This window comes from Roseibium sp. AS2, from assembly GCF_038900065.1.
GTDB lineage: Bacteria > Pseudomonadota > Alphaproteobacteria > Rhizobiales > Stappiaceae > Roseibium.
This window is the reverse complement of the sequence record NZ_JBBMQN010000009.1, coordinates 111762-224232: the sequence shown is the minus strand read 5'-3', so window position 1 is coordinate 224232 and position 112471 is coordinate 111762. Positions and strand designations below refer to the sequence as shown.

Below are 112471 nucleotides of genomic sequence, written 5' to 3'. Positions count from 1 at the left end.
AGATCAGCCCTGCAGGGATTGCATGGGTTAACAAGGTCTTATCTGCAAATTACGTGGAGTATCCTTCGGGAAATGTTGAAGTTCTTGTCCCTCCTGCCTGCGCACTGGACACGCCGTCTTATTCAGCAGATCGGACTGGTCCGCAATCCGTACACGCTTGGTGTCCGTGTGATCGTGGAAGACGAGGTCAAAAGGGTGCTGCTGGTGCGGCACAGTTACCTCGACGGCTGGTATCTGCCGGGCGGCGGTGTCGACAAGGGCGAGACGATGGCGGAAGCGGCCCGCCGGGAGGTTCACGAGGAGGCCGGGATCGCCGCGGCAGAAGCCCCGCGGCTGCTGAGCGTCTATCTGAACGAAGGGGCAACCGGCCGGGATCATGTCGGCCTGTTCCATCTGGCAAGCTGGTCCGGAACCGAAAGCTTCCTGGCGCCCAATTCAGAGATTGCCGAAGCCGGTTTCTTCGCGCCGGATGCCCTGCCGGATGGCCTCACCAGGGCCACCGGGCAACGCTTGATCGAGTTTCGATCGGGACAGCTGGTCTCGGGCAGGTGGTGACACCTGGAGGGGCCGTGACCGGGAACCGACCCACAGGCCGGATAAGCCCCCGGTTCAGCGCCGGGGCCGCGGTGTTTTCAGGAGAACCACAAGACCGCCCCTCAGGCTGCTGCCTGCAGCCGGTCCCGGTCATGCGGGCGGGTGAAGTCGAGGTCGGGACCGACAGGCACGATGCGGGTCGGATTCACGCTTTCATGTGAGCCGTAGTAGTGCTGCTTGATCGTCGTCATGTCGACGGTCTCCGCGACGCCCGGCACCTGGTAGAGCTCGCGCAGGTAGTTCGACAGGTTCGGATAATCCACTATCCGGCGAATGTTGCATTTGAAATGGCCGAAATAGACCGGGTCGAAGCGCACAAGCGTGGTGAACAGGCGCCAGTCGGCTTCCGTCAGCCGCTCGCCCGCCAGATAGCGCTGCCGCGACAGGCGGTCTTCCAGGGCGTCCAGGGTCTCGAACACAGCCTTGACGGCTTCCTCATACGCGTCTTGCGTGGTCGCGAAGCCGGATTTGTAAACGCCGTTGTTGACCGTGTGATAGACGCGTTCGTTGATGTCGTCGATTTCCGTGCGCAGATCCTCCGGATAATAGTCGGCAGCGGACCCGGTCAGTCCGTCGAACGCGGAGTTGAACATCCGGATGATCTCGGAGGATTCATTGCTGACGATGGTCTGCTGGTGCTTGTCCCACAGGATCGGCACGGTTGCGCGGCCGGTATAGTGGGGATCGGCCTTGAGGTAGACGTGCCAGGCGAATTTCGCCCCGGTCAACGGATCGATCTCGGCAAATTCCCACCCGTTTTCCAGCATCAGGGGCTGAACGGCAGACAGGGAAACCAGATCCTCCAGACCTTTCAGCTTGCGGAAGACCATGGTGCGATGCGCCCAGGGGCAGGCATGGGAGACGAACAGATGATAGCGTCCGGGCTCGGCCTTGAAACCGCCGTCGCCGTTCGGGCCGGGTGATCCGTCAGCGGTGATCCAGTTCCGGAAGGCAGCGTCCTTTCGGACGAAGCGGCCTCCGGTCGATGACGTGTCGTACCATTGCTCTTTCCAGACACCGTCGACCAGCAATCCCATAATGTGCTCCTGTGTTGCAGTCCCGTTGACGAGCATGTTGCGTCCGATTGGACGCGGCACGCTCCGTCACCATTGATCTAAGTCGGTCCGCGGGTGCGGAAATCAATCGCCTGAATGCACCGTTCCGGATTGGTGAACAATCGACCGGCTGGACCGACGAGGCAAAAAACGCTGGACCGGTGTCGCCAATGCGTGGTAACCGCTTCTCCTCACTGAGACAACGCCGGGTCCCCAGTTGGTTTCCGGCAGCAAATCGAGACTGGGCATCATGACCGCAGGTCTGACACTCCGACGACGAAGCAGCCGACGAGATATTTCTCGTCCGCGCCGTCGCGGCTGACCCGTTCCCGGATTGTCAAAGACACGTTTCTTCCGGGCCGGCAGGCGCGCTTTCTGAAAAAGACAGCCTTCCGGAACCAGAGTTATGAAACAGATGCAATGGGTCATTCGGCCCGAACACACCGCCGACACGATCGCAATCGACACGCTGCAGGCCAATGCCTTCGGCCCGGGACGGTTTGCCCGCACCGCCTTTCTCATTCGTGAAAACGTGCCGCACAGGGTGGATCTTTCCTTCGTCGGACTTGCCGGTCAGCAGGTGGCCGGATCGATCCGGCTGAGCCCGATCCGGATCGGGCAAACGGCCGCGCTTCTGCTCGGCCCGCTCACGGTGTCACCGGATTTCAAGAACCGGGGCCTTGGCAAGGCCCTGATGAACACGGCCATGGAAGCGGCCGCCCGGGCGGGAGACACGACGGTGCTGCTGGTCGGCGATGCGCCCTATTACAGCCCCTTCGGCTTTCAGCAGGTTCCCTTCGGGCGGATCACGCTGCCGGGCCCGGTTGATCCGGCGCGTCTGCTCGTCGCGCTTCTGAACGGGGCCGACATGCCGGAAGGCCCGGTCCACGGGGGCAGCGGTGACGCAGCGCTCGGACCTGCCTGAGGCTACGTGTCGAGCCGGTGTTCCGGGTTGGGCCAGCCGGGCTTGCTGCCGTCTTCCCATTGCGCGCGGATATTGCCGCACGCGGGCAGGCCGCCGTTTTCCGTGTAGAGCCTGGCAAGGTGCATCAGATTGAAGGCCATGAATGTCGTATTGCGCTGGGTAAAGGTATTGTCGAAGCCTGCACGGGTGCCGTCGTCCCGGGCGTCGCCGTAAGATGCGCCGGGCCCCGCTTCGCCGACCCAGCCGGCATCCGCCTGCGGCGGGATCGAATAGCCGACATGCTGCATGGAATACAGAACGCCCATGCCGACGTGCTTGATGCCGTCCTCGTTGCCGGTGACGATACATCCCCCCACCTTGCCGAAGAACAGATACTGGCCCTTGTCGTTGGTCTGTCCCGAATGGGCATAGAGCTTCTCGATGAAGGCCTGGGCGAGGGAGCTTTTTTCACCGAGCCAGATGGGCGTGCCGAGCACGCATATGTCCGCGCCCAGGATAATCGGACATCTTCGGCCAGTCGTCCGCCTCCCATCCATGCTCCGTCATGTCCGGGTATACGCAGGGAGCGAGCCGGTACTGACTGAGCCTGACCCGGTCGACGGCCGTGCCCTGGGTCCTGAAGATCTCCGCCACGACATCGAGCAACGTGTCGGTGTGGGACGATTGCGAGGGATGCGTCAGCGACGCGTTGACCAGCACCGCTGACAGTCCGGCGCCGATCTCTCCGGCCTGACTGCAAATTTGTTCCTGGGTGGCAGACAGCATGTGGCCTCCGGCCTGACTGTTTCATCTGAACAGTAAACCGGGCTCAGCCTGCCCGGTTCCGAATGCCGGGATCACATGCGGTTTACCGGCCTTCCCGGTACCAGGTCAGGGAGAGGGCGCCGAGCAGGAGGACGAGGCCGAACAGGCCGATCATCAGCGGATAACGGTCGATGCCGTTCAGAACGCTGGCCTCGGTCGCCTTCAGGCCGACCCAGCCATTGCCCGCGTAGCTCGCCGACGGCCGGACGGGCACGATGCGGGGTATGTTCAACGCACCGCCGACGTCGCGCAGGCGCTCGGAAGTGCCGCCGGTGGCCTCGCTGACGGGGGCCAGCGCCTCGGGCGTCGACAACACATCGGTGTATTCGCGCGGGTTCGGCGGGCCCACGTGAATGAGTGCGCTCATCTCTCCCTCGGAAATGGAGAACAGCCCTGTTTCCGAGATCGGCAGGCCGCCGCGCCACAGGCCCGGGTCCTGTTCGCTCAAGGCGAACTCGGTGCGGTCGCCGGTCGGTGAGACCACAGTGACATCGCCGACGGACTCGCCGAGCGATTGGCGTTCGATTACCAGTTCCGAGCCGCGCAGGGAGACATTCAGCGCCTCTTCCTCCAGATCCGGCTCCTGCATCAGCCAGTGGGCCAGACGGCGCAACAGCGGCACATGGGGGCCGCCGCCCTCGAAACCGCGCGCCCACAGCCAGACATGGTCTGACAGGAGCATGGCCACCCGGCCTTCACCTTCCCGGTTGAGGACCAGAAGCGGCGTGTCGCTCGGGCCGGACATCAGTTCCTGGCCGGCATCGAGTTCCGTGTCGACCGCGCGGAACCACCGGCTCCAGGCGGGGGGATCCTGTTCGGAACCGGGCAGTCCCCGGGTCACCGGGTGGCGCTCGCCAAGATGGGCCAGGGTTGCGTGAAAGGGTTGTTCAAGGATGGTTCCGGTGGGCCGTGCCGGAAGGATCGAGGCCAGTGGTGTGCGGTACAGACTGCCGCCTTCGGCGTAGTCGGGGCCGCCGGCCAGAAGGACCGCGCCGCCGTTGCGGACATAACGCGCGATGTTGTCGAAATAGAGCATCGGCAGAACATTGCGGCGCACGTAGCGGTCGAAGATGATCAGGTCGAATTCGTCGATCTTGACGGAAAACAGTTCGCGGGTCGGAAAGGCGATCAGCGACAACTGGTTGATCGGCGTGCCGTCCTGCTTTTCCGGCGGGCGCAGAATGGTGAAATGGACGAGATCGACGGAGGCATCGGATTTCAGGAGATTGCGCCACGTGCGCTCGCCGGCATGGGGCGAGCCGGACACCAGCAGAACGCGCAGGTTCTCACGAATGCCGTCGATGGTGACGACGGCCCGGTTGTTGAGCGTTGTCAGTTCGCCTGAAAGCGGCGCTGCCTCGAACTCGAAAATGTTGTCGCCGCCATGGGCGATCTCGACGGGAATGTCGATCTTTTCACCGGTACGGGCCATCCGCTCGGTGACGATGTCGCCGTCGCGTTTCACGCTCAGGCGCACCTGGTCGCCCGGACCGGTGCCCCGGCCCTGATCAACCACGGTCAGGCTGACCGTTTCCTCGGAGCCCACGAGCCCGAAACGGGGCGTCTTTTCAAGGACGATGCGGCGGTCGAGCTCTCCCACCTCGCCGGTGATGAGGCCGTGGACGGGCGCGTCGAAGCCGAGCGACCCGGCGCTTTCCGGAATATCGTGGATCTGGCCATCGGTGATGATGATGGCGCCGCCGACACGTTCCGGCGGAACGTCCGCGAGCCCGCTGGACAACGTCTGGAAAACCTGGGTGCCGTCTCCGCTGCCTGAATTGCGGGCCTCCAGAACACGCAGGTCAAATCCCTCGAGTGCCTCCACCCGGCGCCGGACTTCGGCGGCGGTCTCCTCGGTGGTCGTCTCGCGTCCGCCAAGCCGCTGGCTCTGGCTCTTGTCGACGACGAGCGCGACGACGCTGGAGAGCGGTTCCCGCTCCTCCCGCTCGATGGCGGGATTGGCGAGGGCCAGCAGCAACAGGGCCATGGTCAGCGAGCGCAGCAGCCAGCCGCGCAGCTTGAGAAAGCCCGACAGGCCGGTGAGCAGCACCGTGACGACGGCGCCGGCAGCGAGCGCCCACAGGGGCAAAAGCGGATCGAAGGAGAGTGACCAGACCATAGGTTTCAGTTTTCTCCTATTGTCCGAGCCGTTCGAGCAGGGCGGGAATGTGGACCTGATCGGCCTTGTAGTTGCCGGTCAGGCTGTACATGACGATGTTGACACCGGAGCGGAAGGCGTAGTCGCGCTGCACCGGGTTGTTGGGCACGGTCGGATACATGAATTCTCCCGTATTGGTGATCGCCCAGGCGGCGGCGAAGTCGTTGCCGGTGATCAGGATCGGGGAAACGCCATCGCCCGCGCGCACGGGGCGATCGCCGCGGGCGGTGATTTCCTCCAGGCTTTCGACCCACAGCGGGCTGGTGGCGTAGCGTCCGGGAAAGGTGTCGAGCAGATAGAAGGCTTTTGTCAGCACGTGATCGGGCGGCACCGGCTCGAGGGGCGGCACATCGAGATCCTCTAGGATCTCGCGCAGCTTGAGGGTTGCCGGTGTGGAGGAAAAACCGCTGGCCGAGGCGCTGATATGGTCGCGGGTGTCGAACAGGATCGTGCCGCCATTGCGCATGAAGGTGTCGATGCGGGCGATCGTCCTGTCGTCGGGTTTGTCCGCGGCCGGATCGATCGGCCAGTAAAGCAGGGAATAGAAGGCCAGTTCGTCGCTATCGATGTTCAGCCCGTTCGGTGATCCGGGCTCCAGGGCGGTGCGCTCGGACAGAAACTGGGAGAGCCCGGAAAGGCCCGCCGCGCTGGCGTCGTCGATCTCCGGATTGCCGGTCAGCACATAGGCCAGCCGGGTGTCCAGTGTCGATTCCAGCGCATCCAGATCGCTGGAGGCCGACTGGGCGTCGGCCGGGCCCAGGGCGGGGCCCAGCAGCAGGGCTGCGCCGATCATCACGGCGACGGCGGCGCTGCTGCCGTGGCCGCGCAGGCCGACCCGGCCGAGACCGCCCGCAAGAAGGAAGACGGCGATGGCATCGGCGATCATGAGAAGGAAGGCCAACGTGAAGAAAGCGGATCTGAGATCCAGCGGATCGGTGGCCGGGTAGGGCGTTTCGCTTGCGTTGCCGCCGAGCAAGCTGAGGTCAAGAGGGGCCAGTTCGTCCTCCTTTTCCATCAGGTTGAGGGCCCTGAAGCCGTCTTCCGTGCCGTAAAGGCCCGGGGGGGTGCGGCGGCTGGCGGCAGCTTGCTGGAAGGCGATCGCGCTGACGGGGGTGACTTCCACCGGAGGCGAGCCGAAACGTCCAAAGCCGTCCAGCAGCCTGAGCGGCGGCAACACGCTTGTCGTCGAGCTGCCGTCTTCCGGAGATTCGGAAGCGGCAACCACATTGGACACCGAAAGAACACGGCGCAGCATGTTGAGGAAAACGCCTGACAGGGGCAGGTTGGACCAGGAACTGTCCGCCGTGACATGAAACAGCACCAGAGTGCCGGCACCGACCTGTGAGGCCGTCACCAGCGGGGTGCCGTCCTCCAGCATGGCCCAGGTCCGGTCGGGAAGATCGGAGGTCGGTTCCGCCAGCACCTGCCGGGTCACGGTGACCTCCTCGGGTGTCTTCAAGCCGGCGAACGGGGAGCCCTCGGGAAAATCGGCCAGATGCTGCGGCTGTTTCCAGCTGAGCGATCCGCCGAGCGACCGGTCGCCCGCCCTGAGGCGCACGGGGATGAGATCGTCGCTGCCGCCGGCGGTCTTGGGACCGGCGAACCGAACCAGTGTGCCGCCGTTCCGGATCCAGTCCCGGAGCATCTCCGTGGTGGTGTCGGGCAGCCGGCCGACATCCGCCAGCACGAGCACGGAAATGCCCTGGTCGATCAGAGACGGCACGGCTTCGGCAATGTCGCTGACCCGTGGCCGCCGGATGTCGGAGAACGGCAGCAGCGCCCGTTCCAGATAATAGACCGGCGACAGCAGCGGCTGGTCCAGATCGCCGGACTGGCCGGAAATCAGGCCGACCGTGCGGCGGCGCCAGCTGTCGTCCACCAGTTGAACCGCGCCCGCGGCCGCCTCGCCCGAAATTTCAACCCGGGCAATGTCGTTGCGCAGTTCTGTCGGCAATTCGAAGCGGGCTTCGGTTTCCGTCGCGCCGGCTGTGAAACTGGCCGGCACTTCGCCGAGCACGAGACCTTTCAGATCCAGGGCCCTGATATTTGCCGTTCCGAGCTTCTGGTCCGGATGCCGCACCACTGTCAGGGACAGGGCCTCGGCATCGTTCCTCAGGTCTTTCAGTCCCATCGGGGTGTCGAGACCGGTGAACACCGTGATGGGGGCGTCACCCGCAATAGCGGCGAGGTCCCGAACAAAAGCCCCGCTCGAGCGGACACCGTCCGACAGCCATATGATCGCACCCGGCGGGTTGCTTTGCGCCGCCTTGCGCAGGCCGATGCTGAGTTCCGCGCGCTGCGGCGGATAGGGGCGCGGCTGGAGGGCGCGCAGCTTTTCCAGCGCTGCGGTCGCGGCCTCCGGTGCGAAGGCCTGTCCGGGGCCTTCCGCGGTGGCGGCGAACAGGAGCGGCCGGCCTTCCTGCTCGGCGGAGGTCAGGATCTGTTCGGCGGCGCCGGTCTGGGCGTCCCAGGCCTTCGCAGATGTCCAGCCGTTGTCGATGAGAACCCACAACACACCGTCTTGGGTCTGCACGGGTTCGGGCGAGCGCCAGATCGGGCCGGCGAGGGCGATGATCAGCAGCGCCGCCAGCATCAGGCGCAACAGCGTCAGCCACCAGGGACTGCGCTGGGGCGTCTGCTCGTGCTGGTCGATGCCCAGCAGCAGGCGGGTCGGCGGAAAGCGGATTTCCCGCGGGCGCGGCGGGGTCAGACGCAGCAGCCACCAGATGACCGGCAGCAAGGCGAGCGCGGCCAGGATCCAGGGCGTGATGAAGGTCAGGGGCAGGCCTGCGAACACGGCTCAGGCACCTCCGCTTTGCATGACATCCTGTGCGCCGGACAGCGCACTGTGCAAGACCAGCAGCGGTTCCGATGCCGGGCGGTCGGTATGATGCAGAAAATAGGTCCAGCCGGCCCGGCGGGCCATGTCGCGCACTTCCGCGCGGTGGGCTTCCAGCCTGTTCTGGTAGTCCTCGCGCCATTGTTCCGCGCGCCCGGCCGTCAGGCGGAGACCCAGTTCGGGGTCGGAGAACTCGATCCGCCCGTCAAAGGGAAAGGTTTCCTCGATCGGGTCGAGCACCTGGACGAGATGCCCGCGCGCGCCGGTCGCGGCCACGCGGGAAATCCAGGCGGCGATGTCCTCAAGCGGATCCAGAAAGTCCGACACGACGACCACATCGGCGAAGCGTTTCACCGAAGCGGTATCGGGCAGGGCGACCGGCTTCGACAGATGTGCCAGCGCATCGGCAAGGCGCTCGGCGGCCCGCCGGTCCGAAAAGGCGCGGGTCAGACCCGGCAGGCCGATCCGCTCGCCGGTCTCCGCCAGCATGTCGGCCATGGCGAGCATGAGCACGATGGCGCGGTCGCGTTTGGTGACATTCGACAGGCGCGAGCGGAACACCATGGAGGGCGACAGGTCGGCCCAGAGCCAGACCGTGTGGGCCGCCTCCCATTCGCGCTCGCGCACATAAAGATGATCGTCGCGGGCGGAGCGGCGCCAGTCGATGCGCTTGGCGGGCTCGCCCATGTTGAATGGCCGGAACTGCCAGAAGCTTTCGCCCGGCCCCGCCCGGCGGCGCCCGTGCCAGCCGGCGATGATCGAACTGGCGACATGGCTTGCCTCCACCAGCAGGGCAGGCAAGGCGTCGGCGACCGACCGGGCCTCGCCGATGACGTTCGGCCATGTTGCCGGGTCAAGGCCTGCGTTGGTGCTGGGGGCGTCCATGCATTCTCTCTCCTGGTGCGGTCACGACGCGAAACGGGGCGAAGCCGGGCGTGTCAGGCGATCTGCTCTTTCACCCTGCGCACGACGTCGCGCACAGTGTGGCCATCCGCGCGCGCGGCGAAGGTCAGGGCCATGCGGTGTTGAAGAACCGGTTCGGCCAGTGCCAGGACATCGTCGACGGAGGGAGCAAGCCGGCCGTCGACCAGGGCGCGGGCGCGCACGGTCAGCATCAGCGCCTGGCTCGCGCGCGGGCCCGGTCCCCAGGCAATCAGCCGGGTGACATCCGAGGTGCCGCCGCCGTCTTCGGGCCTTGCGGACCGGACGAGCTTCAGGATGGCCTCCACGACGGTTTCGCCGACGGGCATGCGGCGCACGAGCTGTTGGTACTCCTGCAGTTCCGCAGCGGTCATGGCGACCTGGGCCTGGGCCTGGTCGGCTCCCGTGGTTTCCACAAGGATGCGCCGCTCGGCTTCCAGGTCCGGGTAATGCACGTCGATCTGCATCAGAAAGCGGTCGAGCTGGGCCTCGGGCAGCGGATAGGTGCCTTCCTGCTCAAGCGGGTTCTGGGTCGCGAGCACATGGAACGGACGCGGCAGGTCGTGGGGATGACCGGCGACGGTGACATGGTATTCCTGCATGGCCTGCAGCAGGGCGGACTGGGTGCGCGGGCTGGCGCGGTTGATTTCATCGGCCATCAGCAATTGCGAGAACACGGGTCCGGGAAGGAAGCGGAACGAACGGTTGCCGTCGGCGCTCTGCTCCATCACCTCGGCTCCGAGAATGTCGGAAGGCATCAGGTCCGGCGTGAACTGGATCCGGCGCGCATCCAGGCCCAGAACGGTGCCGAGCGTTTCCACCAGTTTGGTCTTGGCGAGGCCGGGAACGCCGACCAGCAGACCGTGGCCGCCGGCCAGGATGGTGACGATCGACTGCTCGACGACCTTTTCCTGACCAAAGATGATCCGGGCAATATCCGTCTTGGCATCGTTGATCCGGCTCACCGCACGCTCGGCGTTTTCGGCAACGGCGGCGAGGTCTTCTTCGCTGGGGCTTGTGTGAGAAACAACGCTCATGAAACACCTTTCCCGTAAAAATCGTTCGGCTTCCAGACACGGCGCCCGGATCCCGCTTCGAGCTTTTTGGGCCCGCATCCCCGGTTGCTGCGACTCTTCCAGTCTGACACCATATAATTCAGTACATAAGGCGCAATTGTGCGCCATACAGTGGAAAGCGCCAAGATTCTTTCCTGCGCTGGGGAAAAGGTGGGGCCCCGGAAGACGGGGTCTCGGGTGAAAGCGATCTGCCCGGCCCGGGAATTGTCAGATTTTCCGGTGGGCCGAATTGAAAAAGACCAAAGCGAGGAGAACAATGGCGGAAAATCCGGCGAATTCGCAGGCGGGAATGCCGGAAGGTCTGAAGGCGCTGATGAGCCGTGCGCATGCCGGTGACAGGTCGCCGCCGCCTGTGGACAAGTGGAATCCGCCGTTTTGCGGGGATCTGGATATCAGGATCGCCCGGGACGGCACCTGGTTCTATCTCGGCACGCCGATCGGCCGGCCTGCGCTGGTCCGGCTGTTCGCCTCGGTGCTGCGCAAGGACGCAGACGGCAGGCACTACCTGGTGACACCGGTGGAGAAAATCGGCATCACCGTTGACGACGCCCCGCTGCTTGCCGTGGAAATGGCGGTCGAGACGGCCGGCGAGGGACGGCCGGAAACCCGGTTGCTGACAGTGCGTACAAATCTGGGTGATCTCGTGAAGATCGGGCCGGAGCACCCGCTCAGGTTCGAAAAAGAACCGGACAGCGGTGGACTGAAACCCTATGTTCTGGTCAGGGGGCGGCTGGAGGCCTTGTTCACCAGAGCCCTGATGTACCAGTTGGCGGACCTGATGGAAGTGCGTGGCAGCGATGACGACATGGAGACGGGGGTCTGGAGCGGTGGACGGTTTTTCGCGGTCAGTCCCGAGCTCATGGACGGTGCGGTGTGACTTTCCAAAGGAACTGCGGGCCAACGGAACTACGGGGTGACCGGATGACGACAAACAAACGACCGGATGACGCGACCGCATGACAGCACCGCTGACAAGAGACAGGTTCGAGCTGACCGACTGGTCGCACCGGCTGCGCGAGACCCTCAAGGAAACCGCCGGCAGCCCTGTCGAGGAAACCGGCGATCATGTGCTCAATCCGGATCTGGGCCCCTACGCCAGGTGGGACGGGCCGCCGCGTGAGGCGGCTGTCCTGATCGGTATTCTGGACCGCGACGACGGGCCCAGTGTCGTGCTGACGCAGCGGACCGGGCACCTCAAGTCCCATGCCGGCCAGGTGGCTTTCCCGGGCGGCAAGATCGATCCTGTCGACAGCGGCCCCGTTGCCGCGGCGTTGCGCGAGGCGGATGAAGAGATCGGCCTCACGCCGACGCGGGTGGAAACGCTCGGCAATCTTGCTCCCTATCTGACCGGATCCGGCTACCGGGTCGTTCCGGTGGTCGGGGTGATCAGCGGCGACGCGCCCTTCCTGCCGAATCCGGGCGAGGTCGAGGCTGTCTTCGAAGTGCCGCTGGGGTTCCTGATGGATCCTGCAAACCACCAGAAGCTCAGCCGTGAATGGCAGGGCCGACAGAGATACTTTTATGCCATGCCCTTCGGTGAGCGCCATATATGGGGCGTCACCGCGGGGATTATCCGCTCCTTGTACGAAACGGTCTATCGCTGATGCTTCGTGTTTTTCTGGCACATCTGCTGCTGTTCCTGCTGCCTTTTTTCGGTTACGCGCTCTGGCTCTGGATGAGCCAGAAGAGCAACCATCCGGAACGCTGGTCGCGGGGACCGATCGCCTGGCTCACCTTCGCCGGGCTCGCCCTGGTCATCGCGGGCCTTGTAAGCATGGCGACGCTCGGCAAGAGCCCGGAAGAAGCCAACTTCATTCCCTCCCATATGCGCGATGGCGTGTTTGTCCCGGGCCGGTTCGAATAGAGGCATGACCGCAGACGTCAATCATATGCTCGGCCGGGCCGACTGGCTGAACACGCCAGGCATCCAGGCGGTGTTTTCCGCCCTCGAACTGGAGGGCGACCAGGCCCGCGTGGTCGGAGGCGCGGTCCGCAACACGCTGCTGGGGCATCCGGTGCCAGACATCGATATCGCGACCACGGCGCGGCCCGAAACCGTCATGCAGCGTGCGCTCGACGCGGGCCTGAAGCCTGTGGGCACAGGCATCGACCACGGTACGGTGACCGTGATCAGCCGCGGGGTTCCCTATGAAGTCACCACGCTTCGCCAGGATGTGGAGACCTTCGGGCGTCAGGCGAAGGTGGTGTTCGGGAGGGACTGGGTCCGGGACGCGGAGCGCCGGGACTTCACCTTGAATGCCCTCTATTCGGACCGTCGGGGCCACCTGTTCGATCCGCTCGGCGGACTGGCGGACTGCCTGGCCCGCCGGGTCCGCTTTATCGGGGATCCGGACAGCAGGATCAGGGAGGACTATTTGCGCATTCTGCGGTTCTTCCGGATTTATGCAGCCTATGGTGAAGGCGACATCGATGCGGCGGGGCGCGACGCGTGTCTGCGCCAGCGCGACGGCCTGCGGCACTTGTCCGGGGAACGGATCGGACACGAGATGCGGCGCCTGCTGCGTGCGCCCCTGGCGGCGGCGGCGCTCCGGATGATGAACGACAGCGGTCTCTGGGAAATCGCCACGGGTGGCCTTGCCCGCATCGAGGACTATTGCGCCCTGCGCGGGCTGGCTCCGTTCGCTCCGGACGTGTCCGACCCTGAACTGGGCCTCGTGGTTCTGGGCGGTTTCGTGCGCGAGGATCTTGAGCGGATCTGCGACCGCCTCCGGCTGTCGAATGCCGAACGCAACAGGATGCGGACGGCGTGGGCGGCAATGAAATTTCTGCGCCAGTCGGCGGATCCCACGGCGCCCCCGCCGGATGCACGGGACATGATCTACGAATTCGGACGTCAAGGCGCCGTTGACGGGTTGCTGGCGCACTGGGCCTTCCGGAAGGCGCAAGGGACGCCGCCGCCGGAGGATGACTGGCGCGAACTGCTCGAGCGTGTGCGGCAGGCGCCGCTGCCCGCGTTTCCCGTGAAGGGGGCGGACCTGATCGCAGCCGGCCATGCGCCGGGACCGGCTCTGGGGGAGTTGCTTCAGAAGCTGGAAACCGAATGGCGCGCGAGCAAGTTTACGTTGAGTAAAGTGGATCTGGTGCTGCGCGCCGGCAGTTCGGGATAAGACAGGTCTGATTTCAGCAGTGCCGGACCGCGTCAATGCTTGGTTCATTCCTCGGGAATATAAATAGTGAAAGCGAAACTCCAATTCGATCTTTCACAGGTATCCCGACGAGGCAATGAATGGAAATCGTTCTCATTTCAGACGGGTCGCTTTCACTTGACTCACCTGTCAGGAAGTTGCCGTTTTTCTTTCCCGCACGCCTCGTAAAAATGACAGATGTTTCCTCCCGCACAGTCGGCGAGGCCCGTGTCGCGATCATCGAGCTGTTCGAGGCGAGCGATGCCGGGCTGGCGGCGTTGACGACTGCGTGGGACAGCATCGCGGAAAATCCGGTGATCTGCCTGATCTCGAAAAAGAACCGCCGCGAGGTCATTCAGGCGGCTGCGCTTGGCAAGACGGATGTTCTGGAACGGGACACACCGCTGGCGGTTCTGGTCCGCAAGATCAAGAGCGCGATGGCCGTGGACCTTGCTGCGCATGTTCCTTCCTCGGTGCCTGCCGAGACACTGGAAGCGTTTCAAAAAGGCAATGCAATGCTGGAAAGCCTGGCGTTTTCGGCCACGGAAGGCTCGAAAATCCAGATGAACCTGTTGAACGAGAGTGCCATCGAGATCCTCTCGGCCGTGACACTCTACGGCATCTCGCCCTGGCTGGACGCGATCCACACTCACCACAGTGCCACCTACAGCCATTCCCTGATGGTGGCCGGAATGGCGGGAATTTTCTCCCGGCATCTGGGCTGGAGCGAGGCCGACTGCCAGCAGGTCGTTGCCGGCGGCCTGGTGCATGACATCGGCAAGATGCGGATACCGCTGACGATCCTCGACAAGCCCGACAAGCTGACCGACGAGGAACGCCTTCTTATCGAGAAACATCCGAATTTCAGCCGTGACATTCTCAAGCCCAGGCTCGAGGTGCCTGCCGATATCAAGAGGATGGCGATCCAGCACCACGAGTATCTGGACGCAACCGGCTATCCCGACGGACTGGCGGCAGACAAGCTGACGCCGAAGGTCCGGCTGATGACGATCTGCGACATCTTCAGCGCGCTGACGGAAACGCGCTCGTACAGGGAGTGCCTGCCGACCCGGGTTGCGGTCGAGATCCTGAAGAAGATGGGCGCCAAGCTGGACCAGGACATGCTGGTCCAGTTCTGCGACATGGTGCTGGACCGCAGTTTCGGTAACATAAACCTGGACCGGGTGCGGGCGGCCGCGGACGTCTGAGCCCGAGGGCGTCTGATGCCGGCGGCGGTCATGGCCATTTCACCACGGGCGGCATCGACGACAGGATCGACGCCACGTTGCCGCCGGTCTTCAGTCCGAAGATCGTGCCACGGTCGTAAAGAAGATTGTATTCGACGTATCTGCCCCGGCGCACAAGCTGCTCCTCGCGCTCGGCATCGGTCCAGGATTTCCGGAAATTCCGCCGTACCAGGTCGGGGTAGACGTTCAGAAAGGCCAGGCCGACATCCTTCGTGAAGGCGAAGTCGGCATTCCAGTCGCCGCTGTTCAGATAGTCATAGAAGATGCCGCCGGTCCCGCGCGGCTCGTTGCGGTGCTTCAGAAAGAAGTAGTCGTCACACCAGGCCTTGTAGGCCGGGTAATCGGCGACTTCATGCGCCTCGCAGGCGGCCTGCATCGCCCGGTGGAACGTCTCTGTGTCCGGATCGTCCTGCCTGCGCCTGGCATCCAGAACCGGCGTCAGGTCGGCGCCGCCGCCGAACCACTGGCGGGTCGTGACCACCATGCGGGTGTTCATGTGCACTGCGGGCACATGCGGGTTTTGCGGATGGGCGATCAGGCTGATGCCGGCGGCCCAGAACCTGGGATCCTCGTTGGCGCCGGGGATCTGGTTCCGGAACTCGGGCGAGAATTCTCCGTGGACCGTGGAGATATGAACGCCGGCTTTTTCAAAGACCCGGCCGTGCATCATCGACATGACGCCACCGCCGCCTTTTTCCCCGGTGCTGTCCGTCCGTTCCCAGGGCGTGCGCTGGAATCTGCCGGCGGGACGGTCGGCGAGGGGGGCTGCCTGGGACCTGGCCTGGGAACCTTTCGGGGAACCGAGTTCGTCTTCCAGGTCCTCGAAGGCCGTGCAGATCCGGTCGCGCAGCTCCTGAAACCAGTCAGGCGCGATCTTTTTCTTGTCCTCGATGGCGTCCGGGACGGGGCCGCCACGGTTTTCCGGAGAAGGTGCGTTCATGACAACGTCCTGTGGTTGAAAATTCGGGCTGCAATCACTCAGGATATAAAGAGGTCGAAATCAGCTTCTAGAGCATTTTCCGGTCATGTTGAACTATTTGATGGCTCCAGGCGGCCACCCTGGCGATGGGGCCGGCACAAGGTGCTCCGGTCAGGGAGTTCCGGGAAATGTGCCCGTTTGCCGCAGGGCTTCTCCGATCGTCATGCCCACGGCGACGGCGACGTTGATCGAGCGCATGCCCTCACTCATCGGGATCGTCAGACGCGCGTCGGCACGATCATGGACAGGGCCGGGGACACCGCTGCTTTCGCGGCCCATCAGCAGAATGTCGTTCCCGGCGAACCGAAAATCCGTATAGGCCCGGTCCGATCCGGTGGTGAGAAGGACAAGACGTCTGCCGCTGGCCGCGCGCCAGGCCTCGAACTTCTCAAACGACGTATGGCGCGTCATCGCCGCGCGCTCCAGATAGTCCATGCCGGCCCGCTTGAGGGCGCTGTCCGACACCGGAAACCCGGCGGGTTCGATGATATGGACCCGCACCCCGAGGCATGCGGCGAGGCGCAGGATGGTCCCGGTGTTCTGCGGGATGTCCGGCTGGTAGAGGGCTATGTCCGGCATGGTGTCTCAGGGTCCTCACTGGAGGGGGCTGCTTATCAACGGTTCTCCGGTTTGTCATCCTCCGGATGAAAACAGTTACATAAATTCACTGGGCCAGGCCCTGGCGGGTGCTTAGGATGGGCTCAAGATTCGCTCCTGCCCTTTTGGAGACGTCCAGTGTCCCCTTTGTTCCGCCTGTTCGAATCCTGGATCGATCCGTTCCGGGACCCGCCCGACGCCGACATGCCGCGCGGCGGCCTTGCCTTTCTGTTCCATTTCGTCCGCCAGGTGCGTTGGCCGTTCCTGGCGATGCTGGTGCTGGGCGCCGCCTCCGCCATGATCGAGGTGTCGATCGCGAATTTCCTGGGGAACATCGTCGATCTGCTGGAAAGGGGAGATCGGGAGACCTTCTTCAGCACCCATGCCTGGTCGCTGCTCGGCATGGCGTTTGTGGTGCTGGTCGTGCGCTCGATCGTCAACGCGCTGGTGTCACTGACAGAGGAACAGACAATCGTGCCCGGCTTTTTCCAGCTTGTCCGCTGGCAGGGCCATCAGCGCGTGATGAAGCAGTCCCTGGGTTACTTCCAGGACGATCTTGCCGGACGGCTGTCGCAAAAGGTCCTGCAATCTGGACTGTCCGCGGGGGACTTCATGAGCAACCTGCTCCAGGTTGCCTGGTACATCGTCGTCTATGCGGCGGCGACGCTGGTTCTCGTTTCCGAACTGGATATCCGGCTGGGGGCGCTTGTCGCGGTCTGGCTCGTGTGTTTCGGCGTGGCCGCGTGGACACTCGTGCCCCGCGTGAGAAAGGCGTCGAAGGACGTCGCCAACGCCTATTCGGGTCTTTCGGGACGTCTGGTCGATACCTACACCAATATCCAGTCCGTCAAGCTGTTCGGATCGGCGGAAGAAGAAAGCCGGGGCGCGAAGTCATCCTTCCAGTCGTTTATCGCGCGCCTGCAGGTTTTCACCCGGCTGCTGTCCTCCGTCCGCATTCTGATGAGCGTCATCAACGGCGTCATGATCGTGGCGATCTCCACCATGGCCTTGAAGGCCTGGCAGGACGGGGGCGTCAGTACGGGCCACGTGGCCTTTGCGCTCAGCCTGGTCCTGCGTCTCAATATCCTGCTCAACAGGCTGTTCAACCAGCTCAACGCGCTGTTTCGCAATTTCGGATCCCTTCAGGACAGCATGGAGACCATCGTCAAACCCATTGCCCTGTCCGATGCTCCCGGCGCCCGCGAACTGAGCGTTTCCGAGGGCGCCATCCAGTTCGAGAATATCCGCTTTCACTATGGCAAGGCGGGCGGGGTGATCGAACACCTGAACCTGGCCATCCGCCCCGGCGAACGCGTCGGGCTGGTCGGTCCCTCGGGCGCGGGCAAGACCACGCTGACCAGTCTGCTGCTCAGGTTCTTCGATGTGGAAACGGGCCGTATCCTCATTGACGGACAGGACATCCGTGAGGTGAGTCAGGAAAGCCTGCGCAGATCCATCGGCATGGTCACCCAGGACACGTCGCTGCTGCACCGCTCGATCCGGGAGAACATTCGCTACGGCCGGACTTCTGCCACCGAGGCCGAGCTTCTGGACGCGGCCGAAAAGGCACGGGCGAGCGAGTTCATCGCGCATCTGGAGGACCTGCGCGGGCGCAAGGGCTTCGACGCTTTTGTCGGCGAGCGCGGCGTCAAGCTGTCAGGCGGCCAGCGCCAGCGGATCGCCATCGCGCGGGTGCTGCTGAAGGACGCGCCGATCCTGGTGCTCGACGAGGCAACCTCGGCGCTGGATTCGGAAGTCGAGGCCGCGATCCAGCAGAATCTGGAAGGGCTCATGGCCGGAAAGACGGTGATCGCGATCGCCCACCGCCTGTCGACGATCGCGGCCATGGACCGGCTGATCGTCATGGACGCGGGCCGGATCGTGCAACAGGGTCCGCACGACAAGCTGCTGGAAGACGAGACCGGTCTCTACGCGCAACTGTGGCACCGCCAGTCCGGCGGATTTCTCGAAGACAACGCGGCGCCGGACCGCGAGCCGGCAAAAAGCTGATCCGGAGCCGTGCCGGGGGCGTAGATCACAGGCATTGCATCAGAGGAAATCATGCCCCAGCTTGTCATCGCTTATTTCGCGACTGCCCTGGTTTTTCTGGCCATCGACTTCGTGTGGCTGACCCAGGTGGCCACACGGTTCTATTACGACCGTCTCGGTCACCTGCTGATGGACAAGCCCAACCTGGTGGCCGCCGGCCTGTTCTATATCCTTTACGTCGTGGGCATCGTGGTGTTCGCCGTGGCTCCCGCGCTCAAGGGCGAGAGCATCGCCACCGCCCTGATCTATGGTGCCCTGTTCGGCTTCTTCACCTATGCGACCTATGACCTCACCAACTTCGCCACCCTCAGGAACTGGCCGCTTGCCGTTGTCGCGGTGGACGTTGCCTGGGGGACCTTCCTGGCGGGTTTTTCCGCGGGGGCGGGCTATTACCTGACGCGGCTGGTTTCCTAGACGCGGCCATAGTGTCTCCGGACCGGCACAAATCACGTCCGGGCGCGTGGCTGAACCGGGCGTGGAAGCGATGTTGCTGTTGGGCAACAGGTCGCGTGCCGATGCTGCGAAATGTCGCATTTGCCCTTTCCAAATGCGCGATAAGCGGGTACCAAGCGCCATCGACTTCGAAGAAGTTGGTGCAACTTTGGCCAGCGACCGCCCGGTCGCACAATCAGGAGGGCGTTACATGACAGATCATCGCATGATCAATCCATTCGCGACCCTCGCAGGTTGTCGCCAAGGTTCTTCCCGCCTCCGCTAAGAGGCCTGGAACTTTTCAAACTTTTTCCTGACGTCACGCTTAAGCCGCTCACCGTGGCTGCATGACCTTGTCACGGCATGTCCGCCGGCGTCGGTTCGCAATTTCCAGATATTTGGAGCATTCCAATGTCTTTCCAAGATCCCTTCGGCCCCTTCCGGGCCGACTTCGGGCCGGACCTTATCCGCGACGACCTGGTGAAGGTGCGGGGTGTCGACGGTCATTTTGCAGCCCCGGATTTTCAGGTCCGGGACAAGAGCCGTTTTCGACGGGTCAAAGTTGTCCTGCTGTTCGCAGCGGCCACTGCGGCTTTGACGTTTCTGCTGTTCATCCCGATTGTCTCTCTTGAGCTGGCCTCCGTCGAGAGCGTGGCGGTTCACGGAAAAACCCTCACGGCGGCCGAATATGCCGACAGGCTCCGCAGCCTGTTGTTCGGCACCGCCATCTTCGCGCTCGCCGTGGTCAGTTTCATCGCATCGGCTGCAATTGCTTCCGGAGGTGTGGTGGTGCGGCCGAAAGCGGCGGGCGAGGCCGAAAGGCCTGAAAAATTCGGAAAAATGAAGCCCCTGACGGTGGGAAAGGTCCGTAATGTTTGATCGTTTCGAAAAACTCGTCGATCCGTTCGAGAAAACCGAACTCGACGTGCCGCCAAAAGGCTTCTGGGCTTTCTGCTGGTACTATACCAAACCGGTCTGGCCGATCCTGGCCGGGGTGTCCGTTCTCGGAGCGCTGATCGCGTTTCTGGAAGTGATGATCTTCACGTTTCTGGGCGAACTGGTCACCTGGCTCGGCACGGAGAACGCAGAGACGTTCTTTCAGGACAACTGGCCCCGTCTGGTGTGGATGGGGCTGGTGGTGCTCGTGCTGTTGCCGGGCTTCGCGGCGATCTGGGAGATCCTGTTCCATCAGGGCCTGATGGGTACGTATCCCATGTCGGTGCGCTGGCGCGTCCACCGGTATCTGCTGCGGCAGAGCATCTCGTTCTATCAGAACGATTTCGCCGGCCGGATCGCCAACAAGCTGATGCAGACCGCGCTTTCGGTGCGCGAAGTCGTGACCCGGATCGCCGACATCCTGGTCTATGTCACGGTCTATTTCATCGCCGCCCTGTTCGTGGTGGCGGAGGCGAGCCTCTATTTCCTGATTCCGTTCGCGGTCTGGTTTGCCTGCTACATGGTGACCATGCGGATCTTCATTCCGCGTCTGAAGAACGTTTCCAGGGAGCAGGCGGACACGCGCTCGCTCATGACCGGACATGTCGTCGATGCCTATACCAACATCTCGACGGTCAAGCTGTTCTCCCATGCCGAACGCGAGGAGGAATACGCCAAGGAGTCGATGACAGCGTTCCTGAAGACCGTTTTCCTGCAGATGCGGCTGGTCACGGGCATGAACATTTCCCTGACCGTCATCAACATGATGCTTCTGTTCGCCGTTGGCGCGATGTCGATCGGATTGTGGCAGATCGGGCGGGTCACCACCGGCGAAATCGCGGTGGCGGTCGCCCTGGTGCTCAGGTTCCAGGGCATGTCGCAATGGATCCTCTGGGAGGTCTCCGGCCTGTTCGAGAACATCGGAACGGTACAGGACGGCATCAACACCATCGCGCGTGAGCGGGATGTGGTCGATGCAAGGGACGCCGTCGGACTTGACGTGCCGTCGGGCGAAATCCGGTTCGACAAGATCTGCTTTCACTACGGCAAGCAGACGGGTGTCATCGAGGACCTGGACCTGACCATCCGCTCCGGCGAAAAAATCGGCCTGATCGGCCGGTCGGGCGCCGGCAAGTCCACGCTGGTCAACCTGTTGCTGCGGTTCTACGACCTGGAACGGGGCCGGATCCTCATCGACGGCCAGGACATCGCCAAGGTGCGCCAGGACGACATCCGCGCCAATGTCGGTGTGGTGACGCAGGACACCTCGCTGCTGCACAGGTCGATTTTCGAGAACGTTGCCTATGGCAAGCCGGATGTCGGCCGGGACGAGGTGGAGGCGGCCCTGGAGAAGGCCCATGCCCTCGACTTCGTCAGCGAGCTGACGGATCTCAACGGCCGCACCGGGCTGGATGCCCATGTGGGCGAACGGGGCGTCAAGCTCTCCGGCGGCCAGCGTCAGCGGATCGCCATCGCGCGGGTTCTGTTGAAGAACGCGCCGATCCTGGCGCTGGACGAGGCCACGTCCGCGCTCGACTCGGAGGTTGAACTGGCCATCCAGGAAAGCCTGTTCGACCTGATGGAGGGCAAGACCGTGATCGCGATTGCCCATCGGCTGTCGACGATCGCGGCCATGGACAGGCTGATCGTCATGGACAAGGGGCAAATCATCGAGGAGGGCAGCCACGGGGAACTGCTCGAGCAAAACGGCCTCTATGCCCAGCTCTGGCAGCACCAGTCCGGTGGCTTCCTGTCGTCGGTTCAGGCCGCGTGACCGGTCGAGCAGGGCCAGGAAAACGGGCAAGGCCGGGATTTCTGTGAATTCCGGACTTGCGCTCTTTCCCAAAAAAGGGGCAGAAAAGCGGCGCGGTGTCGGATTCGCCTGCGACATATGTGTTTTGAGATGTTTGTTGAACTGGACAAGCGTTTCGAAGGGTGCAAAAAGACAAACCGCTTGGCCGGTGCGGGCAACTGCCGCACCCGGTCACCGTTGAGCCCGGCATGCTTCCGCCTATCCTTTGTCTCAAGGGACAGGCCCGAACGTGAAGCGGGCTTTCGGTACAGGTAACAGGTTTCGAGAGGACGCGACCTTGGCACATACGGATCAGGCGGAACCCACCCGCCGGGATTTCCTCTACATTGCGACCGGCGCCATGGGCGTCGTGGGCGCTGGCGCGCTGGCATGGCCCTTCATCGACCAGATGAACCCGGATGCCTCCGCATTGGCGCTGGCCTCCATCGAGGTCGATGTCACCGCCGTGGAAGAGGGGCAATCAATTACAGTCAAATGGCGCGGAAAGCCGGTCTTCATCCGCAACCGCACCGAGACGGAAGTGGTGGAAGCCACCTCGGTTCCGGTCGCGGACCTTCCGGATCAGCTGGCGCGTAACGCCAACCTTCCGGACACCGCGGAAGCGACCGATGTCAACCGCGGCGTCGCGGGCAAGGAGAACTGGCTGGTTCAGGTCGGTATCTGCACCCATCTGGGCTGCGTGCCGCTCGGCGATGCCGGCGACTTCGGCGGATGGTTCTGCCCCTGTCACGGGTCCCACTACGACACCGCCGGCCGCATCCGCAAGGGCCCGGCTCCCGAGAATTTGCTGATTCCGCCGCTCGAGTTCGTCGGCGACTCGACGATCAAGATCGGCTAACGGCAAGAAATTTCAGGAGACAGCCATGGCTGGACATTCGAATTACGTACCGCAGAGCGCTGCGGCCAAGTGGCTGGAAAGCCGCCTGCCGGTCATTTCGCTCGTTCGCGGTTCCTTCGTCGATTTCCCGACGCCCAAGAATCTGAACTACTGGTGGGCCTTCGGCGGCATTCTTTTCTTCATGCTGATTGCGCAGATCATCACCGGTATCGTGCTGGCGATGCATTACACGCCGAGCGCGGGCGCCGCATTCGACAGCGTCGAGCACATCATGCGCGACGTGAATTTCGGCTGGATGCTGCGCTACCTGCACACCAACGGCGCGTCGATGTTCTTCATCGCCGTCTACATCCACATTTTCCGCGGTCTCTACTACGGCTCATACAAGGCGCCGCGCGAGATCTCGTGGATCCTCGGCGTGATCATCTTCCTGATCATGATGGGCACTGCCTTCATGGGCTACGTTTTGCCCTGGGGCCAGATGTCCTTCTGGGGCGCGACGGTGATCACCAACCTGTTCTCGGCCATTCCTCTGGTCGGCGAAGAGATCCGGACCTGGCTGTGGGGCGGCTTCGCCGTCGACAACCCGACGTTGAACCGGTTCTTCTCGCTGCACTACCTGCTGCCGTTCATGATCTTCGGCGTGGTGATCCTGCACGTCTGGGCCTTCCACACGACGGGCAACAACAACCCGACGGGCGTTCAGCCGAAGACCAAACAGGATACGGTGCCGTTCCATCCGTACTATACGATCAAGGACCTGTTCGCGATCGTGATGTTCATGATCCTGTTCGCCTGGTTCGCCTTCTACGTTCCCAACTACATGGGGCATCCGGACAACTACATCGAGGCGAACCCGCTGGTGACGCCGGCGCATATCGTGCCGGAATGGTACTTCCTGCCGTTCTACGCGATCCTGCGCGCGGTTCCGGACAAGCTCGGTGGCGTCCTGGCCATGTTCGGCGCCATCGCGATCCTGTTCGTGCTGCCCTGGCTGGACACGTCCAAGGTCCGCTCCGGCACCTTCCGTCCGCTGTTCAAGCAGTTCTTCTGGATCTTCGCCCTGAACGCGGTGATCCTGGGCTATCTCGGAGCCATGCCCGCCGAAGGCGTGTATGTCATCCTGTCCCGGATCTGCACCATCTACTATTTCGCCCACTTCCTTGTCGTCTTGCCGATGCTCGGGTTCATGGAGAAACCGCGGCCTGTGCCGGCGTCTATCTCCGAAGCGGTGCTTAAGGGTGGTTCCGGCAAACCGGCCGGTGCGGCTGCCGCGCCGGAAACGAAGTAACGCGACCCGGATCAGGAGTTAATCGAGACAATGAGCACCATGATCAAAATGGTTCGTTCCCTCGCTGCGGTGGCGGCCCTTGCCACCGCTGCCCCGGCCCTTGCCGCCGGGGACGCGCCGCACATCGAGCGCGAGCAATGGTCCTTCTCCGGCCCGTTCGGCTTCTTCGATCGCGGCCAGGTTCAGCGCGGCTTCAAGGTTTACCGCGAAGTCTGTGCGTCCTGTCACGGTCTGCGCCAGGTGGCCTTCCGCAACCTGGCCGACGATGGCGGACCGAGCTTCACCGAGGAGCAGGCGAAGCAGATCGCGTCGGAATACACCGTTGTCGACGGTCCCAATGTGGACGGCGACATGTATGAACGTCCGGGGATCCTGGCCGACAAGTTCCCATCGCCGTTCCCCAACGAAGAAGCCGCCCGCGCGTCCAACGGCGGCGCCTATCCGCCGGACTTCTCCCTGCTGGCAAAGGCCCGCGCAGGCCACCGCGGCTTCCCGTGGTTCGTCTTCGACGCGTTCACCCAGTATCAGGAACAGGGCGCGGACTACATCTACGCTCTGCTGACCAGCTATCCGGAAGAAAATCCGGCGTGTTTCGGCGAGGATTTCTCGGGCTACTACAATCCGAAATTCCTTGGCGGCTCGGTGACGGCCGAAGCATGCGCGGATGAACACCTGACGGGCGGCCCGATCGGCATGGCACCGCCGCTCTATGACGAGGCGGTTGAATACACCGACGGCACGCCGATGACCGTCGACCAGTATGCGCACGATGTTTCCGCGTTCATGATGTGGGCTGCCGAGCCCCATCTGGAAGATCGCAAGAAGATCGGCTTCCGTGTCATGATCTTCCTGATCGTGTTCGCGGGCCTGCTCTACTTCACCAAGAAGAAACTCTGGCGCAATGTTGAGCATTGATTGATCGCCGCCACAGTGCATGATGAAGCCGCCGGTTTTTCCGGCGGCTTTTTCTTTGAGAGGTAACGCGATGCATCGCGTAGTGGTGGTTCTGGCAATCCTGTGTCTTCCTGGTCCCGCTTTTTCGCAGGCGGCCGCAACCCATGCCGTCCAGGTCCTGGACCTGCAGCTTGCCATGCGGGCCGCATTGCGGGCGATCGAGGTCTGCAACGAGGCGGGTTTTCAGGCGGGGGCGTCGGTTGTCGACCGGTTCGGCGTTGAACAGGTCACCCTGCGCAGCAATATGGGCGGGGCCCATGTGGGCGAAGCCGCGCGGCGCAAGGCCTGGACCGCCGCGTCCTTCAACCTGCCGACCTCCGAACTTGAGCAGCTGAATGCCGATGGCGGCAAGGCGGATCTCGGGGCCGTTCCGGGTATCGTGCCGGTGGGAGGCGGCCTGCCCATCGTGTCCCTGTCGGGCGACCTTCTGGGCGGGATCGGTGTCTCCGGTGGCGGCAGCCGTGAAAATGAAGCCCAATGCGCCAGGGCCGGACTTGACGCGATCACCGAACAATTGAAATAACCTTCGCTGGCCCGGGCGCGACCCGGGACCGGTGGACGGGATCCAGCAGGGCATTTGGAGCAGATATGGTACAGGCGGTTTTGGGGATCATCGGCGGGTCCGGTATCTACGATCTTCCCGGTCTTGAAAACGCGGAGTGGATCGCCGTCGAAAGCCCCTGGGGCGCGCCCTCCGACCAGGTCCGTATCGGCACGATCGACGGTCTCAAGGTTGTGTTCCTGCCCCGGCACGGCCGCGGTCATGTCTATTCGCCGACCACGATCAACTACCGCGCCAATATCGACGTGATGAAGCGCTGTGGTGTCACCGACCTTCTGTCGGTTTCCGCCTGCGGCTCCCTCAAGGAAGAACATGCCCCGGGGTCCTTCGTGCTGGTGGACCAGTTCATCGACCGCACAATTGCCCGCGAGAAAAGTTTCTTCGGCACGGGCTGCGTCGCCCATGTCTCCATGGCGACACCCGTCAGTCCGAAGCTGGTCGATGCGGTCGCGGCGGCGGCCGAAGCCGAGGGGCTTGCCCACGCGAAAGGCGGCACTTATCTGGCGATGGAAGGTCCGCAATTCTCGTCCCTGGCCGAAAGCCGGCTGTACCGGTCCTGGGGATGCGACGTGATCGGCATGACCAACATGCCGGAGGCCAAGCTCGCCCGTGAGGCGGAGATCTGCTACGCGACGGTTGCCATGGTCACCGATTACGACAGCTGGCATCCCGACCACGGCGAGGTCGATATCCAGGCGATCATCAAGGTGCTGCACGAGAATGCGGAAAACGCCCAGCGGCTTGTCGCGCGCGTGGCACGGGACCTGCCGCGGGATCACCAGTCCTGTCCGGCCGGATCCGACACGGCGCTTGAATATGCCTTTCTGACCGCACCCGACCATCGTGATCCGGCTCTTCTTGCCAGGCTCGATGCGGTTGCCGGTCGGGTGCTGAACCGGACCTGAAGCCGCGAACCGAGACCAGGTGGTGCCGTCGGCAGGCGGACAAGACCTGATAAGCCCTTGTGCCGGTGTTCACGCCGGAATGCTGAAAACAGAGAGAAAGCCCGATGAGCGAACAGACGATCCAGGATGAACTTGTCGGCGCGATCCGAACGATCAAGGATTACCCGAAAGAGGGCATTCTGTTCCGGGACATCACGACGCTTCTGGGCAATGCTCGGGCCTTCCGCCGGGCGGTCGATGCCCTGGTTCAGCCCTGGGCAGGCTCCAAGATCGAACAGGTTGCCGGGATCGAGGCGCGCGGCTTTATTCTGGGCGGCGCCGTGGCGCATCAGTTGTCGGCCGGGTTCGTGCCGATCCGCAAGAAGGGCAAGCTGCCGCACGAGACCGTGCGCATCGCCTATTCGCTCGAATACGGCCTCGATGAAATGGAAGTGCACAAGGACGCGATCCGTCCCGGTGACAGGGTGGTGGTGGTCGACGACCTGATTGCGACCGGCGGGACCGCGGAAGCGGCCTGCAAACTGCTCAGATCCATGGGAGCCAATATCGAGGCGGCCTGTTTCATCGTCGACCTGCCGGACCTGGGCGGACGCAAGAAGCTGGAAGCGCTCAATGTTCCGGTGCGCACGCTCGTGGAATTTTCGGGGCACTGACGCGCGATGGCGGGAGGAGCCGGAGACAGATCCATGCGGCCGGACTTCAGCCACGCCTTCCAGCGGGATTTCGAAACCCTGTTGAAATGGCGGCGAGATGTGCGCCGGTTCCGCAGCGAGCCGCTGCCGGAAGGCAAACTCTCGCATTTGCTGGACCTGGCCGACCTGGCGCCGTCCGTCGGCAACAGCCAGCCCTGGCGGATCGTGGTCGTCGGCAACCAGGACAAGCGCGATGCGATCGTGACCGCCTTCGAGGCTTCGAACGAGCTTGCGGCGAAGACCTATGACGACGACAGGGCGCTGCTCTACCGGCAGCTCAAGCTGGCCGGCCTGAAAGAAGCGCCGGTGCATCTGGCGGTCTTTTGCGATGAGGCGCCGGAACAGGGCCACGGCCTTGGCCGCAGGACCATGCCGGAGACGCTGGCCTATTCGACGGTCAGCATGATCCACACGTTCTGGCTGGCCGCCCGGGCGGAGGGGATCGGTGTCGGCTGGGTGTCGATCCTGGATCCGGAGACGGTCGCACACACACTGCAGGTTGACGCCGGCTGGCGGCTCGTGGCTTATCTGTGTGTCGGATACCCGGAAGAGGAACATGTCGATCCGGAACTGGAGCGGGCCCGCTGGCAGGCCCGAACACCGCTGTCATCCCGTATTCTCCACCGATGAGGACTGAACATGAGTGTAGTCATCCGCCGGATCACCGACAGCGACAAGGAAGCCGTCTTCCGGCTTCTGGCCGACAGATGGGCCGGTCCGGAGATGCTGCTCGACGGCGAGACCATCGATGCATCCAGCCTGCCCGGTTTTGTTGCCTATGACGGCGACGAGCTGGTCGGCCTTGTGACCCTGATCAAGCGCGACGGCGAGTGGGAGATCCTCACGCTGGATTCCCTCAGCCGCTGGGGCGGGACCGGTACGCTGCTGCTCGATGCGGTTGTCGACGACGCGCGCGCGAACGGCATCGGCCGCCTGATTGTGCGCACCTCCAACGACAATCTCGACGCTTTCCGCTTCTACCAGCGCCGGGGGTTCCGGCTGGAGCGGATCGCGCAAGGGGTCATCGACGCGGAGCGCGAGAAAAAACCCGAGATCCCGCTGCGCGGCGATTACGGCATCGAGATCCGCGACGAGGTTCTGTTTTCGCGAATGCTCTGAGGGAGCTTTTCCGGCCTTTTTCAGTCGTTCACCGGCGCTTTGCGGCAATGGGAGGCTTTCCAAAGGTTGATTTTCTGCCGCGCGCACCCAAGGCGGCCGAAAAGAGCGTTCAAAAAGAAGCGGTGAACACCGTTCGCTTTTGTACCGCGCCCGGACTGCGGGTCGAGGACAGGTCGCAGCCTCCAGCGGTGTGTGTCTTGCCGGACGGCTGTGTGCCGTTCCGGGGAAGGCGAACCGCCGGCCGATCGCCTGCCCGGGTCAAACCGAGGAACCGAGTTGCGCTGTCTCGAAGGGCCGGCTGCTGCCTGTTCTCGGCAGCTGCCGTTTCGACAGGGCTTGGGGCAGTCAACCAATTTGCATTGCGCTGCACAATAGTTATAATTCGGCCACTCCAAGTTCCATTCCCGATCCGGGAAAAATCTCTTTTTCTCTAGTTCAGAATTCCTGAGGAGGATCATTCATGGTCGCTGCCAGATCACTTGAAACAGCCGAAGAAATTTCAGATATTGCTTTCGGTTTCATGGGGTCGAAGGCGCTTTTTTCTGCGCTTCATGTTGGTTTGTTTTCAATTCTTTCCGAAAAAGTCTTGTCACCGGAAGAAGTCGCCGAGAATTCGGAGCTCGATCTTGACCGGGCGACCACGCTTCTGACCGCCCTGACCAGTCTCGGGCTGGTGCGGAAAGACGGTGACGGATTCACCAATTCCCCGGCCGCGGAAGCGTTTCTGGTAAAGGGCCGCAAGTATGATTTCGGCGACTATCTGCGGTTCCAGATCGACAAGCAGATGTACCCCTTCCTGACCCAGCTCAACGAGGCGCTGACCGACAGTCTCGACAAGGAGCAGGTTGCTTCCTACGAGGACTGGTTCAGCGATCCGGAGGAAGCGCGGCTGTATTCACGGTCCCAGCATGCGGGATCGCTCGGGCCGGGGCGGGGACTTGCGAAACTGATCGACCTGTCCGCGGCGAAAACGCTGCTCGATGTCGGCGGCGGCACCGGGGCGTTTTCCATCTCGCTGTGCAAGGCCTACCCGGCCCTGCGTTCGACCATTCTTGATTTTCCGAATGTCGCCAGGGTGGGCGAGGAGTTCATTGCCGAGGAAGGGCTTTCGGAGCGGATCGTCTACCAGCCGGGCAATGCGCTGAAGGACCCGTGGCCGGCGCGCGCGGACGCGGTTCTGATGTCCTACCTGTTTTCCGGGGTGCCGGGCGTATCGATCCCGGGGCTTGTTCGCAACGCGTTCACGGTGCTCGCCCGCGGCGGCGATTTCATGGTGCATGACTTCATGGTCGATGAAAGCCGGGACGGGCCGAAACTGGCCGCGCTGTGGCAGTTGCAGCACACGGCGTTCAACCCGGAGGCAAGGTCGATCACAAGTTCCTATGTGGCCGGACTGATGGAAGCGGCCGGGTTCATCGATATCTCCACCGAACCGATGATTCCGGGCATGACCATGCTGGTCCATGGCCGCAAACCTGCGTGACGGCAGCAGGGGCCGATAGGCTGGAATGGGACGGCAGGGGCTAAAGTCTCACGTGCCGGTCAGGCGTTTAAGCTTTTTCGCCGCTCGACGAACACCGTGCCCTTGAATGAAAAGGCCAGCCTGCCGTCCTGGTTGACCGCCGACATGTCGAAGTGAACCAGGCCCCACTCCGGACGACTGCGGCTCTCCGTCTTGCCGGTGACGACATGGCTGTAGCGCAGAGTGTCTCCGGCGTAGACGGGCTTGATCCATTTCAGATCCTCAAAACCCGGCGAAGGGCCGAGCCGGGCCGGTGTGCGGCCCGCCGCCCGTTCGGCGTCGTCCAGGGTCTTGCAGGCGGCCACCCAGAGTTTCATGAACACCGCTGCCGTGTGCCAGCCGGAGGCGCACAGCCGCCCGAAATGAGTTCTGGCGGCCCCTTCCTCGCTGAGGTGAAACGCCTGCGGATCGTATTTCTCCGCAAAGCGGATGATTTCCTCGCGGGTGAAGGTGTGCGCCCCGAGGTCGAGCGTATCGCCAACCTCAATGTCGTCGAAGAAGGCGGTCATGCGACTGTCTCCCGTCTGGAGAACAGGATCGCGTTTTCCCAAGTGAGCACTTCGGTTGCCGACTGGTTCAGCGCGGTCACCCGCATGGTCACGATGCCGAGATCCGGTTTGCTGCGCAGGTCCTTTCTGTTCAGGACTTCGGCCTTCGCGGTCAGGGCGTCTCCCGGAAAGACCGGGTGTTTCCATTGCAATTTGCTGATCCCGGGCGATCCCATGCAGGTTGCCCTTGTCAGAAGGCCGGTCGCCAGAAGCCGCATGACCAATGCGGCGCTATGCCAGCCGGACGCGGCCAGGCCGCCCAGCAGGGAAGCCTTGCCGGCGTCTTCATCGAGGTGAAAGGGCTGAGGGTCGAACTCGGAGGCGAACTCGACGACTTCCTCCCTGGTGACGACGAGCGCGCCGAGGTCGAATTCCTGGCCCGGTGTGAAATCTTCGAAATGGAGGAGGTCGGACATGGCTTCCGGAGGTTGTCGTGGCGGGGCGGGAACGGGGAGGTCCCGCGATGGTGACGAATGGAGACGGGCGGGAAATCAGTCGTAATATATTTCGTTGTCGTCCATGTAGACATTGCTCGCGGCGCAGATGTCGATGCTGATCGGTTCGTCCAGCACTTCGGTGTCGTTTTCACCCAGCCAGCCGAGCTGGAAGATCTGGTCGCAATTGCCGGTGTCGGCGATGAAATTCGCCGTGGCGGCTTCGCCTGGTGCGAGTGCGTCGGAGAGCCAGTTGTCGCTCCAGCCGCTGCCGTCATCGGTGTAGAAGCCGACCAGGATGTTGTTGTCGGTGTTGTTGTGGATCTGAAAATAGCCTTCAGACCCCGTTCCCTGGGACAATGCGGGAAGGGACCCGGCAGCGAGGGCCGCTCCGAACAAGAGTAGCTTGATGAAGTTCATGATCTTTCCCCCCGATGGCCCACTGCCATCGCGGCCCAGTCTCAGCCGGAAGCGAAGCAAATTCAAGTGCGGCAACCGTCTGTTCTGTTCCCCGTGCCGGTTTCAGCTCGTCACGTGCTTGCGCCAGTCGTGCTCTTCTTTGAAACCCAGAACTTCGCGGATCTTGCGATTGGAAAACAGCGCCTCGTGCTCGCCCAGGTCCCGGCTGAGCGGAACGTCCGGGAAAAACCGCTTGAGGATCTCCGAATTCGGAATGTCGACCGAATTCGTATCATTGCCGGCATTGAACACCTGATAGCCGAGGCCGTCCTTCTCCAGGCACAGGTCGACGATCTGGCCGAGGTCGCGGGCATCGATGTAGCAGAAGATGTTTCTGCGGCGCTGTGCCGGATCGCGGAAAAAATCGGGAAACCGGTGATACTCGTCCGGTTCGATGACATTGCCGATCCTGAGCGCATAGATGTCGAAGCCCGACCGGCGCTGAAAGGCCCGGGCGGTCTGTTCGTTGACGACCTTCGACAGGCCGTAGCTGTCCATCGGATCGACGTCATAGTCCTCCTCGACGGGCAGCACCTTCGGATCGACCACGCCATCGGCGAAGCAGACGCCGTAGGTAGTTTCCGACGACGCTATGATGATCTTGCGGATGCCCAGCTTCACCGCCGCCTCGATGACGTTGTAGGTGCCGACGGTATTGACCTCGAAGGTGCGGTTGTCCGGATGGATCAGGATGCGCGGAACGGCGGCAAAGTGAACCACCGCGTCAAAGGCGGGCACGCCGTTGCCGGGTTCAAGCTCGTCGAAATTGGCATAGCTTGTCATGACATTGAACATCTCGCCGGAGGACGTGATGTCCGCGGTCAGGTTGTCGACGCCGGGATGGTCCAGAGGCCTGAGATCCACATTGACGACCCGATGGCCACGGTCCAGCAGGTAGGGGATGACGTGTTTGCCGGCCTTGCCGGTGCCGCCGGTGAACAAAATTCGCTTTTGAGTGGTCATAAACGGGTCCCTGTTCAGAAATGGGGGACATCAGGTCCTTCCCGGGTGACGTCAGCGCCGGTCGATGCGCCGATCTCTGCAAACAGCCATTTGCGGATGGCCAGGACCTTCATGTCATCCGCTTTTTCCGGCGAATAGACAAAGTAGTATCCAAGACCATCCAGTTCGGGGCCGAACGGTTGCGTGAGCAGGCCGTTTTCAAGAGCTTCCTGTGCGAGCACGACGCTCAGGAGGGCAACGCCCTGACCGGCAATCGCGGATTGAATAACATGACTGTCGCTTGTGAGAACAGTGCCTGCAGCCGTATCGATGTCGTCGATGCCGGCGTGGACACACCACTTGTGCCAGGTCGGTGTGAAGTCATCCTGCCGATGCCAGACGGAATGCAGCAGCGTATGGGCTTTCAGGTCATCCGATGTGCGAATACCCAGACGCGGACTGCACAGTGGAGCGAAGCGTTCCTTCATCAGCGGTTCGGCGATCAGGTTCGAAAACGGCGGGCTGCCATAGCGGATGGCACAATCCGCTTCGCCGGACCGCAGGTCTACCACCGTTTCGCAGGGTTGCAACCGCAAGGTTATGCCGGGATTCGTGATGTTGAACCCGCGGGTTTTCGGAACAAGCCATCCGCTGGCGAACGCCGTGGTCGTTGTCACCGTGACCGCTTTGCGGGCGCTGGTGCGGCGGATTTTTCCGAGCGCTTCTGTCATGGCTGAAAAGGCTTCGCGGAATACCGGGTAGAGCAGATTTCCTGCTTCGGTGAGACTGACCTGGCGAGGTTTCCGGTCGAACAGCCTTGTACCGACCGTCTCTTCCAGAAGTCTGATCTGATGACTGACGGCCGTTGGCGTCACACCCAGTTCATCGGCTGCGCGCTTGAAACTCATGTGGCGGGCAGCAGCTTCGAAGGTTCGAAGGGACGCGAGCGGAGGAAGGGAGTTCATGGATGAATTCAGTTCACTCAATTGCTGAAAAATTCGAATTTGCTGATTTGAAAATTAAATACTATCTCGAAAAAGGCAACAAAATTTGTTGCGCATAAGATGAGAATAAATCATTCAAAATCGCCTCTGCGATTGAAGGAGATGCTTCATGGCAACCCTGCTGCATATCGATTCCAGCGCCCGAACCGGCGGCTCGGATGAACACCGGTTCGGATCGCATAGCCGGAGGTTGACGCGCCGGTTCGTCAAAACCTGGAGTGAATGCCGGCCCGCAGATAGGGTAATCTACCGCGATGTGAGCGCGGACTGTCCTGCACCTGTCACCGGGCGATGGATCCACGCCGCTTTCACCAAAGCGGAAGATCGCGAGCCATGGATGCGCGAAGTACTTGCGGAAAGCGACAGGCTTGTCGATGAACTCCTGAGCGCGGACATCATACTTGTGGGCGTGCCGATGTATAATTTTGGTGCCCCGGCGCAGTTCAAGGCCTATATCGACAACATTGTCCGTGTGGGCCGGACCTTCGGGTTCGACAAGAACCGGTCAGGCGCCCCTTACTGGCCAATGGTGCCGCCGGGGAGAACACTGGTGCTGCTGTCTTCGCGGGGCGACTTCGGCTACGGGCCAGGAGGGCGGCTCGAAGCGCAGAATCACTTGGAGCCGGGGATAAAGACGCCGTTTGCCTATATCGGCATAACCGATGTCCATTCCATTGCCATCGAATTCGACGAGTTCGCGGACGAACGTCTTCTGGCGTCAATCGATTTGGCCGAGAGCCAAGTCGATGAGCTTGCCGGTCGACTGAACGTCCGTGTCGGTCAAGGTCAGGCCGAATTGGGTAAGGGCGTGTGAAAGCACAACTCTTTGCGTCCATTCTTCGGGGCCGCATTCGATGTCAGAGCGGCCAGAAGATCAGAATGGCCGGAATGGCAACGGCGAGCACCAGGATTTCGAGGGGCAGGCCCATGCGCCAGTAGTCGCCGAACCGGTAGCCGCCCGGGCCCATGATGATGGTGTTGTTCTTGTGTCCGATCGGGGTCAGGAACGCGCAGGAGGCCGCCACGGCGACGCCCATCAGGAAAGGGTCCGGATTGGCTTCGAGCGTGTTGGCGATCTGAACGGAGATCGGCGCGGCGATCAGGCAGGTGGCCACATTGTTCAGGAAATCCGACAGGGTCATGGTGACGATCATGAGAACGGTCAGCGTCACCCAGGCGGGGGCGCCCGCAGTGATCGTGAGAATGCCATCGGCGATCAGCTGCGCGTTGCCTGCCTGCTCGAAAGCCTGCCCGAGCGGGATCAGGGAACCGAGCAGGACGATCACCTTCCATTCCACCGACTGGTAGACCTCGGCGCCGGTGACGAGACCGCTGGCGGCATAGAAAATCACACAGGCGGCAAGGGCCACGGGCAGATAGGCAATGCCTGCGACCGCCGCGGTGATGGCCAGGGCGAAGCCGGCGATGGCGAGCCAGGCCTTGTTGCGCTGGATCATGCCGGTCTGGCGGCCCTCCAGCGGCAGCACACCGAGCCATTGGCTGGCATTTTCCAGCCGTTCGGGCGCACCGAGAAGCAGCAATACGTCGCCCGGACGGATCGCTTCGTGACGGACCCGTTTCTGGATGCGCCGGCCCTGCCTGGAAATGCCGAGCAGGGTCACGCTGTGACGGTTGAGCAGGCGGAGGTCGAAAGTCGACCGTCCGACGATCCGGGCATGATCGGGAACGATCGCCTCGACCAGGGACAGGGCACTGCCGTTGAGCCCGCCCTTGTGCCGTTCGGATCCGGCGAACTCCAGCTTCGCGGCGCCCATGAAGGCCTCGATTGCCTTCGGGTCGCCCTCGACGAACAGAAAGTCGCCGCTCCTGATCGGCTCGCGGCGGGCGAAGCCCCGCATGCGGCGGCCGTTGCGGATGAGACCGATGATCGCGACATCCTTGTCGTCGGCGACCGGGTAGAGGTCGCCCACCGTCAGGGCCTTGCCCTCCGCTATCTGGCCAACCTTCAACTCGGCGGAATAAAGGCTTTCGGCGAAACCTTCCTCCTTGGGCTTGTCGCGGAAATGCCGGGGCAGCAGACGCCAGCCGATCAGCGCGACAAAGGCGATGCCGCTGATGGCGACCGCGAGGCCGACCGGCGCGAAATCGAACATGGAGAAGGGCGCGCCAAGCGCGTCGGAACGGTACTGGGCGATCACGATGTTCGGCGGCGTGCCGATCAGGGTGATCATGCCGCCAAGAATGGTCGCAAAGGACAGCGGCATCAGGGACAGACCCGCCGCACGGCCGGCCTTGCGTGCCGATTCCAGATCAAGCGGCATGAGCAGCGCAAGCGCGGCGACATTGTTGATGATGCCGGAAAGACCGGCCCCGACCACGGCCATCAGGCCGATATGCTGCGCCAGACCCCGCGATGCCGACAGAAGACGCGCGGCGACAAGTTCCACCGCGCCGGAATTCATCAGCCCTTTGGAGACGATCAGGACCAGGGCGATGATGATGACGGCGGGATGGCCAAATCCGCTGAAAACCTCGCCGGAGGGAACCAGTCCGAGAAGGGCGCCGAGAATCAGGGCCGCAAAGGCGACCAGATCGAAGCGGATGCGGCCCCAGACAAGCAGGGCGAAAACGACGCCGAACAGCAGAAACAGGGCGGTTTGGTCAAATGTCACGGACGGTGGGCTCCGGCACGGATAATATCTTGAGGGTCAGATGATCATGACGCTGGTCCGATCACAAGGCCCATCGTGCGCCGGTTCGAGCGCTGTGTGAAGCGGCCGGGCCGGGATCATGCCGGCCGGTTGCGGAAGGTGCGCGCGCGGCCGGGATTGTTTGCCGAGCAGGGTGTCATGATGAGGCTGGTCCCGCGGGCCGCTGTTTTCGGAGGCCAGTGGCAGGCGAACGCGCCGGGAGCAAATGCGGCCAAGGGGCCACGGGAGCCTTGTGAAGATCGCAGCGCATTACCGGGGCCTTTCCCGAGGCAGGGGCGGTCGGCGGATCCTGGGACGTGCCGCGCTGTGACAGCGCGAACAGACCCCGCCGGCCGATGGCCTGCGGGGTCCGGAATTTCGGGAAAGCGCCGGGATCAGACCACGGTGACTTCCAGCGACGGCAGGCCGTCCACCGTTACGACGAGCTTGTCGCCGCGTTCGACCGGGCCGACACCGGAAGGGGTTCCGGTGAGGATCACGTCACCGGCGGCCAGTTCGAAATAGTCGGACAGGTAGGAGATCATTTCCGGGACCTTCCAGATCATCTGGTTGAGGTCGCCCTCCTGGCGCAGATCACCGTTGACGGTGAGCCGGATGGCACCCTTGTCCGGGTGGGCGCTTTCCGAAACGGGCACCAGCGGGGTGATCGGCGCGGATTGCTCGAACGCCTTGCCGGTTTCCCAGGGGCGGCCCATCTTCTTGGCCGCGCCCTGAAGGTCGCGGCGCGTCATGTCGAGGGAAACGGCATAGCCGTAGACATGGTCGAGCGCGGCTTCGACGGGAATGTTGTGGCCGCCGGATTTCAGCGCAACCGCGAGTTCCGCCTCGTGATGGACATCTTCCGATTTCGGCGGGTAGGGAAACTCGCTTCCGACGACAAGGTTGTTGGGGTTCTTCTGGAAGAAAAAGGGCGGCTCCTTGTCGGGATCGTGACCCATCTCGACAGCATGGGCCGCGTAGTTGCGGCCAATGCAATAAACCCGGCGGACCGGAAACCGGCTGTCCGTCCCCTTCACCGGCAAGGTTGCCAGCTCGGGCGGGGCGATCACGAATTCAGACATCAAGCACCTCTGCGTGTTTTCGTTTTTCCTGAAGGGAAGACCCTACTCGAAAATCGATCAATCACAACCAATATTTTTTTCGTCGATTTTATCTTGCAAATTCGGATTGATTCGACATTAATCGGTATATTGATCCGAAATTGATCGGTCAATTGGTTCAATTGATCGTGTGTCCCTGAAATTGGAGTTGCCCTTTCGTGTTAATCCGGCCGGAACCGTCAGACCGCAGCGAAGCGGTTCGTCTTCTGAAGGAATTCATCGAGACGCAAGGGCTTGCGCCGGGAGACAGGTTGCCGGCGGAACGCGACCTGATCGGCCAGCTCGGCATGAGCCGCAGCAGCCTGCGCAAGGCGCTGGAGTTGCTGGAACGTCAGGGCATGATCTGGCGCCATGTCGGCAAGGGCACCTTCGTTGCCGGACCGGACGGCATTGCGGACCCCGGACTGCTGACCGATATCGGCCATCAGATCACGCCGGTGAAGATGATGCGTGCCCGGCAGTGCATCGAGGCGGTGATCGCCCGGGAGGCGGCGATCAATGCCTCGCGTCAGGCGGCGGTCACGATCCGGCAGATCAAGGACAGGGCGCAGTCCGCGACCAACTGGGAAGACTACGAGACCCAGGACGACCTGTTTCACCAGGCGATCGCCGAAGCGACCGACAACATCCTGCTGCGCGCCCTGTTCGACCAGCTCAACGGTGTCCGGCGCGCCGTCGCCGTCAGCACGGTTATCCGCGAAACCACCCGGCCACCGGAAAGTCATACCAGTTTCGCGGAACATGACCGGATCTGCGCGGCCATAGAGGCCCGCGATCCCAAGGCAGCCCATGACGCCATGTGGCTGCACATCAGTTCGGTATCGGCACGCCTCTTTGGAGAAGTGTGACGCACCCCATCTTTTCAGGCGTCCAACGAGCCAAAGAAGCCGGGACGGGTACTGAAGCAACGGACCGAAAGGTTCATCACTCGGGAGGAAAACCATGAAAACACTATTGCGCAAACTGGGAGCAGCCGCGGCATCGATACCGCTCGCGATTGCCCTGATTGCCACCCCGGCGGCAGCCGCAGGCAAGATCAAGATCGCCCTGGCGGAAACGCCGTCCGACGAACTCGCGGCCTTCTTTGTCGCCCTCGACAGGGCCAAGGCCAATGGTCTCGACTACGAATGGACGGCCTTCTCCGACGAGGAACTGGCCATTCAGGCGGTCCTGAGCGGCCAGATGGACATCGGCTTCGGTACGCCCTATGCGGCCATGCAGCGCTCCAAGGCGCCTATCCGGATCGTGTTTCAGCTTTCCAAGCTGAAGTTCTTCCCGGTCACGTCCAAGAAATACAGCACGCTGGAAGACCTGAACGGCGAGCCGATCATGCTGCATTCGCGCGGCGGCGGCACGGATTCCATCGCCAACGTGATCGAGGACAAGGTCGGCATCGAGTTCGGCGACCGGTCCTACGTGCCGGGCTCCTCCAACCGGGTGGCCGCACTGATGGCGGGCCAGACGGAAGCCACGATCGTCGACCTGTCCAACAAGAACAAGGTGATGAAGATCGCCGGCGACAGGTTCAACGTCCTGCCGATGTTCGAGGTCGATGCCAGCGACGAGGCCCTGTTCGCCAATCTGGACTGGATTAAGAACAACGAGGAAGATGTCGGCATCTTCGTCAATGCGCTGCTCAGCGTGTGGCGGGACATGGCCGAAGACCCGACGATCATTTCCAAGGAAACCGACCCCAATGGGCCGATCGGGCAACTTCCGCCGGAAATCCTGGGCAATCTCGACACATTCTATGCCGATGCGGTTGCCGGAGGTCTCTACGACCCGAACGGCGGCGGCCAGATTGCGGCCAAGGCAGACCTGGAGTGGTACTCCAATGCCGGTCAGCTTGAGGGAGACCTGTCGACGCTGAATGTCGAGGACTTCTGGTATCTCAAGCCACTGGAATCCGCCACGCAATAAGTCACTCCAGCGGCCGCCCGCCAATGCCGGCGGCCGCCCATCATTCCAAATGAAAGGGAATGCGGCTTATGGTCCGTCGTTCTTTCTGGCTCAAGATCGTGTCCGCGCTGGTGCTCTTCGGAGCCTGGCAGATTGCCGGCATGATCCCGGTCAGCTACGCTTTTCCAACGTTCCTTGAATCCATGGCCGCGCTCGGCCGCATGGCCGTCGACGGCACGCTTCTTCAGGCCTATGTCGAGACGCTGCGTCCATTGGTCATCGGTATCGCCATCTCGGCGTTTCTGGGGATCGGCCTGGGGCTCTGGATCGGCCTCAGCCGCAAGTTCGAATGGCTGTTCTCACCGATCTTCATCGTCATGCAGGCCGCGCCTCTGGCCGCGCTCATCCCGCTGCTGGTGATGGCCTATGGCATCGGACTGACCTCCAAGGTCTTCGTGGTCTGCATCATGGCGATGCCCGTCATCGTGCTCAACACCGCAGGGGCTGTTCGCAACACGCCGTCCTCGCTGAAGGAGATGGGCCAGTCCTTTCTCGCCTCGCGGACCGAGGTCATCGTGAAGATCATCGTTCCGGCAGCGTCGCCGGTCATCTTCAGCGGGCTGCGGCTCGGCATTTCCGCCGGTTTCATCGGGGCCATCCTTGCGGAACTGAAAATCACGCCGACCGGGGTCGGCGACATCATCACCTACAGCCGTTCGATCGCGGACTACCCCGCCATGTACGCGGCGATCTTCTCCATCATTCTCCTGGCCGTTCTCTTCCTCAATCTGCTGGAACGGCTCGAGGTTCATCTGTTCGAAGGAAATGTCCGTGGTTATGCCTCAGATTAAAGAAGCCGTAGAAACAACAGGCGTTCCGAAAGCCGACAATGCCGTTGTGGCGCGTGGTATTTCCAAGACCTACGGCAAGGTTGAAGCGCTCAAGGACATGTCCCTGGAATTTCCGCGCGGCCAGCTCACGTCGCTGCTCGGACCGTCCGGATGCGGCAAGACCACCCTGCTGAAGATCATCGCCGGTCTTCTGAAACCCAATTCCGGCGAGATCGAGGTCAACGGCAAACCCGTCACGGGGCCGGGACCGGACCGGGCGTTCGTGTTCCAGGACTTTGCCCTGCTGCCCTGGGCCAGCGTGCTCAGGAACGTGGCCTTCGGGCTGGAACTGCGCGGGGTCGCGAAGTCCGAACGCGAAGCGATCGCGGAAAAATACATCGCGGAAGTCGGTCTGGCGGGATTCGAGAAGAGTTACCCGCACGAGCTTTCCGGCGGCATGCGTCAGCGTGTCGGTCTGGCCCGCGCGCTTTCGGTCGATGCGGATGTGCTGCTCATGGACGAGCCGTTCTCCGCGGTCGACGAGCAGACCCGGCGCAAGTTCCAAGAAGATCTCCTGAACCTGGTGCAGCTTGAAAACAAGACCTTCATCTTCGTGACCCACTCGATCGAGGAAGCGGTCTATGTCTCCGACCAGATCGCGATCCTTCTGCCGCGGCCGAGCCGTGTATCGGAAATCATCCGGCCGGCGGGTCTGCGGCACAAGAATGTCGACAACATCCGCCGGGATTTGGAATACCTGGACATCGTCGACGGCATCTGGGCGTCCCTGCGCAGCTATGTGGAATAGGAGGCCATCATGACACTTTTCGGATACCGCCTGCCCGCCATGTCCTCGCTGCTCCTGTGGGGGCTCCTGTGGGAAATCGTCGGCCAGCTGAACCTCACCTTCTTCGTCCCTCCGCTGTCTGAAGTGGTCGTGACGCTGATGTCCGTGATCGGCACGGCGCCCTTTCTGAAGGCGCTGTCGGAAACGGCCTATGCGTTTGCGGTCGGCGTTCTGGCGGCGATTGTCATCGGCATCCCGGTCGGGATCCTGATGGGCAAGAGCCGGCTGGTGGACGAGCTGCTGCTGCCCTGGGTCAACATGTTCCTGAGCGCACCGCTGACGGCCCTCGTGCCGGTGCTCATGGTGCTGTTCGGGTTCGGCATGCGATCGATCATCATCACCACGACCCTGTTCGCGATCTGGATCATCATCCTGAATGCAAGGGCAGGGGTGCTGCAGATCAACAGGTCCCTGATCGAAATGGCACGGTGTTACGGTGCCAATCCGCTCCAGGCCTTCTACAAGATCTATTTCTGGGCCGCGCTTCCCGAAATTCTGGGCGGCGTGCGTATCGGGGTGATCCGCGCGGTGAAGGGGGTGATCATCGGCCAGCTGCTGATTTCCATCGTCGGATTCGGCGCACTGTTCGAGCTTTATGCCAACAACTTCCTGATGGCCCACTTCTGGGCGGTGCTGATCGTGCTGTTCGCACTGGCCTTTTCCGTTTCGGAAGTCCTGGCCTATATGGAACGCCGGGTGTCCTACTATGCGGCCAAGCGGTAGGCCCAGGTCCTAAGACCGACCCAAGGCCCACGGCCTTGATCAACACACACCGTCCCGGCTGGTCCGCCGGGGCGGTGTCATTCGAGCCGCCCCCGGTGCACGGCCGTCAGCCGGACGCCTGATGTCGGAACGAGACGGCCCCGGGTAACGACACGCAGCCCAAACGGATTGTTGCCCGGCGAGCAGCGGGTATGTGACCTAGAACGCGAGCGGGGCGTTCTCCTTGATCTCCTTGAGAACGAAGAACGTGCGGATCTGCCGGACACCGGGCAGAGCGATCAGCATCTTGTTGTGAATGGTGTTGAAGTCGTTCATGTCGCTGACCCGGATTTTCAGCAGGTAGTCAAATTCTCCCGCAACCAGGTGGCAGTCCAGCAACTCGTTCATGCCGGACACCGCCTCCTCGAAGGTTGCGAAGCTCTCCGGGGTCGAGCGGTCAAGCACGACACCGACCATCACCAGTGTTCCCAGGTCAACGGAGGTCGGGTTGATCTGCGCTGTAACACGGGTGACGTGCCCGCCTTCAAACAAGGCCTGGGTCCGCCTGTGGCACGTCGCGGGGCTGACATTGACCGCTTTTGCGAGCTCGGCATTCGTCAATCTTCCGTCTGACTGAAGGCGGCGCAGTATGTTCTTGTCGATCCGGTCCAGATCAGTCATGGAAGATTCTTTCATTTTTGTCGTCTGTTTCTCTTATCACATGGTTTTATGGCTGAAAAACAGGAAGACAGAATGATTTTGGCGATCAATTCAGAAAGCACCTTCCGCTTTCTCTTTGCTAGGATTTCCAGACTTGAAATCAGGAGATCGCCATGTCCTTGCTCGACAAATTCGAACGCTACCCTCTCACCTTCGGAGAAACCGCCATCGAACACCTGCCGCGCCTGAGCGAAGCTGTCGGCGCGGATGTGGCGTTTCATGCCAAGCGCGACGACTGCAACTCGGGCCTGGCTTTCGGTGGAAACAAGCTGCGCAAGCTCGAATACATCGTGCCGGACGCCATCGCGAGCGGAGCCGACACGCTTGTTTCCATTGGAGGGGTCCAGTCCAACCACACGCGCATGGTGGCGGCCACCGCCGCCAAGATCGGCATGAAATGCGTGGTGATCCAGGAGAAGTGGGTGCCCCACTACGATGCGGTTTACGATCGCGTCGGCAATATCATGCTGACCCGGCTGATGGGGGCCGACAGCCGACTGGTCGAAGACGGGTTCGACATCGGTATCCGGAAGAGTTGGGAAGATGCCATTCAGTCGGTGAAGGACGCAGGCGGCACCCCCTATCCCATTCCGGCTGGTGCTTCGGTGCACAAATATGGAGCCCTCGGCTACATCGGCTTTGCCGAGGAAGTGGCACGGCAAGAAGAAGAACTCGGTTTCAGGTTCGACTACATCGTGGTCTGCGTCGTCACAGGATCAACCCAGGCAGGGATGGTCGTGGGGTTTGCGGCGCAGGACCGCGCCGACCGCGTGATCGGGATCGATGCATCGGGAACGGTCGACCAGACCCGGGCACAAGTGCGGTCCATCGTGGACAACACGGCTGAACTGGTCGGATTGGGCCGGACCGTCCTTGATGACGAAATCCACATCAATCCGGACTATGCCTACCCGGCCTACGGTGTGCCGTCGGAGGAAACCAACGACGCGATCCGTCTTGCCGCCAAGACCGAGGCGATGATGACCGACCCGGTTTACGAGGGCAAATCCATGCAGGGCATGATCGACCTTGCCAGGAAGGGCTTTTTCCCGAAGGGTTCCAGGGTGCTCTACGCCCACCTTGGTGGCGCTCCCGCGCTGAACGGCTACAGCTACTATTACAAGGATGGCTGACGGCATCTGCCTCTGCCCCAATCCATACCCTGCCCATGATACCGGAGGTCGCCCCATGTCCAGTGTGCATCTGAAAACCATCGAACAACGGCTGCTCTGGCTGTCGCACTGGATGATCCACAATGCCAATCACATCCGCCCCAAGGTGGATGGCATCAAGGTTGGCGGGCATCAGGCGTCTTCCGCGTCCATGGTCTCGATCATGACCGCGCTCTATTTCTCCGTGCTCCGGCCCGAAGACCGGGTTGCGGTCAAGCCTCATGCATCGCCGGTCTTTCACGCGATGCACTATCTGATGGGGACCCAGACGCGCGAGAAAATGGAGGCCTTCCGCGGCTATGGCGGGGTTCAAAGCTATCCGAGCCGCACCAAGGACACCGACGATGTGGACTTTTCGACCGGCTCCGTCGGTCTGGGGGTCGGCATCACCGCGCTTGCTTCAATCGTGCAGGATTTCATCAAGGCAAAGGAATGGGGCGCGGACACCAGGCTGGGCCGGATGGTGGCGCTTGTGGGCGATGCGGAAATGGACGAAGGCAACGTCTATGAGGTTCTGCAGGAAGGCTGGAAGAACGATCTTCGGAATACCTGGTGGATCATCGACTACAATCGACAGTCTCTAGATGGAATCGTACGCGAGGGCCTGTTCGAACGCATAGACAGGATATTCGATGCGTTCGGCTGGGATGTCGTCAAAATCAAATACGGGATATTGCAACGCGCGGCATTCGATGAACCCGGCGGCGAGAAGCTTCGCTCCTGGATCGATGCCTGCCCGAATGCCGAATACGCCGCGTTGACCTACATGGGCGGTGAAGTCTGGCGAAAACGCCTGATGGATGACCTGGGCGACCAGGGCGACGTCACGGCCCTTCTGGACAAACGCAGCGATGCCGAGCTTGCCGATCTGATGGAAAATCTCGGCGGCAACTGTGTGCAGACGATGGCGGAAACCTTCGCGGCCATCGATCATGACCGTCCGACCTGCTTTCTTGCCTATACGATCAAGGGCTGGGGAACTCCCATCGCCGGGCACAAGGACAATCACGGCGGTCTCATGACCAGGGCGCAAATGGCGGACTGGCAAAAACACATGGCCGTGCCGGAAGGGCAGGAGTGGGACCCCTTCGCCGCTGTCGACGATGAAGCCGGACTGAAGTCGTTTCTCGCGGAGGTTCCGTTCTTCGGAAAGGGGACGAGGCGCCATTCCGATGAAAAACTGCCTGTTCCCGGGATCGCGTTTTCGACGGATCGCGAGATTTCGACACAGGCCGCGTTTGGAAAAATTCTTGATGAGCTGTCAAAAGGCCAGAGCGATCTTGCCGCACGGATCATGACCACCTCGCCGGATGTCACCGGCACGACCGGTCTCGGGGCGTTCGTCAATCGGCGCAAGCTTTTCGCACGTCAAGCGCAAAAGGATGCCTTTATCGAGCATCGCATCCCCTCGACCGCCAAGTGGAATTTTGCCCCGGAAGGTCAGCATGTTGAGTTGGGCATTGCGGAAATGAACCTGTTTCTGCTCCTGGGGGCGGCTGGCCTGGCGCACAGCCTTTGGGGCAAGCGGATCATACCGATCGGAACGGTCTATGACCCGTTCGTTCATCGCGGTCTGGATGCCCTGAACTACGCCTGCTACCAGGATGCCCGTTTCATGATCGTCGGAACGCCATCGGGAGTAACGCTCGCGCCGGAAGGCGGCGCGCACCAGTCTATCGGAACACCCCTGACTGGAATGGCCCAGGACGGTCTGGCGAGTTTCGAACCGGCATTTGCGGATGAACTCGCCGTGATCATGGAGTGGGCGTTTGATTACCTGCAGCGCGACGGCGGGAGCGATCCCGACGAGCGCACGTGGCTTCGGGACGAAACCGGTGGCTCTGTCTATCTTCGCCTGACAACAAAGCCGCTGGAGCAACCGGGCAAGCGCGTTGATGACGACTTTCGCCAGGGTGCCATTGACGGTGCGTACTGGCTTCGCAAGCCTGGACCGAACTGCGAAATCGTCATTGCCTATCAGGGCGCCGTCGCCAATGAGGCCATCGAAGCCGCGGGACGCCTGGCCGAGACCCATCGGGATATCGGGGTGCTTGCGGTTACGTCAGCCGACCGGCTGAATGCGGGCTGGACGGCCGCGCAGCGCAGCCGCGCGCGCGGCAACCGACAGGCGACCTGCCATGTCGAAAAACTGCTGTTTGGCCTCCCCGGCCACTGCAAGGTCCTGACCGTGCTCGATGGCCACCCCGCCACGCTGTCATGGCTGGGGGCTGTGGCCGGGCATCGAACCATTCCGCTCGGGGTCGAGCACTTCGGACAAACGGGAACAATCGCCGACCTTTATGCCCATTTCGGCATCAATCGTGATGCCATCGTGGAAGAAGCGCGCAAGGCGTTGCCGACCGGCCCGGAAATCGCCCAATCCATGGGGGCCGCAACCAGGGTGTGAACTCTTGTTCCTGTCACGGCCCTTGATCCATGGTGCCCGGTGAAGGGCAGCATCAGCCCGGATGCGCTCCGGCGCGGCGGCGATATCTCGTCAGGTGTTGAACTTGAACAAGAGGACGTCGCCGTCCTTGACGACATATTCCTTGCCTTCGTCGCGCGACTTGCCGGCTTCCTTGGCGGCGGTTTCGCCGCCGAGGCCGACATAATCGTCATAAGCGATGGTCTGGGCCCGGATGAATCCGCGCTCGAAGTCCGTATGAATGACACCGGCCGCTCCCGGCGCCTTGGTGCCCTCGGTGATGGTCCAGGCACGGGTTTCCTTCGGGCCGGCGGTGAAATAGGTGATCAGGCCAAGCAGGTCGTAGCCGGCGCGGATCATGCGGTCGAGGCCGGGCTCTTCCAGACCGATGGTCTCCAGGAATTCTTCCTGTTCTTCCTTGTCGAGCTGCGAGATCTCCGCCTCGATGGCCGCGGAAATCACCACGGCGACCGCGCCTTCCTGCTTCGCGCGTTCAGCGACCTTTTCCGACAAGGCATTGCCGGTTCCGGCCGAGGCTTCGTCGACATTGCAGACATAAAGCACGGGCTTGGATGTCAGAAGGTTCAGTCCCTGCAGCAGACGTGCCTCTTCCGCGTCGGCCACCTGCAGCAGGCGCGCGGGCTTGCCGTCCTGCAGGAGGGCGAGGGCGCCTTCCATGATCGGCAGCAGCACCTTGGCTTCCTTGTCGCCGCCACCGGCTTTCTTCTTCAGCGGTGCGATGCGCCGCTCGAGGCTTTCCATGTCGGAAACCATCAGTTCGGTTTCCACCGTCTCGGCATCGGCCAGCGGATCGATCGTGCCTTCCACATGGGTGATGTCATCGTCCTCGAAGCAACGCAGCACATGGGCGATGGCATCGACTTCGCGGATATTGGCGAGAAACTGGTTGCCGAGGCCTTCGCCCTTGGACGCGCCGCGCACGAGGCCGGCAATGTCGACAAAGGTGATGCGGGTCGGGATCACTTCCTTGGATCCGGCCACCTCGCGAATGGCGTACAGACGTGGGTCCGGCACCGCCACCTCGCCGGTGTTCGGCTCAATGGTGCAGAACGGATAGTTGGCAGCCTGCGCGGCCGCGGTCTTGGTGAGCGCGTTGAAGAGCGTGGACTTGCCGACATTCGGCAGTCCGACAATGCCGCACTGAAAACCCATGGGAGTTCGCTTTCGATCTGGTCTGAAACTGTTGCTGGGCTACATGCCCGAGCGCAACGGGCAGGTCAAGGCTTAGCGCGGGCAAGGCCGGGATCCGCGGCCAAAGCCAGGCGGCTCGGAGCTGCAAAAAGGGCCGCCGGTTCAACCGAGGGCGTTCTGCGCTTCCTTCCGATCCGGCATCGGGTATACTCACCGTAATTTTCAGGACGACTGTTTTTCGGGAATATAAAGCGGCATGATCTCCAGACATTTGAAGTCGGGGCCTTTGACTGCAGGCCGGGTCCGGTTTACCGGGATGCTTGCGGCCGCGCTGGCCCTCTGGATCTCCGGCCCCGTTGGCACGGCAACGGCGCAGGGCTTCGATCCGGGCAGCCTGACAGGGCTTTACGGGGACAGCTCCATCGATCCGGCTCTTCTGGAGAATGTCGGCCGGACCACCGTCACCCGGGCCTATATTCCCGACGCCATCGACCTGTCGCCGCTGATGCCGCCGCCGCTCCTGCAGATCCACGGCAGTTGCGTCTCCTACGCCGTCGGCTACGCGATGCGCGGTTATTACGCCGCTCTGGAAAACAATGTCTCGCCGGGCAGCCGGTCGTTCACGCCGAGCCCGGCTTTTCTTCATTCCCAGATCCGTAATAGGAACGAGGCCTGCGAGGCGGCGGGCAGCCATGCCTTTTTCGCCATGTCCTATTTCAAGGGGCGGGGTGCGCCCGATCTGGATGCCATCCCCGATGTGGCCATGTGCTCGGAACGTGTCGAACGGCCCTCGGCCGCACCGGACAGGTTCCGCATCCGCGATTTCCAGTTCATCTATGTCGTGGAAAGGGACCGGCGCAGGCCCAGTCGCCGGGACCTGGATGCGATCAAGCAGCAACTGGCCGCCGGCCATCCGGTTGCCGTCGGTTTCCGGATGTTCGACGTGGTGCCGTCGGCGCGAACACCCGACGGCGTGACGCTGCAATACCTGAAGGCCGGCGAAATCTATCAGGGATCGCTGGGGCGCAATGCGGGACCGTCCGGCGGCCACCAGATGGTGCTGGTCGGCTATGACGAGCGCCGACAGGCATTTCTGGTCCAGAACTCCTGGGGACCGTACTGGTCGGGCGACGGGTTCGGCTGGATCAGCTATGGGGCCGCGCTTGCGGACATGCGCAATGCCTCGGTCATGCGCACCGGAATCCGGCCACCACGTCCGGTGCCGGGCATGTCGCGCACCGACCGTGGCAACGAGGTTGCCTTCGCCGAAGACAATTGCAGCCGCCTCTACGTGACGGAAGAGGTTCCGGGCGGGATGCCGCTGCTCGGGGGCTTCGTCAGCAGCCAGGCGGCGCTGGCAAAGCTGAGCGAGGACTTTCCACCCGAGCAGATCCGGAAAGTCGACGTCCGGCCATGGCCGGTCTGCGAAGTGCTCAAGACCCTCGACCGTCCGCTGGCGGAACCCTCCCGGCCGACCATCCGCCTGCACGGCGGCAGCGCCGACTTGAGCTATGGCGACTCGCTGGCCTTCGAGGTCACCGCGCCGGACTTCGCAGCCTTCCTTTACATCATCTACATCCAGGCGGACGGCACGGTGGTCAATCTGCTGCCGCGGCGCGCTCCGGTCCGGCGGCAGGTCGGCTTCGGCGAAACCTTCGTCTTCGGCGATGGCCGGCAAGGACGCCAGAAGTTCACCGTTCAACCGCCCGCCGGCTCGGAAGCCATCGTGGTGATCGCCGCGCGCAGTCCGATTGCCCAGCTGGAAGATCTGGAGGACGGCGGCAGCGGCCAGTTCTCCATGCCTGTGAGTGTCGAGGGCGGCAGCGCCATGGCGGACGACCGCTATTTTCTGACCGCCTTGCGTGCGGGCATGAGGGAACGGCCGGAAGAAACCCGGCTTCCGCGCGAGATTTCAGCGGCTGTGCTGCATCTGACCATTCGGGACCAGTAATGAACGAGGTTGCTCCCATGCGGTTCTTCATCGAACGAGCTTGTGCACTGTCACTTCCGGCTTGCCGGCCGATGCTGATCGCGGCGGTGTTGCTGGTCGGGCTGCTGGTGGTGCCCGCTCCCCCGCAGGCCCAGACGGTGACCAGCGAGGAGATCATCCGCGCGTTGTTGCCGAACGGCGGCCAGGGCACGTCCAGGTCGCTCCGCAAAAAGGAACCGCATCCTTACAGGGGCATCAATATCGAGGGGCAGTTGCCGCCGGAAGCGGAGCTGCCGCGCATCAATCTGACGGTCAATTTCGAATTCGATTCCGCGTCGCTGACCAATGACGGCATTCTGACCCTGCAGGCGCTGGGAGGCGCCCTGAAGGATCCGCGGCTGAGGAACATGCGCTTTCAGATCGCCGGGCACACCGACCTGCGCGGCACGGCGGCATATAATCTGGACCTGTCCAGGCGCCGGGCGTTCATGGTGGCCGAATTCCTCGCCGCCTTTTTCAGCATTCCCCGGGAACGGCTGGTGCCGGTGGGCTATGGCGAGAGCCGGCCCGTGGACCGCTACAACCCGGACAGCGGCCGCAATCGCCGGGTGGAGATCATCAACGTCCAGCCGTTGTCGTGAGAGCCGGCCGGAATTGAACGATCAGTCGCCACCGCCGAGAAGTTTTTTCAAAATGTCGGCCATGGGCCCCGATTTGGGCGCGCTGACGGTCTTCGGCGGGCGGGCCTGGCGGATGTGGCTCTGGCCTTTGGGCTTCGCCGTCTCGGGTGAGCCGTCTCTGGCCGGCGCGGGTTTGTCCTTGCGGCGGGCCTTTTCCGGCTCCAGGGCCAGGGTCAGCTTGTTGGCGAACTGACTGTCCTTGCCCTCTGCCAGCAGACCGGCGTTGTCGGCGACTTCCGCCAGCAGAGGCTCCAGCCAGTCCCGGTCCACCTTGGCAAAATCGCCGAGCACGTGGTTGGAGACCAGTTTCTTGTCGCCGGGGTGGCCGATACCGAGGCGCAGGCGCCGGTAGTCCGTGCCGATATGGGCGGAGATTGACCGCAGCCCATTGTGGCCGCCATGGCCGCCGCCCTGTTTCATGCGGAATTTGGCCGGGGGCAGGTCGAGTTCATCATAGAGCACGACGATGTCTTCCGGCTCCAGCTTGAAGAAACGAATGGCTTCCCCGACGGAGCGGCCGGATTCGTTCATATAGGTGGAAGGCTTCAGAAGCAGGACCTTTTCCGCGCCGAGACGGCCTTCGGATACCTGACCTTGAAACCGGGATCGCCAGGGCTGGAAGCCGGCATGGCGGCGGTGGATCTCGTCTACGGCCATGAAGCCGATATTGTGCCGGTTGCCCGCGTGTTTCGCACCCGGATTGCCAAGGCCGACGATCAGTTTCATGGCATGCCTTCCAAGACTGGATCCTGAAATGAAAAAGCAGCCGATTGCGGCTGCTTCAGGTCACCGACCCGGTGGCGGGCTTCTGACCTGGTGCGGGGAGGCGGCGGCCGCCTCCCTGACCTGATACCACTGGAACCGGGTTTATTCGCCGGAGGCTTCCGTGGTTTCTTCCGTTGCTTCCTCTTCGGTGTCGTCAGTCTCCTGGACACCGGCCGGAGCCGCGATCGTTGCGATGGTAAAGTCGCGATCGGTGATGGTCGGCAGGCAGCCTTCCGGCAGGCTCACTGCGGAAATATGCAGGCTGTCGCCCGGCTGGGCCTTGGCCAGATCCAGTACCAGGGCTTCCGGAATGTTGTCGGCCGGCACGGTCATTTCGACGGTGTGACGAACGATGTTCAGAACGCCACCCTTCTTGATGCCCGGGCAGATCTCTTCGTTCAGGAAGTGAACCGGCAGGTCGACGGTCAGTGTCGAGCCCTTGGCGACACGCAGGAAATCGACGTGCAGGATATCGTCGCGCACCGGGTGCAGCTGATAGTCCTTGGCGATGACCTGGTGCTTCTTGCCGTCGACTTCGACGATACCGACGTGGGTAAGGAAACCGCCCTTTTTCAAGGTGAGGGTGGTCTCTTTCATCGGAATGGTGATCGGCAGGGCAGGTTTCTTGTCGCCGTAGATCACGGCGGGGAGAAGGCCTTCGCGACGCAGTGTCCGAGCGGCCCCCTTGCCCACCCGGTCCCGTGCCGACGCCTTCAGCTCATAGCTGGCAGCCATGGCAAAACTCCTTCGAGTGTATAGATGACGGACCGGCGAACCACCGTGCCAGAAGCTTCAAGTTGTCCGGGATCGGTCCTTAAACGCCTCCTCCAGGGGTGCAGGCGCGAGCGGGGTATACAGAAACTGCGGGAAATGTGCAAGTCCGACGACACGCAAGACCGGCATTCCCCCGCGGAAATCGAGTTTTGGCAGATCGGACCGGCCCTGTCCGGAGCCGGCGCCCGAACGGGCCGCGGCACTGCAGTGTTTCCTGTCAGTCCCCGAGGGCCGGGGTCGCGCCGGTACGGCTCTCCGGATCGGCCTTTCTGGCAAAGGCGGTCCGCCATGGTTGGCCGAGTTCCTCAAGCCCCGCCAATGCCGAAGCCGTCGCCAGATCGAGCTGGGGGTTGAAACGAGCGAAGATGACTTCGCGGAGGCTCCAGTGCGGGCAAGGGCGGTCGACAAGACCCATTTCATCCCCCGCCTCCAGCACGCCTTCTTCCAGCACCCTGAGGTACCAGCCGGTCCTCGCCGTTTTGCGAAACGCGGCAGCCTGGGCGGGATTGTCCGTGTGCATGTTCAGTTTCCAGCAAGGCTGGCGTCCCTGGGTGACCTGAAGGCGGGCCGTGCCGGCGGAAAAGACATCGCCGATGCACAGGCCGGCTTCCGTGAGCCCTTCAGTAGACAGGTTTTCGCCGAACCCGCCAGGCGCGTAGACCGCCGCCTTGCCGGGAAACGTCTCGCGCCAATGGGCATAGTGCTCGGAAGGGTAGGCATGCAGCGCCATGTCCGGTCCTCCGTGCGCCGTTCGATCCGCCTGACGGTCTTCGGCAAGACCGGTAATTGTCACCCGGAGCGGCCCGTCAGCGCGGATCTTGCGGATCGCCGACGGGTCCTTGCCCTGCCAGCGGTGTTCGGGCTGTCCCTGATACAGTCCCAGAATGCGGGCGATACCGGTCATCGTGAAGCCATTCCTCAGCGCCATGACGGCCTGGCCTCCCATTTGAGAGGCCGCCGCCGATATGTGGATTGTCAACCATGCGGAGACCTTTCGGAAGGGGTAGGTTTAGTTGTGTTTAAAATTTATGCAATCAATGTAAAAGAGTGTGTTTTTCAAGAAATGCAATTGCAGATTTCATCCACTTTGACGAACTTTCTCCGTAATCCGGAGTTTAAGCCTTTGAAATGTATGAAAATGAGTTTTTACTTGAGCTGTGATGTATCTGTTTCTGAAGATTAATTCCAAGATAATTGCAATATATATAAAATGTTAATCGATTTTTCCTAAATTACTTTGGGTGAGTAATTGGGAGAGATCCATGAAATATATTCTTACTATGACGGCTGTTTGTGTGTTGTCAGCAAGCGCCGCTTCCGCGAACGAATTCGAAAACGAACTCAAGGACCTTGCCGGCGGGAAAATCGCCGCCATTGTCACGACCGACGAAGTTGTGGCCGCCGTGAAGGCGCAAAACGGTGTCACCGGCGGTTATGACCAGGCCAAGATCGACGAACTGGACAAGACCTGGCGCGCGGAAACCGAGGCGGTCGATCAGCCGATGATCGACGAAGTGATGGACAATCCCCTGTCCGTCTATCTGGCGGACGTGCAAGAGAGCAACGACGGTCTGTTCACCGAGATTTTCGTGATGGACGCAAAGGGCCTCAACGTCGGCCAGAGCGAAGTGACATCCGACTACTGGCAGGGCGATGAAGCCAAGTGGCAGAAAACCTATTCTGTCGGCGCTGACGGCCTGGACATCAGTGAACTCGAAGAGGACGAGAGCACGCAGACCCTGCAGAGCCAGGTGAGCGTTCCGGTCGTCGATCCGGCGAGTGGCGAGGTCATCGGGGCCGCGACATTCGGCGTCAACGTCGACAACCTCTGAGTAGACTAAACAACGGGAAAACCGATGGTTTTCCCGTTCCCCGTGGGAGGGTTCCTTGAAAGTTTCCGCCAAACTTCCGGTGTTGGTGCTCGGCATCGCACTTCTGTGTTCGGCAGGTGTTGGTGTTGCCAGCTACCTGTCCGGAGCCGACACAGTTCGCACTCAGGCCGAGCAACGGCTTGTCGCTCTCGCGGAAAGCCGCAAGGATGCCCTGCTGGAATTCTACCGAAGCAAGGAAAGCGCGGTCGGCGCGCATGCGCAAGGCAAGGCGCTCCGCGCCGCCTACAGCGACTTTGCAACCGCCTGGGACAAGTACAAGGACAAGGCGTCCGAGATGCTGACCCGGCTCTATGTTACCGACAATCCGCACCCGGCCGGCGAGCGCGATCAACTCCTCAAGGCGGGCAGGAAGCCCTATGACAAGGCGCATGGCAAGCATCATGCAACGCTGCGCGACTATGCCAATGTCAATGACTATCCGGACATGGTTCTGGTCAACCTGTCCGGCGATGTCATCTACAGCGTGCGCAAATTCGCTGATTTCGGCATCAACGTCCACGCCGACGGCTGGAAAGACACGCCCCTGGCCGCCGCATTCGAGCAGGCCCTTGTCGGCGAAGCGGGAACGATCAGCGGAATTGACCCGGTCGCCTACAAAGGCAATGAAGACCGGCCCGCGGGCTTCTGGTCGGCCCCGATCACCGCCGGTTCGAAAACGATCGGCGTTATCGTCTACCAGATGCCGCTTGGTAAGATCAGTTCCATGCTGGGAAACTATGCCGGGCTTGGAGAGACGGGCAACATCCACCTGGTGAACGACAGCGGTCTGGTCATGAACGACAGCGCCCGCACGCCGGAAAAATCCGAAATTCTGAGCGACAAGTTCGGTGCGCCGGAGATCAGCAAAGCCTTGAACGGTGGCATCGTGTTCGGGCAGATGTCCGACTATGACGGCCGGAGCGTGTTCGCAGCCGTGGTGCCCTACACTGCGTTCGGCAAGGCCTATGCGCTCACGGTCGTGCAGGATGTGCGCGAGGTTCTGGCACCCTTGTCCGCGCTCCAGTTCTGGATTTTCCTGATCGCGATCGTGTGTGCTGTCATCGCCGGTGTCGTCGGGCTGCTGGTTGCCAGGACCCTGTCGGGCCGCATCAACAGCCTGGGCACGGTGATGAGCCGTCTGGCGAGCGGTGATACGGCGGTCGAGATTCCGTCGCAAAAGGCATCCGACGAAATCTCGCAAATGGCCGAAACAGTTCTCGTGTTCCGGGAAAACGCACTCGCGCGGGAGCGTCTGGAGGCCGAGCAGAGCGCGGCCGCGAATCTCCAGGAAAGACAGTCCGCGGAAATCGCGAGAATGATCGACGGGTTCCGCTCCGAAGTCAGCGAGATGCTGGATGCGGTTGCCGACAACAGCACGCAAATGCGGGAAGAGGCCGAGAAGCTGAACAGCCTGGCGGACGAGACCGCGCGGGATGCATCCGGCGCCTCGGCTTCGTCCGAAGCGGCCTCGACCAATGTGCAGACCGTCGCGTCCGCCGCGGAGGAATTGTCCGCGTCGATCCAGGAAATCCGGCGCCAGGTCGTCGCAACCACGGAAATCGTGGGGACCGCGTCGGAAGGTGCCCGCCAGACCAACGAGAAGATCGAGGGGCTTGCCGAAGCCGCGCAGCGGATCGGGGACGTGGTCAGCCTGATCTCGGCGATTGCCGAGCAGACCAACCTGCTGGCCCTGAATGCGACCATCGAGGCGGCCCGGGCCGGAGAAGCCGGGCGCGGCTTCGCCGTTGTCGCATCCGAGGTCAAGGAACTTGCGACACAGACCGCAAAGGCCACCGAGGAAATCGAAGGGCAGATCGCGGAAGTGCAGGTCGCGACCAAGGAAGCCGTTACGGCGATTGCGAGCATCGCCGAAACCATGGGCGAGGTCGACAATTACACCGGAACGATCGCGGCGGCGGTCGAACAGCAGGGCGCGGCAACCAACGAGATCTCCGGAAACATTCAGGAGGCGGCCACAGGCACGCAGAATGTGGCGAATTCGGTCATTACGATCTCGGAAAAGGCGCAGGTCACCAGCGAGTCCACAGGTCAGGTCCTGTCTGCTTCAACGGATGTGAGCGCCCGTACGAACGCGTTGCGCGAAACGGTCGATCGCTTCCTGACGGCGGTGGCGGCGGCCTGATTCCAGCCGCGACAGACAGGAACCTGTTTGACCATGACTTGAGGCTGTTCCGCGGGGTCGCGGAACGGCCCTAGCCTTCCCTCGGCGCAAAGGCCGAGGGATCGATCCGGCCGGGACGTCCTTCGAGCGAAAGTTCCGCTTCCCGGGGCGCGGTGGTGGCGATCACCCTGCCGCCCCTGACAACCGCAAGCCGGGTGGCCTTCAGGCGGACGGCCTCGATGGTGTCCCGGGCCTGGAGGAGCACGAAATCCGCCTTGCAGCCCTTGTCCAGACCATAGCCTTCCAGACCCATTGCCCTTGCCGGATGGCCGGTGACGCAGTCGAAGCAGTAGCGGATCGCCTCCCGGCTGGTCATCTGGGCCACATGAAGTCCCATGGAGGCAACTTCCAGCATGTCGCCGGATCCCATCGAATACCAGGGATCCATCACGCAGTCGTGGCCGAAGGCGACGTTGACGCCATGCGCGCGCAATTCCGGCACCCGGGTCTGGCCGCGGCGCTTGGGATAACTGTCGTGGCGGCCCTGAAGCGTGATGTTGATCAGCGGATTGGCGATCGCATGGATCCCGGCCTCCGCGATCAGCGGCAGCAGCTTGGAGACGTAGTAATTGTCCATGGAATGCATCGAGGTCAGGTGCGATCCCGCGACACGGCCGTGCAATCCAAGTCTCTGCGTCTCATGGGCCAGCGTTTCGATATGACGGGACAGGGGATCGTCGGTCTCGTCGCAATGCATGTCGACCCGCAAGCTGCGCTCGGCCGCGATTTCGCACAGGCGGACGACGGACCGGGCGCCGTCCTCCATGGTGCGTTCGAAATGCGGGATGCCGCCAACGATGTCGACGCCCATGTCGAGGGCCTTCAAAAGGTTCTTTTCCGCATTGGGGGACCGGTAGAGACCGTCCTGCGGAAACGCCACCAGTTGAAGATCGATATAGTCCTTCACCCTGTCGCGGACTTCCAGCAGGCCTTCGACCCCGGTCAGCCGGTCGTCGCAGACATCGACATGGGAGCGGATCGCCAGAAGGCCCTGGGAGACCGCGAGGTCGCAATATTTCAAGGCCCGCTCGACGACGGCATCGACGGTCAGGATGTCCTTCAATTCGCCCCACAGCGCGATGCCCTCCAGCAGCGTGCCGCTGCGGTTCATGCGGGGCAGGCCCAGGGAGAGCGTCGCATCCATGTGGAAATGACTGTCGACGAAAGGCGGCGAGACCAGACGGCCGTTCGCGTCGATGACCTTGCCGGCCTCCGCCGTGATGCCGGCTTCCACGGCTTCGATGCGGCCGCCCTTGCAGGCGATGTCCATTTGGGTGCGGCCGTCGGGCAGGTTGGCGTTCTTGACGAGAAGGTCGAAGCTCATGGACGGGTCTCAGCGTTGGCCACGGAAATAGGGCACCAGCAGTGCCCGCGGATAATCGGCCCGGCGGGCAACCACGATCAGCGCGGCGATGGACAGGAGATAGGGCATCATCAGGAACACCTGACCCGGAATGAAGCTGCCGACCTCGGTCTGAAGACGGACCTGAAACGCGTCGAAGGCGCCGAACAGAAGTGCGCCGAGCAAGGCCTTTCCGGGCCGCCAGGAGGCAAAGACGGTCAGTGCGATGCAGATCCAGCCGCGGCCGTTGACCATGCCGAAGAAGAACGCATCGAAGGCGGACATGGTCAGGAAGGCGCCGCCAAGCGCCATGATCGCCGAACCGGCGACAACAGTGCCCATCCGGATGGCGTAGACGGACAGGCCCTGGGACTCGACGGCCGCCGGATTGTCGCCGACAGCGCGGATCGCCAGGCCGAGCGGGGTTCGGTAGAGCACATAGGCGGTGGCGATGACCAGGGCCAGAGCCAGAAATGTGAGGGGCGTCTGCTGGAACAGGGCCGGTCCGAAGAATGGCAGGTCGCTGAGGCCGGGAATGTCGAGGGGCTGGAAGGCCTCGATCCGGGGCGGGGAGGAGACTTCCGGCAAGGCGGTGCGGTAGATGAAATAGCTGAGCGCGGTGGCAAACAGCGTCACGCCGATGCCGGAGACATGCTGAGAAAGACCGAGCGGAACGGTCAGGATCGCGTGTATCAACCCGAAGAAGGCGCCGGCCAGGGCCGCGACGGCCACGCCGCCCCACAGCCCGGCGCCGAGCCAGACCGCCATCCAGCCGGCCATCGCACCGGCGGTGAAGATGCCCTCGATGCCGAGATTGAGAACCCCGGCCCGCTCGCACAGGAGCGCACCGATCACGCCGAATATCAGCGGTGTGGCGATGCGCAGGGCGGCCGCCCAGAAATTTGCGGACACGAGAATGTCGAGGATCTCGATCATGGCGTTGATCCCTTCGTTGCCGGAGCGCCGACAAATCGGATCCTGAACCTCAGAAACAGACCGGAAACAAGCACACACAGTAGCGCCATCGCGACAATCAGGTCGGCCAGATAGTTGGAGACGCCGGTGGCCCGGGACATGGAATCCGCGCCGACAAAAATGCTGGCAATGAAGAGAGCCGCCAGGACGACGCCGGCCGGTGACAGGCCCGCCAGCATTGCCACGACGATGCCTGAATAGCCGAAGCCGGGAGACAGATCGGCGGTGAGGTAGCCCTTGAGGCCGGCAACTTCACCGACGCCGGCGAGGCCCGCGAGTGCGCCCGATAGAAGGCCGACCCGGACAAATGTGGCGGTGACCGGAATGCCCGCATGCCGCGCGGCAGCGGCGTTTTCCCCCACGGCCCGGATCTCGAAGCCCCAGACCGTGCGTTTCAACAGGAACCAGACCCCCAGCGACGCGACCAGCGCGACAATCAGCCCGCCATGGATCCGCATGCGCGCCATCAGCTTGGGCAGGGCCGCGTCGTCGAGAATGGGTTCGGATTGAGGCCAGCCCATGCCCATCGGATCCTGCATCGGTCCTTCCAGCATCATCTGGACGAACAGCAGGATGATGAAATTCAACAGCAGCGTGGTGACCACCTCGTCGACGCCCAGACGGGTCTTCAGCAGCGTCGGCCCCAGCATGACCAGGCCGCCTGCCAAGGCGCCTGCCAGAACGACCAGCGGGATCAGCACGTAAGACGGACCGGTGACCACACCGGTGCCGACGGCGACGGCGGCCAGGGCGCCGGCATAAAGCTGTCCCTCGGCGCCGATGTTCCACAGTTTTGCCCGGAAGGCGACCGCGGCGGCAAGCCCGGTCAGGATCAGGGGCGCTGCCCTGGTCAGCATTTCGGTAAAGGCGAAGAGGGAGCCGAAGGCGCCCTTGACCATCAACCCGTAGGCGCTGAAGACCGACAGGCCGGCGAAGGCCATGGGTATGGCCGCAAGCACCAGCGCGCAGATTGCGGCGGCAACGGATACAAGAAGCATTTTGGACACGGGCACAGGGCCCCGTGGTTCAAACCGGATCATGCAGCTTCCTCCCCGCCATGGCCGGCCATCCTGAGACCGAGCGACCCGCGATCGAGTGTCTCCGTCGGTTCGGCAGGGGACAGGCGGCCGCGATGAATGACGGCGATGCGGTCGGACAGGCGCATGAGTTCATCGAGGTCCTCTGAAATCAGGAGTACGCCGGCACCGCGTTCGCGGGCGGCAAGCAGGCGCTGGTGCACGTCGGACGTGGCGCCGACATCCAGTCCCCGGGACGGCTGGGCGGCCAGGACAACCTTCGGTTCCGTTTCCAGGGTGCGCGCCAGCACGATCTTCTGGATGTTGCCACCCGAAAGCAGGCGTGCGGGACTGGCCTCGTTCTGGCACCGGATATCATAGGCCGCGATCAGTTTTCGGGCCCGGGCGCGCATGGCGGAAAAGCGCAGCAGGCCGAAGCGCTGGTTTTCCCGTTTGCGGATGGCCTCGATGGCGAGATTTTCCGAGACGCTCATGGCGCCGACGATGCCGTCGTGGTGGCGGTCCTCCGGTATGCGCGCCAGGCCGCTGTCGATCATGGTTCGGGCGCCGGCATGGCCGAGCGCGCGCCCTTCCAGGGTCGCGGTTCCCGAAACGGGAGGCTCCAGACCGGATATGACCCGGGCCAGCGTCGTCTGGCCGTTTCCCGATATGCCCGCGATCCCGAGGATCTCTCCGGACTTCAGGTCGAGGTCGATATCGTGCAGGGCATCGCGGCCGTGACCGGCGGTGACATCCTGAAGGGCATAGAGGGTGGCGCCGGGCGAGCCGGGCGCGCGCACGGTCTCGACGACTTCATGCCCGACCATCAGTTCGGCGAGCTTGCGCCGGTCGCATTCGACTGTTGGCAGATCGGCCACCTTGCGCCCGCCTCGCAGCACGGCGATGCGATGGGAGGAGGCGAGCACTTCCGCCAGCTTGTGCGAGATGAAGATGATGCCGAGACCGTCCTGCGCCAGCGTCTTGAGGGTCGCGAACAGGGTGTCGGATTCCTGCGGTGTCAGAACGGCGGTGGGTTCATCGAGAACAAGCACCCGCGCGTTGCGGTAGAGCGCCTTCAGGATCTCGACACGCTGCTTTTCACCGACCGACAACTGCGAGATGCGCGCTTCCAGCGGCACGGTCAGGCCGGACCGCTTCATCAGGTCCTGAAGTCTGGCGCGCGCGGGCGCGCGGGCGGATCTCAATGCGGCGAGGGTTTCCGTACCGAGCAGGATGTTGTCGAGGGCGCTCAGGTTCTCCGCGAGGGTGAAGTGCTGGTGGACCATGCCGATGCCCGCCTCGAGCGCGGCATGGGGCGATCCCGGTTCCAGTTCGGCAAGTCCGCCGCCGTCCGGATCGACCAGGACCCGTCCCTCGTCAGCCACGTAATGTCCGAACAGGATGTTCATCAAGGTGGTCTTGCCGGCACCGTTTTCGCCCAGCAGTGCCAGGATTTCGCCTCGTCTCAGGTCCAGCGACACGTCGCCGTTGGCCGTCAACGCACCAAAACGTCTGGTGATGCCGTCCAGACGCAGGACGACGTCAGCTTCCTGTGCGGGTCCCGTCATGCGGACCTCCGGAAATGAGTTCAGGAAACCGCGGATTGCTCACGCGGCAGGAAGGCGCCGGCGGCCCCAAATACGCGCCTGGGGCCGCCGGCGAGAACCGGTTACATCGTGGATTTCGGTTCGCTGTCGTTGACATTGACCCGGAACAGGCCTCCGAGGATTTCCTGTTCCTTTTCCTTCGCAGCCGCAACCGCGTCTGCCGGGGCCAGGCTTTCGTCGACGAGGAAGCTGCCGCCGCCATAGGACATGAAGCTGTAGGGACCGTAGTCGGCCGGCTCGAAACTTTCGTCCACAACCGCGGCAACTGCCCGGTCGATGGTCGGTTCCATGTGCCACAGCGCGGAGGACAGGATCGTGCCGGGATAGTCACCCGCGGTGTCGATGACGTTGCCGATCGCAAGGATCCCCTTTTCCTTGGCCGCATCGGAGACGCCGAAGCGTTCCGCGTAGAGGATGTCCGCGCCCTTGTCGATCATGGCGAAGGCAGATTCCTTGGCCTTGGGCGGGTCGTACCAGGAGTTGATGAAGGTGACGAGGAACTTCACGTCCGGGTTGACGGTGGTCGCGCCTTCCATGAAGGCGTTCATAAGGCGGTTGACCTCGGGGATCGCGTAGCCGCCGACCATGCCGATCACGTTGGACTTGGTGGTCGCGCCCGCGATCATGCCGGAGAGATAGCTGGGTTCATGGATCCAGTTGTCGAAAACGGCGAAATTCGGCTGGGCCGGACCGAAGGAGGAGCCCATCAGGAAGGCGGTCTCGGGATATTCGGCAGCGACCTTGCGCGCGGCCCGTTCGACGGCGAAGGCTTCACCGACCACGAGGTCCATGCCTTGCTCGGCGTATTCGCGCATGACGCGCTCATAGTCCGTATTGGCGACGTTCTCGGAGAAGGTGTAGGTAATCTCGCCGCGCTCCTGGGCGGCTTTCAGCGCCTTGTCTATGCGGCTGACCCATTGCTGCTCGACGGGCACGGTGTAGATCGCGGCGACCTTGATCGGATCGGCCGCATCAGCGGGAGACTGGAACAGTCCCGCAGTGACTGTGACGGCCAGCGCGGCCGACAGCAAGGTCCTGCGGACCCTGGAGAACGGAATTGAAACGAGCATCTGAAACCCCTGGAAAGTTTTTTACCTGAAAATTTGATCATATAATATGCGTGCCCACAAGCTGTGCAGGGTTGTGGAGAGCAATTTTTTGATCAGATGGGAAAATTTCGGAACCTGTACACCGGTCATCCTCCGGATTTCCGCCGTCCGTCAGGAACCGTCGCGAATGGCACGTATCGGATCGATCCTGGCGGCCTTCAAGGCCGGCAGGGCGGCAAAGAGGACGGTTGTCAGGCAGGCAAGTGCCACCACTTGGAAAACGGTTGCGGGAGAAACATGAAACGGAAGGCCTATGGCGTCGGCCAGATAATAGGAGGCGAGCGTGCCGGCGGCGGCGCCGAGAAGGCAGGACAGGCCCGACAGGACCAGGGCTTCAACAAGAAACTGGAGAAAAATGTCGCCGGCCCGGGCGCCCAGGGCCATTCTGATGCCGATTTCAGCTCTTCGTTCTCGAACCGACAGCAGAGTGGCGTTCATGACACCGGCGACACCGATGGTCGCGAACAGCCCTGAAACGACAAGCAATCCGTTTTTCAGCAGCGCCTTCGTGTCCGTGATCGCCCGCGCTATGAACTGCATCTCCGAAATACGGGCAACGCTCCTGTTCTTTCCGAGACTTTCGTCGTCTTCGAAAAACGCCGTTATGTGTGTCTTGACCGGTTCGTACAATTCATCGGACCCCGGGCGGACATAAAGACTGCGGACTGCCCTGGTGCCCGTTACCCGCCGCTGCGCCGAAGTCAGCGGCATGAGAACGAGGTCATCCACATTTCTGCCGGCGCTGGAAACCCCGACCGACTGCAGGCTTCCAATCACCGTGCACAGGCTGTTGTCGACCCGCGTTGTCGCTCCCAGGGGGGAAGTCCTGCCGAAGAGGCGCTCCTTCGTGGCCTTGCCGAGCAGACAGACACTCGCCGCCTCGACATGTTCGGCGGGGCTGAAGCCTCTGCCGCTTTCAATGCTCCAGCCGCGTATGTCGAGATAGGCCTCGGTGACACCGAGGAGTGTGACGTCCGCCGCCATTCCGTTGGCGCTGACGCTGGCCTGGGCGGGGGTCTGCGCCGCCACGGCGGCGGTGTCCGCCAGCGCTGCCGACAGGCTCCGGAAGTGGGTGTTGTCGAACTGACGCCCGCCGTCCGGGCGTGAGCGGATGGTGCGGTCGGGGACGGCCTGAACGACCAGAATGTTGCCGCCAAGGCGCTGCAACTCCCGCTCCACCGTCAGTCTGGTGCCGGAATTGACGGTTTCAAGAAGGATATACGCAGCGACGCCGACCGTGAGGCCCAGATTGGTCAGGAGACTTCGAACGGCGTTTCTTGAAACCGATTTGACTGTCTGTACCAGCAGATCCTTTATGCGCATCATGGGACCTCAGCCTGAAAGGTCCTTGAAATCGCATATCCGGTCGGCAAGCTCGGCCACCTTGTGCTGATGGGTCACATAGATAATCGTCGTGCCTGCCGCGGACTGTGTCTCCCGGAGGATTTCGATCATTTCCAGGCTGGTCGACAGATCCAGGTTGCCGGTCGGCTCATCGGCCACGACCAGAGGTGGCCGGGTTACGAGCGCGCGGGCAATGGCAACGCGCTGTTGCTGGCCACCCGACAATTGCGCGGGTTTGTGCCACAGTCTGTGTTCAAGTTTCACTTTCCCGATTGCGCTTCGCGCCAGGTCGTCGCGTTCCCGGGAGCCGATTTTCCGGTACATCAGGGGCAGGACCACGTTTTCGTAGGTGTTCAGGTAGGGTATCAGGCAGTAGTTCTGGAAAATGAAGCCGATGCTGTTCTTCCTGAAGTCGGAAAATGCGCTTCCGTGGAGCCTGTCGACCGCGATGTTGCCAAAGCGATACGTGCCCGAAGTCGCGTGATCGAGCCCGCCGAGAATGTTCAGCAAGGTCGTTTTCCCGCAACCCGAGTCACCGACTATGCAGCACATCTGTCCTTCCGGGACTTGCAGGCTCAGGTTCTTGAAGACCTGCGCCGACGCTGTTTTGCCTGCATAGTCTTTCGCAAGATTTCTGACATCGACGATGGTGGTCATGCAGGAATTCCGTTGATTACGCCGGATGCGGGCAGGTGAAATCAGTTCTCCGGAATGGTGACGATTGCCGACATTCCGGGCCTGATCAGGCGTTCTTCATTCGCGACCGTAAGTTCGACCGCATATTCGGTGATCGTGCTGTCTATCTCGGTCGGGTAGAGTGAAATCCGGTCAATCCGGGTCCGGAATACCTTGCCCGGATATGCATCCACGGCGAATTGCGCCGGCTGACCGACCCGGACCCTGGAGATGTCGGCCTCATGTATCTTCGCCTTCAAGGTGAGCGTGCTGAGGTCCGAGCCGATCATGAACAGTGTTGGTGCCTGCAGCGAGGCGGCGACGGTCTGACCGGGATTGGCTTTTCGTTGCACGACGATGCCGTTGATCGGTGCGGTGATCCTGCTTTTCTCGAGATCCAGCTTGAGCATCTGGAATTCCACCTGGGCGGTATCGAGCAGAACCCGCTTGGCGGAAATCTGCAGCCCGGCGATTTCCTCCTTGTTGTAGGCCTCTTCGTAGACCTTGCCGGCGATCCGTTCCGAAGCTTGCAGTTTTTCGGCCCTGTCGAGTTCGCTGACCAGCAGCTTGTGGGCCGCGATTGCGCTCCTGAGTTCGAATTCCGCATGGGCGATCTTGAGTTCGGCTTTGCGTATCTTGAGCGCCAGATGCCGTGTATTCAGCTCCGCCAGCACATCGCCCTGTTCGACGGCATCGCCTTCGGAAACATGGACCGCCCGCAAAATCCCCGAAAGTTCGGAAGAAATCTCGACGGACTGGCGCGGTTCGATTCTGCCGAGCGCATGAATGCGCCGCCGCGCTTCGCCCGCCTCAGGCATCTCGTTTCCGACCCGCGCAAGTTTTTGTTCTGCGTTCGCCCCCGCGGTTCCGGTGATGACCGCACCGACTGTGGCCAGGATCACCAGAAGCGCGCGCAGGGCTCTCGCGCCGGCCGGTTTCAGTTCGGCGAGGGGAGGGCGCCGTTTGCCGGGCGGTGTGATCATGCTGTCACCGGCTTTCCGACGGCTCCGGCCAGCGATGCGGAGGCGGTCAGATCCAGCACGAAGTCGTCCGGACGGATGATGTTCACCCGGTGGGTGACGGCGATGATGGTGAGATCCAGGCAGCGCTCCCGCAGGGTCTCGAAAATGAGCCGCTCTGTCGCGGAATCCAGCGACGCGCTGGCCTCGTCCAGCAACAGGATCTGGGGAGAGCCGAGCAGCGCCCGCGCGACGGCAATGCGCTGGCATTCACCTCCGGAGAGCTTCGCCCCCGCTTCGCCCACCCGCGTCCGGTAGCCGGCATCCAGTTGCATGATACGGTCGTGAATTCTTGCCTTCCGCGCGGCTGCCTCAACGTCGTTCTGTGTGGCGGCACGTCCGCAGGCGATATTGTCGAAAACGCTGACATTGCTTATGAACGGGTCTTGCGGAACGTAGCCGACCAGAACATGCATGCTGCGTGCGCTGACCTTGCCGATGTCCGCTCCATTCACGAAAACGGTCCCGGAAAAGCCTTCGCACTGGCCGCTGACAATCTTGAGCAAGGTCGATTTACCGGCACCTGACGGACCGACGATGAAGTTCATCGCACCGCTGACGAAACGATGGTTCAGGCCTTCGAATATGACCCGGCCGGGATAGGCAAATCCTAATCCGTTCAGGACCACGGAGCCGTCGCCCCGGCCAAGGCTGTCGCGCTGTGCGGGGGCCGGCGCGGTGTCGCGAATATGTTTCATGTTGGATTGCATGACCCGGGCGTTGGCGAGTTCCTTCATGGAGTTGCCGATCAGCTCGAAGGGTCTGGAAAGCTGCAGAATGATCAGATTGACGGTGACGAGCTGGGCAATGTCCAGCTGGCCTTCGAAATACCGGTTGAGTACGAGCGCCGTGACGACGGCATATTGTGCGAAGAACAGCAGAGAGTTCGCAGACGTAAACAGAACCCTCTTCCTGAAGTAGGTGTCCCAGTAGCGGTGTTCGGCGATCGTGTCGTCGATGATCGAGTTTCCGAATTTCCGCGAGGCTCCGTAATAGCGCAGAATGTTCAAATTGCTGATCAGGTCGCCAAACGTGGACGAGGACTTGATGCTTTGCTGCTGCGACTTGTCGAGAAGGGGAGTCAGTTTGTGTGTGCTGAGGCGGGCGATATAGATTGCGCCCAGGCCATAGGCAAATACCACGGCTCCGATGACCAGATCGACGTAGAACGCGACCAGCAGGAAGCTGAGCAGGTATTCGGCCAGGCTGGGAACAACGCTGTGCATGATCACCTGGACACGCATGGTGATGGACGACTTGTACCGGCCAATTATCTGAAGAAGTTTCGCGCCGTTGTTGTCGAGGAAAAAATCGTTGGTCTGACGATCGATGGCATCGAGTGCCGTTCTGGAGGCATTCAGAAGAAATAGCTGTTCTATGCGTTTCACGGCCACGAGTTTCAATTCGTAAAAAACGCGCGCCAGTGAAATCAAGAGACCGTAGGCGGCGATCAGAACAATGGCGATCGTGGCGTCTTTCCCTGAGGCAAGGTATTGAATTCCAATCCCAAAAACGAAGGGCGCGTAAACGGTCGAGGCGGTTGAGACGGCCAGGATCAGGGCATATTTGAGCGACTCCAGGCGAAATTGCCCGTCCCTGGGAATGCCTTTCAGCGCAGTGCGGCATGCGGCGATGCGTTTTTTCACTGGTCGCCCCCATTCAGTTTCATCTTGAGTGTGCCGGAATAGAATGTTGCCAGAGACATGGTCTTGAATATTGCCCAGTATTTTGCGGGATCGTCCCGGTCTATCGCGTCGGTTATCAGATCGATGTCGACAAACCCGGTCAGGAAGGAAGCGCTGTGTTCTATGATCGGACGGGCGCTTGCATGGATGGTGGCGCGCTGCGACTGAATTCCGCCGACCGCCTTGGAATGCCTGTTCAGAATTTCGGGAGGAAGCCGCCCCCTCATGGCGTTCCTGATCAATATCCTGTTCTGCCCATAGGCGAGATGCTCCCTTCTCGGCAGGGTCAGGTTGAAGCGGATCAGGTCCCAGTCCAAAAGCGGTCTCGTGAGCGCAATGCCGCCGGTCTCGAAAGGAGCGGTATTCGCCTCGGCATGCCGGAGAGCCACGTACTGAAAGTTTTTGGTGATTTCGGCGAAGGGCAGGACGCTTTCCCGCTCCGGCGGCGACGGCTGTCTTCCTGACAGGAGACAGCCCGTCATGTCCTGATCGCGCGCCAGTCCCTGCAATGCGGTCCTGATCCTTCGTGTCCGTTTCTTGTGGAACTGTTCAAGGAGAACGCGCGGGATCGATTTTCCCGAAACCAGGGATGCGCTGACAAGAGCGGACAGGACCCGGCGGGGAGAGCCTTCCCGTCGATAATCGGCGAAGATGTCCTCGCCATGATAGTTCAGGAACAGCTGGTCGCCGCCATCACCGGTGACCACTGTTTCCAGGCCGAGCTCCGCGGCGCGGCCGAACAGGGCCTTGTTGACGTGAACGGCGGGGGTCATCGAGCTGGGGCGCCAGCAGAACCTGAAGTCGTTCTCCGGATCGAGCTGCCGGTAGAAAGGGTCGACATTGACTTCGTGAACATCGGCGTGACGCAAATGCCGGCCGAGTGCGCGGAACTGGCGCCGCTCATCCAATTCGGGGTTGTTTTGCGAGTAAAGGGAAATGAGGTGGACCGGCTTGTCGCTCTGTTCGCAGATCAGGGAAGACAGGACAGCGGAATCCAGGCCGCCGGAAGCGGCAACGCCAATGGTGTCAAACCTTGAGACGGTGTCGACCACGGCACGTCTGGTCTTGTGAAGAAGACACGAGGCCAGTTCCTCCGGAGGGCAGGGGGTGTGTGCCGGGGACTGGAGGTGGTCCTGTATGCGGGCGGGATACCCGAGACCGGCCTTCGACAAGACGACGGAGCTGCCGCTTTCAAGTTCGAATACGTCCCGGAACGCGGTTCTCTTGCTGAGGAATTTCCCGAAATAGAGATAGTCCCGTACATAGTCGGGGTCGATTTCAAGGTCCATTTCCCGAAGGAGTTTCCGATCCGGCTGATCCGATGTCAGATAGACCTGATTGCCGACGCGCTTGTAGAAGACCGCCGAGCGCGAGAATGCCGGCCTGAGAATATGGAGTTCATGCGCGCAGTTCAGGACGAAGCAGCTCTTGAAGTCGCCATTGTACAGGATTGTCCGGGCCAGCTCGCGCGTGTCCAGCCTTTCAAATGAGAGCTCCCTGAACGTGGTTTCCTCGTTCGAAGCGGCGGCGGACAGATTGAAAAGCTGCCACGGGGTTGGGGTTCGCGCGGGTATTTCCCGCAAGGCAAGATCGGAAACAAGCTGAAATCCGTGTGCACCGGCAATCATCTTCCGCAATCTCCTCGCGGGCACGGTCCAGGTCCCCGGCCAAGGCCGACCCGGCAGATCTGGACGTACTCATGCGCTGAAAAATCGGTGTCCAGAAGGATTGCGTCTTCGCATTCCACCCAGCAATGCGCGGAAAACGGTTCCGGCTTGATGCCAAAAACAAGATCCAGGGCCAGGGCGTGCCTTCGGAAATACAGCAGGAAGGTCACGCATTCTTCCAGGCACAGCGCCTTGCCCAGGAAGCTCTGAACCAGGAGGTAGTACTGATAGTCACCCCGGAAGGATTGGCCGGGTGTCTTGCGATGCCGCAGATACTTCTTGCGCAGCAGAACGATCGTCCTGGCCAGTCCTGACAACACCAGAGCCTTGGCCAGCACCCTGCAGGACATGTATTTCAAGACCGACACAAAGACGCGCGTTGTCGTGTAGTCCTGATCATGGAGAACATAGAAAGCCGATTGGTTGCAGTCGCCCGGTGCCGGGTTTTCACTTTCAATTGTCTCTTTGTAGTATTTATCCAGAAATACGTTCAGGGAAAAACGCGCCTGTCCCGCCCGGGCGGAGTATTTTGCTTTGTTGTTTATGTAATCCAATGTTCGTGTACCAAGTGGCTTCTGATCTGGTTCATCCGTCGGATCATGTCCGCTTTCCGGCCAGCGGATATTGCTCACCAGAGGCGGGTGCTGGAACGTTTACGGTTGGTGCCGCAGGTCTTGTCGACCGATCGCACCGCGACGTGTTTCCTGCCGAAAACGCTCCAATACCGCGAGGGCACGTCATCACATGCCTCTTTGGCCGTCAGATCATTGGGCAGGCTTTTGCGTTGTAGACCTTGTCGAAGGTCGACGTATCGACGACGCGGTCGAACTCCCAGCCCCTGGTCAGAAGCGATGCCCGACCGACTTCCGTCATGTCCGGACAGATCGGCTCCCGGTCCAGTGTGGGAGAGGCTTTCCTAAGCAACCTGAGTATCGACGTCATGGGATTTTCCTCGCAGGGGATTGCATTTGCGCGTGACGGTCACGGGGCGCACTTACCAGTGGCAACTGCAGCACTCGCCGTCACCGCCGGCCACCGGTCCATGCTGCTTGATGTGCCGGTCGAGAAGTTCCTGGCGATTTCCGGAGAACGGCAGGATCCGCTCGTCAATCAAAATTCCCTTCGACCACATGGCTTCCTTCTTGTTGAAGGTCTGGAGCTGCTCGATGACGCTCGCCATTGTGTCGGGCGGGGCGGACTTCGCGAATGCCGGGCTGCACAGCAGCGACGTGCATACGGCTATCGCGGAAAAAAAGGAAAAACTGTTCATTGCGGTCTCCTCTCCGTAGGTTGCAAAAGTCAAGCAGGAATGGTCATATTTCTCAAATGCACCTAATAAGGGTATTTGCGAAATAAATATGAGTCAATGACTCAGAAATTATTTTTTGAAGATATTCGTTCGTGAGTGGCAGGTTATTTTTGTTATATAAAACAACAGATTGTTCGTCTCTGAAAAGGAGGGAAATCTGCGGCGGCAGGCAATCAGGCTCCGAGCGAAAAGGCGGATTCGGAGGATGGGCGTGGCGCGGGCAGATGCAACACATGCGGGTAGGCGGGTGTTTCAGGTTGCGGGTGCAACCAATGCCGAAGAGTGTCGAGGTGGACTGGAAAACGCGTGGCGTTGTCGTCGGACCTGGGTGCCGACCCGGGCGCGCACACGCGTGAACTCCGGCACCGGCGCTCTTGTTCCGGTGAAAAAGAAGCGCCGCGTGGCCGGACGGCATGTCTCAGGTGTCGGGGGCGGCCTCGCAGCCGGGCTTCAGGTCGTCACAGGATGACGAGGAAACCCGGCCACCAAGCTGCTGCCGGCGCGGATGTCAGTCCGTGCGGGGAATGCCGCGGATACCGTGTTTTGCCGGTCTCAGTTGAACAGGCTCGATACCGATTTTTCCAGCGCCGTGCGGTTGATGGCTTCACCGATCAGCGGGGCGATGGATATGGCGCGAATGTTGGACGCGGCGGTGATGGCGGCCGTCGGCTCGATGGAATTGGTGATCACCAGTTCCTTCAGCTTGGAGGAGGTCACACGCGCGACTGCGCCACCGGACAGAACGCCGTGGGTGATATAGGCGGTCACCGACTTGGCGCCCTTGGCAAGCAGCGCTTCGGCCGCGTTGCAGAGCGTGCCGCCACTGTCGACAATGTCGTCGACCAGGATGCAATCGAAGCCCTTCACCTCACCGATGATGTTCATGACTTCCGATTCTCCGGGCTTGTCACGACGCTTGTCGACGATCGAGAGCGGGGCGTCGATGCGCTTGGCCAGCGCACGAGCACGGACCACGCCGCCGACATCCGGAGAAACGACCATGACATTGTCGGTGGCGTAACGTTCCTTGATGTCCCGGGTCATGACGGGAGCCGCGAACAGGTTGTCCGTCGGTATATCGAAAAAACCCTGGATCTGTCCGGCGTGGAGATCCAGGGTCAGGACGCGGTCGGCACCGGCTTCGGTGATCAGGTTGGCCACGAGCTTCGCGGAAACCGGGGTTCGTCCGGAAGCGCGGCGATCCTGCCGGGCGTAGCCGAAATAGGGAAGCACCGCAGTGATCCGGCGGGCGGAGGACCGGCGAAGGGCGTCGATGATGATCAACAGCTCCATCAGGTGGTCGTTGGCCGGGTAACTGGTCGGCTGCACGACGAAGACGTCTTCTCCGCGCACGTTTTCCTGGATTTCGACGAAGATTTCCTGGTCGGCAAATCGCCGGACCTGGCATTTGGCCAGAGGGACATCCAGATATCTGGAAATTTCCTCAGCCAGGGCTCGATTGGAGTTGCCAGCGACGATCTTCATGAGCCGCAAGTCCTTCTGGTGCGACACCGGGCCTGCTGACGGAAACGAGCCATGCAAACACGCGGAAAGGGACTATGTCTTAAGTCGGGTGCCGGGAGCCGGGAGCATCGGAAGAGAACCCTCGGCAGGCGGCGGCGTTGTAACAACCAGGGAACGGGACCACAACAGCCCTTGACCCGAGACAGCTGCTTTTTTTTGTTTTTTATGACGAGTGGTGAATTTTTACCCGGCTCTTCAATCCCCTAACGGTTGAGCCAGGCCTTTATCTCTACCACAGAGCGATTTGCGATGCGCGACAGGGTGCCCGAACCGACCGCCTGCCAGGGATCGCCGGAGGCTCCGCCCGTGTCTTCGGTTCCGGAGATTCGTTTCAGGCGGCGTCCGTTGCCGTCGACGATGTCGAAAACATAAAACACGGTGCCGCTGGAAGGCTGTCCCGTCGCGGACAGGTAGCCGTTCACGCGATAGGTGGCAGCCGCGCCCACCCGGCGAACCAGCGTGATGCCCTGCTTGCGGGCTTCCGAACCGATGAATTCGGACAGTTCGTCGGCGATGTTGCCGGGCGCTCCCGTGAAGGGTTCGAATGCGAGCGTGACGCCTTCTTCCGGATCCGCCTGACCGGCAATGGACGGCGTCGGCACCGCGCTGGTGACCGGGCCGGGAGGCTGAGGAGACGCCTGGCAGGCAGCGAGGCCCGCGGACAGCAGGGCAGCCGCCAGAAGACGCGGCAGCAGACGCGGGAACGAAAAGGAGGACTGGCAGGAACTTATGGGCATGTAGAGGCCTGGCTCTCGATTTCTAAGTCGGGACGGTTGCGGCCGATACATGACAAACGGGGACTGGCGGGGCCGCTGATTTGCAACTGGTTTAGCCTGACTTGACCGGCAGGTCGAGAGGCAGCGTGGACAAGCACTCCGGAGCGGCGCCGGTGGTCAGATAGGTCTGGCCGAGAGACATGGCGGTTCCGGAGATGGAATCCATCAAAATCATGTGCATGAAGATCACCATGCCGGGCTGCACCTTCGCCGGATTGGCCTTGTAGGCCATGGGCGCGTCCATCCAGCTCGGGGTGAACCGGGCGCCGAGTGAATAGCCGCAGGCATTCAGCCGATGCGGCATCATGCCGTGATGGTCCATGCGTTCGGCATGGGCATCAAAGACGTCGCCGAAAGTCTTGCCTGCAACGAGCTGGGTCTCGACTGCGGCGAGGGCTTCGCGGGCGGCAACATACATCTCCTGATGCCGGCCGGTCGGTGTGCCGACCACGACCGTTCGCATCAGCGCCGCATGATAGTGCCGGTAGCTTCCTGCCCATTCCAGGGTGATCTGGTCCTGGTCCGAAAGCCTGCGCCGGCCGGACTTGTAGCGGCACAGCAGCGCGTCCCTGCCGGAGCCGACGATGAATTCATTGCCGGGATAGTCGCCGCCGCCTTCGAAGATGGAGCCCTGCATGGCGGCCAGGATACGGCCTTCGTCCGCACCGGGGCGGATCTCGTCCAGAGCGGCATGATAGGCCTTGTCGGCCAGTTCTGCCGCCTTGCGCACGTAAACGATCTCCTCGGCGCTCTTGACCGCACGCAGTTGCGGGATCAGGGGCGAGGCGTCGCGGATATCGGCGAAGCTGGTAAGCTCCTCGTTGAGCTGGAGGGCAATCTTTCCGGTCATGCCGTGGGTGTCGTATTCGATGCCCAGTCGGCTGCCGAGAAGATCCATGTCGAACAGCATCTCCTTCAACTGGCTGACCGGGCTTGCGGCGCCCCGGTCGATCCAGATGCGGATGTCTTCGATGTTGGAAGTGTGCCTGGCCTGGCGTTCGTCTGCGGAGCGGGTGAGCAGAACCTTGCGTCCGTCGCTGGTTACGACCAGGCACTGAAAGAAACAGAAGCCGAAGGTGTCGTAGCCGGTGAGCCAGTACATGCTCTCTTGCGCGAACAGCAGCATGGCATCCAGCTTTTCGGACGCCATCACGGTCTTGAGCGTGTCGAGACGGCGTTCGAACTCGTCCTGCGAGAAATGAAGGGTCATGAGAAGTCCTTACAAGAGAGCGATTGCGCTGATCTGGCGGCCGTAGTCCGGCTCTTCGCGATGGGTGGTCCGGCGGTAGGAAAAGAACCGCTCCTCCTCGTCATAAGTACACAGCGCCATGTCGGCCACGGTCCCCAGACCAAGGGCGTTCAGCCGCGCCGTGATGAAGGCCGGCAGGTCGAACATGAAATGCCCCGCTTTCTGCGAGGCAATGAAGTAGCGCGCATTTTCCGGATCGTCGTGGAGAAAACGCTGATGGAATTCCGGGCCGACCTCATAGGCTTGTTGGGAGATCGCCGGGCCCAGCACGGCAGTGATGCCGGACCTTGCTGCCCCGAGGGCCTCCATCGCGGCGACCGTGTTTTCGAGAACGCCGGTGACTGCGCCCTTCCAGCCGGAATGGGCGGCGCCGACGACGCCTGCACGCGGGTCGGCGAAGAGGACCGGGCCGCAATCGGCCGTCGCCACGCCGAGGGCAAGACCCCTTGTCGCCGTGACCAGGGCATCCGCCTTGCGGTCCGCGCCTTCGCGAAACGGTCCGTCGACAGAGATCACGTCCGGTGAGTGGACCTGATGGGGCGACACCAGACGAGCGGAACCGACACCGAGGTCCGCCGCGACCCGGTCACGGTTTTCCAGGACCAGATCCCGCGCATCATCGGAGCCGAGACCGATATTGAGGCTGGCATAGATGCCGTCGGACACGCCGCCCCTTCGTGTGAAGAAGCCGTGGCGCAGGCCTTTGATCTTCAAGACATCCGCTTCGAGTTTCATGCAAGTCTCTCCTGCGCGTGCAATCCCGGATTGCCGGTTCCGATCCTTGGAGGTTCAGGGCGCGCTGTCAAACGGCGTAATCGGTAATCCAGAGTTCGTTACGGCCAGCACCTTGAAAAGGTCTCCCATTCTGTCCGGCGCCGCAAGCCGTTCGACCGCGTCGCGGATGGCTTCCTGTTCGTCATGAGGCTTGCCGGCTCCGAGGGCTCCGGCCCGCTCCAGCAATCCGGAACGCAGCAGGAAATCGCCCTGGGTCAGGGGAGGCAGGGCCGTGGCTCCCCCCCGGGCGGCCGCAGCGGCCAGGGCCTCGAAATTGACATGGGCGGTGAGGTCGGCCTCGCCGGGATGGGCCAGCACGTCATCGCGGTCGTGCCGGTAAAGCGCCTGCAACGTGTCGCCGGTCGCGGTTTTCAGGTAGCCGTAATCGATGAAAAGGGCCACGCCGCCGTGTCCGGCAATGCGCGCGCCGATTTCCTCGACCACCGCGTTGGCTGCGGGCTGGGTTTCCAGAATCGCGCCTTCGGGGGCCGAGCCGAGCGATGCGGGGACCGCTGTTGCCGGCAGGGCGGCTGTCCCGATGCCGAAGGTCAGGTCTCCCTGCGCGGTCAGCCCGATCCGCCGTTCCCGCCAGCCGTCCTCCGTCCTGAGGAACTGATGGATCGGCAGAGCGTCGAAGAATTCGTTGGCGACCAGGATCAGGGGACCCGCCGGGACATCCTGGAACCGGTCCCGGAAGGCCGGCTCAAGCGATGCGCCGTGAAGAGTATCCGCCTGGATCCGCCGCAGGCGGGGGCTGGTCTCGACGAGGTTCAGCCGGGCCGCCTGGATGAAGGCCGGGCGCAGCGCGGCCACGCGCAGGAAATCGGCCATCAGGGTGCCGCGGCCGGGGCCGAGTTCGACCAGTTCGAACCGGGTCGGGCATCCGAGCGCATCCCAGGCTGAAAGACAGGCCGCGCCGATCAGCTCGCCGAACATCTGGCTGATTTCCGGGGCGGTGATGAAGTCGCCATCCGCGCCGAACGGCTCGCGGGTCGTATAATAACCGTCCTTGGGGTCGCCGAGGCAGATGGACATGTACTGGGCCACCGACAACGGTCCCTCGGCGGTGATCCGTGCGCGGATCCTGTCCTTCAGCGCGCTCACGCAGCCTCGGTCCCGGTCCGGGGGCGGCGCGCGGCCCAGATCATGACAGCGAGGCCGGCAACGATCATCGGGAGGGACAGGAGGATGCCCATGGTGAGAAAGCCGCCTAGATAACCGATATGGGCATCGGGAACCCGGTAGATTTCGGCGATTGACCGGCAGAGGCCGTAACCGAAGGCGAAGGCACCGGCCAGAAAGCCGCGGCGGCGCAGCAGCTGGAACCGATGGCTGAGCAGGCGGAGCACCACAAACAGCAGGACCCCCTCCAGCGCGGCCTCGTAGAGCTGGCTCGGGTGGCGCGGTTCCGGGCCGCCATTGGGAAAGATCACCGCCCAGGGCACGTCGGCCGGGCGCCCCCAAAGCTCCGAATTGACGAAATTGGCGATCCGGCCGAAAAACAGCCCGATCGGGGCGGCGCATCCGGCCAGGTCGAACAGGGTCCAGACGGACAGACCGCGCCGCCAGGAAAACAGGACCATGGCAATGACGGTGCCGGCAAAGCCGCCGTGGAAGGACATGCCGCCGGACCACACGGCAAGGGCCTCGAGCGGGTTGGCGAGGTAATAGGCCGGATTGTAGAACAGGACATATCCGAGACGCCCGCCGATGATGATGCCGAGCGTGCCCCACAGGACGAAGTCGTCGATTTCCAGCGGTGCCGGTCGTCTGGCGGCACCCCAGAGCCGGTCGTTGAGAACCAGGATCCGCATGTAGCGCCAGGCCAGGACGATGCCGACGATATAGGCCAGCGCGTACCAGCGCAGGGCGAAGGGGCCGAATTCGACGATCACCGGGTCGATCGCCGGAAAGGGCAGAACCAGAAGAGGTGGCACAGCGGGACCTTTTTATCGCGCACGAACGTAGGAGAATTTCCGGCGGGAAATTCCGGCGCAACGCTTGCGCGATCCTGTTGCCTCCGTCAAGTCATCCCGGTCCTGTCCAGCCCGTGAGCCGGGTGCGGCGCAATTGGATCTTGAAGTTGCCGCCATTCCCCCATACCTGTCATGCATCCGTTTGAATAGCGACCAAGGAGGGTCCGATGACCCAAGGCCCGAACCGTCTTCTCGATGACTTCGCCAAGTTGATGACCGATGCAGCCGGTGTCGCGCAGGGAGCCCGCCGCGAGGTGGAAACCGCCTTCAAGGCCCAGGCGGAGCGTTTCCTGTCCGACATGGATGTGGTTTCGCGCGAGGAACACGAGGCCGTGAAGGACATGGCGGTGCGGGCCCTCGACAAGGTCGAGGACCTCGAAGCACGGCTGGCCGCCCTGGAAAAGCCGGGAACCGATGGCGGCGGTGACGCCTGAGGCCCGGATTGACGTCGTCGCGAGCGATTTCTGTTAATTGTTGATGACAGAAATGCGACGAATGAACTTGGCGGAGATGCAATGTTTTTGAGCAGTGTGTCCAATTTTCTTGCCTGGTCGTCCACAAGATTCGGCTTTCAAGTAGCGTCAGGTATGTATCCCTCAAGTGATTCCTGCTCCTATACTCGAAGTTAACAGGGATTCGTCGGAGCAAGACGGAACCGGTTCTCGAAAGGGCCATCAAAGGTGCGTTTTGCTCCTCCGGCATGGGACATTTCCCGGCGGCCCGCCCGGTTATCCTGATCGGGTATTCGGCCCCCGGCTCGAAAGGGGAGAAGGCATCATGAGCCTCATCGAGATCGAATTCGAGCGACCTGGCAACCCCGTGGACATGATAGAGACTGTCGCTGCCTTGAACGACTGGGCCTTTGAGCGGTCGGACGAGGACGAGATCACCATTTCCCTAGAGGGCAACTGGTGCGACTATCATGTGTCCTTTTCCTGGATGGAAGACGTCGAGGCGCTGCACCTGGCCTGCGCATTCGACCTGAAAGTGACCGAGTTGCGCAAGACGGAAGTGCTTCGTCTGCTGGCCCTGGTGAACGAGCAGCTCTGGATGGGCCACTTCGACCTGTGGAACAAGGAAAACGTGGTGATGTTCCGCCAGTCCCTGCTTCTGTCGGGCGGGGCGGAAGCCTCGTCGGCGCAGATCGAGGCCATGCTGACCAATGCCCTTGATAATTGCGAGCGTTTCTATCAGGCATTCCAGTTCGTCGTCTGGGCCGGCCAGTCGGCGCAGGAAGCGTTGAGCACGGCGTTGTTCGAAACTGCGGGAGAAGCATGATTTTTTCAAAGGAGCGCCCCTTCCTTCTTGTCGGAGCAGGCAAGATGGGCGGGGCCATGCTGTCGGGCTGGATGGCGGACGGCATCGATCCGGATGCGGTTGTCGTGTCGGACCCGCATCTGGCCGCCGATATGGAAGTTCTGCTGAAACGGCACAGCATTCGTCATGTGACCTCCGCCGGAGAGGATCTGCGGCCGTCGATCGTGCTGATCGCCGTCAAGCCGCAGCTCATGGACCAGGTGCTGCCAGGGCTCAAAGCCGTTGTCCAGCCGGACACGCTCGTCCTGTCGGTCGCGGCCGGCACGCCCGTTTCCAGATTTCAGGATCAATTCGGCCAGGTGCCGGTCTGCCGCTGCATGCCGAACACCCCCGCCATGGTCAAACGCGGCATCACGGCGGTCTATCCGACCGAAGAAGTCAGCGCGGCACAGAAACAGGAGGTCGACGGGCTTCTGTCTGCCGTCGGCAAGGTGGTCTGGCTGGACAGCGAGGACCAGATCAATCTGGTGACCGCGGTTAGCGGATCGGGTCCTGCCTATGTGTTCTATCTGGCGGAAGCCCTGAGCGAGGCCGGCCGCGCGGCCGGTCTTCCCGAGGACCTTGCCAGCGAACTTGCGGTTGCCACTGTCTGCGGCGCTGGTGAACTGATGCACCGGTCCGGCGACACGCCGGCAACGCTGAGGAAGAACGTCACCAGTCCCAACGGCACCACCGCTGCGGCGCTGGACGTTCTGATGTCCGGCGATGGCCTTCAGCCGGTCATGACCGCAGCGGTTGCCGCTGCCGCCAGACGGGCAAGAGAGCTGGCCGACTGACACCACTTCGCGCTGTGGCGCGGCGGCGAAACACGCCTTTCAACGCGCGTTTCGCCCAGCCCGGTTCCATGTTCAGCCTCCGTTGATGGCCGAGACGGCCAGACCGGTGAGCTTGCTGTTGGCGGCTTTTTCCTGATCGAGAATGCCGGTCAGAAGATCGTGCGCCTCATCGAAACCGAGAACCTTGGCCCATTCCCTGAGCGTGCCGTAGCGGGCGATCTCGTAATGTTCGACAGCCTGGCAGGCCGCGACCAGCGCGGCGTTCTTCGCGGTTCCGCTGGCTTCCTTCAGAATCCCGTCGGTTTCCTTCAGGAGGCCTTCGATGGCGTCGCATTTTTCGCCTGAGGCCGTCTTGCCGATCGACTTGAAGACCTTTTCGAGGGTCTTGACCTGGGTCCTGGTCTCCTCGAGGTGTTCGCCGATCGAATCCTTCAGTTTCTTGCCATTGGCCGCGTCCTGAAGTTGCGGCATGGTCTTCACGAGTTGCTGCTCGGCGTAGTAAATATCCTGCAGCGTGTGTTCAAATGCATCAGCCAGGGTTTTCATCGCATGTGTCTCCTCGGGGTGGTCGTCCGGGCAGGGAACGGTTTTCGGCGGATCCCGCCATGGGTCTGTTGTCGAAGGACCGCGATCCACCAGGAAATCCCTAGGGCGTGGCGGGTCCGGAGGACCCGGTCGGCATCGCATCCTACCCCCGGTCAACGCCCTGGCCGGCGATGCGGTTCCGTCCGACAGGGCAAGAAAGAAGGTGCGCAACTGCCGGGTGCCCGGTCCGGTATCGGCTCCGCGGCGCTCTGCCGCCCTTCCCCTGGTGCCATCGGCTTCCTATGTTCGGAACATCAGAAACCTGGAGGCCGTTTCATGGCGACCGCGAAGACCCGGCAGAAGATTCTGCAGACGTTCCTGGACCTTGTGTCCGTTCATCCCTACGAGGATGTCTCCCTGACGCTGATTGCCGAAACCGCCAAGGTGAAGCTGTCGGACATGCGCGGTGCCTTTGCATCCAAGGCGCAGCTTGTCGCCGCATTCGCGGAGAAGATCGACAAGACGGTGCTGGACGGTCGCGACGACGATATGGGCGACCAGCCGCCGCGCGACCGCCTGTTCGATGTGCTCATGACCCGGATCGACGCTCTGTCCGAGCACAGGGAGGCCGTGCGTGCGCTGCATCAGGCTGCCCGCCATGATCCTGCACTGGCGCTTGAATTCAACCGGATCGCGGCGCGTTCCCAGAAATGGATGTTGATCGCCTCCGGGATCGACGTGTCCGGCGTGAAGGCGACGGTCGTGGCGCGGGCCCTGGCGATCGCGTTCGGCCGTGTCGTCGGCGTCTGGCTGGACGAAGAGGACGAGGGCATGCCGCGCACGATGGCGCGGCTCGACAAGGAACTCGACCGGGGATCCGACCTCATGAAACGCCTGAACGGTCTGGAAGGTTTTGCCAGGGGCGTGCGCTCGTTCCTGAAAAAAGCTGCCGGCGGACGCGGGCGCTGGAAGGACCGGAACCGTGAAACCGGCCCCGACGCAGACCTTGACGGTGAAGCGCCTGCGGGTGCGTGAAGGCGAGGGGTCTATCGCATCGGGCGGTTCAGTTGCGGCTGCCCCTTGCACAGGTCCCGGTGACCGGCGATGGTCGCGTCACAACAAGGGGATGAATTCTTGAGCGATCAGATCAGTTTTGACGATTTCCTGAAGGTGGATGTGCGCGTCGGCCGCATTATCGAGGCCGAGGAATTTCCGGAGGCGCGCAAGCCGGCCTACAAGATGCGGATCGATTTCGGACCTGAAATCGGCATCAAGAAAACCTCCGCGCAGATCACGAAGCATTATACGCCCGATGAATTGACCGGCAAGCTGGTGATGGCGGTGGTCAACTTCCCACCGCGCCAGATCGGTCCGGTCAGATCCGAGGTGCTGACCCTCGGGGTTCCGGACGAGGATGGCGAAGTGGTGCTGCTGACCCCGGACAAGGACGTGCCGATCGGGGGACGGCTCTACTAGCAGCCCTTACGCCGGTACCCTGACCCGCGCCCTGAGGCCGCCGAGGGGGCTGTCTTCGAGGTAGACGTCGCCGCCGTGGCCGCGGGCGATGTCGCGGGCGATGGCGAGGCCGAGGCCGCTGCCGGTCTCGTCCATGTTCCGGGCCAGGTCAAGACGGTGGAACGCGCGGAAAGCCGCCTCGCGCTGGTCCTCGGCAATGCCGGGGCCGTCATCGTCGATGAGGACAGTGAGCCAGTTTTTCTCGATCTTGCCGGAGACCTCGACACGGTGGCCGTATTTGGAGCCATTGGTGATGAGGTTGGACAGGCAGCGCTTCATCGAAAGACGCCGGACTTCGACCTCCGCGGGGCCTTCGAAGCGCGTGGTGACATCGTTTCCGGAGATTTCGGCCTCCTCTTCCAGTTCTTCCAGAAGCAGGGCCATGTCGGTCTGCTCGATGTCCTCGTCGCCGTCGCCGCTGGCGAAGGCGAGGTAGTCCTCCAGCATGTGGCTCATCTCGTCGACATCCTTGCGCATGGCCTCGCTTTCCGGGGACGGACCGACAAAGGCGAGTTGCAGGCGCAGGCGGGTGAGAATGGTGCGCAGGTCGTGGCTGACCCCCGCGAGCATCGTGGTGCGCTGCTCGATCTGCCGTTCGATGCGCCGGCGCATGTCGATGAAGGCCAGGCTGGCCCGGCGGACCTCGCGCGCGCCACTGGCGCGGAAATTCTCCACCGGCCGGCCCTTGCCGAAGGCTTCGGCGGCATTGGCCAGGCGCACGATCGGCCGGATCTGGTTGCGCAGGAACAACAGCGCGATGATCACCAGCACCAGCGACGTGGAGAACATCCAGACAAGGAAGATATGCGAGTTGGAGGCATAGGTCTGGCTGCGCCGGGTGAAGATCTTCAAGATGGCGTTGTCGAGCTGGATGCGGATCTCGACAAAACGGGACCGTCCGACCGTATCGATCCAGAACGGCTTGCCGATCTTCTGGCTGATGGCCTTGCTCAGTTCCTGATCGATGACGTCGAAAAACGGCTTTGGCGTCGGCGGCGGCAGCGGCTCGAGCGGGGTGACGGTCATCGACATGCCGAGCGCGCGCGAGGCGAGTTCCTCGATCCGGCTGTTGTCCGGGTCCTGCGGATAATTGTCCAGGACGTAGACCACGGCGGCGATGTCGCGCACGACCGCCTCGGACATGCGTTGGGACACCAGCTGGTAGTGCCGCTCCATGAAGACGAATACCAGGACCGACTGCAGGATCACGATCGGTGCGACGATGATCAGGAAGGTGCGGGTATAAAGACCCTTCGGCATGATGCGGTACATCAGCCGCGAGGCCTGCCGGTAGGTGGCAAGCAGAGGCTTCATCGGTGCGGAAAGCGGGAGGCGCCGGAACCAGGCGCCAGGATCGGTCATCTTCATCCGGGTCAGTCGCAGGCCAGCCGGTAGCCGATGCCCCGGACCGTCTGCAGGTAGACCGGATTGCCCGGGTCGGTCTCGATCTTCCGCCTGAGACGGTTTATCTGGACATCGACGGTGCGTTCGCCGAGGCCGCTGTCGCCGCCGACGATCTTGTGCCGGGGGACCGTTGCGCCAGGCTGTTCGGCGAAGATCGACAGGATCTGCTTTTCCCGGTCCGTCAGGCGCACCATGGCGTCGCCGTTCTTGAGTTCGCCCCGCGCCGCATTGAAGGCGAACGGACCGAAGTGGATTTCCTCCCTGGCGATCACGGGCTGCTGGTTGCCGCGGCGAAGAATGGCGGCGGTGCGCAGCATCAGTTCGCGCGGTTCGAAGGGTTTGGACAGATAGTCGTCGACACCGGCCTCCAGGCCGGCAATGCGGTCGGGCGCCTCGGACCGGGCGGTGAGCATGAGAATGGGGATCTGGGAGTCCTGTCTGAGAGCGGCCGCCAGTTGCAGGCCGGTCTCCCCGGGCATCATCACGTCGAGAATGATCATGTCGAATTCCAGTCCGGCGAGACATTTGCGGGCATCGGCCGCGTTCGCCGCGGTGGTGACACGGTAGCCGTTCTCCTTCAGCAGCCTTGAAAGGAGGTCCCTGATCCGCTTGTCGTCGTCCACCAGCAGGATGTGGTTGGCGTTGTCGTCAGGCACCTGGGTGTTCATGTCTTCAAAACAATCCTTGTCGGGCAGCGCCGTGTTCAGTCCGCGGCTTTCAGGTCGAAGGAACTGCGGATCAGTTGCAGAATTTCCGGGCGCATCTCGGGATCGATCATCTGTAGCAGAAATGTGCGGATGATCTCGTCGCTGCCATCAGGCAAGCCAATTAGGGCGCGCTCAAGGCGTTTTTGCTGCAGCAGAGCCAGATCGGTGGCCAGGGCATGGCCGCGTTCGGTGGTGTACAGCAGCCGCTGGCGGCGGTCGTGGTGGCCCTCGCGCTGCTCGACGATGCCGGCATCGACCAGTTGTTTCAGCACGCGGCCGAGGCTCTGTTTGGTGATGCCCAGAATGCCGAGGAGATCCGTCACCATGATGCCCGGATTGCGTTCGACGAAATGCAGCACCCGGTGATGGGCCCGGCCGAAATCGTATTCGGCCAGCACATCGTCCGGATCCCCGGTGAAATCGCGATAGGCAAAGAACAGCAGTTCGATCAGGTCATAGGTCAGCGCGGCGCCGTCCTCCGTCTCCGGTCGGTCCGGTTGTTTGGCATCCGGGCCCTGCCTGGGCAGGGTCTGGGCCGGCTTGAAATTTACGTCAGTCATATTGACATAATTCTGGTCGATTGTTACTTGTATACGGTCACGAACGAAATGATCGGTCTTTCAGGTGCATTTTCACGCATCAGATGCTAAACGAATCCAATCAACATCGCCGTGACCATCAGGATACCGATAGTTGGCGTGCTGTGCAAAAAATACAGCGGTGAAACCGGCGCAAGTCTTTGGCGTCATTCGCCTCTGCTGACGTTAAAACAATTTGCGTTCAAAGAACGCGCGGGAGAAAGAAGATGGCTGGAACGCCTTTTGACCAGCTGAGTGGGGATATCTGGTACGACGGTACCTTCGTTCCCTGGTCGGAAGCGAAACTGCACGTGCTGAGCCACGGGCTGCATTACGGCAGCAGTGTGTTCGAAGGCGAACGGGCCTATGGCGGCCGGATCTTCAAATCCGAAGAGCACACCGAGCGTCTGCTGGCGTCCGGACGCATGCTCGGCTTCGACATTCCCTGGACGGCCGAACAGATCAATGCCGCGAAGGAAGAAACACTTGCGCGCATGAAGCTGACCGACGCCTACATTCGCCCCGTCGCCTGGCGTGGCAGCGAGATGATGGGGATCTCCGCCCAGAAGAACACCATTCACCTGGCCATCGCCGCCTGGGAATGGCCGAGCTATTTCAAGCCGGAAGAACGATTGAAGGGCATTCGCCTCGATCTTGCGGACTACCGGCGCCCCGACCCGAGAACCGCGCCCTACAAGGCGAAGGCGGCAGGGCTCTACATGATCTGCACGATTTCGAAACATGCCGCCGAGGCCAAGGGCTATACCGACGCCCTGATGCTCGACTGGCGTGGCCAGGTGGCCGAGGCGACCGGCGCCAACGTGTTCTTCGTCAAGGACGGCAAGATCCATACGCCGACGCCCGACTGTTTCCTGGACGGCATCACCCGCCGCACGGTGATCGGCCTGGCACGGGACCGCGGCATCGAAGTGGTCGAGCGGACGATCCTGCCGGACGAACTGAAGGACTTCGAACAGTGCTTCGTCACTGGAACTGCAGCGGAAGTCACGCCGGTCTCCGAGATCGCCGGCAACACCTATGAAGTCGGCGAGATCATCAAGACCCTGATGATCGATTATGACACGGTCGTGCGTCCGCAAGAGCCTGCGCTCCAGGCGGTTGCCGGCTGACGGACGGAAACTTCAGGGAAGGCGGGCCCAGGCCCGCCTTTTTTGTTTTCAGGACAGATTCACGCAGAGCCCAGCAGCATGCGGCCAAGCTTCTTGGCGCTTTCGACGGCGGTCTTGCCGTGGAGCGGCCAGGTCTGTGTCAGTCCCTCGATGATCAGCGTCAATTCGACTTCCCTTCCGGGCAGCCGCGCCGCGCGGGTGGCGAGCCGTGCCATTTCCGTCTTGTGGGACTGCAGCAGATCGACAAGCCGGTCATCCTGCGGGGCGGACGCCACCGCCGCGTGAAACAGGCAGCCTCTCGTGGTTTCAGAACGCATCCAGTCACCTACCCGGTCGAAGATTGCGTCCAGAGCGCTGCCGGGATCTGCCGGCAGGTTGCCGAAGACCTTCTCCAGATAACGCCGGTTCCGGTGCTCCAGGGCGGCATAGACCATTTCCTCGCGCGAGGGCGTGTAATTGTAGAGCGTGCGCAGGCTGACACCGGCGGCGTCGCGCAGATGGCCGACACTTGGCGCCGCAAACCCGTGTTCCGCGAACGCCCGTTCCAGCCCGGAGGCGATTCTGGTCATCGTATCGGTCATGGTTGACATTGGTAGAATGATTGTTCTACCAAGGCAAGTAGAACAATCATTCTACTGGAGGTGGCGGCATGACGCTCCCGCAAACGATGCAAGGTATGGTTCTGACAGGCCATGGCGGTCTGGAGAAACTGGTCTGGCGCGAGGACCTGCCGGTCCCGGTGCCGGAAAAGGGTGAGGTTCTGATCCGGGTCGGTGCGGCCTCGGTGAACAACACCGATATCAATACCCGCACGGGCTGGTATTCCAAAGCCGTGCGCGGCGACACCGCCTCCGGTGCGACAGGCGGCTATGGCGGCGACAGCAACGACGATGGCGCGTGGTCCGGCAAGCCACTGGGGTTTCCGAGGATCCAGGGCGCGGATTGCTGCGGTGAAATCGTAGCCGTGGGCGAGGGTGTTGCCGAGGGGCGGGTCGGGGAGCGGGTGCTGGTGCGCACGATGCAGACCGTGCCCGCTGACGGTGGGACGGAAGACAGCAGTGATCTCGTTGTCTGGACGTTCGGTTCGGAATGCGACGGCGGGTTCGCCGAATTCACGAAGGCGCGTTCAAGCGAGGCGATCAAGGTCGTCTCCGGCCTGAGCGATGTCGAACTGGCCTCCTTCCCGTGTGCTTTCTCGACCGCCGAAGGGATGATCCAGCGTGGTGGCGTCGGCGCCGAACGGGTGCTGGTCACGGGCGCATCGGGTGGTGTCGGCTCCGCAGCGATCCAGCTTGCCAGGCGGCGGGGCGCGCATGTGACGGCTTTGACCAGTCCGTCAAAGGCGGCTGACCTGAAGGCGCTGGGTGCCGATGAAACCCTGAGCCGGGACGCGGATCTGCCGAAAGGGGCCTTCGACGTGATCCTCGACCTGGTCGGCGGACCGCGCTGGCCCGGTCTGATCGAAGCGCTGGGCAACGGCGGGCGGTACGTCACGTCCGGGGCAATCGCGGGCCCGATCGTCGAACTGGACCTGCGTACGCTCTATCTTCATGACCTGACCCTGATCGGCAGCACCCTTCAGGCGGTGAATGTATTTACCGACCTGGTCGGTTACATCGAGGCCGGGGATATCCGTCCGGTCGTGGCCGCGACCTATCCTCTGAAGGACCTGCGCAAGGCACAGGAAGCCTTTCTGGACAAATCCTATGTCGGCAAGATCGGTATCGAAATCGGGGCGTGATCTCCAGATGCCGTCAGGCGCCGCCAGACATCACCAGACGCTGCCAGAAACGCAGGCGGGCCGGGGCCTGCCTGCAGGTGTCAGCCGGTGGCCGACTTGTCGTGCTGCGCATTGAACATCCGGCCGCGCTCGGCATAAAGGATGCAGCCGATGGCGCCAAGACCGTAGAGGAAAAAGGCAAGGCCCAGGGGCTGGGTCGTGCCGTCGAACAATTGTCCCATGACGTACCCCAGAAGCGCGCCGCCAAGGGTGCTGATGGTGCCGATGACGGAGGAGGCGGTCCCGGCAATGGCGCCGAGGGGCTCCATCGCCATGGCGTTGAAATTGGCCCCGACGAAGCCGAAGCTGGTCATGGCCGCCGTTGCCAGTACCAGAAACAGCCAGAAGTTTTCCTGCCCGAAGGCGGGTACGAGCGCAATAGCGAGACCGAGGACGGTGTAGATTACGACAGCGCCGTGGGACAGGCGGCGCATGCCGATGGCTTCCACCAGCTGGGCGTTGGTAAAAGACGCGGCGGCCATAGTGACCGCGACTGCGGCGAAGACGACCGGGAACAGGGTCCCGAGACCGAAGATGTCGACGAAGATCTGCTGAGACATGGCCAGGAAGGAAAACAGCCCGCCGAAGACGAACGCGGTCCCAACCGTGTAGCCCAATGCGATGCGGGTTGTCAGCGCTGTCCGGTAGGCGCTGGTGATGGTGGCCAGCACCATTGGCCGGCGGCTTTCCGGGGGCAGGGTTTCCGGCATTCTGAGCGCTGACCAGATCAGGACCGCGACGCCTGACAACAGCAGCAGGGCGAAAATCCAGTGCCAGCCGGCGACGAGCAGCACCGCCTGGCCGATCGACGGGGCGATGACGGGCACGGCCATGAACACCATCATCACGAGCGACATCACCTTGCCCATGCTTCTGCCGCTGTAACAGTCGCGCACGACGGACAGCGCGGCGACGCGGGCCGCCGCGCAGCCGATGCCCTGCAGGATACGGGCGGCCAGCAGCGTGTCCAGATCCATGGCGAAAATCGCGGCGACGCTTCCCAGGCTGTAGAGGGCAAGGCCGCCGACGAGGATGCGGCGGCGTCCGAAGGCATCCGTGACCGGCCCGAAGAAGAGCTGGGCGCCGCCGAATCCGATCAGATAGGACAGCAGGACAAGCTGACGGTTGTTTTCCTCGACAATGTTCAGGGCATCGCCGATGGCCGGTAGGGCCGGCAGCATCACATCGATGGCCATGGCGTTCAGGGCCATGATCATGGCGATGATCGCGACAAATTCCGTGAACGGAATTCCGGGCTCTCGCAGGATCTCGGCATTGCTGCCGGAGGAAGCCTGGTCTGCGGCGGCTCGCGCCGTGTCCGCATGAGGGGAGTCACTGTCGTGTGTCACGGGTTCGGGACCAATTCAAAAGGATGGCGGCCGGAAAGCCGAAGGATGCATCGTCGGGGGAAGTTGCCGGATCGGGGCCGGATCGCGGCGGGAAAGACCTTCAGTTTACGCTCTTGACGTCTTCAGGTCCAGCGGTCGGCGTCCGCGCCGTCCCTCGTGCTGGCCTCCACCCAGGCGCTGGTCCGGTTGCCGTCGCCTTCCCCGGTCCCGTCTTCGGCCTGGACAAGATGTTCCTTCTTCCAGAACGGGGCGCGGGTTTTCAGGAAATCCATCAGGAAATCGGCCGCCTCGAAGGCCGCGCGGCGGTGCGAGGAGGCCGCGATCACCAGAACGATGTTCTCGCCGGGCCGGATCCGTCCGTGACGGTGGATCACGGTGAGACCGGTGAGAGGCCAGCGGCTGATGGCTTCGCCGGCGATGCGGCCAAGTTCGGCCTCGGCCATGCCGGGATAATGTTCCAGTTCAAGGGCGCTCAGGGTTCCCGCCTCGTCCCGGCAGAGACCGGTGAAGGTGACCAGGGCGCCGACATCCCTGCGGCCCTCGGTCAGGCGTCCTGCTTCGGCCTGTGCGTCAAAGTCTTCAAGCTGGACACGGACAAGCGGGGTGACGGTCATGGGGTCAGCCGCCGGTCATCGGAGGAAAGAAGGCGATTTCCCTGGCATCGCCAAGGATGGTGTCTGCTTCCACATGAACCTGATCGAGGGCCACCCGGATGGCGTCCTCTTCGTCGAAGGCGGCCGCGTAGGTCTCGTCGAGCGTTTTCAGATGCGCGATCAGGTCGGCGACGGTGGCGACGGAGGCCGGAACATCGATGGTTTCTTCCTCGACGCCGACCCGTTCGCGGACCCAGGCGAAATAGCGAATGTTCATGAGGCCTCCCGGTGACAGGTGTTCAGTAGCGGAGCAGCGACCTATTCGGTGATCAGGTGACCGATGCCCGCGCGGAAATAGTCGTAGCCCGTATATAGGGTAAGGATAGCAGCCAGCCAAAGCGCGACCAGCCCCAGATCCGTGGTGTAGGCGAACACCGTATCGCCTGCAGGGCCTGCCAGAAGAAAGGCGATGGCGATCAGCTGCACCGTGGTCTTCCACTTGGCAAGCTGGGTCACCGGGACGGACACCTGCAACTCTGCCAGGAATTCGCGCAGGCCCGACACCAGGATTTCGCGGCACAGGATGATGATGGCGGCAATCATGGACCAGCCGCCGATGGTGCCGTCGCCGGCCAGCATCAGCAGGCTCACGGAGACCAGCAACTTGTCCGCGATCGGGTCCAGCATCCGGCCGAGCGCGGACTGCTGTTGCCAGGCACGGGCCAGATAACCGTCGAAGAAATCCGTGATCGCGGCGATGACAAACAGGCCAAGAGCGATCCAGCGGGCGGTGTTGCCTTCAAAATAAAAGCAGAATGCCACAGCCGGGACCGCCAGAATGCGCCCGTAGGTCAGAAGATTGGGCAGGCTCAGAACAATATTTCGTTTCATGTCGGCTTTCGCATAGGAGGCGGAGCAAGGGTGCTTGTGGCGGGCAAGCGCAGCCACCGGCATCCGTTTCCCGCACCCGGAGCGCCTGGGGCGCTGCGGGGCGGCATCGCCGGTGTGGTCCAACTGACCGCAGCATCAATCGAATATGCTATCGCCCTGCTGGTCAATCAACATTTTGGCCTTGCGGATCATCTCGGCGGCCGCACCTTCCGCATCGGGCAGCGTGTCCGCGCGGATAAAGGTATGCACCTTCGTCGTTTCACCGTCCTGCTTCTCTATCCGGCCGGAGACCTGATACTGGCCATTGGCCGACTGCGGGTCCGCGATGATCATGTAGCCGTCATAGTCGAGCGTGACGGCCTCGGAGCTGCTTTTTCCGCCCTCCGCAGACGACCCGAACAGGGATTTGAAAATCTTGCCGAGCATTGTGTCACCCATTGCTGATCCAAGTGCCCCCTTTTACGAGGGCGCGGGCGCGGCTTCAAGGTGTGAGCTGCGCTTGAAGGCGAGATGGGCTGAATTGCGTCCGGCCGGCAATCGCCGGACGGCAGGATGGCGGCGCCCGGCTGCCCCCAAGACCTTCTGGCCCGGCGCCTGTTCCGCGCGGGGCCTGAAGGTATGGGGCGGCCGGGACGGCCGCCGGGCCGATGTTGACGGCGGTTGTTACCTGGACGGACCCGCACCGCCGCGGAGCTGGTCGCGGATGTCGATCAGGATGTCCAGTTCCGACGGACCGGTTTCGACTTCGGGTTCGACGTCGTCCGGCTTCTCGGCGGCGGCCTTGATGTTGTTGACGGTCCTGACGAGCATGAACACAACGAAGGCGATGATCACGAAATTGATGCAGGCAGTCAGAAACGCACCGTAGGCGAACACCGCCGCGCCGCTTTCACGGGCGGCCGTCAGGCTGGTGCCCGCAGGCACATCGCCGGACAGAACGACAAACATCGACTTGAAATCGATCCCGCCGAGCACAAGCCCGATGACGGGATTGATGAGATCGCCGACAAGACTTGAGACGATGGCGGTGAATGCCGCGCCGATGATGATACCGACGGCAAGATCCATGACATTGCCCTTGGCAATGAAATCGCGAAATTCCTTGATCATGTGCTGACCCCAATTTTCCCTGTCGCCCCGACCAGCCCGCGTTCACATGAGATCATGAGAACAACGCAACGCCGATCCTTTTTGAAATTGTTGAAGCATCCCGCGCGCGCGTGCCGGATGCCTGTCCCCTTCAGTGACGGCTGCCCACCATCGTGCGGCGCCGCGCGGGCAAACTAACACATTCGCGAGCGGTAAAAAGATTGCCTGTTTTCCCAATGCCTGCGCCTTAGGAGACCAGGTGAACGGAGAGGTTTTGCAGGGGCTTGCATCCTGCCCCACCCCCCGCCGGCTCCAGTGGTCGCGGCACAGCGAGACGCAGGCTTCGTTGCCGCCGATGACGACCTGGTCGCCTTGCGGCGGCAATGGAGAATAGCGGCGAGCAGGCGGTTCAGGCGAGGGGAGTTTCGTGCTGACAAAGGGTGGGCGACTTCCGGGCCGTTGCTGCTGTTCAACACCTATTGTTTCAATGGCGGATTCGCGCACGCATATCGGACATGTGTCGGTTTTCCCTTTGCTCCCGAAAGCCGTCATTCACCGCAGACGGATTGAATTCACAAGTTGGACGTGGAACAGCCGTTCATTGCGGGTCGAATGAAGGTCTGATGTGTCGGATACACCAAACCTCTTCAGGGGCGCTTTTTTGAAAGGCAGGGAGTTACTGATAATGCGTAGATGACATATATTGGTCTGGAATGAGTGACCAAACAGAGACCGGAGACTGATGTGTCACCAAGCAAGGGCCGCGTTGAAAGACTGATTGATACGATAGGTGCAGAGTTCCAGTCTCATCTCATCGACTTGTGGAACACCTCCACAGTCTTTGATATTCAGGACGGCGCCGTTCAAAAGATGATCTCACGCGAAGCGCCATTTGGTGTCATTGGGATCAAGATCCTGATGCGCAATCCGGGAGACGCAAATCGTCTTTTTGAGCACCAATGGAATTTCAGCATCGGGATCACCGGATGTGAATTCACGCTTTTGGATGTCGATTACCAGAACGACGTTTGGATCGGTGATGCGAATTCCGCCGAATTCGCTGGGCACGAACACATTGCCTACAAATCGGTTGAGCACATGATTGCCTTTCATGGCGACGATTTCGGCGTCGGAAAGGTGTTCATCGAAAAAATTGGTGCTCTCTGCCCCAGCCTGCTTGAAAAGCCACCCTTGTTCTTTCGACTGCCGCGCAGGGCGTCACCCGCCTACAGATACACGGCAGCCCCCCAGGCCATTCGCGAGGAGGTCGGCCTTTCACCTGATGACGGCATGGTTCTGATTGAGGCGATGATCAAAGAACACGGGGTTGACCCATACAAGATCCTTCTGTCGTTCCATTCTGATGAAAACTTCTGGCTGGTTGATCTCCCTGAAGCGCTTGTCGACCGTTACCAGCATGGCCTGATTGATCCAAGCCTTGGTGAACACCATTCTAATCTTGAGGTTGGGGTATCCATTACAGCAGAGGCTCTGAGGAACAGAGTTCGGACGCAGTCAAACAGCGCTGAGCGCGATAACGACGTCTTTTTCTCCATGTCTGGAAGCGGTTCTGCGTCAGGTTATTTGAACGGATTGAATTGATTTTACGTTGGCTGGGGTCATCTTTTTTGCTGCGAGAAGGCGCGCAATTCCCGACAGTCTCCTCTCTTATTCAAAACCGACCTTCGCTGCGAGTGTACTGAACGGCAGCAATGCGCCGCCGTTCCAGCTATTGTGCAGCTCTCGAACCGAGCCTTAAAGCAGCCGTTCGTTGCGAGACCAGCGAAGGCCTAAAGTGGGCGGTGAGCGGGTGTTGGTTGCGGAACCGATGAACGACCGCAACGGGGCCGGCAAGTGACCGCCTGCTTGCGGACACTAGGCTGCTGAAGGAGACATTCATACCAACTAGGCCAAATGTATTTTTCGGCCCTTAGCGGTCATTCGTGCAAAGCGCGGAGAATAACTTAAACGAGCCCACTTTGACCGGTGCTGCGCTGAAAACGAATGTCCTCTTTGGTGCAAAAGTTATGACTTTTGCGACAGATAGTCATGTGATCACGAACTGTTGGCCATTTTGACGTCTGATACCGCACGCGGCATTTTCCGCGTACGGTGTCGTGTTCGCTGTGTTTTATTTTTGGAATACGAGAGCTTGCACGCACATATATGTATCGGCAGGAATTGTAGTATCTTGGTTTCCGCCATCACATTGGAATCTGGCAGAAATACTAAGGTTTTTTTTGTCAGGCGATACATTTAAGTTTCCGGCTTTCCAGTGGGGCGTACCAATGCCAAAACCCTGAGGAAGTAGTTCTGGATTAGAGGGAACGCTGGCCATTTTATGCAAATTACCCGCATGACAACCCATTGAATCAGAACCAACAGCCGTACAATTCGAGGTAATATTAAAAGGCGTTCCTGTTCTTTTATGTTTTGTTTGCACCCATCTGTATTCAAGGCTAGGCCGTTTAATTGCTGGCAGGCAAATGGCTGTTAAATTTAAGGCACCTTTATCCGTATTGAGGAGAGCACAGGCTTCTGGAAACATGATCGGGCCTGACGAGATGTAGGTTCGCGTGCAGTATACTTTCAGCGATTTTGGACCGCTGCTGATTTTGATCGGTCCTTTTAGGGGCGCACCTATTCCCCTGCATTGCGAAAACCCCAGGCCATTGAGGCCTTCCAGAGTCAGATCTCGTGGAAATTGAACGTCAATCGTAATGGTGCGGTCATTATCGCTTTTCTGGAAAATAACGTCTTTGATGTTGAAGAACTCGTGGGAACTCGCGCAACTTTTTACAGCGCCACCGATTTGGGGGTTTAACGTAAGCAAAAAATCAATATTCTTTTGTTTGCTGCTACTTTCAGATTCACTGGAGGAGCATAGATTGTTCATTACGTCGGAAAAAGTACTTCGGTCATAGTTGAAGCCGCCATAACCGTTTGCCCACGCTTCTAAGGAAGTGTCATCGTCTTCAATCTTCCTGAATTGCTCGCACATATGCTCTTTGGACGTGGCAGTTTGGCTGCTTTCTCGATATTCATATTTCTTATCCATGACCAAGCGATCCAGAAGCTTTGAGCAATAGTCACTGTTTGCTGCTGGCGCATGCTGAACGGGCAGTGCGATGAAAAACGCGCCAGCCACAAAAATAGCTGTCTTCAAAGTAAACATTGATAACCTCCCTAGATATAACCTGAGCAGAAATACAATATCAGATTGCATGTGTTAAAGTAAATATCTAAAAGTTGCACAAAGGCATACATCAGTATATGATAATATCCCTTATTATCATACATTATAGATATGTTAGATTGCGCTTTTTTAATCATTCAATTTTGAGGGCAAGTATGGCGGATAAAGAAAAGGCGCGCAAAAAACCACACTGGGTTGTGGAACATGCTGTTAAAGTAGCGGTCGGAGCAATTGTGCTCGGAATAATAGCATGGGGAGTGGCAAACAATGGGAAAATTTTCTGTACACTCATTCACATATTTTCGAACGATCCTCTTAGTTGGGGCTGTTAGCGTGTCCGCAGAGTTGCTTCTCGGTGCTTCTGGAGCTTTCGCTCAGGATTGCGATATCCAGCCTGTTAGTGAGGCCTCTAGCGCGACGTTGGCAACGCAATCCAATTTCACTTGTCTAATCGCAAAACTAGGTGCTGCTCTGAGTAGAGTTGAGGTTTTAGAAGCCGAACTAGAGCCTTTCAGAAATTCTTCCGGCATGGTTGTTGCGTTTAACCGTGGTCAACGGAGTGGGGGGGGCTGTCCGCCAGGATGGTCTTTGTTTGAAAGCGCAGGGGGGCGCATGATTGTTGGTGCGGGCACAAACACAAATACTGATCAAAATGGAATAAATCTTAGGGACTACCCATCATTTAAAGATGACCCGGCAAATGCTGTTGGTGGTGAAGAAAAACACACGCTAATAGGGCCTGAACTGCCACCTCATACTCATAAGTTGCCAGATAATATCTTGACTAATCCTGCACCGAAAACGCAAGTCGACAGCGGTCGTCATGCTGGTACCAATGCTGGCGTAAATATTAATCGCATTGACGCTACGCTTTCAACTGGAGGAGGTCAGGCACACAACAACATGCCACCTTACATTGCACTTTTTTACTGCAAGAAAGACTGAGGTGGTATGAACGATTTGGTTTTACCGACCTCAGCAAACATCCCTACCCCGCTGATCGATGCGGGGCAAAAGGCGCAAATGAGCTTTCTGGAGTTTTTTACGGCCAACATCCAGAACGCGAATACACGCCGGGCCTATTATAGTGCGTCCTGTGAATTTCTGACCTGGTGCCATGAGCGCGGGGTTGTTTCTATTCCTTTGATTCAGCCACTTCACGTCGCCGCGTGGATCGAAGAGCTTGGCCAGACTGTTTCCGTGCCGACCGTAAAACAGCGCCTTGCCGCGATCCGGCATTTGTTTGACTGGTTCGTGGTTCATCAGGTCGTGCCGGTCAATCCGACCGCCAGCGTGCGCGGACCAAGACATGTCGTGAAGCGTGGTAAGACGCCGGTCTTGGAACCATCGGAAACTCGCCAGCTCATCGAGCGGATCGATACTGCCAGGATTGTTGGCCTTCGAGACAGGGCGCTGATCGGCATGATGGTCTATTCCTTTGCCCGGATCGGCGCAGCGCTCAGCCTCAAGGTGGTGGACGTTTACACCCAGAACAGGCGGCTTTGGGTGCGTTTGCACGAAAAGGGTGGCAAGCAACATGACATGCCCTGCCATCACAATCTGGAAATCTGGCTGGATGAATACCTGGAATCAGCCGGGCTGTGGGAGGATCGCAAAGGTTTCGTGTTCCGCACCATCGACCGGGATACGAAAGAGCTGTCAGACCGCCCCCTCCCCCAGGCGAATGCCTATGCCATGATCCAGTGCCGTGCGCGCTAGGCCGGTATTAAAACGCCGATCAGCAATCATACATTCCGGGCGACCGGTATTACCGCCTATCTAAAGAATGAGGGCACGCTCGAAAAGGCTGCGCAGATGGCCAATCACGCGTCCACGCGCACGACACAGCTCTATGATCGGCGGTCCGATGAAGTCAGTCTCGATGAGGTCGAGCGGATTGTGATTTGATTGTCTTTTTAGATGATCATGACTTATGCAACGCGCCTTTGGGTGATGCAAAATCAAGGGCTTGAACTGGTGCGAAAGTCAGTTGCCCAATTCCGTCATTGTAAGTTGTGGTTTTCCGACGTGGCAGACAGCGTGCCTGCGTCGGTCGTGCAAAGGGTCCTATGACCGCTTGAAACAATTGAAGCACCGATTCGAAAGCGGCCATTGGCGCAAGCGCGGCCAAAGCTCACTTTGTCCACATAGCGGTCATTCATTCAATGCGCAGCAAATTCACACTCTCCGCCCTCTCCGGACCTTCGCTTGCTCTCCACCCAACACCCGACATCAGAAACGGTGCAATTCCGGAACAAGTGTGAAATGCTGCCGGTTCTGGATCAGCCCAGCTCCCGCCGGCTCCAGTGATTGCGGCACAGGGAGACGTAGGTTTCGTTGCCGCCGATGACGACCTGGTCGCCTTCTTCCACGATGCGGCCGTCGGCGTCGAGGCGGGCGACCATGGTGGCCTTGCGGCCGCACCAGCAGATGGTCTTGATTTCCTTCAGATTGTCGGCAAGCGCGAGCAGGGCGGCACTGCCGGGGAAGAGCTTGCCCTGAAAGTCGGTCCTGAGGCCGAAACACATTACGGGAATGCGCAGCTCGTCGGCGATCCTGGCCAGTTGCCAGACCTGGTCTTCGGTCAGGAACTGGGCTTCGTCGACGAGGACCGCATCGATCCTGCCCGCTTCGAGGGCCCTGGTGACATGGTCGTAGACATTGTCCCTGGCGTTGAAGATGTCCGCATCGGCGCCGAGCCCGATCCTGGAGGCGATCCGGCCCTTGCCGGCGCGGTCGTCGAAGGCGGCGATCATCAGAAGCGTGGTCATGCCGCGCTCCTGGTAGTTGTAGGCGGCCTGCAGCAGCACCGTCGACTTGCCGGCGTTCATCGAGGAATAGTTGAAATAGAGCTTGGCCATGCGCTTCTTACTGGGAATCGGTCTTGAAGGTCCGGCCAGTCTTCAAAAATCCGGGCGCCGGCTCAAACACTTTTCGGTTGAAACCACAGCCATTTGCTCAATTGGCCGGAAGCGAGGTCTGGCCAAGTTCGACAATAAGCGGCAGATGGTCCGAGCCGATGTCGGGCCCAAGGGTCACATCGACCACCTGAATGTCCCTGGAGACCGCGAACTGGTCGACCGGTGCACCCAGAATCCAGTGCAGACGGTAGTCAAAAAAGAAGCGGGTGGTCTGGGGCCAGCCGTCCGGATAGGCGGTCTTCAAGCCGTTGCGGTCGAGCGTTTCCTGGAACCGGGCGGACCAGGGCGCACTGTTCCAGTCGCCGATGGCCACGATGTTGTCACCGTTGCCGGCCTTGAGCCCGTCAATGATCCTGTCGACCTCGTCGAAATAGGCGCGCTTGTTCTGCCAGCGTGCCTCGGTGCGCGGACTGTCCGGATGGATGGCGACCAGATGCAGCGGGTCCGCGCCCGTGTCCAGCGTGAGCGACAGCACCTCGCGGTCGGCGTCGTAGTAGACATTGGCGCCGGTCGGAAGGTCCCCCTGGATTATGCGCGAGTCCGTCTTGACGATCGGAAAGCGGGAATAGACGGCAAGGCCGCCGAGATCCCCGACCCTGAGATGATGTGGAAAGCCGTGTTCACCCGCGCTTCCGACGCTGAGCCCGAGACGTTGCCAGCGGCGTTCCTGCAGTCCCCACAGCACTTCCTGGAGGACGACGACATCGGGTCGTTCCGTTTCCAGGAACTCCTGAAAAACCGTGTCGCCGAGGAAAAGGCGTTCAATGTTGACGGAAACGATCTTGAGCGGGCGCTCCCCCGCCGCGAGCGGACCTGCGGGCCTGGTGTTGGCGAGCGTACGGGCTCCGGTCAGTCCGGCAAGGCCTATCAGCGCCGCCAGCGCAAGGCAGCAGACGAGACGGTAGACCCGGGCAAGGCGATGACGGACCAGAAGGCCGAGTGTTCCGGCAAGGCAGCCCGCCAGGCCGGCTGCGAGAAACTGCCTCAGAAAGAAGCTCATGTTGTCCGCGAGCCAGAAATCGGGTGCCAGGAACGCGGACAGGCCCAGGACGCAGACCGCAATAGCGCCAAGGTTGCCGCACCAGCCCGCGAGGGAGAGACAGGCCTGGAGCGGGGTTCGCGATCGCGATCGTGGGTAGGGGTCAAGCGGCATGGCTGGCGTTTCCGGCATACGGTGTGGTGCGGTGTGCATAGCACAAGCGACCCGGGTCCGTGGGCAAAGCTTGCAGCAGGCTCGGTGCGGGCCATCGAGGAGCGGGGAGCAGCACCGGTCCGGAAAGCCCCATCAGCAGGCCTCACTCATGGAAATGGTCATAGACCAGCCTTGCCATGGCTTCGGAAATGCCCGGAACAGCCGCCAGATCCTCCAGTCCGGCCTTCGATACGGCCTTGGCGGTGCCGAAATGCGTCAGCAAGGCCTTCTTGCGGGTCGGGCCGATGCCGGCGATCTCGTCCAGCGGATTGCGTGTGATGTCCTTCTTGCGGCGGGCACGGTGGCTGCCGATGGCGAACCGGTGCGCCTCGTCGCGCAGACGCTGGACGAAATATAGAACCGGATCGCGCTCTGGCAGCATGATCGACTGACGTCCGGGAATGAAGAATTTCTCGCGTCCGGCGTCCCGGTCCGGCCCCTTGGCGATCCCGACAAGAGGCACGTTGGTGATGCCGAGGCTTTCCAGGGTTTCGCGCGCGGCCGTGAGCTGTCCCTGGCCGCCGTCGATCAGAACCAGATCGGGCCAGGCGGGCATGTCCGCGCTCGCCGGCAGGTCTTCCGCAGCTTCATCGCCGTTGGCCGCCGCCGATGGCTCCAGTGTTTCCGGTTTTTCCGGGCGGGCGTGTTCCTTGAGGAGGCGCGAAAAACGCCGGGACAGGACCTCGCGCATCATGCCGTAGTCGTCGCCCGGAACGAGATCCTCCGACTTGATGTTGAACTTGCGGTATTGCCCCTTGTTGAACCCTTCCAGCCCGGCGACGATCATGCCGCCAACCGCGTTGGTGCCCATGATGTGGGAGTTGTCGTAGACTTCGATCCGGCGCGGCGGAGCGGCGAGATCGAAGGCTTCGGCGACCCCCTTCAGCAGCCGGGCCTGGCTGGAGGTTTCCGCCAGACGGCGGCCAAGGGCCTCGCGGGCATTGGTGAGCGCGTGGTCCACCAGGTCCTTCTTTTCACCGCGCTTCGGCGTCGAAATCTCGACCTTGCGGCCGGTGCGTTCGCTCAGGGCTTCCGCCAGCAGGTCCTGCTCTTCAAGCAAATGGGACAGAAGGATCTGGCGGGGCGCCGGCTTGTCGTCATAGAACTGGGCGAGGAAGCTTTCAAGGATGTCGGCTTCCTCGAGGGACTTGTCGGCCTTCGGGAAATAGGCCCGGTTGCCCCAGTTCTGGCCGGTGCGGAAGAAGAACACCTGGACACAGCTCTGGCCGCCATCCTGATGGATGGCGAAGACATCGGCTTCCTCGACCGATTGCGGGTTGATGCCCTGATGGGCCTGGACGTGGGACAGGGCCGACAGGCGGTCGCGGTAAATGGCGGCGCGCTCGAATTCCAGATCCGCAGACGCCGTTTCCATCTGTTCGGCGAGCTGCTTCTTGATCAACTGGCTGCGGCCGGACAGGAACGCCTTGGCTTCCGAGACGAGACCGGCGTAGTCCTGCGGATCGATTTCCCCGGTGCACGGGCCGGCGCAGCGCTTGATCTGGTACTGCAGGCAGGGGCGGGTGCGGTTTTCGTAAAAGCTGTCCGAACAGGTCCGGATCAGGAAGGCTTTCTGCAGGGCGTTGATCGTGCGGTCGACGGCTCCGGCGGAGGCAAAGGGCCCGAAATAGTCGCCCTTGCGCTTGCGGGCGCCCCGGTGCTTGACGATGGCCGGTGCCGGGTGCTCTCCGGTCACGAGAATATAGGGGAAGGACTTGTCGTCCCGCAGCAGCACGTTGAAGCGCGGGCGCAGCCGCTTGATCAGATTGGCTTCCAGCAGGAGCGCTTCGGCTTCCGTCCGGGTGACGACGAACTCCATCGCCGCCGTCGCCAGGATCATGCGCCCGATGCGATTGGACTGACCCTGAAGCCTGGTGTAGCTGGTCACCCGCTTTTTCAGGCTGCGCGCCTTGCCGACGTAGAGAACGACGCCGTCTTCATCGAGCATGCGGTAGACGCCCGGACCGTTGGGCAGGCGCCTGACCTCGTCGGCGATGACCTCCACGCCCTTGCGCAAGGCTGCCGCGTCTTCCTGGGGCTCGGGCGCACCCTCGTTATGAGAATCGGTTTTGTCCTGCATGGCAGACATTTAAGCGTCAATCGACCTTCAGGAAAGAGGCCCCGGGCGATCCGTTGTTACCGGTGCAAGGGTGTGATGCTCAGGCGGCATGCCCGAACATGTAGACCGTGGCGATGTAAATGGCGTAGGCGGCGGTCATCGCGAGGCCGGAAATCCGGCCGAGACATACGCGGAAACCGGCCAGCGCCGTCAGTATTAGCGCACAGGCCAGCATCACCCAGATGTCCAGTTTCAACACTTCGGACGGAACATCGATGGGAACGACCACGGCGGTGATGCCGATGATCGCGAGCAGATTGAAAATGTTGGATCCGATGACGTTGCCGATGGCCACGGCGCCGTGCTGGCGGATGGCCGCCATGACCGTGGTGGCGAGTTCCGGAAGCGACGTGCCGAGCGCGATCACGGTCAGGCCGATCACCGCTTCGCTTACACCCCAGGCCGAGGCGATGGACGTTGCGCCGGTGATCGTGAAATGTGCGCCAAGGGGCAATCCGACCATGCCAAGAGCAATATAGACAAACGCGATCCAGAGGGAATCGGGAACGTCCTCGACATCGTCCAGCACATCGTCGGCTTCGTCGGCGGCGTCTGCAGTCGCGACGGCGGCACCGGCGGCCGCGGCGGCAATCGCCTTCTGCTCCTTGCGGTGGCGCTGCGCCACGATCGTCGAGGCCGCCAGAAAGACGCCCAGAAGTGCCAGCAGCAGCAGCCCCGCCGGCAAGCCGATGGGGGTGAAGAAACACAGGGCGATGAAGACAAGCGTGACGGCGACCATATAGAGAGCGTTGCGGGTCGCGCCGGTCTCTCCGCAGGGCGTTGCCGCGATCAGGGCGGGCATGCCCAGGACGAGAAGCACATTGGCGATATTCGATCCGACCACATTGCCGATGGCGATGCCGCCGGCACCGGCCAGGGCGGCATTCAGGGAAATGACCAGTTCCGGAGCCGATGTTCCGAAGGCAACGATGGTCAGGCCGATGACCAGATTGGGAATTCCAAGACGCTGCGCTACCCCGACAGACCCTCTGACCAAGACATCGCCTGCGATAATCAGAACAACAAGTCCGCCTGCGAGGCTGATGTAGTCAAACAGCATTTACGAGTTCCGGTTCCGGTCTGGTGTGATCGACGTGCCCGGCTCCTGGAAAGGAGCCAAGTCCGGTTGGGCGCCTTATACGCAATAGATTGATCCGGGGAAAGGCGGGGGCAACGATCTTTCTACCCGGCAGATGGCGACGGAACGTGCAAATTGCAATGGTCTTAACGGGCCATTGAACCTGTCCGATTGTTGCCGCTATTTGCCATCAAAACTCCCAAATCTCAATCCTGATCCGCCACAAACACTCCCCATATCTCGCCTGAGGGGGAGAGTGGGGACGTGTGACGCCCGTCCTGCTCGCACTTGGCCGGCCTGTCCGGCTATCTGATAACGAGTCATGTGGATCTGGAGTATCTTTGATGAAACGTCTTGCACTTGCTGGCATGGCATTGACCGCCGCAACGGCCGCTACCGCACCGGTACTGGCCGCGGATCTGCCCCAGTCACCGGCACCGGCCTACGAGGCGGTTCCGGCTCCGCAGCAGAGCATTGACTGGTCCGGGATCTATCTCGGCGGCAACCTCGGCTGGGCCTTCGGCAACTTCGCCAACGAATCCGGCAATACCGGTCTGGGCACCAACGCAAACGGCGTCGCCGGCGGTCTCTATGCCGGTTACAATTTCCAGGTCACGCCGAATATGGTTCTCGGCGCGGAAGCCGATTTCAGCCTGACGGACCTGGAAGACTCGCGCCGCAATGGCGGCCTGAACGTCACGTCCAAGTCGGACTGGAATTCCAATATCCGGGCACGTGTCGGCTACACCTTCGACCGATACATGGTCTATGGCGCCGGCGGTCTCGCCCTGGCCGACCTGGAACTCTCCGGGGCCGGCGACAAGGACAGCAAGACAGCGCTGGGCTGGACCGTCGGTGCGGGTGCCGAGGCGGCCATCACCAACAACGTGAGCGCCCGGCTCGAGTACGTCTACCAGGACTTCGGCAGCCAGGATTTCAACCTGAACGGAACGGGTGTCAGCTCGGAGTTCAACAATTCGCAGGTGCGGATGGGGGTTGGTTACAAGTTCTGACCTGACCGGCGATTTTGGCAACAGGCCCGGCACCGGAAGGTGCCGGGTTTTTTGTTACAAGTGGTTACAAGGTTTTCAGAATTTCGCCTTACATGCATGGTAGTTTGAGCGATGTGATTCAGGCGCGTTTTTTTCGTGCGCATTCGTCTGGGCCGCGTGCGAACAGCGCGCGGCGCTCTGTTTCGGTGGGAGAGGTGTATGCGGTTCCTGGTGCGCGGGCTCGTGGGTCTGGCATTGATGGCGGTGATGATCGGCTTTGCCGGGTTCGGCGTCTACCGGCTCTACGGGGTCATGACCGCGGAAGAGACGGTGCGCAAGCGGCCTGCCCGGGAACGCAGCTACTCGGTCAATGTCGCCGAACTCACTCCGCAGACCGTCGCCCCGGTCACGACCGCCTATGGCGAGATCGAAAGCTGGCGCACGCTTGAGCTCAGGGCCAGTTCCGAAGGCCGGCTTGTCGATGTCGCCACAAAGTTTCGCGACGGCGCGGCCGTTGCCGAAGGCGAGTTGCTCCTGCGGATCGATCCGGCCAATGCGGATTTCCTGGTTCTGGACGCCGAGGCGGCCCTTGCGGACGCGGAAGCGCAGAAAGCCGAAGCCGAGGAAGCCATCGTCGGCGCCGAGCAGGAACTTGTAGCCGCGCGCCGTCAGCTCGAGCTGCGCCGCCAGGCGCTGGAGCGTCAGCGGCAATTGAAGGACAAGGGCTATTCGACCGCGGTTCAGGTCGAGGCCGAGGAACTGGGCGTTGCCTCGCTGGAGCAGTCCCTGAGCAACCGGCTGCAGGCGGTGATCACCGCGCGCAAGCGTATCGAGCGCATGGACCTGACCGTGAAACGCGCCAGACTGGTGCTGAAAGACGCGCAGCGGGTGCTCGACGAGACGACCCTCACGGCACCGTTCGACGGCTATCTCTCCGAAGTGAACGCCACGCTCGGCCGGAGGGTCAGTGCCTCCGAAGCCCTGGCGCAACTGATCGATCCGGCGGCGCTGGAAGTCAGGTTCTCGCTGTCGACCAGCGAATTCTCGCGCCTTCTCGACGACAGCGGTTCGCTCATCAAGGCGCCGGTCAAAGTGATGCTGCAACTCGGCGGACGCTCGATCGAGGTTCCGGGACGGGTCGACCGGTCCGCGGCGGTGGTCTCGGAGGGAGAGGCGGGCCGGACGCTGTTCGCATCCCTGGAAATCGAGCCTGGAACGGTGTTGCGCCCCGGAGACTTCGTAAAGGTCGAGGTCAATGAGCCACCCCTGCACGATGTCGCGCTCGTGCCGTCCGCCGCCGTCACGGAAGACGGCCGTCTTCTCGTGGTTGGAGAGGGGGACCGGATCGATGAAATCCGCAGCACCGTCCTGCGCCGGATGGGCAATGAGGTGGTGCTGGCCGATGTTCCCTTTGGCGCCGACTACGTGCGCGAGCGGCTGCCGCAGCTTGGAACCGGCCTGAAGGTCACCGCCAGGCGGAGCGACGACGGCGGGCAAGCTCCGGCAGACGGCACGCCGGTTTCGGTGCAGGAGCCGCAACCGGACGCCCCGCGCCCGTCCGGGGATCTGGTCGCGCTGGAGCCGGAAAGGCGTGCCGCGCTGATCGCCCGGCTGACCACGTCCGACATTCCTGAAAACCGGAAGGCCCGTCTGCTTGCCCTGTTGAACAAGCCGATGGTGCCCAAGGATCTGATCGATCGTCTTGAACAACGGTCCGGCCGCAGTGGCTAGGCCGCCCGGTTCGGGTTTTCGCACTGACTGTGGAGTGTTTTGAAATGCGTTCTCCTGGCGGCTCACAATTTGCTTCATTGCTGGATTACATGGTGCGGCACAAGACCGCCGCGAACCTGCTGCTTGCGCTGATGCTGCTGAGCGGGGTGGCGGCGGGAACACAGATCCGAACGCAGTTCTTCCCCGACTTCGTGCGCGAGGAAGTCGATGTCGAGATCAACTGGCCCGGTGCGGGGCCGGAGGACATGGACCGGTCGGTGGTCGAAATTCTCGGCCCGCAGCTGCTGGCGATCAACGGGGTTGACGAGGCAACCTCGATCTCCCGCGAGGGCACGGCCAGCATCGAACTGGAATTCGAGGACGGCTGGGACATGGGCCAGGCCACGGACGAGGTCAAGGCGGCGGTGGACCAGGCCCGTTCCAGCCTGCCGGAAGGTGTCGAGGAACCGGAAATTTCGCGCAGCGTCTACCGGGACCGCGTCACCGATGTGGTCATCTACGGCCCGGTGGATATCGATCAGCTCGCGCGTTTCGCGGAGGATCTGCAGACGGTCCTGTTCCGGCAGGACGTGACGCGGGTGTCGATCCAGGGTCTGGCGGATCCGATCATCCGGGTCAATGTGGGTGAAAGCATGCTGGTACGGCATGATCTGACCCTCGCCGAAATCGCCGAGACCGTTTCCGCCGAGATGGAAACCACACCTGCCGGTGATATCAGCGGCAGCGGTGCCCGGCTCAGAACCGGACAGGCGCGCCGCTCCGAGCAGGAACTCGGCGAGATCGTCGTCAAGGCGCCTTCCCAGGGCGAAAAGCTGCAATTGCGGTCCGTTGCCGACATCGTGACCGAAGGCGTGGAAAGCGGACGGGCCTATTATCACAAGGGCATGCCGGCGGTGGTGCTGCGGGTCGACCGGAGCGCACAGGGCGATACCATTGCGATCCAGCGCGCCGTAGAGAGGATCACCGCGGAGTTCCAGGGGACCCTGCCCGAGGGGGTCGTGGTCCAACTGACCAACACGCGCTCCCAGGCGATCATCGACCGAATGGACATCCTGATCGAAAACGGGGCGTTCGGGCTCGGTCTCGTGCTGGCGTTCCTGTTCCTGTTCCTGTCGTCGCGCACCGCCTTCTGGGTTGCAGCCGGCATTCCCGTGGCCATGGCGGCCACCATCGGCTTGATGTATGCCTTCGGGCTGACCCTCAACATGATCTCCGTGTTTGCGCTGATCATCTGCCTCGGCATCGTCGTGGACGACGCCATCGTGGTGGGGGAACACGCGGACTTCCTGCACCGGCGGGGCCATTCGCCGGCCGAGGCGGCGAGCCTTGCGGCGCGGCGCATGACGGCACCCGTGTTCAGCGCGTCGATCACCACCCTGATTGCCTTTATCGGACTGACCGCGATCGGAGGGCGGTTCGGCAGCCTGGTCGCCGACATTCCGTTCACCGTTGCGGTGGTGCTGATCGCGAGCCTGATAGAATCGTTCCTGATCCTGCCCGCGCATATGAACCACGCCCTGTCCGCGAGCAAGAAGCCGCGCTGGTACGACTGGCCCAACAGGGCCTTCAACCGGGGCTTCGTCTGGTTCCGGGAAACCGCGTTCCGGCCGGGCATCGGCCGGGTCATCCAGCTGCGTTATCCCGCCATCGGTCTGGCGGTGATGATCCTTGCCCTGTCCGTGTCGCTGTTTTTCGACGGCAGCGTGCGCTGGCGGTTTTTCAATGCGCCGGAGCGTGCCGTGGTGTCCGCCAGCATTGCCATGATGCCGGGAGCGGAGCGCGAGGACACGAAGGCGATGATCGCCGAGATGGAACGGGCGCTGGATACCGTCAACGTGCGCTACTCGGAAGAATACGGGGCGGAACCGGTGCTGTTTACCCTGTCCACGGTCGGCGCCACCGCCGGGCGTGGCCTGAGCGGGGCCGATACGAAGGATGTCGACCAGCTCGGGGGGATCTCGATCGAACTTCTCGACCCGGATCTTCGCCCCTATTCCGCCTTCCAGTTCATCGGTGACTGGCGCGGAGAGATCCGGAAGCCGCCCTTGCTGGAAACGCTGGCCGTTCGTGGAGAGCGCTCCGGTCCGGGCGGTGACGCGATCGACGTCAAGCTCTATGGCAGCGCGACCGAGAACCTGAAGGCAGCCGCCGAAAGCCTCAAGCAGTCGCTGGCGCCGCTGGATGGCGTCAGCGCGCTGGAGGATACACTTTCCTACGACAAGCCGGAGCTCAGCCTGACGCTGACGCCGCGGGGCGAGGCGCTCGGTTTCACGACCGATGATGTCGCCAAGATCCTGCGCAACCGGCTGGAGGGCATCGAAGTCGCCGAGTTTCCTGTGGGACGACGAACGGCCAAGGTCAAGGTGCTGATGCCCGACGAGGAAGCCGACGCTTCTTTCCTGTACACGACCCGGGTGCGCACGAATGCGGGCACCTATGTCTCCTTAAGCGAAATCGTGCGGATCGACAGCAACTACGGCTTTGCCTCCGTGCGCCGGAGCGACGGCCTGAGAACCCTGCGTGTGACCGGTGACGTCTCGGAGGACGATCCGGAGGCGGCCGCGCGGGTCACGGCGCTGTTGCAGGACGAACTGCTGCCTCAGCTTGCCTCGGAGTTCGATGTGGAAAGCGAGATGAGCGGTCTGGCAGAGCAGGAGCGGTCCTTCCTGTCGGATGCCATGATCGGCTTTGCCCTGTGCCTGGCCGGGATCTACCTGGTTTTGTGCTGGATCTTCGAATCCTGGACGCGGCCTCTGATGATCATGCTGATCATCCCCTTCGGTTGCGTCGGCATGATCTGGGGGCATTACCTCCACGGCATTCCGCTGTCGATGTTCTCGGTGGTCGGCTTTATCGGCATGGCGGGCATCATCATCAACGACAGCATCGTGCTGGTCACGACGATCGACGAATACGCCCGGGACCATCCGTTCCGCCAGGCGGTGGTGAACGGCGTCTGCGACCGTCTGCGTGCCGTGGTGCTGACAACGGCGACGACGGTGTTCGGCCTGGCCCCGCTGCTGTTCGAAACCAGCCGTCAGGCGCAATTCCTGCTGCCCACCGTGATCACGCTGGCCTACGGGCTCGGCTTCGGCCTGTTCCTCGTGCTGCTCCTGGTTCCCGCGTTCCTGATGGCACAGAAGGACATCGGTCAGACGATGGTCAGCGGCCGCCGGCTCCTCAAGGCACGCGGGCGCGGCCCCCTGTCGGGGAGCCGGACCTCATAGGAACACCGAGACCAGGTTCGGCCATGTCAGCAGGACCAGCAGGGCCAGAAGCTGTATGGCGATGAAGGGCAGGAAACCCTTGAAGATGTCGGTCAGCGAGATGTGTGGCGGGGCGACCGACTTCAGATAGAACGCTGCCGGTCCGAAGGGCGGCGACAGGAAGCTGACCTGCATGTTCATGGTGAACACCACACCGAACCAGATCGCGACGTGTTTGGGCTCCACATTGCCGAGGAAGCCGAGTTCCTCGACGGGCATTGCCAGGACGATCGGCAGGAAGACGGGCATGATCAGCAAAACGATGCCGACCCAGTCCATGAACATCCCCATGATCAGGAAGACCACCATCATCACCAGAATGATGCCCATCGTCGGCAGCTCGGTTCCGACAATCAGATTGGCGACATAGGCCGGACCGCCGGCGAGCGTGTATGCGGCAGCGAGCGCTGCCGCGCCCACCGTTACCCAGATTATGGTACCGGTGGATTTCATCGTGCGCATCAGGGAGTCCAGCAGAACGTTCAGGCTCATTTCACCGCGCAGGACGGAAATCACGAAGACCGCGACCACACCCATCGCGGCGGCCTCGGTGATGCCGGTGATGCCGCCATAGATCGACCCGAGAACGACGCCGATGACGACCAGAGGGGCAACGAGGCCCTTGCCCATCTCCCATCCCAGCCGGATCCTGTCGCGGCCGAAGACGAATGCGATCAGCAGGAACCCAGCTATCAGTATGCCGGCCTGATACGGCAGGTCCGACACCATGCCCCAGGTGATCGGGTCAACGCCTTCGGTGACGGCATTCGCTCCGGTGGCGGTGAGAAACAGGGTGCGCACCAGCAGCAGGACTGTGGTCGCAAGGACGATCACGGTCATGAAGCCGGCAAACAGGAACGCTTTTTCCTTGCCGGGCGGGTCGTTCGGATCAGGTTCGGGCAAGGGCGCCTGGTCCGAGTTCAGTTGCGTCCGGACGATGATGTAGATCAGAAAGAACGAGGCCAGCATGAAACCCGGCAGGAACGAGGCCGTGAACAGCGCCTTGATCGAGGTTTCCGTAACAAGGCCATAGAAGATCAGAACGATTGAAGGCGGAATCATTGTGCCCAGAGACCCGCTGGCGCAGATCGTGCCGATGGCGAGGTTCTGGTTGTAGCCGAGGCGGAGCATCTGCGGCAGGGCGATCAACCCGAGCAGAACGACTTCCCCGCCGATGATGCCGGACATCGCCGCCATGATCACGGCCATGATCGAAGTCACGATCGCAATTCCGCCCCGGGTCCGGCTGAGCCAAACGTTGAGCGAGGAGTACATGTCCTTGGCGATGCCGCTGCGTTCCAGCAGCGCCGCCATGAATATGAACAGGGGAACAGAAATCAGGACATAATTCGTCATCTGCCGGTAGATCGCCTGGCCGAGGACAGCCAGAGGCCCGCGCCCGAAATCCCGGAACAGCAGGTCCGGTCCGAATTTCAGCACAAGGACAGCGCCAGCGAGGGTGGCCGAGGCGAAACCAAGTGGCATGCCCATGGCCAGCAGCAGGAACAGGCCGAGCAGCAGGAGTAGTGAAATCGTTCCGACGTCCATTCGGCTAGCCCTCTAAATTCTTGCGAATGAGTTCGATCTCATGCTCGTCAATTTCGTCGACCGGAAGGTGAACTTCCGGAGCCTTGTTCCAATCGGCGATCAGGTTGGACAGGGCCTGGATGGCCACCAGAAGCACGATGATCAGGATCGCGGGCTTGATGGTGGCGGGAATTGGCGGATCCCAGGCGGTTCCGAACGTCTCCCACCGGAAGAACTTGGCCACGGCCTCGTTGTAGCCGCCCCAGATCAGCAGGAATGTGAAGACCCAGATCAGAAAGACCGAAATCACATCCGAAAGCTTCTGGAGCCAGCGGGGAAACAGGTCGTAGATGATGAAGATGCGAATGTGGCTGCGCTGCTGCATCGCATAGAGGCCCGCGAGCAGGAAAACGATGCCCGCGATCCACAGGGACAGCTCATTTGCCCAGAGTGTCGGTTTCGAGAAAACATAGCGAGAGATGACTTCGAAGAACATGACCAGCACGATGCCGGCGGTCGCCATCATGGCCAGGCGGGCGCATATCAGACTGACGATGTCGAAGAAACCGGAAGGCTCGGACTCGATCACGCCGCGCGTGTCGGACAGATAGATGCCGGCCGAAAGCAGGGCAATCGTTGCCAGGATCAGCATCGCGAGCACGGTCGGCGTCTGCGTCGGCGACAGGACCTGCTTCATGTCGAATTCGGCGCCGAAAAACAATCCGCCCAGGATCAGCCCGAGGACAATCGCCACGGCACCGAGAAAACTGGTCACCATGATGATACGGACCGGTTTTCTGGCGGCCCCCAGCCACACGCTTTCCGCTTGAACAGGCACACCGCCCTCCCTTGCGTTTCAACGACCCAGCGAGAAAAACGAGCCCCGAAGGGCCCGTTCAGGTCTCACGTTTTCCAGGCGTTCAAGTTTACTGGATTTTTCCGATGCTGCGCAGGAATGCGCGGTGCGCCTCGACCAGTGCCTTGGCTTCCGGCGTCTTTTCGGCCCAGCCATCCCAGGCACGTTGTGCGCCCGCGCGGAATTCGGCGCGGTCTTCCGGCGACCAGTCATAGAGCTTCACGCCCTGTTCCTTCAACGTGGCAGCGGCTTCCTCGTTGGCGATATGGATCGACATCGACGTCTTGAAGGCCAGCGCCTGGGTCGCCGTTTCGATGATCGCCTTGATGTCGTCCGGAAAGCTGTTCCAGACGTCGAGGTTGAAAGTCACATGGTCCACCGGCATGGAGTGGAAGCCCGGATAGGTGGCGTGGCCGACGATGTCATAAAGTCCAAGACCGACATTGTTGGCAAGGCTCGAAGCATCGGCACCGTCAATGATGCCGGTTTCAAGCGAAGTGAACACTTCGGTGAAATCGATGACGATCGGCGATGCACCCAGTTCGGCGAAGATTTCGGTTTCGAGGCCGGGAGGCGAACGGAATTTCCAGTCCTTCAGGTCTTCCGGTCCCGCGATGGGCCGAGACGAGGACATGGCTTCCTGACCACCGGTCCACCAGCCGACGAGATGCATGTTGTGCGCCTCGTACAACTCGTTCGCAGCCTCCTTGCCGCCACCGAAATAGTAGAAGCTGTACAGCTCCCACGGCGTGTCGTAGCCGCCCATCGGGTCGCCCACGAACTGGAAGGCGGGGTTTTTACCGGTCTGGTAAGCGCCGCCATGCATTTCGCCGTCGAGGATGCCGGTCGCAGCGGCGTCGAACCCTTCCACGGTCGCGACGACGGCCGACGACCAGAACATTTCGATCTCGACACGGCCACCGGACATGCGCTCGATATTGTCGATGAATTCCTGCGCAAGCTTACCCGAAACGGCTTCGGGTGAGTAATGCGTCTGTATGCGAAGATTGAAGTCGGCCGCAGATGCGCCGGTCGCAATCCCGGCGGACAAGGCGGCGATGGCCACCAGACTCGTGAATTTCATGATCTCTTCCTCCCAGTTCCGTTGTTCCCTCCCAGGAAAACGCGGGGCCCGTGCCGTTTTTCCCGGTCAGCGAGCAGTCCCGAATTCTACAGCTAAAGAGAACGCGCGGACATGTCAATAATTGCTATACCTGCAAATTTTTGCTTGGTATACCAAATGCAGATAAAGGCATTGATGGACCCCCTTCGTCAATGCCGGAAACCCGAACCGTTTTCGAGACCGCCTGTGGCATTGAAACAAGACAACATGATCGACCTTCCATCCCTGCCGCGCCAGCGGCTCGGCGAACAAATCGCCGATGTCCTGCGCGAACAGATCCTGCTGGGGCAGTTGCCGCCGGGGAAAAACATCCCGGAACGCGAGACTGCGGCTGCGCTCGGCGTCAGCCGGACACCCTTGCGCGAGGGGTTGCTGGTGCTGGAGTCGGAGGGGCTGATCGAAATGTCACCTTCCAAAAGTCCGGTCGTGGCAAATCCTTCCTTTGTCGAGGTAAGCCATCTGCTGCTTGTTCAGTCGGCGCTGGAGGGACTGGCTGGGGAATGTGCCTGCGACGCGGCCACCCAGGACGAAATCGACAGGATCGAGGCAAAGCACCGGATGATGCTCGCCAACGTGGAGGAACCTGACCAGATCAAGTTCTTCCAGATCGACATGTCGTTTCACGAGGCCATCGTCGCCTCGACGAAGAACCCGTCGCTGATCAAGACCCACAAGCAGTATCACTCACGGCTGTGGCGCGTCCGGTTCCTGTCCGCGCGGGACCGGTCTGCCCGGGACAAGGCCATGATCGATCATGGCCGGATCGCCGAGGGTCTGCGCCTGCGGGACAAGGAGCAGGTGTCCGGAGAAATGAGAGACCATCTCAGGCGGGCCATCGACAACATCAGGATCGTGTTTTCCGAGGAGGAGGCCGCCACGGCGTCCGACAGCTGACCGGGGCAAGGCCGCAATGGACGACTATCGCTCACGGTATTCAGCCAAATCAAAATCAAGGTCGCAGGAATGGTTCGACAATCCGAACAATCCCGCGATGACGGCGCTCTATCAGGAGCGCTACCAGAACAGCGACTTCATGGCGGAGGAACCTCAGTCCGGCACCTCCGAGAGCCCTTCGATTCGCAACGCATCGCCGGAAGCCGCCATCGGTGGCGGGCTGGCGTTGCTCAAGAATGGTGACACGGTGCGGCTGGGTCTGAACAACCGCACACTCGACACTCTGGTCGATGAGGCAGACTGGACCGCAAGGCGGGAAAACTGGTCGCCGCCGGATCTGGAGAACCAGACACCCTGGCAGGAACTTTGCCGCGCGAACGTCGGCCAGTTCGCCGACGGGGGCTGTCTCGAAATGGCAACGTCCTACCGGAAGGTCAGGCACATGTTGCCGCGCGACAGCCACTGACCGCCGGGTTCGGTGCAACAGACACCGGCCTGAGAAGCCAGTCGTAGCGGGAGTTGATGAATTGACCGACCAGCTTTTCGACGTATCGGAGAAGATCGTCCTGGTATCGGGCGGCAGCCGGGGGATCGGTCTGGCGATGGCCGGGGCGCTGGCTGCGCGCGGTACGCGGGTGATCATCACGGGCCGCGATGAGGAAACCTTGCGGACCGCCTGTGCTGCGGCGGCGAACCGGATGACCTTCGAAACCTGTGACGTCAGCGAAACGGATACGATTGCCGCCTGTGTCGACAGGGTCGTTGCCGACGTCGGCCGGATCGATGCCTTGATCAATTGCGCGGGCGTGAACACCCGCAAGCCGGCGGTGGACTATACCCCCGAGGAATTCGACAAGATCATGGACATCAATCTGCGCGGCGCGTTCTTCATGGCGCAGGCCGTCGGCAAGCAGATGATCCGGCAGGGCGAAGGCTGCATCATAAACGTCGACAGCCTGTCCACTTTCAGTTCGCTGGCCCAGGTCGCGCCTTACGGCATGTCGAAATCCGGCCTGTCCAGCATGACCCGCGCGCTGGCGCTGGAATGGGGCAGTCACGGCATCCGGGTGAACTCGCTGGCGCCAGGCTTTATCCTGACGGATCTGACCGAAAAACTCTGGTCGGACCCGAACCTGCAGTCCTGGAACAAGACGGTGACGCCGCTCGGACGCATGGGACGGGTGGACGACCTTGTCGGCACGGCGATCTTTCTGATCTCGTCGGCATCCGCCTTCCTGACGGGCCAGACGATCAGGGTGGACGGCGGCGCCTCATGCGGCATCAACTGGCCGATCGACGGAAAATTCGAGGTGACACTGCGCACATGAAGCCGTCCGCTTTCATGGATTTCCATGAAAGCGGAGTTATTTTGGCGGGTTAGCGCAGCTCCGCGGCAGCGTCGTCCGGCACGGGAGCGGGCTGTTGCTTCGTGTCGGCAAAGGCGGGAACCGCAGCCTCGAACGCATCCAGCCAGGCGACCAGACGGGGATGGCCCTGGCGCCAGTCGCCGCCAAAGCGCATGTCGAGGTAGCCAAGGGCGCAGGCGAGCGTCAGTGTGCCGGCGGTGACGTCAGCCTGGGTCGACGGTGCTGCCGGTGTTCTTTCCTCGAAGTATGCCAGGCCACGTTCGACTTTCGCGCCGTGATAGGCATCCCAGGCCGGATCGCGGTATTGAGGCTGCTTGAACCGCTTCTCGTAAACCCGGAGGATGGCCGCATCCATGATGCCGTCTGCCAGGGTCTGGTCGCGCAGCACGGAAAACCGGGCTTCGCCATCGGGAAAGAGCGTGTTCCCGCCAGCCAGGAAATCCAGATACTCCAGAATGACGGCGCTGTCGTACAGAACGTCGCCGTTTTCCAGGATCAGCGCGGGGATCTTGCCGAGCGGATTCTGGCCGCGAATGCTGTCGGACGGGTCGGCCGTGTTGGTATCTTCGACCGTGACACGGTCCTTCAGGCCGAGGATCGCCATGGCGATCTTGACCTTGCGGCCAAAGGGGGAGGGGGGCGAGGAACGAAGGATCATCATGGTCCGGACTCCAGAACTGCAGGGGCGGGATTGGGGGACGTCTAGCGAGTGCGCCTAATGGGGGCGCCTAACTGGGCACTTAAAGGGACGCCTATCGGGGGCGTGGTGGTGGAACTGTCAGCTTGCCGGACCGGCAACCGGTCCGGTCGACTTCGCGGCAGGCCCGGAATTCCAGATCCCTGGTCAGGCAGATCCGGACTTCCTCGAGCTCTCCCCGGTCGCAGGTCACGGCCATGCCGTTTTCACTCAAACCGGAGTTGGCGAGGCGAAAGGCCTTCTCGACCGTTGCGGGGGCTGATTTTCCCGGCTTGTCGAGGGTGCGAAATACGCCGGGAACGGTGATCTTTCCATAGGCCCGGCGGGTCAGGTCGAAATACTCCTCGGGCGGCAGTCCCGAGCAGGTGCCATGCTTGCGCCACTGATGGAACACGAGGTTGTGGCTCGGCATGATGTCTTCCATGGACACGGCGATCCGGCGGTCGATGCGCTGCGGCGCACCGGGGCAGCTTTCTGGGTAGCCCCGCTCGTATTGCGGCCACAGCCCGTGAACGACAAAGCGGAACGCATTGCTGACGTCGCATTGATGGCGGCTGGCGTTCTGGCCTTCCTGCTTGCAGTAGGTGGGCGACCAGGACAGGGCCAGAACATAGAAATCGAAATCGCCCGCTTCATCTGACCTGGCAGGCTGGCCGAGCAGCATGATCGGCAGACAGATGGTCAGGAGGCAGAAGGTCAGAAGGCGGGCCGGCAAGTCCCGGCAACGGGTCGATCGCGACATCCGGAAAGGTCTTTCGCTATGAACCGCGGCTCAGTGCGGGCGCACGGTGCTGCAGCCGACGCCATAGACCCGCCAGGTGTCGAGCGGTGACAGGCAGGCTTCGACGTTCCAGCCGACACCGACAAAGCCGGCGTGTTCCTCGACCATGTACTGGACGGACTGGAAACTGCCGTCGGAAAGACCGGCCTTGCCCCGGCAATACCGGCGCGCCACCGGGCTGACACCGTTCTGCCCGTAGCCGACTTCACTGATCTCGTCGAGGCTCAGGATCGTGCGGCCGCCGTAGTAGTCCTTGCGGGCCCGGGCAATGGCGCCCGAGACAGCGCTCTTTACCGAAGCCGCGGTGCAAACCGGCAGCCGGTTTTCGCTGGAAAACGAAAAATAGACACGATGATCGTCGGCAATGGCCGGGGCCGAAAGGCTAGCGCTCAAGGTCAGCGCCGACAGGGTCAAACGGACGAAACGGGCAAATCGCACGGCTAAACTCCGGAAGGGGGACTGTGTGGA

General features: G+C 61.8%; 110 protein-coding genes. 48 read left to right on the top strand and 62 right to left on the bottom strand.

Annotated elements, in window-relative coordinates; all coding sequences use genetic code 11:
• Positions 1 to 72 precede the first annotated feature (72 nt).
• Positions 73 to 555: an NUDIX domain-containing protein gene (locus tag WNZ15_RS23570; protein WP_342895484.1), complete on the top strand. Its 483-nt coding sequence runs from the start codon at positions 73 to 75 to the stop codon at positions 553 to 555.
• 101 nt (positions 556 to 656) lie between these two features.
• Here WNZ15_RS23570 and WNZ15_RS23565 read toward each other — a convergent pair whose 3' ends face one another.
• Positions 657 to 1631 carry a glutathione S-transferase family protein gene (locus WNZ15_RS23565; protein WP_342895483.1) on the bottom strand — a complete coding sequence of 325 codons (975 nt, stop codon included), beginning with the start codon at positions 1629 to 1631 and terminating at the stop codon, positions 657 to 659.
• A gap of 424 nt (positions 1632 to 2055) precedes the next feature.
• Here WNZ15_RS23565 and WNZ15_RS23560 point away from each other — a divergent pair, with 424 nt between their 5' ends.
• A complete protein-coding gene (locus tag WNZ15_RS23560; protein ID WP_342895482.1) occupies positions 2056 to 2574 on the top strand; it encodes an N-acetyltransferase in 519 nt (172 codons plus the stop codon).
• A 2-nt stretch (positions 2575 to 2576) separates the two neighbouring features.
• Here WNZ15_RS23560 and WNZ15_RS23555 read toward each other — a convergent pair whose 3' ends face one another.
• The 6 genes from WNZ15_RS23555 to WNZ15_RS23530 form a co-directional block, all read right to left on the bottom strand.
• Complete coding sequence (locus WNZ15_RS23555) at positions 2577 to 3050, bottom strand: hypothetical protein (RefSeq protein WP_342895481.1); 474 nt, start codon at positions 3048 to 3050, stop codon at positions 2577 to 2579.
• Positions 3022 to 3339: a hypothetical protein gene (locus WNZ15_RS23550; RefSeq protein WP_342895480.1), complete on the bottom strand. Its 318-nt coding sequence runs from the start codon at positions 3337 to 3339 to the stop codon at positions 3022 to 3024. The genes WNZ15_RS23555 and WNZ15_RS23550 overlap by 29 nt, the downstream gene beginning before the upstream one ends.
• Positions 3340 to 3421: 82 nt before the next feature.
• A complete protein-coding gene (locus WNZ15_RS23545; RefSeq protein WP_342895479.1) occupies positions 3422 to 5497 on the bottom strand; it encodes a hypothetical protein in 2076 nt (691 codons plus the stop codon).
• A gap of 16 nt (positions 5498 to 5513) precedes the next feature.
• On the bottom strand, positions 5514 to 8333 hold the full coding sequence (locus WNZ15_RS23540; protein ID WP_342895478.1) for a DUF4159 domain-containing protein: 2820 nt from the start codon (positions 8331 to 8333) through the stop codon (positions 5514 to 5516).
• 3 nt (positions 8334 to 8336) lie between these two features.
• Positions 8337 to 9260, bottom strand: a complete 924-nt coding sequence (locus WNZ15_RS23535) for a DUF58 domain-containing protein (protein WP_342895477.1) — start codon at positions 9258 to 9260, stop codon at positions 8337 to 8339.
• 53 nt (positions 9261 to 9313) lie between these two features.
• Positions 9314 to 10333: a MoxR family ATPase gene (locus WNZ15_RS23530; protein ID WP_342895476.1), complete on the bottom strand. Its 1020-nt coding sequence runs from the start codon at positions 10331 to 10333 to the stop codon at positions 9314 to 9316.
• A 295-nt stretch (positions 10334 to 10628) separates the two neighbouring features.
• Here WNZ15_RS23530 and WNZ15_RS23525 point away from each other — a divergent pair, with 295 nt between their 5' ends.
• The 5 genes from WNZ15_RS23525 to WNZ15_RS23505 all read left to right on the top strand — a co-directional run bounded on the left by WNZ15_RS23525 (position 10629) and on the right by WNZ15_RS23505 (position 14726).
• Positions 10629 to 11249 (top strand): DUF1285 domain-containing protein, encoded by a 621-nt coding sequence (locus tag WNZ15_RS23525; RefSeq protein ID WP_342895475.1) that lies wholly within the window; start codon positions 10629 to 10631, stop codon positions 11247 to 11249.
• A gap of 79 nt (positions 11250 to 11328) precedes the next feature.
• Positions 11329 to 11976 (top strand): CoA pyrophosphatase, encoded by a 648-nt coding sequence (locus WNZ15_RS23520; RefSeq protein WP_342895474.1) that lies wholly within the window; start codon positions 11329 to 11331, stop codon positions 11974 to 11976.
• The gene (locus WNZ15_RS23515) at positions 11976 to 12236 is read left to right on the top strand and encodes a DUF6111 family protein (protein WP_342895473.1); all 261 of its coding nucleotides are present in this window, start codon (positions 11976 to 11978) and stop codon (positions 12234 to 12236) included. Before WNZ15_RS23520 ends, WNZ15_RS23515 begins: the two co-directional genes overlap by 1 nt.
• A 4-nt stretch (positions 12237 to 12240) precedes the next feature.
• The gene (locus tag WNZ15_RS23510) at positions 12241 to 13500 is read left to right on the top strand and encodes a CCA tRNA nucleotidyltransferase (RefSeq protein ID WP_342895472.1); all 1260 of its coding nucleotides are present in this window, start codon (positions 12241 to 12243) and stop codon (positions 13498 to 13500) included.
• Positions 13501 to 13709: 209 nt separating this feature from the next.
• The gene (locus tag WNZ15_RS23505) at positions 13710 to 14726 is read left to right on the top strand and encodes an HD domain-containing phosphohydrolase (protein WP_342895471.1); all 1017 of its coding nucleotides are present in this window, start codon (positions 13710 to 13712) and stop codon (positions 14724 to 14726) included.
• A gap of 28 nt (positions 14727 to 14754) precedes the next feature.
• Here the strand turns inward: WNZ15_RS23505 and hemF are convergent, their stop codons facing one another.
• A complete protein-coding gene (gene hemF / locus WNZ15_RS23500; protein WP_342895470.1) occupies positions 14755 to 15705 on the bottom strand; it encodes an oxygen-dependent coproporphyrinogen oxidase in 951 nt (316 codons plus the stop codon).
• A gap of 150 nt (positions 15706 to 15855) precedes the next feature.
• Complete coding sequence (locus tag WNZ15_RS23495; protein ID WP_342895469.1) at positions 15856 to 16323, bottom strand: tRNA (cytidine(34)-2'-O)-methyltransferase; 468 nt, start codon at positions 16321 to 16323, stop codon at positions 15856 to 15858.
• 156 nt (positions 16324 to 16479) lie between these two features.
• On the opposite strand from WNZ15_RS23495, the gene WNZ15_RS23490 reads away from it, so the two are divergent.
• The 13 genes from WNZ15_RS23490 to WNZ15_RS23430 all read left to right on the top strand — a co-directional run bounded on the left by WNZ15_RS23490 (position 16480) and on the right by WNZ15_RS23430 (position 29415).
• Positions 16480 to 18351 (top strand): ABC transporter ATP-binding protein, encoded by a 1872-nt coding sequence (locus tag WNZ15_RS23490; RefSeq protein WP_342895468.1) that lies wholly within the window; start codon positions 16480 to 16482, stop codon positions 18349 to 18351.
• 51 nt (positions 18352 to 18402) lie between these two features.
• The gene (locus tag WNZ15_RS23485) at positions 18403 to 18804 is read left to right on the top strand and encodes a DUF2177 family protein (RefSeq protein WP_342895467.1); all 402 of its coding nucleotides are present in this window, start codon (positions 18403 to 18405) and stop codon (positions 18802 to 18804) included.
• Between the two features lie 381 nt (positions 18805 to 19185).
• On the top strand, positions 19186 to 19701 hold the full coding sequence (locus WNZ15_RS23480; protein ID WP_342895466.1) for a hypothetical protein: 516 nt from the start codon (positions 19186 to 19188) through the stop codon (positions 19699 to 19701).
• Complete coding sequence (locus tag WNZ15_RS23475) at positions 19694 to 21532, top strand: ABC transporter ATP-binding protein (protein WP_342895465.1); 1839 nt, start codon at positions 19694 to 19696, stop codon at positions 21530 to 21532. Before WNZ15_RS23480 ends, WNZ15_RS23475 begins: the two co-directional genes overlap by 8 nt.
• A gap of 316 nt (positions 21533 to 21848) precedes the next feature.
• Positions 21849 to 22409: a ubiquinol-cytochrome c reductase iron-sulfur subunit gene (gene petA, locus WNZ15_RS23470; protein ID WP_342895464.1), complete on the top strand. Its 561-nt coding sequence runs from the start codon at positions 21849 to 21851 to the stop codon at positions 22407 to 22409.
• 25 nt (positions 22410 to 22434) lie between these two features.
• Positions 22435 to 23700, top strand: a complete 1266-nt coding sequence (locus tag WNZ15_RS23465; RefSeq protein ID WP_342895463.1) for a cytochrome b/b6 — start codon at positions 22435 to 22437, stop codon at positions 23698 to 23700.
• 30 nt (positions 23701 to 23730) lie between these two features.
• Complete coding sequence (locus WNZ15_RS23460; protein ID WP_342895462.1) at positions 23731 to 24615, top strand: cytochrome c1; 885 nt, start codon at positions 23731 to 23733, stop codon at positions 24613 to 24615.
• 70 nt (positions 24616 to 24685) lie between these two features.
• On the top strand, positions 24686 to 25177 hold the full coding sequence (locus tag WNZ15_RS23455; protein WP_342895461.1) for a heme-binding protein: 492 nt from the start codon (positions 24686 to 24688) through the stop codon (positions 25175 to 25177).
• A gap of 65 nt (positions 25178 to 25242) precedes the next feature.
• Complete coding sequence (locus tag WNZ15_RS23450; protein ID WP_342895460.1) at positions 25243 to 26121, top strand: S-methyl-5'-thioadenosine phosphorylase; 879 nt, start codon at positions 25243 to 25245, stop codon at positions 26119 to 26121.
• 104 nt (positions 26122 to 26225) lie between these two features.
• Complete coding sequence (locus WNZ15_RS23445) at positions 26226 to 26774, top strand: adenine phosphoribosyltransferase (protein WP_342895459.1); 549 nt, start codon at positions 26226 to 26228, stop codon at positions 26772 to 26774.
• 33 nt (positions 26775 to 26807) lie between these two features.
• Positions 26808 to 27443: a 5,6-dimethylbenzimidazole synthase gene (gene bluB, locus WNZ15_RS23440; RefSeq protein WP_342895458.1), complete on the top strand. Its 636-nt coding sequence runs from the start codon at positions 26808 to 26810 to the stop codon at positions 27441 to 27443.
• A 9-nt stretch (positions 27444 to 27452) separates the two neighbouring features.
• Positions 27453 to 27932, top strand: coding sequence for a GNAT family N-acetyltransferase (locus tag WNZ15_RS23435; RefSeq protein ID WP_342895457.1), 480 nt, complete (start codon positions 27453 to 27455; stop codon positions 27930 to 27932).
• A 460-nt stretch (positions 27933 to 28392) separates the two neighbouring features.
• Positions 28393 to 29415 (top strand): methyltransferase, encoded by a 1023-nt coding sequence (locus WNZ15_RS23430; protein WP_342895456.1) that lies wholly within the window; start codon positions 28393 to 28395, stop codon positions 29413 to 29415.
• A gap of 59 nt (positions 29416 to 29474) precedes the next feature.
• Here WNZ15_RS23430 and WNZ15_RS23425 read toward each other — a convergent pair whose 3' ends face one another.
• The 5 genes from WNZ15_RS23425 to WNZ15_RS23405 all read right to left on the bottom strand — a co-directional run bounded on the left by WNZ15_RS23425 (position 29475) and on the right by WNZ15_RS23405 (position 32802).
• Positions 29475 to 29963 (bottom strand): MaoC family dehydratase, encoded by a 489-nt coding sequence (locus WNZ15_RS23425; protein ID WP_342895455.1) that lies wholly within the window; start codon positions 29961 to 29963, stop codon positions 29475 to 29477.
• Positions 29960 to 30418 (bottom strand): MaoC family dehydratase, encoded by a 459-nt coding sequence (locus tag WNZ15_RS23420; RefSeq protein WP_342895454.1) that lies wholly within the window; start codon positions 30416 to 30418, stop codon positions 29960 to 29962. The genes WNZ15_RS23425 and WNZ15_RS23420 overlap by 4 nt, the downstream gene beginning before the upstream one ends.
• 75 nt (positions 30419 to 30493) lie before the next feature.
• Positions 30494 to 30856, bottom strand: a complete 363-nt coding sequence (locus WNZ15_RS23415; RefSeq protein WP_342895453.1) for a hypothetical protein — start codon at positions 30854 to 30856, stop codon at positions 30494 to 30496.
• Positions 30857 to 30958: 102 nt separating this feature from the next.
• On the bottom strand, positions 30959 to 31858 hold the full coding sequence (locus tag WNZ15_RS23410; RefSeq protein ID WP_342895452.1) for an NAD(P)-dependent oxidoreductase: 900 nt from the start codon (positions 31856 to 31858) through the stop codon (positions 30959 to 30961).
• 14 nt (positions 31859 to 31872) lie between these two features.
• Positions 31873 to 32802, bottom strand: a complete 930-nt coding sequence (locus WNZ15_RS23405; protein ID WP_342895451.1) for a LysR substrate-binding domain-containing protein — start codon at positions 32800 to 32802, stop codon at positions 31873 to 31875.
• 148 nt (positions 32803 to 32950) lie between these two features.
• On the opposite strand from WNZ15_RS23405, the gene WNZ15_RS23400 reads away from it, so the two are divergent.
• Positions 32951 to 33655, top strand: a complete 705-nt coding sequence (locus WNZ15_RS23400) for an NAD(P)H-dependent oxidoreductase (protein ID WP_342895450.1) — start codon at positions 32951 to 32953, stop codon at positions 33653 to 33655.
• Positions 33656 to 33698: 43 nt separating this feature from the next.
• Here the strand turns inward: WNZ15_RS23400 and WNZ15_RS23395 are convergent, their stop codons facing one another.
• Both WNZ15_RS23395 and WNZ15_RS23390 read right to left on the bottom strand, forming a co-directional pair.
• Positions 33699 to 35474 carry an SLC13 family permease gene (locus tag WNZ15_RS23395; RefSeq protein ID WP_342895449.1) on the bottom strand — a complete coding sequence of 592 codons (1776 nt, stop codon included), beginning with the start codon at positions 35472 to 35474 and terminating at the stop codon, positions 33699 to 33701.
• A 413-nt stretch (positions 35475 to 35887) separates the two neighbouring features.
• Positions 35888 to 36574, bottom strand: coding sequence for a fumarylacetoacetate hydrolase family protein (locus tag WNZ15_RS23390; protein WP_342895448.1), 687 nt, complete (start codon positions 36572 to 36574; stop codon positions 35888 to 35890).
• Between the two features lie 197 nt (positions 36575 to 36771).
• Here WNZ15_RS23390 and WNZ15_RS23385 point away from each other — a divergent pair, with 197 nt between their 5' ends.
• The 5 genes from WNZ15_RS23385 (at position 36772) to WNZ15_RS23365 (ending at position 40912) form a co-directional block, all read left to right on the top strand.
• On the top strand, positions 36772 to 37461 hold the full coding sequence (locus tag WNZ15_RS23385) for an FCD domain-containing protein (protein ID WP_342895447.1): 690 nt from the start codon (positions 36772 to 36774) through the stop codon (positions 37459 to 37461).
• A gap of 94 nt (positions 37462 to 37555) precedes the next feature.
• The gene (locus WNZ15_RS23380; protein WP_342895446.1) at positions 37556 to 38533 is read left to right on the top strand and encodes an ABC transporter substrate-binding protein; all 978 of its coding nucleotides are present in this window, start codon (positions 37556 to 37558) and stop codon (positions 38531 to 38533) included.
• Positions 38534 to 38601: 68 nt separating this feature from the next.
• Positions 38602 to 39363, top strand: coding sequence for an ABC transporter permease subunit (locus WNZ15_RS23375; RefSeq protein ID WP_342895445.1), 762 nt, complete (start codon positions 38602 to 38604; stop codon positions 39361 to 39363).
• Positions 39350 to 40150 (top strand): ABC transporter ATP-binding protein, encoded by an 801-nt coding sequence (locus tag WNZ15_RS23370; protein ID WP_342895444.1) that lies wholly within the window; start codon positions 39350 to 39352, stop codon positions 40148 to 40150. Before WNZ15_RS23375 ends, WNZ15_RS23370 begins: the two co-directional genes overlap by 14 nt.
• Positions 40151 to 40159: 9 nt before the next feature.
• Entirely contained in the window at positions 40160 to 40912 is a 753-nt protein-coding gene (locus WNZ15_RS23365; RefSeq protein WP_342895443.1) for an ABC transporter permease subunit, read from the top strand.
• Between the two features lie 198 nt (positions 40913 to 41110).
• Here the strand turns inward: WNZ15_RS23365 and WNZ15_RS23360 are convergent, their stop codons facing one another.
• Positions 41111 to 41587 carry an Lrp/AsnC ligand binding domain-containing protein gene (locus WNZ15_RS23360; protein ID WP_342895442.1) on the bottom strand — a complete coding sequence of 159 codons (477 nt, stop codon included), beginning with the start codon at positions 41585 to 41587 and terminating at the stop codon, positions 41111 to 41113.
• Between the two features lie 137 nt (positions 41588 to 41724).
• On the opposite strand from WNZ15_RS23360, the gene WNZ15_RS23355 reads away from it, so the two are divergent.
• Together WNZ15_RS23355 and WNZ15_RS23350 are read left to right on the top strand one after the other, a co-directional pair.
• A complete protein-coding gene (locus WNZ15_RS23355) occupies positions 41725 to 42744 on the top strand; it encodes a 1-aminocyclopropane-1-carboxylate deaminase (protein WP_342895441.1) in 1020 nt (339 codons plus the stop codon).
• A 55-nt stretch (positions 42745 to 42799) separates the two neighbouring features.
• Entirely contained in the window at positions 42800 to 45190 is a 2391-nt protein-coding gene (locus WNZ15_RS23350) for a 1-deoxy-D-xylulose-5-phosphate synthase N-terminal domain-containing protein (protein ID WP_342895440.1), read from the top strand.
• 90 nt (positions 45191 to 45280) lie between these two features.
• Here the strand turns inward: WNZ15_RS23350 and ychF are convergent, their stop codons facing one another.
• The gene (gene ychF, locus WNZ15_RS23345) at positions 45281 to 46381 is read right to left on the bottom strand and encodes a redox-regulated ATPase YchF (protein WP_342895439.1); all 1101 of its coding nucleotides are present in this window, start codon (positions 46379 to 46381) and stop codon (positions 45281 to 45283) included.
• A gap of 235 nt (positions 46382 to 46616) precedes the next feature.
• On the opposite strand from ychF, the gene WNZ15_RS23340 reads away from it, so the two are divergent.
• The gene (locus tag WNZ15_RS23340; protein ID WP_342895438.1) at positions 46617 to 48311 is read left to right on the top strand and encodes a DUF4384 domain-containing protein; all 1695 of its coding nucleotides are present in this window, start codon (positions 46617 to 46619) and stop codon (positions 48309 to 48311) included.
• Positions 48311 to 48931: an OmpA family protein gene (locus tag WNZ15_RS23335; protein WP_342895437.1), complete on the top strand. Its 621-nt coding sequence runs from the start codon at positions 48311 to 48313 to the stop codon at positions 48929 to 48931. Before WNZ15_RS23340 ends, WNZ15_RS23335 begins: the two co-directional genes overlap by 1 nt.
• A gap of 21 nt (positions 48932 to 48952) precedes the next feature.
• On the opposite strand, the gene pth is transcribed toward WNZ15_RS23335, so the two are convergent.
• The 3 genes from pth to WNZ15_RS23320 form a co-directional block, all read right to left on the bottom strand.
• Positions 48953 to 49696 (bottom strand): aminoacyl-tRNA hydrolase, encoded by a 744-nt coding sequence (pth, locus tag WNZ15_RS23330; protein ID WP_342895436.1) that lies wholly within the window; start codon positions 49694 to 49696, stop codon positions 48953 to 48955.
• A 141-nt stretch (positions 49697 to 49837) separates the two neighbouring features.
• Complete coding sequence (locus WNZ15_RS23325) at positions 49838 to 50470, bottom strand: 50S ribosomal protein L25/general stress protein Ctc (protein ID WP_342895435.1); 633 nt, start codon at positions 50468 to 50470, stop codon at positions 49838 to 49840.
• 256 nt (positions 50471 to 50726) lie between these two features.
• Positions 50727 to 51437 carry an MOSC domain-containing protein gene (locus WNZ15_RS23320; RefSeq protein WP_342895434.1) on the bottom strand — a complete coding sequence of 237 codons (711 nt, stop codon included), beginning with the start codon at positions 51435 to 51437 and terminating at the stop codon, positions 50727 to 50729.
• Between the two features lie 334 nt (positions 51438 to 51771).
• On the opposite strand from WNZ15_RS23320, the gene WNZ15_RS23315 reads away from it, so the two are divergent.
• On the top strand, positions 51772 to 52341 hold the full coding sequence (locus WNZ15_RS23315) for a PDC sensor domain-containing protein (RefSeq protein WP_342895433.1): 570 nt from the start codon (positions 51772 to 51774) through the stop codon (positions 52339 to 52341).
• Positions 52342 to 52396: 55 nt separating this feature from the next.
• Positions 52397 to 54523 (top strand): methyl-accepting chemotaxis protein, encoded by a 2127-nt coding sequence (locus WNZ15_RS23310; RefSeq protein ID WP_342895432.1) that lies wholly within the window; start codon positions 52397 to 52399, stop codon positions 54521 to 54523.
• Between the two features lie 70 nt (positions 54524 to 54593).
• Here WNZ15_RS23310 and WNZ15_RS23305 read toward each other — a convergent pair whose 3' ends face one another.
• From WNZ15_RS23305 to lgt, 19 genes are all read right to left on the bottom strand, one after another.
• A complete protein-coding gene (locus tag WNZ15_RS23305; RefSeq protein ID WP_342895431.1) occupies positions 54594 to 55886 on the bottom strand; it encodes an amidohydrolase family protein in 1293 nt (430 codons plus the stop codon).
• A gap of 9 nt (positions 55887 to 55895) precedes the next feature.
• Positions 55896 to 56840 (bottom strand): ABC transporter permease, encoded by a 945-nt coding sequence (locus WNZ15_RS23300; protein ID WP_342895430.1) that lies wholly within the window; start codon positions 56838 to 56840, stop codon positions 55896 to 55898.
• A complete protein-coding gene (locus WNZ15_RS23295; protein ID WP_342895429.1) occupies positions 56837 to 57919 on the bottom strand; it encodes an ABC transporter permease in 1083 nt (360 codons plus the stop codon). Before WNZ15_RS23295 ends, WNZ15_RS23300 begins: the two co-directional genes overlap by 4 nt.
• Complete coding sequence (locus tag WNZ15_RS23290; RefSeq protein ID WP_342895428.1) at positions 57916 to 59463, bottom strand: ABC transporter ATP-binding protein; 1548 nt, start codon at positions 59461 to 59463, stop codon at positions 57916 to 57918. The genes WNZ15_RS23295 and WNZ15_RS23290 overlap by 4 nt, the downstream gene beginning before the upstream one ends.
• Before the next feature lie 101 nt (positions 59464 to 59564).
• Positions 59565 to 60572, bottom strand: coding sequence for a BMP family protein (locus WNZ15_RS23285; protein ID WP_342895427.1), 1008 nt, complete (start codon positions 60570 to 60572; stop codon positions 59565 to 59567).
• A 150-nt stretch (positions 60573 to 60722) separates the two neighbouring features.
• Positions 60723 to 61937, bottom strand: a complete 1215-nt coding sequence (locus WNZ15_RS23280; RefSeq protein ID WP_342895426.1) for an ABC transporter permease — start codon at positions 61935 to 61937, stop codon at positions 60723 to 60725.
• 6 nt (positions 61938 to 61943) lie between these two features.
• The gene (locus tag WNZ15_RS23275) at positions 61944 to 62612 is read right to left on the bottom strand and encodes an ABC transporter ATP-binding protein (protein ID WP_342895425.1); all 669 of its coding nucleotides are present in this window, start codon (positions 62610 to 62612) and stop codon (positions 61944 to 61946) included.
• A gap of 41 nt (positions 62613 to 62653) precedes the next feature.
• Positions 62654 to 63613 (bottom strand): efflux RND transporter periplasmic adaptor subunit, encoded by a 960-nt coding sequence (locus WNZ15_RS23270; protein WP_342895424.1) that lies wholly within the window; start codon positions 63611 to 63613, stop codon positions 62654 to 62656.
• The gene (locus tag WNZ15_RS23265; RefSeq protein ID WP_342895423.1) at positions 63610 to 65295 is read right to left on the bottom strand and encodes an ABC transporter ATP-binding protein; all 1686 of its coding nucleotides are present in this window, start codon (positions 65293 to 65295) and stop codon (positions 63610 to 63612) included. The genes WNZ15_RS23270 and WNZ15_RS23265 overlap by 4 nt, the downstream gene beginning before the upstream one ends.
• Complete coding sequence (locus WNZ15_RS23260; protein WP_342895422.1) at positions 65292 to 66962, bottom strand: asparagine synthase C-terminal domain-containing protein; 1671 nt, start codon at positions 66960 to 66962, stop codon at positions 65292 to 65294. Before WNZ15_RS23260 ends, WNZ15_RS23265 begins: the two co-directional genes overlap by 4 nt.
• A complete protein-coding gene (locus WNZ15_RS23255; RefSeq protein ID WP_342895421.1) occupies positions 66959 to 67555 on the bottom strand; it encodes a lasso peptide biosynthesis B2 protein in 597 nt (198 codons plus the stop codon). Before WNZ15_RS23255 ends, WNZ15_RS23260 begins: the two co-directional genes overlap by 4 nt.
• Before the next feature lie 205 nt (positions 67556 to 67760).
• The gene (locus tag WNZ15_RS23250) at positions 67761 to 67943 is read right to left on the bottom strand and encodes a hypothetical protein (RefSeq protein ID WP_342895420.1); all 183 of its coding nucleotides are present in this window, start codon (positions 67941 to 67943) and stop codon (positions 67761 to 67763) included.
• A gap of 52 nt (positions 67944 to 67995) precedes the next feature.
• A complete protein-coding gene (locus WNZ15_RS23245; RefSeq protein WP_342895419.1) occupies positions 67996 to 68271 on the bottom strand; it encodes a hypothetical protein in 276 nt (91 codons plus the stop codon).
• Positions 68272 to 68862: 591 nt separating this feature from the next.
• Positions 68863 to 69795 carry a ribose-phosphate pyrophosphokinase gene (locus WNZ15_RS23240; RefSeq protein ID WP_342895418.1) on the bottom strand — a complete coding sequence of 311 codons (933 nt, stop codon included), beginning with the start codon at positions 69793 to 69795 and terminating at the stop codon, positions 68863 to 68865.
• Positions 69796 to 70037: 242 nt separating this feature from the next.
• Complete coding sequence (locus WNZ15_RS23235; RefSeq protein ID WP_342895417.1) at positions 70038 to 70571, bottom strand: hypothetical protein; 534 nt, start codon at positions 70569 to 70571, stop codon at positions 70038 to 70040.
• A 91-nt stretch (positions 70572 to 70662) separates the two neighbouring features.
• Positions 70663 to 71820, bottom strand: a complete 1158-nt coding sequence (locus WNZ15_RS23230) for a Xaa-Pro peptidase family protein (RefSeq protein WP_342895416.1) — start codon at positions 71818 to 71820, stop codon at positions 70663 to 70665.
• A 9-nt stretch (positions 71821 to 71829) separates the two neighbouring features.
• The gene (gene pgeF / locus WNZ15_RS23225) at positions 71830 to 72594 is read right to left on the bottom strand and encodes a peptidoglycan editing factor PgeF (protein WP_342895415.1); all 765 of its coding nucleotides are present in this window, start codon (positions 72592 to 72594) and stop codon (positions 71830 to 71832) included.
• A 54-nt stretch (positions 72595 to 72648) separates the two neighbouring features.
• Positions 72649 to 73737 carry a class I SAM-dependent methyltransferase gene (locus WNZ15_RS23220; RefSeq protein ID WP_342895414.1) on the bottom strand — a complete coding sequence of 363 codons (1089 nt, stop codon included), beginning with the start codon at positions 73735 to 73737 and terminating at the stop codon, positions 72649 to 72651.
• On the bottom strand, positions 73734 to 74570 hold the full coding sequence (gene lgt / locus WNZ15_RS23215) for a prolipoprotein diacylglyceryl transferase (RefSeq protein WP_342895413.1): 837 nt from the start codon (positions 74568 to 74570) through the stop codon (positions 73734 to 73736). The genes WNZ15_RS23220 and lgt overlap by 4 nt, the downstream gene beginning before the upstream one ends.
• A 206-nt stretch (positions 74571 to 74776) precedes the next feature.
• On the opposite strand from lgt, the gene WNZ15_RS23210 reads away from it, so the two are divergent.
• The 3 genes from WNZ15_RS23210 to proC all read left to right on the top strand — a co-directional run bounded on the left by WNZ15_RS23210 (position 74777) and on the right by proC (position 76702).
• Positions 74777 to 75043 carry an accessory factor UbiK family protein gene (locus tag WNZ15_RS23210; RefSeq protein ID WP_342895412.1) on the top strand — a complete coding sequence of 89 codons (267 nt, stop codon included), beginning with the start codon at positions 74777 to 74779 and terminating at the stop codon, positions 75041 to 75043.
• A gap of 343 nt (positions 75044 to 75386) precedes the next feature.
• A complete protein-coding gene (locus WNZ15_RS23205) occupies positions 75387 to 75887 on the top strand; it encodes a YbjN domain-containing protein (RefSeq protein ID WP_342895411.1) in 501 nt (166 codons plus the stop codon).
• Entirely contained in the window at positions 75884 to 76702 is an 819-nt protein-coding gene (gene proC, locus WNZ15_RS23200; RefSeq protein ID WP_342895410.1) for a pyrroline-5-carboxylate reductase, read from the top strand. The genes WNZ15_RS23205 and proC overlap by 4 nt, the downstream gene beginning before the upstream one ends.
• A 72-nt stretch (positions 76703 to 76774) precedes the next feature.
• On the opposite strand, the gene WNZ15_RS23195 is transcribed toward proC, so the two are convergent.
• On the bottom strand, positions 76775 to 77248 hold the full coding sequence (locus WNZ15_RS23195; RefSeq protein ID WP_342895409.1) for a ferritin-like domain-containing protein: 474 nt from the start codon (positions 77246 to 77248) through the stop codon (positions 76775 to 76777).
• A gap of 315 nt (positions 77249 to 77563) precedes the next feature.
• Between WNZ15_RS23195 and WNZ15_RS23190 the strand changes: the two genes are divergently transcribed.
• Positions 77564 to 78262, top strand: coding sequence for a TetR/AcrR family transcriptional regulator (locus WNZ15_RS23190; RefSeq protein ID WP_342895408.1), 699 nt, complete (start codon positions 77564 to 77566; stop codon positions 78260 to 78262).
• Between the two features lie 99 nt (positions 78263 to 78361).
• Positions 78362 to 78703, top strand: coding sequence for a tRNA-binding protein (locus WNZ15_RS23185; protein WP_342895407.1), 342 nt, complete (start codon positions 78362 to 78364; stop codon positions 78701 to 78703).
• 6 nt (positions 78704 to 78709) lie between these two features.
• Here WNZ15_RS23185 and WNZ15_RS23180 read toward each other — a convergent pair whose 3' ends face one another.
• Genes WNZ15_RS23180 through WNZ15_RS23170 form a run of 3 tightly spaced genes read right to left on the bottom strand, consistent with a single transcriptional unit; the run spans position 78710 to position 81413 of the window.
• Entirely contained in the window at positions 78710 to 80056 is a 1347-nt protein-coding gene (locus WNZ15_RS23180; RefSeq protein ID WP_342895520.1) for an ATP-binding protein, read from the bottom strand.
• Positions 80057 to 80115: 59 nt separating this feature from the next.
• On the bottom strand, positions 80116 to 80814 hold the full coding sequence (locus WNZ15_RS23175) for a response regulator transcription factor (RefSeq protein WP_342895406.1): 699 nt from the start codon (positions 80812 to 80814) through the stop codon (positions 80116 to 80118).
• Positions 80815 to 80849: 35 nt separating this feature from the next.
• The gene (locus WNZ15_RS23170; protein WP_342895405.1) at positions 80850 to 81413 is read right to left on the bottom strand and encodes a MarR family winged helix-turn-helix transcriptional regulator; all 564 of its coding nucleotides are present in this window, start codon (positions 81411 to 81413) and stop codon (positions 80850 to 80852) included.
• Between the two features lie 245 nt (positions 81414 to 81658).
• Here WNZ15_RS23170 and WNZ15_RS23165 point away from each other — a divergent pair, with 245 nt between their 5' ends.
• Positions 81659 to 82561 carry a branched-chain amino acid aminotransferase gene (locus WNZ15_RS23165; protein ID WP_342895404.1) on the top strand — a complete coding sequence of 301 codons (903 nt, stop codon included), beginning with the start codon at positions 81659 to 81661 and terminating at the stop codon, positions 82559 to 82561.
• Positions 82562 to 82620: 59 nt separating this feature from the next.
• On the opposite strand, the gene WNZ15_RS23160 is transcribed toward WNZ15_RS23165, so the two are convergent.
• A complete protein-coding gene (locus WNZ15_RS23160) occupies positions 82621 to 83130 on the bottom strand; it encodes a TetR/AcrR family transcriptional regulator (RefSeq protein WP_342895403.1) in 510 nt (169 codons plus the stop codon).
• Between the two features lie 80 nt (positions 83131 to 83210).
• Here WNZ15_RS23160 and WNZ15_RS23155 point away from each other — a divergent pair, with 80 nt between their 5' ends.
• A complete protein-coding gene (locus tag WNZ15_RS23155) occupies positions 83211 to 84302 on the top strand; it encodes an alcohol dehydrogenase family protein (protein WP_342895402.1) in 1092 nt (363 codons plus the stop codon).
• Positions 84303 to 84382: 80 nt separating this feature from the next.
• Here WNZ15_RS23155 and WNZ15_RS23150 read toward each other — a convergent pair whose 3' ends face one another.
• From WNZ15_RS23150 to mscL, 6 genes are all read right to left on the bottom strand, one after another.
• Complete coding sequence (locus WNZ15_RS23150) at positions 84383 to 85690, bottom strand: multidrug effflux MFS transporter (RefSeq protein WP_342895401.1); 1308 nt, start codon at positions 85688 to 85690, stop codon at positions 84383 to 84385.
• Positions 85691 to 85812: 122 nt separating this feature from the next.
• Complete coding sequence (locus WNZ15_RS23145) at positions 85813 to 86304, bottom strand: molybdenum cofactor biosynthesis protein MoaE (RefSeq protein WP_342895400.1); 492 nt, start codon at positions 86302 to 86304, stop codon at positions 85813 to 85815.
• 4 nt (positions 86305 to 86308) lie between these two features.
• Positions 86309 to 86560 (bottom strand): molybdopterin converting factor subunit 1, encoded by a 252-nt coding sequence (gene moaD / locus WNZ15_RS23140; protein ID WP_342895399.1) that lies wholly within the window; start codon positions 86558 to 86560, stop codon positions 86309 to 86311.
• A 41-nt stretch (positions 86561 to 86601) separates the two neighbouring features.
• Complete coding sequence (pgsA, locus tag WNZ15_RS23135) at positions 86602 to 87174, bottom strand: CDP-diacylglycerol--glycerol-3-phosphate 3-phosphatidyltransferase (RefSeq protein WP_342895398.1); 573 nt, start codon at positions 87172 to 87174, stop codon at positions 86602 to 86604.
• Between the two features lie 135 nt (positions 87175 to 87309).
• Entirely contained in the window at positions 87310 to 87612 is a 303-nt protein-coding gene (locus tag WNZ15_RS23130) for an HlyU family transcriptional regulator (RefSeq protein ID WP_342895397.1), read from the bottom strand.
• A 225-nt stretch (positions 87613 to 87837) separates the two neighbouring features.
• Positions 87838 to 88284: a large conductance mechanosensitive channel protein MscL gene (mscL, locus tag WNZ15_RS23125; protein WP_342895396.1), complete on the bottom strand. Its 447-nt coding sequence runs from the start codon at positions 88282 to 88284 to the stop codon at positions 87838 to 87840.
• 723 nt (positions 88285 to 89007) lie between these two features.
• On the opposite strand from mscL, the gene WNZ15_RS23120 reads away from it, so the two are divergent.
• The gene (locus WNZ15_RS23120) at positions 89008 to 89865 is read left to right on the top strand and encodes a hypothetical protein (RefSeq protein ID WP_342895395.1); all 858 of its coding nucleotides are present in this window, start codon (positions 89008 to 89010) and stop codon (positions 89863 to 89865) included.
• A gap of 529 nt (positions 89866 to 90394) precedes the next feature.
• Here WNZ15_RS23120 and WNZ15_RS23115 read toward each other — a convergent pair.
• Complete coding sequence (locus WNZ15_RS23115) at positions 90395 to 91438, bottom strand: hypothetical protein (protein WP_342895394.1); 1044 nt, start codon at positions 91436 to 91438, stop codon at positions 90395 to 90397.
• A 288-nt stretch (positions 91439 to 91726) separates the two neighbouring features.
• Here WNZ15_RS23115 and WNZ15_RS23110 point away from each other — a divergent pair, with 288 nt between their 5' ends.
• Together WNZ15_RS23110 and WNZ15_RS23105 are read left to right on the top strand one after the other, a co-directional pair.
• Positions 91727 to 92404 (top strand): hypothetical protein, encoded by a 678-nt coding sequence (locus tag WNZ15_RS23110; RefSeq protein ID WP_342895393.1) that lies wholly within the window; start codon positions 91727 to 91729, stop codon positions 92402 to 92404.
• Positions 92405 to 92410: 6 nt separating this feature from the next.
• The gene (locus WNZ15_RS23105) at positions 92411 to 93178 is read left to right on the top strand and encodes a tyrosine-type recombinase/integrase (RefSeq protein ID WP_342895392.1); all 768 of its coding nucleotides are present in this window, start codon (positions 92411 to 92413) and stop codon (positions 93176 to 93178) included.
• Between the two features lie 563 nt (positions 93179 to 93741).
• Here the strand turns inward: WNZ15_RS23105 and WNZ15_RS23100 are convergent.
• The 4 genes from WNZ15_RS23100 to WNZ15_RS23085 all read right to left on the bottom strand — a co-directional run bounded on the left by WNZ15_RS23100 (position 93742) and on the right by WNZ15_RS23085 (position 98751).
• Positions 93742 to 94320 carry a thymidine kinase gene (locus WNZ15_RS23100; RefSeq protein WP_342895391.1) on the bottom strand — a complete coding sequence of 193 codons (579 nt, stop codon included), beginning with the start codon at positions 94318 to 94320 and terminating at the stop codon, positions 93742 to 93744.
• A 97-nt stretch (positions 94321 to 94417) separates the two neighbouring features.
• The gene (locus WNZ15_RS23095; RefSeq protein WP_342895390.1) at positions 94418 to 95533 is read right to left on the bottom strand and encodes an endonuclease/exonuclease/phosphatase family protein; all 1116 of its coding nucleotides are present in this window, start codon (positions 95531 to 95533) and stop codon (positions 94418 to 94420) included.
• Positions 95534 to 95675: 142 nt separating this feature from the next.
• On the bottom strand, positions 95676 to 97652 hold the full coding sequence (gene uvrC, locus WNZ15_RS23090; RefSeq protein WP_342895389.1) for an excinuclease ABC subunit UvrC: 1977 nt from the start codon (positions 97650 to 97652) through the stop codon (positions 95676 to 95678).
• Between the two features lie 79 nt (positions 97653 to 97731).
• Positions 97732 to 98751, bottom strand: a complete 1020-nt coding sequence (locus tag WNZ15_RS23085; protein ID WP_342895388.1) for a calcium/sodium antiporter — start codon at positions 98749 to 98751, stop codon at positions 97732 to 97734.
• Between the two features lie 362 nt (positions 98752 to 99113).
• On the opposite strand from WNZ15_RS23085, the gene WNZ15_RS23080 reads away from it, so the two are divergent.
• The 3 genes from WNZ15_RS23080 (at position 99114) to WNZ15_RS23070 (ending at position 104719) form a co-directional block, all read left to right on the top strand.
• Entirely contained in the window at positions 99114 to 99782 is a 669-nt protein-coding gene (locus tag WNZ15_RS23080) for an outer membrane protein (protein ID WP_342895387.1), read from the top strand.
• A gap of 198 nt (positions 99783 to 99980) precedes the next feature.
• Positions 99981 to 101492: an HlyD family efflux transporter periplasmic adaptor subunit gene (locus tag WNZ15_RS23075; RefSeq protein ID WP_342895386.1), complete on the top strand. Its 1512-nt coding sequence runs from the start codon at positions 99981 to 99983 to the stop codon at positions 101490 to 101492.
• A 44-nt stretch (positions 101493 to 101536) separates the two neighbouring features.
• Positions 101537 to 104719 carry an efflux RND transporter permease subunit gene (locus tag WNZ15_RS23070; RefSeq protein WP_342895385.1) on the top strand — a complete coding sequence of 1061 codons (3183 nt, stop codon included), beginning with the start codon at positions 101537 to 101539 and terminating at the stop codon, positions 104717 to 104719.
• Here the strand turns inward: WNZ15_RS23070 and WNZ15_RS23065 are convergent.
• From WNZ15_RS23065 to WNZ15_RS23055, 3 genes are all read right to left on the bottom strand, one after another.
• Entirely contained in the window at positions 104714 to 106306 is a 1593-nt protein-coding gene (locus tag WNZ15_RS23065) for a TRAP transporter large permease subunit (RefSeq protein WP_342895384.1), read from the bottom strand. The two genes, WNZ15_RS23070 and WNZ15_RS23065, sit on opposite strands and share 6 nt — an antisense overlap.
• A gap of 4 nt (positions 106307 to 106310) precedes the next feature.
• Positions 106311 to 107123 carry a TRAP transporter small permease gene (locus WNZ15_RS23060; RefSeq protein WP_342895383.1) on the bottom strand — a complete coding sequence of 271 codons (813 nt, stop codon included), beginning with the start codon at positions 107121 to 107123 and terminating at the stop codon, positions 106311 to 106313.
• A gap of 88 nt (positions 107124 to 107211) precedes the next feature.
• Positions 107212 to 108225 carry a TRAP transporter substrate-binding protein gene (locus WNZ15_RS23055; RefSeq protein WP_342895382.1) on the bottom strand — a complete coding sequence of 338 codons (1014 nt, stop codon included), beginning with the start codon at positions 108223 to 108225 and terminating at the stop codon, positions 107212 to 107214.
• Positions 108226 to 108471: 246 nt separating this feature from the next.
• On the opposite strand from WNZ15_RS23055, the gene WNZ15_RS23050 reads away from it, so the two are divergent.
• The 3 genes from WNZ15_RS23050 to WNZ15_RS23040 all read left to right on the top strand — a co-directional run bounded on the left by WNZ15_RS23050 (position 108472) and on the right by WNZ15_RS23040 (position 110486).
• Positions 108472 to 109158, top strand: coding sequence for a GntR family transcriptional regulator (locus tag WNZ15_RS23050; RefSeq protein WP_342895381.1), 687 nt, complete (start codon positions 108472 to 108474; stop codon positions 109156 to 109158).
• A 16-nt stretch (positions 109159 to 109174) separates the two neighbouring features.
• Entirely contained in the window at positions 109175 to 109624 is a 450-nt protein-coding gene (locus tag WNZ15_RS23045) for a dihydroxy-acid dehydratase (RefSeq protein WP_342895380.1), read from the top strand.
• 61 nt (positions 109625 to 109685) lie between these two features.
• Positions 109686 to 110486, top strand: a complete 801-nt coding sequence (locus tag WNZ15_RS23040; protein ID WP_342895379.1) for a glucose 1-dehydrogenase — start codon at positions 109686 to 109688, stop codon at positions 110484 to 110486.
• 49 nt (positions 110487 to 110535) lie between these two features.
• On the opposite strand, the gene WNZ15_RS23035 is transcribed toward WNZ15_RS23040, so the two are convergent.
• From WNZ15_RS23035 to WNZ15_RS23025, 3 genes are all read right to left on the bottom strand, one after another.
• Positions 110536 to 111186, bottom strand: coding sequence for a glutathione S-transferase family protein (locus WNZ15_RS23035; RefSeq protein WP_342895378.1), 651 nt, complete (start codon positions 111184 to 111186; stop codon positions 110536 to 110538).
• 91 nt (positions 111187 to 111277) lie between these two features.
• Positions 111278 to 111964 (bottom strand): ribonuclease T, encoded by a 687-nt coding sequence (locus WNZ15_RS23030; protein ID WP_342895377.1) that lies wholly within the window; start codon positions 111962 to 111964, stop codon positions 111278 to 111280.
• A gap of 30 nt (positions 111965 to 111994) precedes the next feature.
• Positions 111995 to 112441, bottom strand: a complete 447-nt coding sequence (locus WNZ15_RS23025; RefSeq protein ID WP_342895376.1) for a cytoplasmic protein — start codon at positions 112439 to 112441, stop codon at positions 111995 to 111997.
• Positions 112442 to 112471 lie beyond the last annotated feature (30 nt).

Excerpts from the sequence above, each read along its gene's own strand:
- proC (WP_342895410.1), top strand. The coding sequence starts at position 75,884 with ATGATTTTTTCAAAGGAGCGCCCCTTCCTTCTTGTCGGAGCAGGCAAG.
- WNZ15_RS23050 (WP_342895381.1), top strand. The coding sequence starts at position 108,472 with ATGATCGACCTTCCATCCCTGCCGCGCCAGCGGCTCGGCGAACAAATC.
- WNZ15_RS23510 (WP_342895472.1), top strand. The coding sequence starts at position 12,241 with ATGACCGCAGACGTCAATCATATGCTCGGCCGGGCCGACTGGCTGAAC.
- WNZ15_RS23560 (WP_342895482.1), top strand. The coding sequence starts at position 2,056 with ATGAAACAGATGCAATGGGTCATTCGGCCCGAACACACCGCCGACACG.
- WNZ15_RS23530 (WP_342895476.1), bottom strand. The coding sequence starts at position 10,333 with ATGAGCGTTGTTTCTCACACAAGCCCCAGCGAAGAAGACCTCGCCGCC.
- WNZ15_RS23445 (WP_342895459.1), top strand. The coding sequence starts at position 26,226 with ATGAGCGAACAGACGATCCAGGATGAACTTGTCGGCGCGATCCGAACG.
- ychF (WP_342895439.1), bottom strand. The coding sequence starts at position 46,381 with ATGGGTTTTCAGTGCGGCATTGTCGGACTGCCGAATGTCGGCAAGTCC.
- WNZ15_RS23400 (WP_342895450.1), top strand. The coding sequence starts at position 32,951 with ATGGCAACCCTGCTGCATATCGATTCCAGCGCCCGAACCGGCGGCTCG.
- WNZ15_RS23205 (WP_342895411.1), top strand. The coding sequence starts at position 75,387 with ATGAGCCTCATCGAGATCGAATTCGAGCGACCTGGCAACCCCGTGGAC.
- WNZ15_RS23365 (WP_342895443.1), top strand. The coding sequence starts at position 40,160 with ATGACACTTTTCGGATACCGCCTGCCCGCCATGTCCTCGCTGCTCCTG.
- WNZ15_RS23210 (WP_342895412.1), top strand. The coding sequence starts at position 74,777 with ATGACCCAAGGCCCGAACCGTCTTCTCGATGACTTCGCCAAGTTGATG.
- WNZ15_RS23460 (WP_342895462.1), top strand. The coding sequence starts at position 23,731 with ATGAGCACCATGATCAAAATGGTTCGTTCCCTCGCTGCGGTGGCGGCC.
- WNZ15_RS23270 (WP_342895424.1), bottom strand. The coding sequence starts at position 63,613 with ATGATCACACCGCCCGGCAAACGGCGCCCTCCCCTCGCCGAACTGAAA.
- WNZ15_RS23340 (WP_342895438.1), top strand. The coding sequence starts at position 46,617 with ATGATCTCCAGACATTTGAAGTCGGGGCCTTTGACTGCAGGCCGGGTC.
- WNZ15_RS23370 (WP_342895444.1), top strand. The coding sequence starts at position 39,350 with ATGCCTCAGATTAAAGAAGCCGTAGAAACAACAGGCGTTCCGAAAGCC.
- WNZ15_RS23325 (WP_342895435.1), bottom strand. The coding sequence starts at position 50,470 with ATGGCTGCCAGCTATGAGCTGAAGGCGTCGGCACGGGACCGGGTGGGC.
- WNZ15_RS23545 (WP_342895479.1), bottom strand. The coding sequence starts at position 5,497 with ATGGTCTGGTCACTCTCCTTCGATCCGCTTTTGCCCCTGTGGGCGCTC.
- WNZ15_RS23130 (WP_342895397.1), bottom strand. The coding sequence starts at position 87,612 with ATGGGTGACACAATGCTCGGCAAGATTTTCAAATCCCTGTTCGGGTCG.
- pgeF (WP_342895415.1), bottom strand. The coding sequence starts at position 72,594 with ATGAAACTCGAAGCGGATGTCTTGAAGATCAAAGGCCTGCGCCACGGC.
- WNZ15_RS23515 (WP_342895473.1), top strand. The coding sequence starts at position 11,976 with ATGCTTCGTGTTTTTCTGGCACATCTGCTGCTGTTCCTGCTGCCTTTT.
- WNZ15_RS23170 (WP_342895405.1), bottom strand. The coding sequence starts at position 81,413 with ATGACTGACGTAAATTTCAAGCCGGCCCAGACCCTGCCCAGGCAGGGC.
- pth (WP_342895436.1), bottom strand. The coding sequence starts at position 49,696 with ATGAAACTGATCGTCGGCCTTGGCAATCCGGGTGCGAAACACGCGGGC.
- WNZ15_RS23450 (WP_342895460.1), top strand. The coding sequence starts at position 25,243 with ATGGTACAGGCGGTTTTGGGGATCATCGGCGGGTCCGGTATCTACGAT.
- WNZ15_RS23075 (WP_342895386.1), top strand. The coding sequence starts at position 99,981 with ATGCGGTTCCTGGTGCGCGGGCTCGTGGGTCTGGCATTGATGGCGGTG.
- WNZ15_RS23155 (WP_342895402.1), top strand. The coding sequence starts at position 83,211 with ATGACGCTCCCGCAAACGATGCAAGGTATGGTTCTGACAGGCCATGGC.
- WNZ15_RS23480 (WP_342895466.1), top strand. The coding sequence starts at position 19,186 with ATGTCCGCCGGCGTCGGTTCGCAATTTCCAGATATTTGGAGCATTCCA.
- WNZ15_RS23465 (WP_342895463.1), top strand. The coding sequence starts at position 22,435 with ATGGCTGGACATTCGAATTACGTACCGCAGAGCGCTGCGGCCAAGTGG.
- WNZ15_RS23195 (WP_342895409.1), bottom strand. The coding sequence starts at position 77,248 with ATGAAAACCCTGGCTGATGCATTTGAACACACGCTGCAGGATATTTAC.
- WNZ15_RS23355 (WP_342895441.1), top strand. The coding sequence starts at position 41,725 with ATGTCCTTGCTCGACAAATTCGAACGCTACCCTCTCACCTTCGGAGAA.
- WNZ15_RS23100 (WP_342895391.1), bottom strand. The coding sequence starts at position 94,320 with ATGGCCAAGCTCTATTTCAACTATTCCTCGATGAACGCCGGCAAGTCG.
- WNZ15_RS23070 (WP_342895385.1), top strand. The coding sequence starts at position 101,537 with ATGCGTTCTCCTGGCGGCTCACAATTTGCTTCATTGCTGGATTACATG.
- WNZ15_RS23535 (WP_342895477.1), bottom strand. The coding sequence starts at position 9,260 with ATGGACGCCCCCAGCACCAACGCAGGCCTTGACCCGGCAACATGGCCG.
- WNZ15_RS23430 (WP_342895456.1), top strand. The coding sequence starts at position 28,393 with ATGGTCGCTGCCAGATCACTTGAAACAGCCGAAGAAATTTCAGATATT.
- WNZ15_RS23260 (WP_342895422.1), bottom strand. The coding sequence starts at position 66,962 with ATGATTGCCGGTGCACACGGATTTCAGCTTGTTTCCGATCTTGCCTTG.
- WNZ15_RS23295 (WP_342895429.1), bottom strand. The coding sequence starts at position 57,919 with ATGATCCGGTTTGAACCACGGGGCCCTGTGCCCGTGTCCAAAATGCTT.
- WNZ15_RS23425 (WP_342895455.1), bottom strand. The coding sequence starts at position 29,963 with ATGACCGCCTTCTTCGACGACATTGAGGTTGGCGATACGCTCGACCTC.
- WNZ15_RS23420 (WP_342895454.1), bottom strand. The coding sequence starts at position 30,418 with ATGTCCGACCTCCTCCATTTCGAAGATTTCACACCGGGCCAGGAATTC.
- WNZ15_RS23105 (WP_342895392.1), top strand. The coding sequence starts at position 92,411 with ATGAACGATTTGGTTTTACCGACCTCAGCAAACATCCCTACCCCGCTG.
- WNZ15_RS23235 (WP_342895417.1), bottom strand. The coding sequence starts at position 70,571 with ATGCCCATAAGTTCCTGCCAGTCCTCCTTTTCGTTCCCGCGTCTGCTG.
- moaD (WP_342895399.1), bottom strand. The coding sequence starts at position 86,560 with ATGAACATTCGCTATTTCGCCTGGGTCCGCGAACGGGTCGGCGTCGAG.
- WNZ15_RS23375 (WP_342895445.1), top strand. The coding sequence starts at position 38,602 with ATGGTCCGTCGTTCTTTCTGGCTCAAGATCGTGTCCGCGCTGGTGCTC.
- WNZ15_RS23300 (WP_342895430.1), bottom strand. The coding sequence starts at position 56,840 with ATGATCGAGATCCTCGACATTCTCGTGTCCGCAAATTTCTGGGCGGCC.
- WNZ15_RS23435 (WP_342895457.1), top strand. The coding sequence starts at position 27,453 with ATGAGTGTAGTCATCCGCCGGATCACCGACAGCGACAAGGAAGCCGTC.
- WNZ15_RS23245 (WP_342895419.1), bottom strand. The coding sequence starts at position 68,271 with ATGAACAGTTTTTCCTTTTTTTCCGCGATAGCCGTATGCACGTCGCTG.
- pgsA (WP_342895398.1), bottom strand. The coding sequence starts at position 87,174 with ATGAAACGAAATATTGTTCTGAGCCTGCCCAATCTTCTGACCTACGGG.
- WNZ15_RS23520 (WP_342895474.1), top strand. The coding sequence starts at position 11,329 with ATGACAGCACCGCTGACAAGAGACAGGTTCGAGCTGACCGACTGGTCG.
- WNZ15_RS23275 (WP_342895425.1), bottom strand. The coding sequence starts at position 62,612 with ATGACCACCATCGTCGATGTCAGAAATCTTGCGAAAGACTATGCAGGC.
- WNZ15_RS23405 (WP_342895451.1), bottom strand. The coding sequence starts at position 32,802 with ATGAACTCCCTTCCTCCGCTCGCGTCCCTTCGAACCTTCGAAGCTGCT.
- WNZ15_RS23390 (WP_342895448.1), bottom strand. The coding sequence starts at position 36,574 with ATGTCTGAATTCGTGATCGCCCCGCCCGAGCTGGCAACCTTGCCGGTG.
- WNZ15_RS23380 (WP_342895446.1), top strand. The coding sequence starts at position 37,556 with ATGAAAACACTATTGCGCAAACTGGGAGCAGCCGCGGCATCGATACCG.
- WNZ15_RS23065 (WP_342895384.1), bottom strand. The coding sequence starts at position 106,306 with ATGGACGTCGGAACGATTTCACTACTCCTGCTGCTCGGCCTGTTCCTG.
- WNZ15_RS23410 (WP_342895452.1), bottom strand. The coding sequence starts at position 31,858 with ATGACCACTCAAAAGCGAATTTTGTTCACCGGCGGCACCGGCAAGGCC.
- WNZ15_RS23035 (WP_342895378.1), bottom strand. The coding sequence starts at position 111,186 with ATGATGATCCTTCGTTCCTCGCCCCCCTCCCCCTTTGGCCGCAAGGTC.
- WNZ15_RS23080 (WP_342895387.1), top strand. The coding sequence starts at position 99,114 with ATGAAACGTCTTGCACTTGCTGGCATGGCATTGACCGCCGCAACGGCC.
- WNZ15_RS23550 (WP_342895480.1), bottom strand. The coding sequence starts at position 3,339 with ATGCTGTCTGCCACCCAGGAACAAATTTGCAGTCAGGCCGGAGAGATC.
- WNZ15_RS23570 (WP_342895484.1), top strand. The coding sequence starts at position 73 with ATGTTGAAGTTCTTGTCCCTCCTGCCTGCGCACTGGACACGCCGTCTT.
- WNZ15_RS23415 (WP_342895453.1), bottom strand. The coding sequence starts at position 30,856 with ATGAACTTCATCAAGCTACTCTTGTTCGGAGCGGCCCTCGCTGCCGGG.
- bluB (WP_342895458.1), top strand. The coding sequence starts at position 26,808 with ATGCGGCCGGACTTCAGCCACGCCTTCCAGCGGGATTTCGAAACCCTG.
- WNZ15_RS23280 (WP_342895426.1), bottom strand. The coding sequence starts at position 61,937 with ATGATGCGCATAAAGGATCTGCTGGTACAGACAGTCAAATCGGTTTCA.
- WNZ15_RS23175 (WP_342895406.1), bottom strand. The coding sequence starts at position 80,814 with ATGAACACCCAGGTGCCTGACGACAACGCCAACCACATCCTGCTGGTG.
- hemF (WP_342895470.1), bottom strand. The coding sequence starts at position 15,705 with ATGAACGCACCTTCTCCGGAAAACCGTGGCGGCCCCGTCCCGGACGCC.
- WNZ15_RS23045 (WP_342895380.1), top strand. The coding sequence starts at position 109,175 with ATGGACGACTATCGCTCACGGTATTCAGCCAAATCAAAATCAAGGTCG.
- WNZ15_RS23335 (WP_342895437.1), top strand. The coding sequence starts at position 48,311 with ATGAACGAGGTTGCTCCCATGCGGTTCTTCATCGAACGAGCTTGTGCA.
- WNZ15_RS23495 (WP_342895469.1), bottom strand. The coding sequence starts at position 16,323 with ATGCCGGACATAGCCCTCTACCAGCCGGACATCCCGCAGAACACCGGG.
- WNZ15_RS23250 (WP_342895420.1), bottom strand. The coding sequence starts at position 67,943 with ATGACGTCGATACTCAGGTTGCTTAGGAAAGCCTCTCCCACACTGGAC.
- WNZ15_RS23115 (WP_342895394.1), bottom strand. The coding sequence starts at position 91,438 with ATGTTTACTTTGAAGACAGCTATTTTTGTGGCTGGCGCGTTTTTCATC.
- WNZ15_RS23190 (WP_342895408.1), top strand. The coding sequence starts at position 77,564 with ATGGCGACCGCGAAGACCCGGCAGAAGATTCTGCAGACGTTCCTGGAC.
- uvrC (WP_342895389.1), bottom strand. The coding sequence starts at position 97,652 with ATGCAGGACAAAACCGATTCTCATAACGAGGGTGCGCCCGAGCCCCAG.
- WNZ15_RS23315 (WP_342895433.1), top strand. The coding sequence starts at position 51,772 with ATGAAATATATTCTTACTATGACGGCTGTTTGTGTGTTGTCAGCAAGC.
- WNZ15_RS23110 (WP_342895393.1), top strand. The coding sequence starts at position 91,727 with ATGGGAAAATTTTCTGTACACTCATTCACATATTTTCGAACGATCCTC.
- WNZ15_RS23240 (WP_342895418.1), bottom strand. The coding sequence starts at position 69,795 with ATGAAGATCGTCGCTGGCAACTCCAATCGAGCCCTGGCTGAGGAAATT.
- WNZ15_RS23230 (WP_342895416.1), bottom strand. The coding sequence starts at position 71,820 with ATGACCCTTCATTTCTCGCAGGACGAGTTCGAACGCCGTCTCGACACG.
- WNZ15_RS23350 (WP_342895440.1), top strand. The coding sequence starts at position 42,800 with ATGTCCAGTGTGCATCTGAAAACCATCGAACAACGGCTGCTCTGGCTG.
- WNZ15_RS23320 (WP_342895434.1), bottom strand. The coding sequence starts at position 51,437 with ATGGCGCTGAGGAATGGCTTCACGATGACCGGTATCGCCCGCATTCTG.
- WNZ15_RS23475 (WP_342895465.1), top strand. The coding sequence starts at position 19,694 with ATGTTTGATCGTTTCGAAAAACTCGTCGATCCGTTCGAGAAAACCGAA.
- WNZ15_RS23165 (WP_342895404.1), top strand. The coding sequence starts at position 81,659 with ATGGCTGGAACGCCTTTTGACCAGCTGAGTGGGGATATCTGGTACGAC.
- WNZ15_RS23095 (WP_342895390.1), bottom strand. The coding sequence starts at position 95,533 with ATGCCGCTTGACCCCTACCCACGATCGCGATCGCGAACCCCGCTCCAG.
- WNZ15_RS23505 (WP_342895471.1), top strand. The coding sequence starts at position 13,710 with ATGACAGATGTTTCCTCCCGCACAGTCGGCGAGGCCCGTGTCGCGATC.
- WNZ15_RS23305 (WP_342895431.1), bottom strand. The coding sequence starts at position 55,886 with ATGAGCTTCGACCTTCTCGTCAAGAACGCCAACCTGCCCGACGGCCGC.
- WNZ15_RS23030 (WP_342895377.1), bottom strand. The coding sequence starts at position 111,964 with ATGTCGCGATCGACCCGTTGCCGGGACTTGCCGGCCCGCCTTCTGACC.
- WNZ15_RS23290 (WP_342895428.1), bottom strand. The coding sequence starts at position 59,463 with ATGACGGGACCCGCACAGGAAGCTGACGTCGTCCTGCGTCTGGACGGC.
- mscL (WP_342895396.1), bottom strand. The coding sequence starts at position 88,284 with ATGATCAAGGAATTTCGCGATTTCATTGCCAAGGGCAATGTCATGGAT.
- WNZ15_RS23180 (WP_342895520.1), bottom strand. The coding sequence starts at position 80,056 with ATGAAGCCTCTGCTTGCCACCTACCGGCAGGCCTCGCGGCTGATGTAC.
- WNZ15_RS23160 (WP_342895403.1), bottom strand. The coding sequence starts at position 83,130 with ATGACCAGAATCGCCTCCGGGCTGGAACGGGCGTTCGCGGAACACGGG.
- WNZ15_RS23525 (WP_342895475.1), top strand. The coding sequence starts at position 10,629 with ATGGCGGAAAATCCGGCGAATTCGCAGGCGGGAATGCCGGAAGGTCTG.
- WNZ15_RS23285 (WP_342895427.1), bottom strand. The coding sequence starts at position 60,572 with ATGCTCGTTTCAATTCCGTTCTCCAGGGTCCGCAGGACCTTGCTGTCG.
- WNZ15_RS23485 (WP_342895467.1), top strand. The coding sequence starts at position 18,403 with ATGCCCCAGCTTGTCATCGCTTATTTCGCGACTGCCCTGGTTTTTCTG.
- WNZ15_RS23145 (WP_342895400.1), bottom strand. The coding sequence starts at position 86,304 with ATGACCGTCACCCCGCTTGTCCGTGTCCAGCTTGAAGACTTTGACGCA.
- WNZ15_RS23085 (WP_342895388.1), bottom strand. The coding sequence starts at position 98,751 with ATGCTGTTTGACTACATCAGCCTCGCAGGCGGACTTGTTGTTCTGATT.
- WNZ15_RS23055 (WP_342895382.1), bottom strand. The coding sequence starts at position 108,225 with ATGAAATTCACGAGTCTGGTGGCCATCGCCGCCTTGTCCGCCGGGATT.
- WNZ15_RS23455 (WP_342895461.1), top strand. The coding sequence starts at position 24,686 with ATGCATCGCGTAGTGGTGGTTCTGGCAATCCTGTGTCTTCCTGGTCCC.
- WNZ15_RS23565 (WP_342895483.1), bottom strand. The coding sequence starts at position 1,631 with ATGGGATTGCTGGTCGACGGTGTCTGGAAAGAGCAATGGTACGACACG.
- WNZ15_RS23360 (WP_342895442.1), bottom strand. The coding sequence starts at position 41,587 with ATGAAAGAATCTTCCATGACTGATCTGGACCGGATCGACAAGAACATA.